110 protein-coding genes, 1 tRNA gene and 2 pseudogenes (2 of these 113 only partly in view) are annotated in these 111377 nt (G+C 64.0%); 52 read left to right on the forward strand and 61 right to left on the reverse strand.

Translation table 11 applies throughout. From position 1 onward, the window contains the following. Positions 1-372, reverse strand: partial view of a sensor domain-containing protein gene (locus I4X03_RS04940; protein WP_223466609.1) — the 5' end (the start) only. The gene continues 2376 nt to the left of window position 1, outside the view; 372 of the gene's 2748 nt are visible here — the first part of the coding sequence; its start codon is at positions 370-372; its stop codon lies off the left edge, out of view. Positions 373-612: 240 nt separating this feature from the next. Between I4X03_RS04940 and I4X03_RS04945 the strand changes: the two are divergent. Continuing rightward, a pseudogene (locus I4X03_RS04945) lies at positions 613-1006 on the forward strand (transposase); the annotation flags it as partial. Between the two features lie 36 nt (positions 1007-1042). Here I4X03_RS04945 and I4X03_RS04950 read toward each other — a convergent pair. The 3 genes from I4X03_RS04950 to I4X03_RS04960 all read right to left on the reverse strand — a co-directional run bounded on the left by I4X03_RS04950 (position 1043) and on the right by I4X03_RS04960 (position 4510). Beyond that, positions 1043-2638, reverse strand: a complete 1596-nt coding sequence (locus tag I4X03_RS04950; protein ID WP_223466610.1) for a gamma-glutamyltransferase family protein — start codon at positions 2636-2638, stop codon at positions 1043-1045. Positions 2639-3146: 508 nt separating this feature from the next. Beyond that, positions 3147-3827 (reverse strand): cupin domain-containing protein, encoded by a 681-nt coding sequence (locus I4X03_RS04955; RefSeq protein ID WP_223466616.1) that lies wholly within the window; start codon positions 3825-3827, stop codon positions 3147-3149. A gap of 53 nt (positions 3828-3880) precedes the next feature. Beyond that, entirely contained in the window at positions 3881-4510 is a 630-nt protein-coding gene (locus I4X03_RS04960) for a glutathione S-transferase (protein WP_223466619.1), read from the reverse strand. A gap of 638 nt (positions 4511-5148) precedes the next feature. Between I4X03_RS04960 and I4X03_RS04965 the strand changes: the two are divergent. The 4 genes and pseudogenes from I4X03_RS04965 to I4X03_RS04980 form a co-directional block, all read left to right on the forward strand. Beyond that, positions 5149-5373, forward strand: a pseudogene (locus I4X03_RS04965) (translesion DNA synthesis-associated protein ImuA); the annotation flags it as partial. A gap of 176 nt (positions 5374-5549) precedes the next feature. After that, positions 5550-5885 carry a hypothetical protein gene (locus tag I4X03_RS04970; RefSeq protein ID WP_223466621.1) on the forward strand — a complete coding sequence of 112 codons (336 nt, stop codon included), beginning with the start codon at positions 5550-5552 and terminating at the stop codon, positions 5883-5885. Positions 5886-6102: 217 nt separating this feature from the next. Then, positions 6103-7140, forward strand: coding sequence for a P63C domain-containing protein (locus I4X03_RS04975; protein ID WP_223466623.1), 1038 nt, complete (start codon positions 6103-6105; stop codon positions 7138-7140). A 153-nt stretch (positions 7141-7293) separates the two neighbouring features. Beyond that, positions 7294-7395 (forward strand) — tRNA-OTHER (locus I4X03_RS04980). A 553-nt stretch (positions 7396-7948) separates the two neighbouring features. Here I4X03_RS04980 and I4X03_RS04985 read toward each other — a convergent pair. Beyond that, a complete protein-coding gene (locus I4X03_RS04985; RefSeq protein WP_223466624.1) occupies positions 7949-8497 on the reverse strand; it encodes a YdeI/OmpD-associated family protein in 549 nt (182 codons plus the stop codon). A 160-nt stretch (positions 8498-8657) separates the two neighbouring features. Between I4X03_RS04985 and I4X03_RS04990 the strand changes: the two genes are divergently transcribed. Next, positions 8658-9575 carry a cupin-like domain-containing protein gene (locus tag I4X03_RS04990; RefSeq protein WP_223466626.1) on the forward strand — a complete coding sequence of 306 codons (918 nt, stop codon included), beginning with the start codon at positions 8658-8660 and terminating at the stop codon, positions 9573-9575. On the opposite strand, the gene I4X03_RS04995 is transcribed toward I4X03_RS04990, so the two are convergent. Beyond that, on the reverse strand, positions 9572-10486 hold the full coding sequence (locus I4X03_RS04995) for an SDR family NAD(P)-dependent oxidoreductase (protein WP_223466636.1): 915 nt from the start codon (positions 10484-10486) through the stop codon (positions 9572-9574). The genes I4X03_RS04990 and I4X03_RS04995 overlap by 4 nt on opposite strands. A 145-nt stretch (positions 10487-10631) precedes the next feature. On the opposite strand from I4X03_RS04995, the gene I4X03_RS05000 reads away from it, so the two are divergent. Continuing rightward, complete coding sequence (locus I4X03_RS05000; protein ID WP_223466642.1) at positions 10632-11525, forward strand: LysR substrate-binding domain-containing protein; 894 nt, start codon at positions 10632-10634, stop codon at positions 11523-11525. A gap of 51 nt (positions 11526-11576) precedes the next feature. On the opposite strand, the gene I4X03_RS05005 is transcribed toward I4X03_RS05000, so the two are convergent. The 7 genes from I4X03_RS05005 to I4X03_RS05035 all read right to left on the reverse strand — a co-directional run bounded on the left by I4X03_RS05005 (position 11577) and on the right by I4X03_RS05035 (position 19429). Beyond that, a complete protein-coding gene (locus tag I4X03_RS05005) occupies positions 11577-12392 on the reverse strand; it encodes a hypothetical protein (RefSeq protein ID WP_223466643.1) in 816 nt (271 codons plus the stop codon). Between the two features lie 15 nt (positions 12393-12407). Beyond that, positions 12408-13082, reverse strand: coding sequence for a hypothetical protein (locus I4X03_RS05010; RefSeq protein WP_223466644.1), 675 nt, complete (start codon positions 13080-13082; stop codon positions 12408-12410). Further along, positions 13082-14272: an exo-alpha-sialidase gene (locus tag I4X03_RS05015; protein WP_223466645.1), complete on the reverse strand. Its 1191-nt coding sequence runs from the start codon at positions 14270-14272 to the stop codon at positions 13082-13084. Before I4X03_RS05015 ends, I4X03_RS05010 begins: the two co-directional genes overlap by 1 nt. 224 nt (positions 14273-14496) lie before the next feature. After that, positions 14497-16695 (reverse strand): aldehyde oxidoreductase molybdenum-binding subunit PaoC, encoded by a 2199-nt coding sequence (gene paoC, locus I4X03_RS05020; RefSeq protein WP_223466646.1) that lies wholly within the window; start codon positions 16693-16695, stop codon positions 14497-14499. 4 nt (positions 16696-16699) lie between these two features. Then, positions 16700-17653, reverse strand: coding sequence for an FAD binding domain-containing protein (locus tag I4X03_RS05025; protein ID WP_223466647.1), 954 nt, complete (start codon positions 17651-17653; stop codon positions 16700-16702). Next, the gene (paoA, locus tag I4X03_RS05030) at positions 17650-18294 is read right to left on the reverse strand and encodes an aldehyde dehydrogenase iron-sulfur subunit PaoA (protein ID WP_223466648.1); all 645 of its coding nucleotides are present in this window, start codon (positions 18292-18294) and stop codon (positions 17650-17652) included. Before paoA ends, I4X03_RS05025 begins: the two co-directional genes overlap by 4 nt. Positions 18295-18520: 226 nt before the next feature. After that, positions 18521-19429: a LysR substrate-binding domain-containing protein gene (locus I4X03_RS05035; RefSeq protein WP_223466650.1), complete on the reverse strand. Its 909-nt coding sequence runs from the start codon at positions 19427-19429 to the stop codon at positions 18521-18523. A 201-nt stretch (positions 19430-19630) separates the two neighbouring features. On the opposite strand from I4X03_RS05035, the gene I4X03_RS05040 reads away from it, so the two are divergent. From I4X03_RS05040 to I4X03_RS05055, 4 genes are all read left to right on the forward strand, one after another. Further along, entirely contained in the window at positions 19631-20332 is a 702-nt protein-coding gene (locus I4X03_RS05040) for a pirin family protein (protein WP_223466652.1), read from the forward strand. Positions 20333-20357: 25 nt separating this feature from the next. Further along, positions 20358-20786 (forward strand): DoxX family protein, encoded by a 429-nt coding sequence (locus tag I4X03_RS05045; RefSeq protein ID WP_223466654.1) that lies wholly within the window; start codon positions 20358-20360, stop codon positions 20784-20786. Between the two features lie 62 nt (positions 20787-20848). After that, positions 20849-21232 (forward strand): OsmC family protein, encoded by a 384-nt coding sequence (locus I4X03_RS05050; protein WP_223466662.1) that lies wholly within the window; start codon positions 20849-20851, stop codon positions 21230-21232. A gap of 1 nt (position 21233) precedes the next feature. Further along, a complete protein-coding gene (locus tag I4X03_RS05055; RefSeq protein WP_223466663.1) occupies positions 21234-22154 on the forward strand; it encodes a pirin family protein in 921 nt (306 codons plus the stop codon). 15 nt (positions 22155-22169) lie between these two features. Here I4X03_RS05055 and I4X03_RS05060 read toward each other — a convergent pair whose 3' ends face one another. Next, entirely contained in the window at positions 22170-23591 is a 1422-nt protein-coding gene (locus I4X03_RS05060; protein ID WP_223466664.1) for an App1 family protein phosphatidate phosphatase, read from the reverse strand. A 181-nt stretch (positions 23592-23772) separates the two neighbouring features. Between I4X03_RS05060 and I4X03_RS05065 the strand changes: the two genes are divergently transcribed. Both I4X03_RS05065 and I4X03_RS05070 read left to right on the forward strand, forming a co-directional pair. Then, on the forward strand, positions 23773-24060 hold the full coding sequence (locus I4X03_RS05065; protein WP_223466665.1) for a hypothetical protein: 288 nt from the start codon (positions 23773-23775) through the stop codon (positions 24058-24060). A 180-nt stretch (positions 24061-24240) separates the two neighbouring features. Then, positions 24241-25389: a sensor histidine kinase gene (locus I4X03_RS05070; RefSeq protein ID WP_223466666.1), complete on the forward strand. Its 1149-nt coding sequence runs from the start codon at positions 24241-24243 to the stop codon at positions 25387-25389. 186 nt (positions 25390-25575) lie between these two features. On the opposite strand, the gene I4X03_RS05075 is transcribed toward I4X03_RS05070, so the two are convergent. From I4X03_RS05075 to I4X03_RS05105, 7 genes are all read right to left on the reverse strand, one after another. After that, complete coding sequence (locus I4X03_RS05075) at positions 25576-26034, reverse strand: hemerythrin domain-containing protein (RefSeq protein ID WP_223466667.1); 459 nt, start codon at positions 26032-26034, stop codon at positions 25576-25578. Positions 26035-26313: 279 nt separating this feature from the next. Continuing rightward, positions 26314-27504, reverse strand: a complete 1191-nt coding sequence (locus I4X03_RS05080; RefSeq protein ID WP_223466668.1) for a glycosyltransferase — start codon at positions 27502-27504, stop codon at positions 26314-26316. A gap of 34 nt (positions 27505-27538) precedes the next feature. Continuing rightward, on the reverse strand, positions 27539-29320 hold the full coding sequence (locus tag I4X03_RS05085; protein ID WP_223466669.1) for a glycoside hydrolase family 2 protein: 1782 nt from the start codon (positions 29318-29320) through the stop codon (positions 27539-27541). Continuing rightward, complete coding sequence (gene galK, locus I4X03_RS05090) at positions 29317-30453, reverse strand: galactokinase (RefSeq protein WP_223466671.1); 1137 nt, start codon at positions 30451-30453, stop codon at positions 29317-29319. The genes I4X03_RS05085 and galK overlap by 4 nt, the downstream gene beginning before the upstream one ends. A gap of 1 nt (position 30454) precedes the next feature. Further along, positions 30455-31555, reverse strand: coding sequence for a galactose-1-phosphate uridylyltransferase (galT, locus tag I4X03_RS05095; RefSeq protein ID WP_223466673.1), 1101 nt, complete (start codon positions 31553-31555; stop codon positions 30455-30457). A 157-nt stretch (positions 31556-31712) separates the two neighbouring features. Beyond that, positions 31713-32294, reverse strand: a complete 582-nt coding sequence (locus I4X03_RS05100; RefSeq protein ID WP_223466675.1) for a sigma-70 family RNA polymerase sigma factor — start codon at positions 32292-32294, stop codon at positions 31713-31715. Positions 32295-32441: 147 nt separating this feature from the next. Next, positions 32442-33731: a D-amino acid dehydrogenase gene (locus I4X03_RS05105; RefSeq protein WP_223466677.1), complete on the reverse strand. Its 1290-nt coding sequence runs from the start codon at positions 33729-33731 to the stop codon at positions 32442-32444. A 108-nt stretch (positions 33732-33839) separates the two neighbouring features. Here I4X03_RS05105 and I4X03_RS05110 point away from each other — a divergent pair, with 108 nt between their 5' ends. Both I4X03_RS05110 and I4X03_RS05115 read left to right on the forward strand, forming a co-directional pair. Next, on the forward strand, positions 33840-34334 hold the full coding sequence (locus I4X03_RS05110; protein WP_223466684.1) for an Lrp/AsnC ligand binding domain-containing protein: 495 nt from the start codon (positions 33840-33842) through the stop codon (positions 34332-34334). 229 nt (positions 34335-34563) lie between these two features. Continuing rightward, positions 34564-34962 (forward strand): hypothetical protein, encoded by a 399-nt coding sequence (locus tag I4X03_RS05115; RefSeq protein WP_223466686.1) that lies wholly within the window; start codon positions 34564-34566, stop codon positions 34960-34962. Here I4X03_RS05115 and I4X03_RS05120 read toward each other — a convergent pair. The 8 genes from I4X03_RS05120 to I4X03_RS05155 all read right to left on the reverse strand — a co-directional run bounded on the left by I4X03_RS05120 (position 34944) and on the right by I4X03_RS05155 (position 43310). Continuing rightward, entirely contained in the window at positions 34944-35963 is a 1020-nt protein-coding gene (locus tag I4X03_RS05120) for an asparaginase (protein ID WP_223466688.1), read from the reverse strand. The two genes, I4X03_RS05115 and I4X03_RS05120, sit on opposite strands and share 19 nt — an antisense overlap. A gap of 83 nt (positions 35964-36046) precedes the next feature. Then, a complete protein-coding gene (locus I4X03_RS05125; RefSeq protein WP_223466690.1) occupies positions 36047-37357 on the reverse strand; it encodes an acetate kinase in 1311 nt (436 codons plus the stop codon). Positions 37358-37369: 12 nt separating this feature from the next. Continuing rightward, positions 37370-37879 carry a hypothetical protein gene (locus I4X03_RS05130; protein ID WP_223466692.1) on the reverse strand — a complete coding sequence of 170 codons (510 nt, stop codon included), beginning with the start codon at positions 37877-37879 and terminating at the stop codon, positions 37370-37372. A gap of 11 nt (positions 37880-37890) precedes the next feature. Beyond that, positions 37891-38577, reverse strand: a complete 687-nt coding sequence (locus I4X03_RS05135; RefSeq protein WP_223466694.1) for a C39 family peptidase — start codon at positions 38575-38577, stop codon at positions 37891-37893. After that, complete coding sequence (locus tag I4X03_RS05140; protein WP_223466696.1) at positions 38574-38966, reverse strand: hypothetical protein; 393 nt, start codon at positions 38964-38966, stop codon at positions 38574-38576. Before I4X03_RS05140 ends, I4X03_RS05135 begins: the two co-directional genes overlap by 4 nt. A gap of 79 nt (positions 38967-39045) precedes the next feature. Continuing rightward, positions 39046-40671, reverse strand: coding sequence for a hypothetical protein (locus tag I4X03_RS05145; RefSeq protein WP_223466698.1), 1626 nt, complete (start codon positions 40669-40671; stop codon positions 39046-39048). Positions 40672-41029: 358 nt separating this feature from the next. Beyond that, on the reverse strand, positions 41030-42373 hold the full coding sequence (locus tag I4X03_RS05150) for a sigma-54 dependent transcriptional regulator (protein ID WP_223466700.1): 1344 nt from the start codon (positions 42371-42373) through the stop codon (positions 41030-41032). 79 nt (positions 42374-42452) lie between these two features. After that, positions 42453-43310: a pirin family protein gene (locus I4X03_RS05155; protein ID WP_223466701.1), complete on the reverse strand. Its 858-nt coding sequence runs from the start codon at positions 43308-43310 to the stop codon at positions 42453-42455. A 304-nt stretch (positions 43311-43614) separates the two neighbouring features. On the opposite strand from I4X03_RS05155, the gene I4X03_RS05160 reads away from it, so the two are divergent. Continuing rightward, positions 43615-44691, forward strand: coding sequence for a TraB/GumN family protein (locus I4X03_RS05160; RefSeq protein WP_223466703.1), 1077 nt, complete (start codon positions 43615-43617; stop codon positions 44689-44691). On the opposite strand, the gene I4X03_RS05165 is transcribed toward I4X03_RS05160, so the two are convergent. The 8 genes from I4X03_RS05165 to I4X03_RS05200 all read right to left on the reverse strand — a co-directional run bounded on the left by I4X03_RS05165 (position 44663) and on the right by I4X03_RS05200 (position 49920). Next, positions 44663-45196, reverse strand: coding sequence for a hypothetical protein (locus tag I4X03_RS05165; protein WP_223466705.1), 534 nt, complete (start codon positions 45194-45196; stop codon positions 44663-44665). The two genes, I4X03_RS05160 and I4X03_RS05165, sit on opposite strands and share 29 nt — an antisense overlap. A 158-nt stretch (positions 45197-45354) precedes the next feature. Further along, positions 45355-45762 carry a VanZ family protein gene (locus tag I4X03_RS05170; protein ID WP_223466713.1) on the reverse strand — a complete coding sequence of 136 codons (408 nt, stop codon included), beginning with the start codon at positions 45760-45762 and terminating at the stop codon, positions 45355-45357. Between the two features lie 70 nt (positions 45763-45832). Further along, positions 45833-46156 carry a hypothetical protein gene (locus I4X03_RS05175; RefSeq protein ID WP_223466714.1) on the reverse strand — a complete coding sequence of 108 codons (324 nt, stop codon included), beginning with the start codon at positions 46154-46156 and terminating at the stop codon, positions 45833-45835. Positions 46157-46688: 532 nt separating this feature from the next. Continuing rightward, positions 46689-47165 carry a MarR family winged helix-turn-helix transcriptional regulator gene (locus I4X03_RS05180; RefSeq protein ID WP_223466716.1) on the reverse strand — a complete coding sequence of 159 codons (477 nt, stop codon included), beginning with the start codon at positions 47163-47165 and terminating at the stop codon, positions 46689-46691. After that, positions 47162-47926 (reverse strand): SDR family NAD(P)-dependent oxidoreductase, encoded by a 765-nt coding sequence (locus tag I4X03_RS05185; protein ID WP_223466718.1) that lies wholly within the window; start codon positions 47924-47926, stop codon positions 47162-47164. The genes I4X03_RS05180 and I4X03_RS05185 overlap by 4 nt, the downstream gene beginning before the upstream one ends. 53 nt (positions 47927-47979) lie before the next feature. Next, on the reverse strand, positions 47980-48495 hold the full coding sequence (locus I4X03_RS05190; RefSeq protein ID WP_223466726.1) for a TPM domain-containing protein: 516 nt from the start codon (positions 48493-48495) through the stop codon (positions 47980-47982). Further along, positions 48495-49310, reverse strand: a complete 816-nt coding sequence (locus I4X03_RS05195; protein WP_223466728.1) for a TPM domain-containing protein — start codon at positions 49308-49310, stop codon at positions 48495-48497. The genes I4X03_RS05190 and I4X03_RS05195 overlap by 1 nt, the downstream gene beginning before the upstream one ends. Before the next feature lies 1 nt (position 49311). Further along, entirely contained in the window at positions 49312-49920 is a 609-nt protein-coding gene (locus tag I4X03_RS05200) for a LemA family protein (protein ID WP_223466730.1), read from the reverse strand. A gap of 126 nt (positions 49921-50046) precedes the next feature. On the opposite strand from I4X03_RS05200, the gene pyrF reads away from it, so the two are divergent. Then, positions 50047-50868 (forward strand): orotidine-5'-phosphate decarboxylase, encoded by an 822-nt coding sequence (gene pyrF / locus I4X03_RS05205; protein WP_223466732.1) that lies wholly within the window; start codon positions 50047-50049, stop codon positions 50866-50868. Positions 50869-50904: 36 nt separating this feature from the next. Here the strand turns inward: pyrF and sbcB are convergent, their stop codons facing one another. Then, positions 50905-52353 (reverse strand): exodeoxyribonuclease I, encoded by a 1449-nt coding sequence (sbcB, locus tag I4X03_RS05210; RefSeq protein WP_223466734.1) that lies wholly within the window; start codon positions 52351-52353, stop codon positions 50905-50907. Positions 52354-52407: 54 nt separating this feature from the next. After that, complete coding sequence (locus I4X03_RS05215) at positions 52408-53373, reverse strand: GGDEF domain-containing protein (RefSeq protein WP_223466736.1); 966 nt, start codon at positions 53371-53373, stop codon at positions 52408-52410. Positions 53374-53511: 138 nt separating this feature from the next. On the opposite strand from I4X03_RS05215, the gene I4X03_RS05220 reads away from it, so the two are divergent. Beyond that, on the forward strand, positions 53512-54297 hold the full coding sequence (locus I4X03_RS05220) for a helical backbone metal receptor (RefSeq protein WP_223466739.1): 786 nt from the start codon (positions 53512-53514) through the stop codon (positions 54295-54297). A 9-nt stretch (positions 54298-54306) separates the two neighbouring features. On the opposite strand, the gene I4X03_RS05225 is transcribed toward I4X03_RS05220, so the two are convergent. Further along, positions 54307-54690 (reverse strand): HPF/RaiA family ribosome-associated protein, encoded by a 384-nt coding sequence (locus tag I4X03_RS05225; RefSeq protein ID WP_223466741.1) that lies wholly within the window; start codon positions 54688-54690, stop codon positions 54307-54309. A gap of 146 nt (positions 54691-54836) precedes the next feature. Between I4X03_RS05225 and I4X03_RS05230 the strand changes: the two genes are divergently transcribed. Continuing rightward, positions 54837-55448: a lysophospholipid acyltransferase family protein gene (locus I4X03_RS05230; protein WP_223466743.1), complete on the forward strand. Its 612-nt coding sequence runs from the start codon at positions 54837-54839 to the stop codon at positions 55446-55448. A gap of 149 nt (positions 55449-55597) precedes the next feature. Here I4X03_RS05230 and I4X03_RS05235 read toward each other — a convergent pair whose 3' ends face one another. Continuing rightward, the gene (locus I4X03_RS05235) at positions 55598-56623 is read right to left on the reverse strand and encodes a CDP-6-deoxy-delta-3,4-glucoseen reductase (RefSeq protein ID WP_223466745.1); all 1026 of its coding nucleotides are present in this window, start codon (positions 56621-56623) and stop codon (positions 55598-55600) included. Positions 56624-56710: 87 nt separating this feature from the next. On the opposite strand from I4X03_RS05235, the gene I4X03_RS05240 reads away from it, so the two are divergent. From I4X03_RS05240 to I4X03_RS05255, 4 genes are all read left to right on the forward strand, one after another. Beyond that, positions 56711-57598 (forward strand): SDR family oxidoreductase, encoded by an 888-nt coding sequence (locus tag I4X03_RS05240; protein WP_223466746.1) that lies wholly within the window; start codon positions 56711-56713, stop codon positions 57596-57598. A 24-nt stretch (positions 57599-57622) separates the two neighbouring features. Then, positions 57623-57823 (forward strand): hypothetical protein, encoded by a 201-nt coding sequence (locus I4X03_RS05245; RefSeq protein WP_223466748.1) that lies wholly within the window; start codon positions 57623-57625, stop codon positions 57821-57823. A gap of 142 nt (positions 57824-57965) precedes the next feature. After that, complete coding sequence (locus I4X03_RS05250; protein WP_223466750.1) at positions 57966-58226, forward strand: hypothetical protein; 261 nt, start codon at positions 57966-57968, stop codon at positions 58224-58226. Positions 58227-58417: 191 nt separating this feature from the next. Then, positions 58418-58681, forward strand: coding sequence for a hypothetical protein (locus I4X03_RS05255; RefSeq protein ID WP_223466752.1), 264 nt, complete (start codon positions 58418-58420; stop codon positions 58679-58681). Positions 58682-58740: 59 nt separating this feature from the next. Here the strand turns inward: I4X03_RS05255 and I4X03_RS05260 are convergent, their stop codons facing one another. From I4X03_RS05260 to I4X03_RS05275, 4 genes are all read right to left on the reverse strand, one after another. Beyond that, positions 58741-59754: a glycine-rich domain-containing protein gene (locus tag I4X03_RS05260; RefSeq protein WP_223466754.1), complete on the reverse strand. Its 1014-nt coding sequence runs from the start codon at positions 59752-59754 to the stop codon at positions 58741-58743. A 269-nt stretch (positions 59755-60023) separates the two neighbouring features. Then, positions 60024-61886: a sensor histidine kinase gene (locus I4X03_RS05265; RefSeq protein WP_223466762.1), complete on the reverse strand. Its 1863-nt coding sequence runs from the start codon at positions 61884-61886 to the stop codon at positions 60024-60026. A 194-nt stretch (positions 61887-62080) separates the two neighbouring features. Further along, positions 62081-63199, reverse strand: coding sequence for a serine hydrolase domain-containing protein (locus tag I4X03_RS05270; RefSeq protein ID WP_223466764.1), 1119 nt, complete (start codon positions 63197-63199; stop codon positions 62081-62083). 133 nt (positions 63200-63332) lie between these two features. Further along, complete coding sequence (locus I4X03_RS05275; RefSeq protein ID WP_223466772.1) at positions 63333-65090, reverse strand: glutamine--tRNA ligase/YqeY domain fusion protein; 1758 nt, start codon at positions 65088-65090, stop codon at positions 63333-63335. 133 nt (positions 65091-65223) lie between these two features. Here I4X03_RS05275 and I4X03_RS05280 point away from each other — a divergent pair, with 133 nt between their 5' ends. The 5 genes from I4X03_RS05280 to I4X03_RS05300 all read left to right on the forward strand — a co-directional run bounded on the left by I4X03_RS05280 (position 65224) and on the right by I4X03_RS05300 (position 68341). Beyond that, on the forward strand, positions 65224-65514 hold the full coding sequence (locus tag I4X03_RS05280; RefSeq protein ID WP_223466774.1) for a DnaJ domain-containing protein: 291 nt from the start codon (positions 65224-65226) through the stop codon (positions 65512-65514). A 62-nt stretch (positions 65515-65576) separates the two neighbouring features. Beyond that, positions 65577-66077 carry a hypothetical protein gene (locus I4X03_RS05285; RefSeq protein WP_223466776.1) on the forward strand — a complete coding sequence of 167 codons (501 nt, stop codon included), beginning with the start codon at positions 65577-65579 and terminating at the stop codon, positions 66075-66077. Beyond that, positions 66077-66856 (forward strand): hypothetical protein, encoded by a 780-nt coding sequence (locus I4X03_RS05290; RefSeq protein WP_223466778.1) that lies wholly within the window; start codon positions 66077-66079, stop codon positions 66854-66856. The genes I4X03_RS05285 and I4X03_RS05290 overlap by 1 nt, the downstream gene beginning before the upstream one ends. Positions 66857-66870: 14 nt before the next feature. Beyond that, positions 66871-67743 (forward strand): hypothetical protein, encoded by an 873-nt coding sequence (locus I4X03_RS05295; protein ID WP_223466780.1) that lies wholly within the window; start codon positions 66871-66873, stop codon positions 67741-67743. Between the two features lie 67 nt (positions 67744-67810). Next, positions 67811-68341 (forward strand): Cif family virulence factor, encoded by a 531-nt coding sequence (locus tag I4X03_RS05300; protein WP_223466782.1) that lies wholly within the window; start codon positions 67811-67813, stop codon positions 68339-68341. A 50-nt stretch (positions 68342-68391) separates the two neighbouring features. Here I4X03_RS05300 and I4X03_RS05305 read toward each other — a convergent pair whose 3' ends face one another. Next, entirely contained in the window at positions 68392-69285 is an 894-nt protein-coding gene (locus I4X03_RS05305) for a LysR substrate-binding domain-containing protein (protein WP_223466793.1), read from the reverse strand. 101 nt (positions 69286-69386) lie between these two features. Here I4X03_RS05305 and I4X03_RS05310 point away from each other — a divergent pair, with 101 nt between their 5' ends. Next, positions 69387-70619 (forward strand): MFS transporter, encoded by a 1233-nt coding sequence (locus tag I4X03_RS05310; protein WP_223466795.1) that lies wholly within the window; start codon positions 69387-69389, stop codon positions 70617-70619. 43 nt (positions 70620-70662) lie between these two features. Next, positions 70663-70989: a hypothetical protein gene (locus I4X03_RS05315; protein ID WP_223466796.1), complete on the forward strand. Its 327-nt coding sequence runs from the start codon at positions 70663-70665 to the stop codon at positions 70987-70989. Positions 70990-71035: 46 nt separating this feature from the next. On the opposite strand, the gene I4X03_RS05320 is transcribed toward I4X03_RS05315, so the two are convergent. From I4X03_RS05320 to I4X03_RS05330, 3 genes are all read right to left on the reverse strand, one after another. Further along, on the reverse strand, positions 71036-72271 hold the full coding sequence (locus I4X03_RS05320) for a CaiB/BaiF CoA transferase family protein (protein ID WP_223466797.1): 1236 nt from the start codon (positions 72269-72271) through the stop codon (positions 71036-71038). Between the two features lie 31 nt (positions 72272-72302). Further along, the gene (locus tag I4X03_RS05325) at positions 72303-74075 is read right to left on the reverse strand and encodes a cation:proton antiporter domain-containing protein (protein ID WP_223466802.1); all 1773 of its coding nucleotides are present in this window, start codon (positions 74073-74075) and stop codon (positions 72303-72305) included. Positions 74076-74303: 228 nt separating this feature from the next. Then, positions 74304-76556, reverse strand: coding sequence for a family 1 glycosylhydrolase (locus tag I4X03_RS05330; protein ID WP_223466809.1), 2253 nt, complete (start codon positions 76554-76556; stop codon positions 74304-74306). A gap of 310 nt (positions 76557-76866) precedes the next feature. Between I4X03_RS05330 and trpS the strand changes: the two genes are divergently transcribed. The 3 genes from trpS to I4X03_RS05345 all read left to right on the forward strand — a co-directional run bounded on the left by trpS (position 76867) and on the right by I4X03_RS05345 (position 78959). Beyond that, the gene (gene trpS, locus I4X03_RS05335; RefSeq protein WP_223466811.1) at positions 76867-77889 is read left to right on the forward strand and encodes a tryptophan--tRNA ligase; all 1023 of its coding nucleotides are present in this window, start codon (positions 76867-76869) and stop codon (positions 77887-77889) included. Between the two features lie 87 nt (positions 77890-77976). Beyond that, complete coding sequence (locus I4X03_RS05340) at positions 77977-78177, forward strand: hypothetical protein (protein WP_223466813.1); 201 nt, start codon at positions 77977-77979, stop codon at positions 78175-78177. A gap of 11 nt (positions 78178-78188) precedes the next feature. Continuing rightward, positions 78189-78959: a hypothetical protein gene (locus I4X03_RS05345; RefSeq protein ID WP_223466815.1), complete on the forward strand. Its 771-nt coding sequence runs from the start codon at positions 78189-78191 to the stop codon at positions 78957-78959. 67 nt (positions 78960-79026) lie between these two features. Here I4X03_RS05345 and I4X03_RS05350 read toward each other — a convergent pair whose 3' ends face one another. From I4X03_RS05350 to I4X03_RS05360, 3 genes are all read right to left on the reverse strand, one after another. Further along, complete coding sequence (locus I4X03_RS05350; RefSeq protein WP_223466817.1) at positions 79027-79428, reverse strand: hypothetical protein; 402 nt, start codon at positions 79426-79428, stop codon at positions 79027-79029. A gap of 124 nt (positions 79429-79552) precedes the next feature. Next, entirely contained in the window at positions 79553-79990 is a 438-nt protein-coding gene (locus I4X03_RS05355; RefSeq protein ID WP_223466819.1) for a DUF3597 domain-containing protein, read from the reverse strand. Between the two features lie 30 nt (positions 79991-80020). Next, on the reverse strand, positions 80021-80542 hold the full coding sequence (locus tag I4X03_RS05360) for a hypothetical protein (RefSeq protein ID WP_223466821.1): 522 nt from the start codon (positions 80540-80542) through the stop codon (positions 80021-80023). A 183-nt stretch (positions 80543-80725) separates the two neighbouring features. On the opposite strand from I4X03_RS05360, the gene I4X03_RS05365 reads away from it, so the two are divergent. The 8 genes from I4X03_RS05365 to I4X03_RS05400 all read left to right on the forward strand — a co-directional run bounded on the left by I4X03_RS05365 (position 80726) and on the right by I4X03_RS05400 (position 90583). Then, on the forward strand, positions 80726-81034 hold the full coding sequence (locus I4X03_RS05365; protein ID WP_223466823.1) for a DUF1294 domain-containing protein: 309 nt from the start codon (positions 80726-80728) through the stop codon (positions 81032-81034). A 13-nt stretch (positions 81035-81047) separates the two neighbouring features. Beyond that, entirely contained in the window at positions 81048-81803 is a 756-nt protein-coding gene (gene ugpQ, locus I4X03_RS05370; protein ID WP_223467574.1) for a glycerophosphodiester phosphodiesterase, read from the forward strand. A gap of 51 nt (positions 81804-81854) precedes the next feature. Next, entirely contained in the window at positions 81855-84464 is a 2610-nt protein-coding gene (gene alaS, locus I4X03_RS05375; protein ID WP_223466828.1) for an alanine--tRNA ligase, read from the forward strand. A gap of 205 nt (positions 84465-84669) precedes the next feature. After that, entirely contained in the window at positions 84670-84897 is a 228-nt protein-coding gene (locus I4X03_RS05380; RefSeq protein WP_223467575.1) for a sulfurtransferase TusA family protein, read from the forward strand. A 185-nt stretch (positions 84898-85082) separates the two neighbouring features. Then, positions 85083-86792, forward strand: a complete 1710-nt coding sequence (locus tag I4X03_RS05385; protein WP_223466832.1) for a hypothetical protein — start codon at positions 85083-85085, stop codon at positions 86790-86792. Between the two features lie 153 nt (positions 86793-86945). Further along, positions 86946-87695: an electron transfer flavoprotein subunit beta/FixA family protein gene (locus I4X03_RS05390; RefSeq protein WP_223466834.1), complete on the forward strand. Its 750-nt coding sequence runs from the start codon at positions 86946-86948 to the stop codon at positions 87693-87695. 39 nt (positions 87696-87734) lie between these two features. After that, positions 87735-88667: an electron transfer flavoprotein subunit alpha/FixB family protein gene (locus I4X03_RS05395; protein ID WP_223466842.1), complete on the forward strand. Its 933-nt coding sequence runs from the start codon at positions 87735-87737 to the stop codon at positions 88665-88667. 125 nt (positions 88668-88792) lie between these two features. Next, positions 88793-90583 (forward strand): acyl-CoA dehydrogenase, encoded by a 1791-nt coding sequence (locus I4X03_RS05400; protein ID WP_223466845.1) that lies wholly within the window; start codon positions 88793-88795, stop codon positions 90581-90583. Positions 90584-90640: 57 nt separating this feature from the next. Here I4X03_RS05400 and I4X03_RS05405 read toward each other — a convergent pair whose 3' ends face one another. Then, positions 90641-93079, reverse strand: a complete 2439-nt coding sequence (locus I4X03_RS05405; RefSeq protein ID WP_223466847.1) for an FG-GAP-like repeat-containing protein — start codon at positions 93077-93079, stop codon at positions 90641-90643. A gap of 363 nt (positions 93080-93442) precedes the next feature. Here I4X03_RS05405 and I4X03_RS05410 point away from each other — a divergent pair, with 363 nt between their 5' ends. After that, positions 93443-95248, forward strand: coding sequence for a hypothetical protein (locus I4X03_RS05410; protein WP_223466849.1), 1806 nt, complete (start codon positions 93443-93445; stop codon positions 95246-95248). A gap of 104 nt (positions 95249-95352) precedes the next feature. Further along, positions 95353-96777 (forward strand): alpha/beta fold hydrolase, encoded by a 1425-nt coding sequence (locus I4X03_RS05415; protein ID WP_223466851.1) that lies wholly within the window; start codon positions 95353-95355, stop codon positions 96775-96777. 15 nt (positions 96778-96792) lie between these two features. Here the strand turns inward: I4X03_RS05415 and I4X03_RS05420 are convergent, their stop codons facing one another. Beyond that, positions 96793-97209, reverse strand: a complete 417-nt coding sequence (locus I4X03_RS05420) for a TM2 domain-containing protein (protein ID WP_223466854.1) — start codon at positions 97207-97209, stop codon at positions 96793-96795. 254 nt (positions 97210-97463) lie between these two features. On the opposite strand from I4X03_RS05420, the gene rpsP reads away from it, so the two are divergent. The 9 genes from rpsP (at position 97464) to I4X03_RS05465 (ending at position 103296) form a co-directional block, all read left to right on the forward strand. Beyond that, positions 97464-97709 carry a 30S ribosomal protein S16 gene (gene rpsP, locus I4X03_RS05425; RefSeq protein ID WP_223466855.1) on the forward strand — a complete coding sequence of 82 codons (246 nt, stop codon included), beginning with the start codon at positions 97464-97466 and terminating at the stop codon, positions 97707-97709. 36 nt (positions 97710-97745) lie between these two features. Further along, entirely contained in the window at positions 97746-98273 is a 528-nt protein-coding gene (rimM, locus tag I4X03_RS05430; protein ID WP_223466860.1) for a ribosome maturation factor RimM, read from the forward strand. Between the two features lie 23 nt (positions 98274-98296). Continuing rightward, entirely contained in the window at positions 98297-99058 is a 762-nt protein-coding gene (gene trmD / locus I4X03_RS05435; RefSeq protein WP_223466864.1) for a tRNA (guanosine(37)-N1)-methyltransferase TrmD, read from the forward strand. A gap of 132 nt (positions 99059-99190) precedes the next feature. Next, entirely contained in the window at positions 99191-99574 is a 384-nt protein-coding gene (gene rplS / locus I4X03_RS05440; protein ID WP_223466866.1) for a 50S ribosomal protein L19, read from the forward strand. 67 nt (positions 99575-99641) lie between these two features. Next, positions 99642-100310 carry a CoA pyrophosphatase gene (locus tag I4X03_RS05445; RefSeq protein ID WP_223466868.1) on the forward strand — a complete coding sequence of 223 codons (669 nt, stop codon included), beginning with the start codon at positions 99642-99644 and terminating at the stop codon, positions 100308-100310. Between the two features lie 84 nt (positions 100311-100394). Further along, on the forward strand, positions 100395-101354 hold the full coding sequence (locus I4X03_RS05450; protein WP_223466870.1) for a CobD/CbiB family protein: 960 nt from the start codon (positions 100395-100397) through the stop codon (positions 101352-101354). Positions 101355-101505: 151 nt separating this feature from the next. Further along, positions 101506-101847, forward strand: a complete 342-nt coding sequence (locus I4X03_RS05455) for a DUF3579 domain-containing protein (protein WP_223466872.1) — start codon at positions 101506-101508, stop codon at positions 101845-101847. Positions 101848-101968: 121 nt separating this feature from the next. Further along, a complete protein-coding gene (locus tag I4X03_RS05460; protein WP_223466874.1) occupies positions 101969-102418 on the forward strand; it encodes a CBS domain-containing protein in 450 nt (149 codons plus the stop codon). Between the two features lie 92 nt (positions 102419-102510). Beyond that, positions 102511-103296, forward strand: a complete 786-nt coding sequence (locus I4X03_RS05465) for an SDR family oxidoreductase (protein ID WP_223466876.1) — start codon at positions 102511-102513, stop codon at positions 103294-103296. 10 nt (positions 103297-103306) lie between these two features. Here the strand turns inward: I4X03_RS05465 and I4X03_RS05470 are convergent, their stop codons facing one another. From I4X03_RS05470 to I4X03_RS05500, 7 genes are all read right to left on the reverse strand, one after another. Then, positions 103307-104377, reverse strand: coding sequence for a flavodoxin family protein (locus I4X03_RS05470; RefSeq protein ID WP_370660492.1), 1071 nt, complete (start codon positions 104375-104377; stop codon positions 103307-103309). Between the two features lie 436 nt (positions 104378-104813). Then, positions 104814-106175: a tetratricopeptide repeat protein gene (locus I4X03_RS05475; protein WP_223466880.1), complete on the reverse strand. Its 1362-nt coding sequence runs from the start codon at positions 106173-106175 to the stop codon at positions 104814-104816. A gap of 281 nt (positions 106176-106456) precedes the next feature. Then, on the reverse strand, positions 106457-107908 hold the full coding sequence (locus tag I4X03_RS05480) for a glycoside hydrolase family 3 protein (protein ID WP_223467576.1): 1452 nt from the start codon (positions 107906-107908) through the stop codon (positions 106457-106459). A 56-nt stretch (positions 107909-107964) separates the two neighbouring features. Next, a complete protein-coding gene (locus I4X03_RS05485) occupies positions 107965-108978 on the reverse strand; it encodes an SIS domain-containing protein (protein WP_223467577.1) in 1014 nt (337 codons plus the stop codon). After that, positions 108968-110080 carry an N-acetylglucosamine-6-phosphate deacetylase gene (gene nagA, locus I4X03_RS05490; RefSeq protein WP_223466882.1) on the reverse strand — a complete coding sequence of 371 codons (1113 nt, stop codon included), beginning with the start codon at positions 110078-110080 and terminating at the stop codon, positions 108968-108970. Before nagA ends, I4X03_RS05485 begins: the two co-directional genes overlap by 11 nt. Next, positions 110077-110952, reverse strand: coding sequence for a glucosamine kinase nucleotide-binding domain-containing protein (locus tag I4X03_RS05495; protein WP_223466884.1), 876 nt, complete (start codon positions 110950-110952; stop codon positions 110077-110079). Before I4X03_RS05495 ends, nagA begins: the two co-directional genes overlap by 4 nt. 207 nt (positions 110953-111159) lie before the next feature. Then, positions 111160-111377 carry the final stretch of a GIN domain-containing protein gene (locus I4X03_RS05500; protein WP_223466886.1) on the reverse strand. Its footprint extends 1138 nt past the window's final position, so the window shows 218 of its 1356 coding nt (coding positions 1139-1356); the start codon falls outside the window, past its right edge; its stop codon occupies positions 111160-111162.

The following is a 111377-nucleotide window of genomic DNA, read 5'->3' on the forward strand; positions in this document are numbered from 1 at the left end:
GACTTCGCCGGTTTTAATGTCGAGGTCATACAGACCCTGGTTGTTCGTCAACAGGGCCAGCTGAAGCCGTTCTTCGTTTTCTTGCAATACTTGCTGACTTGCCTGGGTACGAGTGATGAGCAGGTTGAACCGGTCCACGATGTCGTCCCATCGTGTTAAGTTTGCGGGGTCTATGCGCGCATACGCATCGAAGATGTCGTCTGCAGCATCCAGCCAGTCGTATAGCTGTGAAAGCGGCGATAGGACGAAGCGTTTCAGCGTAAGCCACACTACCAGCATGAGCGCTGCCAGCATGAAAATAGGAATCGCATGGTCAGAACCACTGGCGCCGCCGGGAAGCTGGGCATACAGAAAAACTGCCGCGGCAGGCATTAGTACAATGGCAATAATTAGGATACGCAGCAGAACGAGCGAGTGTCTAATGCGATATCTCCGGTTGGCAATGAAGATAAAAACATTATTCTAGATGAAATAAACTGCTATGACACCTGTCCTGAATTTTGCAGCAGCCAAGTGTTGTTTTGTCAGGGTTTTTTGCAAAAATCTGCCCACTGCATCTGAACTTGCGAGATGAGTGCGCCGGCAAACACGAAGTATTGAACGACCACCTGAAAAGAGTACAACTCAGCGTCAAAGAAGCATGGCCCTCCGCTAATCATATTGGACAAAAGATGTGGTGGCATGGCAGTGCCATCGGCAGGCGAGGTCGAAGTCCAAATATAGCGACGCGGCGATTTAGTTCTGCCTGACGATTAAGAGTCCTTTAAATCTGCCTCTGCATTAGGCGAAGGGGGGGGCGCAGAGCATGCTCAAGCTGGCCGGTCTGGACTGGCAGGTTCTCGACTTACGGACCGTCAGCCGGTGCCAGAAGCAGTTTGTGCCAACGATAGGGGCGCAGCCGACGACGATAGGACTGCTCCTTCTGGTCGACAACACCGGCATCAAAACGCTTGGCGAATGCAAATGGAACGCGAAGAAAAAGGGCGCCGACTTCCATTGCCAGTGGAGCTAGGAGGCCACGCACTGCACGCCTGCCTGGAGCCTATACTGCGATGGCCTGGCCATCGCGGCGATGATCGGAACCGGCGACGTATGCTGCACCTTCGCCAGGTTTGGTCGGCAGGCAAGCTGCGAGCTGGGCGCTGCCGAAGTCGAGGTTATCCGCCGCCAGAACCACCGGCGCGTGACCCATTGCTGTCAATGCCGCTACTACGTCGGGCGGCACGGTCGGCTCGACCGTAAGCGTAGCGGTGTCGTTAATGCGCCAGCGCGGCGCGTCCGAGCACGCCTGCGGGTTCAGGCCTTCCACGACATGACGCAAGATTATCTGGACGTGACCCTGTGCCTGCATATTGCCGCCCATGACGCCGAAGGCCATAACCGGCTTGCCGTCCTTGGTGAGAAACGCCGGGATGATGCTGTGCGAGGGGCGTTTGCCACCGCCGACTTCGTTTGGATGACCCGGCGTCGTGACGAACCCAGAGCCACGGTTATGCAGCGAAATCCCAGTGCCCGGCAGTACGACACCCGAACCGAAGCCACGATAGTTCGACTGGATATAGGAAACCATGCGGCCCTGCGCATCGGCTGCGCACAAGTAGACGGTACCCCCGATGGGCGGAGCGCCGGAAACATGCTTGCTCGCGCGCGCCGGGTCGATGCTGCCTGCGCGGGCATCCAGATAAGCCGGGGCGAGCAGCTGGGCCGGGGTAAAGCGCATGTGCTCGATATCGCCGAGATGGGCGTGGGTATCTGCGAACGCGGCCCGCATCGCTTCGATTTCCAGGTGCATGCGTGCGGCCGACCCGACCGCCGTGCCCTTGTACGGCAGGCGTTCCAGGATGCCAAGGGCGAGCAGCGCCGCAAGCCCCTGACCATTCGGGGGAATTTCGTGGAGCTGGTAGCCGTGGAAATCGACGGCGATCGGATCGACCCAGGCGCTGCGATGCGCGCCCAGATCGTCGTTTGTCATCGCACCGCCGTGTACCTGCGCGAAGTCTACGAGCGCAGCGGCAAGGCGACCGGTATAGAACGATGCGCCTTCGGTCCTGGCGATTTCCTCGAGCGTATCGGCCTGATCGGAGAAACGCCAGATCTCGCCTGCTTCGGGGGCCCGGCCTTCTAGCGTGAACGCGTCGAAACCTGGATGCGTGCGCAGGTCGGCGACGCCTTGTTTCCATTGACGCGCGATCACGGGACTGACCGGAAAACCATCGCGGGCATGGCGAATCGCATCGACGAACAGGTCAGCGAAGGGCAGGGCGCCGAAACGGCGCGACAGGTCGATCCAGCCGGCCACCTGGCCCGGCACCGTGACGCTTTCCCATCCGCGCTCTGGCATGATTCTCAGGTCCTTGAAACGGTCGGAATCCCAAGCAGCTGGCGCGCGTCCAGACGCGTTCAAGCCATGCAGCTTCCCGTCTTCCCATACCAACGCAAAGGCATCGCCGCCTATGCCGCTCATGGTTGGCTCAACGACGGTCAACGTAATTGCCGCGGCTAGCGCGGCGTCGATCGCGTTGCCGCCTCGAGCGAAGGCAGCAGCGCCGGCTTGCGCTGCCAGGGGCTGCGAAGTAGCGATCACATTGCGCCCCATGACAGGCTGACGACCTGATGGGTAAGGTAAGTTCCAGTTCATTGCATATCTCCGTGTAATCGACGCTCCAAGGGGCGCCAGCAAGTTTCTTCGAACATGAGCGTGAATCAGCCTGTGCCGGGAAGTGCTAGCTTGCTGAATATGAAGAACAAATTATAGAAGCTAGGATAGAACATTGTCCCGGCTAAAGAGCGAGGGGCGCCGAAGCTCATCCTCTGACCCGCAGGATTCCATCGACACTTTTTGGGCGTGAGGATCTTGTCGTATATGCGATGATCCGCAAGGAAGATTTTAAGAAAGTGACTCCTGGAAAAAAAATAATGTAGCGATCGATTAACGGATCGATCGCCGCCAGAGGTTTTCTCACGTGGCTGTCTTTTTGCGTGCGATGCGCCGATCAGCCGCTTGGAAAGGAATTGGGCATTTGAGACTCAAGAAGGTCGCGCTAACCTGCTTCTTAGGAACCGAAAGTGCTCCTTCCACGAATGTAAGGGGGAAAATGGGTCAGGAGGTCGCTTGGCACTGCTCATTTCTGATAACGTTAATAAAATCAGAGGACAATCGGCAGGTCGATAAAGCGCAGATGACCTTGCTTTATCCAGACCCGGGCACCTTGGCTCCCGGCTAATGCAGCAAGTCGGCCACCGCGTGGTAACCGCATCCAAGACATGGCGTGCAGATGGTCGCCGGCGTCGCAGAAGTCGCCTGCCAATACGAGCAGCTCTGCGCCATCTGGGTAAGTAAGCTGCACTTGCGCGCCTGGTTCCCAGTGTTCTAGCTGGACGGTTTCGCGTTCATCTTCGAACAGCGGCGTGACCGCTACGCCAGGGCGCAACAGATCGCCAATCTTCCCCATCTTGTTCATGTCGACGATGACATGCGTACGGTCCTTGGGTGCGAACTGCCAAAGTTTGACGAAGATGATGCAGCCTTCTGTCGAACCCGGAGTGTGCCGGCTTGTAGGGGGATTGCGAATATAGGAGCCCGGTGAGTACTCGCCGTGTTCGTCCTGGAACACGCCATCAAGCACGATAAACTCCTCGCCGCCACCATGAGTGTGCGCAGTAAATCGACTTCCCGGTGCATAGCGAACGATAGTAGTAGCACGGGCGACTTCATCTCCGATTCGGTCCAGCATCCGGCGCTGCACGCCGGCTACGGGAGAGTCCGCCCAAGCCATGGCGGCACCATGCAAGACGACGCGCAGGCTGAAATCGGCGTTAATATCCATGGGTTGATTCGGTCATTGTCCTGTGCTGTGCGAATCGGTTAGGAACCAGTTGATTAAACGCTCGTACCACCACCCATGCTGGGGCGCTGGGCCATGCGGGAGCGCCAGGCGAGCAGCGTGTTGCAGTTGGCCGGAATAGTGATCTTAGCAAAGTCGGCGAACGACAGGCCGACGAAGAGCGTAATGTCGGCAACCGAAAAATTTTCACCGGCGGCAAACGGTTGATTAGCCAGCACACTATTAAAGTAGTGCATGCCCGACAGCGCTCGCTCATGCTGTTTCATGCCCCATTCCTTGTTCTGGTAGAGCTCCAGCGCACCCAGCCCCGGGGTGGCATGATGGAAATATGCGCCCACTGCATCCATAACTCCTTGTTCCGCGCGACGCTGCATCATGTGGATTACAGCTCGTTCCTTGGCAGTAGTTCCGGTCAATGAGATCCCCTCAAATGCATGGTCTATATATTCGGTGATGGCCGAGCATTCGCTAATGAAGGTGCCATCGTCGAGCTCGAGCACCGGCACGGACGCGCTCGGGTTCTTGCTTACGAAAGCGGGGAGGCGATGTTCACCTTTCATGACATCCACATGCACGAACTGTACCTTGTCAGTCAGCCCCTTTTCAGATAAAGCGATTCGAACTCGGGCCGGATTAGGGAAACCTTCGTAGTCGTAGATCTTCATGATGAGTGCTTTCGTGTTGAGATAAGTTAAAAAAGCCAAAGCTCTAAGGCAGGACGCGGAGCACGCGCCGCAGATAAAAAATCCGGGTGACCAGCTATTTCAATGCATCCAGCATATCTCAAAATTACCATCTTGCTTTCTAGCGCGCGTTTTTTTAGGTGGCCCGGTTCATTGTGACTGCTGTCGCAGGTTTTGCCCGTCGAAGCCGAGCAGATGATCCGTCATTACCGCCTCCAACGTCTCTGGCAGGTACACTCGCGGTTGCGCTGCACCCGGATGCCCACAAGCGCCGTCGCCGGTTAATAGCGGCGGCCCGTTTGACCAGCGGGATGTTTGGCAGAGTAGCTTACCCAAATCGGCCGATGGCAGCTAAGGGCGCGAGCGACGGGCCATACCATGGCAGTCGCCCGCGTCTTTCGATCAGAACGAACCGTTCAGACCTGGTGTGTGAATCGCCACAAGTTTGCTGGACGCTTGCAAGCCCCATGGAAATACTGCTTCCCATGTTCAACTGCTTTGCTATTCCTGTAGTCTCAACGACGCCCGCATATGAATGCTCAGGTGGGGAGGAAGTGGAAACTTTATTCGATTGATGACGATTCTATTCAGCCAGTGAAGTTTTTATTCATTATCTACATTTGCTGTTCTGGGCTGCGCACATGCGATCCGAGAGTCTACGGCGATTGCACCTGGCTGCGCAGGCCGGCCATACCTTGTTCTGCATGCTGCGCCCGCTGGGGGCGGCGCAGGACGCGTCGCCCGCCCCCCTGCGGCTGTCTTTGCGGCCGGCGGCGGGCGGAATCGAGATTGGTTTTGTAAAGCGGCGTGGGCCGCAGCGCGATGCGCCGCTGTATCTACCGCTGCCGACCGTAGGCGGCTTGCGCGAAGGGCGCCAGAATGTCGCACATACCGAGCCGGGGCGCTCACGCATGGCGACAGCGACTTCAGGTGTGCTGGGCCACGCGGTGCCATCGGGCGCATCGCTGGCGTCGACGGATGCCAAGGGCCGCAACCCGTCGCTGTCTGAGCACTAGGGCGAATGATGCGGGTGATCCTGGCAAAGCTGTATGAAGACGGCGGGCGGCCGTTGGCGCGCCATCGCGCCGTGTCTCTCGCGCCGAGCCACGAGGGTATCCTGTCGTTGCATGAGGCCCATGATCGGGAGTTGCGGCGCACAGTACGCAAAGCGCGCGTGAGCAATCTGGCGGGGACGGAGACACTTTTGGAACTGTATGACGCCGTGGTGCTGTTCATCGATGACGGGGTGATGACGATCGCCGGCATGGAAATCGATCCGGGGACTCGCAAGGCAACGGCGCAGTCCTGGTACGTCGAGATTGTGGATGTGCGCAAGCGGGAGGTCCAGCGCCCCTGACCTCGACTTCCCTGAATGCAGAACATCCCCTATAGTCGGCGTCGACTCTGCGAACTCGATTGTTACAAAGGCAGCGGGCGTGGAAGGTTTGTGCTGTTTCATACAGCGGCTTTCGAGCCCCAACCCGCCGCGCTGTGTGCAAGCATTTATTTAAAAGATGCTTGCAAGCGGCAGGTTAAGCCTTTAGGATGCAAGCATTAACTCAAAAGGTGCTTGCATGAGCGACGAAAACAAGGATATGAGCAAGGCAATCGGTGGCAGAGCGAGAAAGGCCGCGCTCGCACCTGAGGAGAGGATTGAGATCGCGAAGAAGGCTGCGGCGGCGAGGTGGAATGCCGAGGTCACTCTACCCACGGCCACACATGAGGGCGATTTAAAGATCGGGGAGGCATCCATTCCATGCGCTGTGCTGGATGACGGTCGTCGCCTTTTGACACAGAGTGGTTTTATGGTAGCTCTTGGTCGCGCGCGGCAAGCCAAGGGTAGGCAGCACTATGATGGCGACGTCAACATGCCTGCATTCCTGACCGCAAAGAACCTAAAACCCTTTATTCCCATCGACTTGGCCGTGACGTCGAGTCAGGTGGAGTTCAAAACTGCACGAGGGACAAAGGCATTTGGTTATGCCGCTGAACTATTGCCTAAGGTTTGCGAGGTTTTTCTAAAAGCCGAATCCGCAGGCGCCCTGTTGTCGAGCCAAAAGCATATTGCAGTGCAAGCGCGAGTTCTGCTCATCGGTCTTGCAAGCACTGGTATCGTCGCACTCGTGGATGAGGCGACTGGATATCAAGCAATACGGCCTCAAGATGCGTTACAGGCGTACTTGGAAAAGGTGATCAGCAAAGAGCTTGCAGCATGGGTAAAGAAATTCCCGGACGAATTCTACGAGAATATTTATAAACTGCGGGGGTGGACCTGGCCCGGAATGGGTAAGAACCGCTATAGCGTGGTCGGCACCTATACCCGCGATTTGGTCTTCGAACGGCTCGCTCCAGGTCTGCTGCCTGAACTTGAAAGCAAGAGTCCAAAAAATGAAAAGGGCAATCGTTCTCACAAGCTACATCAGTGGCTGAGTGATGAAATCGGCAATCCTATGCTTGCCCAGCACATGCATTCACTCGTGATGTTCCAGCGTCTTGCCATAGCTAACGGCTACGGCTGGAATCGCTTCGTAAAAATGGTGGACCAGGTTCTTCCGAAGAAGGGAAGCACCCTGGAGCTTCCGTTGGACGAACCAGATCAGCCAAAAAATTGACGGGAGCGATGCCGCTACGGCCGTGCTGCGTCCGCTACCGACCGACTTAAAGAGGACGTTATGCTTTGTCTGCACACGGTCGAGTACCATCAAGGCAGCTTGGGTATTATGGGATTATTCGTGGGATTTTTGGGGGGATTCACGGGGCCTCGAGGGGAGGGCGTCATAGGGAGGCGGCCCCCTCCGTACCCCCTCAGATCCCCCATTACGTAGGTTCATAGCCTATCCGGGGTTCGAATCCCCGTCTCTCCGCCAGAACAAACAAAAATGGCCACCCCTGCGGGTGGCCATTTTTGTTTGTTCGGACGGAGCGACGGGTATTCGAAGGGCTGGGCCTACCGGCCCAGCCCTCTCCGAATCGCCCATCTGCCGCCGCGCAAGCGGCGGCGCGCCGGAGGCGCAGCGCGCAGCGCAATTTCCCATTGGCAAGGAGGAGCGGGTGGGGTCAGAGCGGGTGGGGTCAGGCGGGTGGGGTCAGCAGGCGGGTGGGGTCAGCGGGTGGGGTCAGTGCCGACAAACGTACACGGGCTCTACAGTTGCCGGCTCAGCACAGTGGCGTCAGTGCCAACAAATCTCCGGTTTCCGAATGTCGGCACTGACCCTGTACCTCCTTAACCTCCTTAACGCCGCAGCCTAAAAATATGGTGTCGGAATGTCGGCATTGCCCCTGTACGTCGCTGACCCTGTGCCTCGGTGTCGGAATGTCGGCACTGACCCTGTACCGCTGACCCTGTACCGTTTTTGACGAGAGCGCCGGCTTGAATCGCTGATGGTAGCGCCCAGCTGTACATGGCCGCTGCGCTTGCCGCTACTCCGCCGCCTGCGGCGCGCTCAGGCTCTTGCTGTAGTAGCCCGAAGGATCGAAGCAGCAGACCCGCTTTTTTCCTGAGGCAAGCATGTCACACGCACTGTCCACCCGCCGTTGCCGCGTCTCTGCCTGTTTGGCCGTCTCGATCCAGTGGATCCAGTCGAGACGCGCGATTGTCGTCGTGTCGTCCCAGACCGCCTTGGCGGCAGGCGCTGCGGCAAGCGCCGTCTTCAGGTCGGCCGGAAGATCCGGTTCTGGTTCCCGGTCCACCGGAGCGATCTGAACTGTCACCGTGTTTCCGGCGCTCGCTCCGGCAGCCTCGCCCAGATCCTTGCTCACCTTAAGCCAGTGACTCAACTGGCCGTCCGGTTCGAGCGTGGCGACGAAAGGTGCGCCGTTCAGTGTGCCTTCGACCGAGGTGCGTCCGCGCCGCGGCAACTTGTCGCTCACGCTCTTCGGCAGAACGAGATAGCGCCACCCTTCGTCCATGCCGGGCTTCGACGGTCGATGCAGCTTCGTCTCGAATACCAATGCATCCGATTTTCCCATTTCTCAAATCCCTTTGGAAATAGACTCGATTGTTCATTTGATCATGCTGATTCTACGGATTTGGACCGTGCCATGCAATGCATCGACGGCGCCGCGCTGCGTGATCCGTACCTCGCCCAGCTATAATCCTGCCTTCACGAAGAGAGGGTGATGAAGGGTGATGTCAACAGAGAAGAAGTCGAAACCGCGTGCCTTGCCCGCTCTCGAGTCATCAAGGCCGGCGACGCCTGAGGACGCGATTGCAAGGAAGCACGAGCGGGAGCTGCGCGACGCGCACGTCCGCGGTGTCGCTTCAATACAGGAGATGCGGGAGGCGATCAAACGCGCGGCGCGCGACCTGCCTGTCATCGCCGAAGTGCCGCGCCTTGGCCAGATCGATACCCAGGCGTTCCGCGCACGCGCAGCCGAAGGCCTGCCGTTCGTCACCAGCGGCATCGTCAAGCGATGGCCGCTGTTTAGCCTGACGCCAGAGACCTTGCGCGAGCGGTTCAGCCACTTGCCCGTCCGCGCAAGGGTCGGCGACTACATCAACACCGCCTTCGCGGCCGACCGCGCCATGCAGGACATGTCGATGCTGGAATATCTTGAGCTGGTCGCCGAAGGCAAGCATGAGCTGCCGCCCTATCTCGGCAATCTGGAACTGCGCGAATTGAACAAGCTGTGTCACTGGCCAACGTATTTCGACAAGATGGGGCCGCCGCGTTTCTGGCTCGGACCCGCGGGCACCGTCACGCCGCTGCATTGCGACTACGACGACAATATTTTCGCGCAAGTGTGGGGCACCAAGCGCATCTTCCTGTCGCCGCCGCACCATGACGCATTCCTGTATCCGCGCGAGGCCAACGCCATTCTGTTCGGCTCGCCGTTCGACCCGGAGGCGCCGGATTTCGACAAGTTTCCCCTCGCGCGCGAGGCGACCATGATCGAGTGCATCATGAATCCGGGCGAGATGCTGTACGTGCCTGCCGGCTGGTATCACCAGGTCCGGTCGCTGACCTTCTCGCTGTCGTCCAACCGATGGGCGAGGGCGGTGCCGTTCTCGTTGAAGGGCGATTCGTCGGTGCTGGCCAAACCTTAGCGCGCCGAGATCAGCTGCAGCGTCCTGTCCCACAGCCGTTCTGCATTGCCAGGGTCGAGCGCATACCTTGCGACGCCGCGGTAATCGGCTGGACGTTGCAGGACCATTTGCGCCTCGTTGCAGTCTTCAAAATAGCGGCCGCCGACTCCATCGAGCAGCGGGGATGCCGCCAGCAGCACGGAGGTGGCGGCGCCCTGGGCGACGCTCTTGCGACGCTCAGGCGGCGTCTTCAATCCGCCGGTGTGCTTTTGAAGGTTGGTGGCGATCGCGCCAGGGTTGAGCGCGTTGGCGACAATGCCCTCCGCCTTCCAGCGCCGTGTTGCTTCCACCGCCAGCAAGGCGCACGCGGTCTTCGACTGCCCATAAGCGAGAAACGGATCATATGGGATGAAGTCAAAATGAAGATCATCGAAGAACACTGGCGCGAACAGGTTGCCGCTGGAACTGACTGAGACGACCCGTGCACCGTCGGCGGCGGCAAGCGCAGGATGCAGCCCGACAGTCAGCGCAAAATGGCCGACAAAGTTGGTGGCGAACTGCATCTCCCATCCTTCCCGCGTTAGTTCAAGGGTCGGCAGTGCCATGATGCCGCCGTTGTTGATGAGCATGTGCAGCGGTCCCTGCCAGTGGGCCACAAAACTCGTGACCGATCCCTGGTCGCTGAGGTCGATGTGGGCAACTCGGACATTGTTGTGCCGGCCAGCGGCGTTGAGCGCATCGGCGACCTGCTGGCCGGCATCCATATTGCGTACCGCCAGCGTGACTTCGGCGCCAGCCGCAGCCAGCGCACGGGCCGTCTCGATGCCGATGCCCGACGAGCCGCCGGTCACGATGGCGCGCTGGCCAGATAGGTCAATATCGCGCAGCACGTCGTGTGCGGTCGAGGCAAAACCGAAAGGGGTAGTGATCATTGGGTGAATTCCATCAGCGGCAGCGTGGTCAACGCCATGTGCGCCAGCATAGGCCCTGCAGTCTGTTGAAGCAATCCGCATAATCAAGGATGGCTTAGTGAAATAAATGGGATAATATTTCCGCCGACAATAACCCAATCCACGGATGACCACACTTGCCGAGCTCGATGCCGTACTCGCCGTCGCGCGCCTTCGCAGCTTTCGCGCCGCCGCCGATGTGCTGGATGTATCGACCTCCGCCCTGAGCCACACCATTGCGGCGCTGGAAAAGCGCCTGGGCGTGCGCTTGTTCAACCGTACGACGCGCAGCGTCGGGGTCACGGCCGCTGGCGAGGAGTTTGTCGCCAACATCACGCCCGCGTTGCTCGAGCTGCGCAGGGCATTCGAGATCGCCGGCAGCAGCGGCGGCGCACCGTCGGGAACATTGCGTATCAACACCTCCGCCGCCGCCGCGGTACGCTGCATGCCATTGTTCACTGAATTCGCCAGGAAATATCCGTCAGTGAAATTGGATGTCGTCACCGAAGGCCGGCTGATCGACATTGTGGCAAACGGATTTGACGCCGGCATCCGGCTTGCCGAAAGTGTTCCACAGGACATGATCGCAGTGCAAATCGAGCCCGCGCTGCGCTATGTCGTCGTTGCCAGTCCGGCGTGCCTGGACGCGATCGGACGTCCGGCCACGCCGTCTGATTTGCTGGCGATGCCATGCGTGCGCATGCGCTTGCCCAGTGGGGCAATTTATCGCTGGGAATTCATGCATAACGGCACGCCAAGCGCGATCGACGCGCATGGCACCTTGACCTTCGATCATCCGGCGCTGATGCGTGAAGCCGCGCTCGAGGGGCTTGGCCTGGCGTATCTCGCAGAATGGCACGTTGCCGACGCCCTCGCCCAGGGAAGCCTGGAGCAGGTGCTGGGGGCGTGGGCTGTTAGCGTCGACGGGCTTTGCCTCTATTATCCCGGCCGCCGCCATGTGCCACCTGCGCTGCGCGCGTTGGCCGAGCTGGCGCGTGAGCGCTTCCGTTCGCGCAGCTAACGGGCCCGCAGCAAAAAAAAGGCCACCCGAAGGTGGCCTGCGATGCGCTGATCAAGCAGCCGGCGCGCCCACCGCGCCAGCCCCTGCGCTCAGCAGCCAGGACAGCATCAGCAGGAACAGCACCACTATCACGAACAGCGTCGACACGCGGCGCGCGTCGGCGGCGTTCTCGAACACCGGCGGCTTGCCGTACGCAACGCCAATGAAATAGGCCGTGAACACGGTCGCGAGGTAATGCACAGCGCCGAACATTTCGCCCAATTCGCCCTTGCGCGGGTGCTCGATCAGCAGGTGCGAGAGGATCACCAGCACCAGGTACGCAACGGCAGCGCGCAGCGGCGGCAGGTACAGGCCCATCGACTCGACCCAGGTCTTCACAGCCGGACGCGAACGCGCCAGCAGCGGCAGGATCAGGTTGTGCGTGATGCCGACAATGAAGATCAGCTTCAGCAGTACCGTCTTGTGCAGGCTGGCGCTGCCGAGCGCGAGGTTGTGCAGGTTGGTCTCGGCCTGACGGTTATTCTGCAGGAAAAATTCTGGCGATTGCACATTCAAGATGCGCTGGAACCAGCTGATTTCTTCGAGCGCGGCCAGCGCCGTCAGCGCGCTCAGGCCAACCAGCGCGAGCAGCTCGAGGCTGATGCGCGGTGCGCGCTTCCAGCGTTCGCTGGCAACGAAACCAAGCATCGCGGAAAGCACGGCGAAGCACAGGAACTGCATCCATTCGACGATGCCGTCTTCGCCCAGCAGGCGCCACAGCCGGGTCGGGTCCGGGCCGGACCATGCCACTGCGAGTGCCAGGATGAATGCATTGACCGCGATACCTGCGGCGATCACCGGATGCGAATACCATTTGCTAGTTGCCACTACCCTTACTCCCTTTTATTGAAAACGTTCGGTGCCGGCCGCTGCGGCGGGGGCGATGCGCGGCTGCGTGCCGCGTACTTTTCGTGCAATCCACAGCACCCCCCTGATGCCCAGCGAGCCGACCGCCCAGCCCCACAGCAGCGGGTCGAGCAGCGCGTCCCATGGGTTGCCGGTGGGTAGGCGAAGAACCGAGAACAGGGCCAGCGCGCCAACGGCGACCAGCGCATGCGGCCGGGCCCGGCCCAGCACCGCCGCCAGCGCGCAGCCAGCGATCGCCGCCAGCGCCACCAGCGGTGCTGCGAAGGGGCCGAAACCCCAGTAATACATTCCCAGCGATAGCAGGCCAATCGCGTCCAGGTACAGCGCGGTGCCAGTGATCGCAATGACCGCGGCAAGGCCGGCCGGCATCGGCGTCACATCGCCGGCACCGGGCCATGCCCTGGACAGCGTCAGCAGGCACAGGCCAAGCAACACGCCGCTTGGCCACTGGAACGCCAGAACCAGCCAGTACGCGGGCGAGGCCTCGTTCGGCAGCGCCATCACCAGGCAGGCCATTGCCAGCAATCCCAAGACGACCCGGCGCGATTGGCGCAACGCAGGCGGCAACAGCAGCGCCACGGTCGTCGCCAGCACGATGCTCCAGCTCAGGCGGCCATACAGGAATTGCCAGTCGAGTGCAGGCAAGTCCATTACAGAACCTCCCCGAATGCGAGGTCGAGAACGTGGTGCGCAATCGCTTCGCGGCGCGAGGTGTAGGTAATGTGCAATTGCTTGCCGATCTGACGTAAGTCGGGATAGGAAAACTCTTCGCCGGCCTTGCCGTGCGCCACGTCCATCACGTGCGTCCAGGTGTGGGTGTCTTTCACGATCGACAGCCGCAGCATGTTGCGCGACGATCCGCCGGGAATCACATGGTTATGCAGCACCACGATGCTGCCGTTGCTCAGTCGTAAAGCGCTGAGCGAGGTGCTGTGGTTGGGCAGGTTCAGCGCTGGCTTGTCCGACCAGCTGACGCCGCCATCGCGGCTGTGCGCATACTGCACGCGCTGCTCGTCGCTGGCGTCGCGCATCCATGCGTGGAATTCGTTGTTCGACACCGGGACGATGGTTGGCTGCAAGGCGGTCGTGCGCGAGCCGATGCGCGAGAGCCAGTTCGGGTCGCCATGCATGTCGAAAGCCAGCATGATCGGGTACTTGATGCCGAGTTCAAAGTAAAGCGGCAGGCCCCAGCCGCCATTGGCCAGGCGCACCGGCGCGGTGCGCACCAGCACGCTGGTGTTGAACAGCGGCGACATCGGCAGCAGGCGCTTGACGGTGAAGCTGTTGCCGGAGTCGGACGATACCAGCTGCACCACGCGCGCCGCGGCCCAGCCGCCAAGTCCGGTTGCGACGACAAATAAATTGATTTTCCCGTCAGCCGAGGTCCAGGCAACCGGGTTGCCGATGCGCCGCACGCCGAAGCCAAGCGCCTGGCCGAGCGAGGCGCGGCTGGCCACCACCCACGGCTGGCCCCATTGCCCATCGGCCCAGCGTGATGCGTATACCTTGACGTCGGGGCCGCTCTCGCGGCTGCCGGCCCACCAGAAAGCGACCATGCGGTCACCCGACAGCGGCGCCATCGCGCTTGCATGGGCAGACGGCACGTTCTCCGGCATCGGAATCAGGGAGGAGGAATGGGCCGTGATGCGCACGCCCGCGGGATCGGAAAGTTGACTCAGGGCAGGGGAGCGGTATTCACTGACGTCGCGCGTCCAGCGCTTGAGTTCGGCGCCGAACGCCGCCAGCACGATCGCGATGCAGGCGGCCGCCAGCATGCGGCGGCGCCGGACCCGGCGGATATTGGCGACGTGTGGGGGTGCCGAGGGCGACCAGAAACTCATCCCGCTTTCCTTTAATGACGGAGTTTGCGCTAGGACTTTTCCTAACCGCAAGGGGCATATCCTACAACAATAAAGGAGGGCTTGCCGGAAACGATTACCGTTGGCAAAGGGAGGTCTGGCGGGGAAACTGGCGTCGGCGCGAGGCCGGCGTGGTCAGCTTGTCAAGAGCGGAAGGGTAGAGCCGCCGTGCGTGGCACGGCGGTGTTATCAGAACAACAGTCGGGTCAGATATATTCCGGCATCTTGGGCAACAGCTTGTCCAAGGTGATCGGATATTCGCGCACCCGCACGCCGGTGGCGTTGTAAATCGCGTTGGCAATCGCCGCTGCCACGCCGCAAATGCCCAGCTCGCCAACACCCTTGGCCTTCATCGGCGACGACATCGGGTCGGTCTCGTCGAGGAAGATCACCTCCTGGTGCGGAATATCGGCGTGCACCGGCACTTCGTAACCGGCCAGGTCATGGTTGACGAAGAAGCCGCCGCGCTTGTCGACCACGAGTTCCTCCATCAAGGCGGCGCCGGCGCCCATCGTCATCGCGCCGATGACCTGGCTGCGCGCCGATTTGGGGTTCAGGATGCGGCCGGCCGCGCACACGGCCAGCATGCGCCGGATCCGCGTTTCGCCGGTGGCCATGTCAACGCCGACTTCGACAAAGTGCGCGCCAAACGTCGATTGCTGGAACTTCTTGTCGAGGTCGCCATATTCCATTGTGTCTTCGGCAACCATGTCAGCGTCGGCCGCGGCTTGTCCAAGCGGAACGGAGCGTCCGCCCGAGCGTACCGTGCTGTCGGTGAACTCGACGTCGGCCGGATTGAGCGCCAGTTTCTGGGCCACCGCCTCGCGCAGCTTGACGCAGGCCGCGTAGACGCCAGCGGTGGAACTGTTGGCGCCCCATTGTCCGCCCGAACCGGCCGACACGGGGAAGGCCGAATCGCCGAGGCGCACGACCACTTTGTCGATCGGCACGCCCATCATCTCGGCGGCGGTTTGCGCGATGATGGTGTAGCTGCCGGTGCCGATGTCCGTCATGTCGGTCTCGACCGTCACGACCCCATTGCGGTCGAGGCGCACCCGCGCCGCCGACTTCATGACCAGGTTGTTACGGAACGCCGACGCCACGCCCATGCCGACCAGCCACTGGCCGTCGCGGTGCATGCCGGGCTGGGCCTTGCGCGCATTCCAGCCGAAACGCTCGGCGCCGATGCGCATGCAGTCGATCAGGCGGCGCTGCGAGAAGCGGCGGTCGGGATGCTCCGGGTCGACCTTGGTGTCGTTAAGGATGCGGAACGTGACCGGGTCGATTTTCAGTTTTTCGGCCATCTCGTCCATGGCGATTTCCAGCGCCATCAGGCCAGGGGCTTCGCCCGGTGCGCGCATGGCATTGCCTTCGGGCAGATCGAGCACGGCCAGGCGGGTCGTCGTCATGCGCCCGGCGCCGGCGTACAGCAGCCGGGTTTGCATGACGGCGGTCTCTGGCTGGCCGCCCGGCAAATCGCCCGACCACGACTCATGGCCCATCGCGGTGATCTTGCCGTCGCGCGTGGCGCCGATGCGGATGCGCTGGATCGTCGCGGGGCGGTGGGTGGTGTTATTGAATATCAACGGGCGTGGCAGCGCGACCTTGACGGCGCGCTTTGCCGCGCGCGCGCCGAGCGAGGCCAGCAACGCCTCGGAGCGCAGGAACAGCTTGCCGCCGAAACCGCCGCCGATGAATGGCGACACCAGCCGGACATTTTCCTTTGGCATGCCCAGCGTCTTCGCCAGGTCGCCCTTGCTCCAGTCGATCATCTGGTTCGAGGTCCAGACGGTCAGCTTGTCGCCTTCCCATGACGCGATCGAGGCATGCGGCTCCATCATGGCATGGCTCTGGTCGGGCGTGGTGTAGTTGGCGTCGAGCTTGACCGGCGAGCCAGCGTAGGCGCCGGCGAAGTCGCCTGCCTTGCTGTCGGCATCCTTGGTTTTTGGCTTGGTCGCGGACGATTTTGCCTTGGCAAGATCGAAGGCGCCCTTTTCCTTGGTGTATTTCACCCGGATCAGCTTGGAGGCGGCGCGCGCCTGTTCGAACGTTTCCGCCACCACCAGCGCAATGGCCTGGTGATAGTGCTGGATCTCAGGTCCGCCCAGTAATTTCGCCGTGTTGAAATTGCCTTTGCCGAGCTTGCCCGCGGTGGCGGCGGTGACGATGGTGATGACGCCGGGCGCGCGCTTCGCCTCGTCGATGTTCATCGCGCTGATGCGGCCCTTGGCAATTGCCGAGCCCAGCACGTAGCCATGCGCCGCGTTCGGCGCGGCCTGGTGCTGTTCATGCGCGTACGGCGCCGAGCCGCTGACCTTCAACGGGCCATCGACGCGGTCGAGCGGGCGGCCGACAACCTTTAGCTGGTCGATCGGATTGGTGGTCGCAGGAGTGGTGAATTTCATGACGTCAGCCTTTCTTCGCTTGCGCCATCACTGCGGCGAGGGTGCGCTGGACCAGGGGGACCTTGTACGCGTTGTCGTGGGTTGGCTTGGCGCCGGCGAGCAATTGATCGGCGACGGCTTTGGAGCCCTTCGCCATGTTCTGCTCGGCCGCTTCGACGCGCCACGGCTTGTGTGCGACGCCGCCGAGTGCAACGCGGCCGGAGCCGTCCGGCTGGATCACGGCTGCCACCGACACCAGTGCAAACGCGTACGACGAGCGGTCGCGCACCTTGCGGTAGATGTGCGTGCCGCCAAGCGGCCGGGGCAGCTTCACGCTGGTGATCAGTTCGCCAGGTTCGAGCATGCTGTCGATGTGCGGGGTGTTTCCCGGCAAACGGTGGAAGTCGGCGATCGGGATCACGCGCGTGGCGCCATTTGGCCGGATCGTTTCGACTTCGGCGTCGAGCAGGCGCATCGCCACCGCCATGTCGCTCGGGTGGGTCGCGATGCAGGCGTTGCTGCTGCCGACGATGGCCAGCGTGCGGCTGAATCCGCCAATCGCTGAGCAACCGCTGCCGGGCTGGCGCTTGTTGCATGGCTGGTTGGTGTCGTAGAAATACGGGCAGCGCGTCCGCTGCAGCAGGTTGCCCGCGGTGGTGGCGACATTGCGCAGCTGGGGCGACGCGCCGGCCAGCAAGGCGCGCGACAGCACGGCGTAGTCGCGGCGCACGCGGGCGTCGGCGGCGAGGTCGGTATTGCGCACCAGGGCGCCGACGCGCAAGCCGCCTTCTGGCGTCGCTTCGATCTTGTCGAGGCCGAGGCCATTGACGTCGATCAGGTGGCCCGGTGTTTCAATCTCGAGCTTCATCAGGTCGAGCAGGTTGGTGCCGCCGGCGATGAACCTGGCCCCTGGCGTGCGCGCTGCCGCGGCGGCTGCCTCCGCGGGCGAGGTGGCGCGCTGGTAAGTGAAGGCCCTCATGCTGTCCTCCCGGCCACTTCGGTGATCGCGTCCACGATGTTCGAGTAGGCGCCGCAGCGGCAGATGTTGCCGCTCATGCGCTCGCGAATTTCTTCGGCGGACAGCATCGGGCGCACGTTCAGGTCGGCGCTGACGTGGCTTGGAATGCCTTGCTTGATTTCGCTCAGCACCGACACGGCGGAGCAGATCTGGCCCGGGGTGCAATAGCCGCACTGGAATCCGTCATGCTTGATGAAGGCCGCCTGCATCGGATGCAGGTTGTCCTTGCTGCCGAGGCCTTCGATGGTGGTGACGTTTGCGCCATCGTGCATCACCGCCAGCGTCAGGCAGGAATTGATGCGGCGGCCATCGACGATGACGGTGCAGGCGCCGCACTGGCCGTGGTCGCAGCCTTTCTTGGTGCCGGTCATCTGCAGGTTTTCGCGCAGGGCGTCGAGCAGCGAGGTACGCGTGTCGAGCTCCAGCTGGTGCACCTTGCCGTTGACGGTCAGCGACACTTTGCCGGGCACTGGCGGCGCGGCGGCGCCGGGAGGTGCTTGCTCGGCACTGGCGACCGATGGCACTGCGGCCGCCGAGACGGAAAGCGCGCCTGCAATCAGCAGGTCGCGCCGGGTTAGTTTGATGTCACTGATATCGTCCATGTTTGTTCGCATCCTCTTGGCTGATGGCGTCGCTGCCCGAATAACATTCTATGTCAATTTTTACAAATGTCTTGTCCGGTACGGCGCATAGTCTCATGAACCGCATTCATGCATGGAGGGCGGGATTGGACGGAAAACGCGGGTGTTTCGATGGTGCAAAAATGGCGTATGCGGCACGCTCATCAGTGGGACGGGGAAAGCGGCGCATCGCCGCAAATCGAACACGCTAGCGCGGCCACATCCGGTCCAGCGGCGGCGATCCGCGCAGCCTGTCGCGCCACCATTTCAGCGCCGCGCCTTCCTCGCCGCTGCGCCAGGCCAGATACAGGGTCTCGGCGCTGCGTGACTCCTCAACTTGCTTCTCGACGAGCAAGCCGTTCGCCAGGTCGCCGCGGACAAACGGCTCGGGCAAGAACCCAAACCCCAGCCCGGCCAACTGGTACTGGTACTTGGTCTGCATGTCCGGCACCGACAGGGTGTCTTGCCCGAACAGCAAGCCGACTGTACGGGCCTGCAGTTGGCGCGCCGAATCCGACACGGCGACGGCCCGGTATTGCGCCAGGTCCGCCTTGGTCAGCGCACGCTCGACCGCCGCCAGCGGATGGGCCGGCGCGACCACGAACACGAAGGACGCGGTGCCGATCGGTTCGGCGGTATAGCCGCCGCCCGACGGCCCGGCGCCCGCCGCGCCCACCAGCAAGTCGGCGCGGCGGTCGAGCAGCGCTTCCCAGGTTCCTGACAATTCTTCCTTGATCAGCCGTACGCGGGTCTGGTCGGCCACGTCGTAGAAGGCGCTGATGTCGTCGATCAGCCCGGCAGGCGACAGCACCGAGTCGATGGCGATGGTGAACTCGGTCTCCCAGCCCGACGCGACGCGCCGCACGCGCCGTTCCAGGTCGCCCGCCGCCTTCAGCAGGTGGCGGCCTTCCTTCAGCAACTCGGCGCCGGCGGGCGTGAGCGTGACTTTCGGCCCGAAGCGCTCGAACAAGGGCACGCCCAGGTCTTCTTCCAGCTTGGAGACGGTGTACGAAATCGTCGACGGCACCCGGAACAGCTCCTTGGCGGCGGCGGCGAAGGAGCCGCGGCGGGCGATGGTATCGACGGTAACGAGCGCATCGAGGCTAATTTTGAGCATGGGATGAGTGGTTTCGAGGGCTGCGGAGCTGGAATCATATCATCGATGGAATCGAACATGACGTGGCAAATAACTCGCTTTTTGATTTTCCGGAGTGCGGCCATAATACGATTCATGGACTGGGAACAGGTGTGGCGAGTCTGAAACGCCGGCGCCAGAAATGTTCGATCAGTTTGAACCTAACTTGAAGAGGACGACAACATGTTGAAAGTACGCAAAAGCAACGAACGCGGTGGTGCCAATTTTGGATGGCTCAATTCGCAGCACACGTTTTCGTTCGGCAGCTATCAGGACGCGGCGCACATGGGCGTTGGCCCGCTGCGCGTGATCAATGAAGACCATGTGCAGGCTGGCCGCGGTTTCGAATCGCACGGACACAAGAACATGGAAATCATTTCTTACGTGCTCGACGGCGCACTGGAACACAAGGACAGCATGGGCAACGGTTCGGTACTACGCTACGGCGACGTGCAGCGGATGAGCGCAGGTTCGGGCGTCGTGCACAGCGAGTTCAACCACTCCAAGACCGAGCAGGTGCACTTCCTGCAGATCTGGATCATCCCGAACACCGCCAACGACGCGCCAGGGTACGAAGAGAAGCATTTCGATGCCGCATCAAAGCAGGGCAAGCTGCGCCTGATCGCCTCGCCCGATGGCCGCGAGGGTTCGGTATCGCTGCGCCAGGAGGCCTCGATCTATGCCGCCATTCTCGACGGCGCCGGGGCGGTCGAACACGCGATTGCGCCGGGACGCCAGCTGTATGTCCACGTGATCCGCGGCAGCGTCAAGGTCAATGGCATTGCCGTCTCGGGCGGCGACGCGGTGCATGTCGAGAAGGAAGCGGGCATCAGCCTGACCGATGCCAACGATTCTGAAGTGCTCGTTTTCGACCTGCCGTATTAATCACAGTAACCAGACAAGGATTATCATGAACAACGCAACGAACAAGTTTTACCCGATTGGCCGCGCCTTGATCGGCGTCCTGTTCGCCGTCTCCGGCGTCAACAAGATCCTCGGCTTTTCCTACGTCGCCGGCTGGATGGCGAGTTCGGGCCTGCCGATGGCCGAGGTGCTGCTGGCAGCGACGATCCTGCTGGAGCTCGTTGGCGGCCTGCTGTTGATCACCGGATTCCAGGCCGGGATTGCCGCCGCAGCGCTGGCGCTGTTCCTGGTGCCGGTGACCGCACTCTTCCACGCTTTCTGGAGCGCTGACGCGGCCGGTTTCCAGGGCCAGCTGACGCACTTCCTGAAGAACGTCGCGGTGTTTGGCGGCCTGCTGATGGTGGTCGGCGCCGAGCGCCTGCGTGCGGCGGAGCGCGCCAGCGGCTTCAGTTCGCTCGGCCGCAGCGCGGCCTGAAGCAACACGGTATGATTTGACGGGGCGGCAACGCCCCGTTTTCACGACAACAAGGAGATGTCATGGAAGTGCGCACCCATCGCGGCGAAGGCAAGCTGCAGCAGGTAATCGAGATCGGACCGCACCGGGTGCTGACCGACGCGGCGGTCGAGTCGGGCGGCGAAGCGAGCGGACCGGAGCCGCACGACCTGCTGGCCGCGGCCCTGGCTGCATGCACCGCGCTCACCGTGACCATGTACGCCAGGCGCAAGGGCTGGGCGCTCGACGACATCGCCGTAGCGGTCAAGCATGGCCAGGAAGGCGCGGCCTACGTGCTGCGCCGGACCATCCGCTACATCGGCGCGCTGAGTGCCGAAGAAGCGCAACGCCTGACCGACATTGCCAACAAATGCCCCGTCCATAAAACGCTGACGGGCCAGATGCAGATTCTTACCGAGGTAGCCTGACATGAACCCAGAACTTGACACCGCAGTTGCCACTCTCGTTGTTCCACGCACCCACGATCTCGGCGGCGGCTTCAATGTGCGCCGCGCCTTGCCCAACCGCGACCGCCGCATGGTCGGCCCGTTCGTCTTCTTCGACGAGATGGGGCCGCATACCTTCAACGCCGGCGACGGACTCGACGTCCGCCCGCATCCGCACATCGGCCTGGCGACCGTGACGTATCTGCTGCAAGGCGAGATCCAGCACCGCGACAGCCTCGGCACCAACCAGTCGATCCGTCCGGGCGAAGTCAACTGGATGACGGCCGGCAAGGGCATCGTGCACTCCGAGCGTACCGCCGCCGAGCAGCGCATCCATCCGACGCCGCTGTTTGGCCTGCAGTGCTGGGTGGCGCTGCCGAAAAGCCATGAGGAAGTCGATCCGTCGTTCCTGCACCTGGACGCGTCGCAACTGCCCGTCATCGAAGGCGATGGCGCCACCGCGCGCATCATTTCGGGCAGCTTCTTCGGCCAGGCTTCGCCGGTGCCGGTGGCCTCGCCCATGTTCTACGTCGACCTGCAGCTGCAGCCTGGCGCGCGCCTGACCATGCCGGCGGACTACGCGGAGCAGGCGGTGTACGTGCTGGAAGGCGTGCTGGACCTCGGCCGCGACGGACTGTTCGAGCGCGGCCAGCTGGTGGTGCTCAAGCCTGGCGCGGTCGTCACGCTTGGCGCAGGCGGCACCGGCGCCGCGCGCCTGATGCTGCTGGGCGGCGAGCCGATGGATGGCCCGCGCTTCCTGAGCTGGAATTTCGTCTCCAGTTCGGCAGACCGCATCGAGCAGGCCAAGCAGGACTGGATCGCGCAGACCTTCCCGAAAGTGCCTGGCGAAACCGAATTCATTCCGATGCCGGATATTCCGGGGCGTCCGGTCAGCTACCCGTAACGCCGTGCTGCCCGGTCAGACGCCGGGCAGCACGCTATCGTCTTCCTTCTTGTCGGAGCGAACCGAGGCCAGCCGGTCTACATTGATCAGGCCATCGGCCGCCGCATGCGACGCGGCGAACACGCTGTCGGGCGCCAGAATCAGCTGGGTGCCGGTGGCGCTGACTTCTTCGATCAGCTTGTCGAGCGCATCGATGCGCGCCGGATCGGGATTGACGTTGCGGATATAAATCACCTTGACCTGCTTCGGGTGGCGCCGCACGACCTCGGCGTAAATCTCCGGGTCTTGTTCGCCGCTGTCGCCGATCAGCACAAACTGCATGTCGGGGTAGTAGCTGAGGATTAGCTCGATTTTTTCCAGCTTGTGGTTGCCGTGGCTGGTCAGCTTGAAGACCTGGCGCATGCCCAGTTCGCGCAGCAGCAGCGGGCCGAGCGGAATGCCCTGCACGCGCAGAAATTCCACCAGCGGGCCGAACAGGTGCCAGGGACTGCTCGACACATAAAACACCGGGTTGTCTTCATTGCCGCTGGCGCCGCGCTTGAGCGCGCGATAGAACGCGGCCACGCCCTTGAAGGGCTTGCGCGTATGGGCGTTCGAGCGCGCCAGCATCAAGGCCATGTTGAGTTTGTTGGTGACGTTGGTCCACAACACGGTGTCGTCGATATCGCTGATGATCCCGAAACGCGCGCTCGCCGGTGCGACGATCACGTCCGCGCTCGCCCGTGCCGGGCCGCGGGTGTCGGGCAGCTCCAGTTCGACCGTATGGGACCCGCCCGGTAGCGCTTGCTGCGGCGCGATCTCGAACGAAAAATAGCCGCCGCGGTCCGAGACGGTGTCGTAGGCCTGTCCCTGGAAGTGCGCGCGCACGCGCGCGCCTGCGACCTCGTCGGATTCCAGCCGCTGGTACAGTGCGACGAAATTGCGCCAGCGGCTGTCGTCGCCATGCTGTTCGCGGAAGATCGATTCGTCCAGCACGCGGCCCTTTACCCACAGTTTGCCGGGATTGCCGAAGCCAATGTAAGGCACGATCATCGGTTGCCTGCCACCGGGGTCGGTGAGCGTGCGCAACGCCGCGCGCGCCACCACGCCGGCGGTTCGCGCGAGGCGGTGATGCAGCGCCTGGTGCTCTTCGGCGGCCGCCGGCGTCGCAGGCGCGCGTTCGATGGCCGGCGCCGCGGGCGGCGCCGGGGCGCTGCCGCGTTCCAGCCAAACCGGCTCGCCGTCGCGTGCGGCGGTGCGCAGCGCGCCTTCGACGGCGCCAGTGTCGGTGGGATCCACCAGCGCCGCCAGGACATGGACGCGCGCGCCAGCCGAGCGCAGCCGCGCGAGCTCGTCATCCGAGGCGACGCCCGGGTTGATGTGGAACCCCACGGCGCCAGCGTCGATGCTGGCGGCGAGGTCGTCAAAACCGCTGCGGGTCAAGATCAGGAACGGCATACACCTTCGTGCGCAAAGTGGATAGGAATGCACATTATGGCTTACCTCCGCAGCGCCAGTCCGCGCGCTAGAACTGCTCTGTTATCCGACCCTGACACGAGGCGTTTTCCTACGCGTGCGGACCCGGCGGAATGCGACAATATCGTCATTCGAGTAACCCGAAGCGACTCAAGAAAAGCACATGACCGACCTGAACACAAACCAGAAAAAATACGACCCGAACAATCTGATTGATGCGGTCACTGCACGGCTTGCATTGAAAAACGACGCTGCCGTTGCCCGCGCGCTGAAGGTTGAGGCCCCGATTATCGAAAAGGTGCGCAGCAATAAACTTCCGCTGGGCGGCTATCTGCTGATGCGCCTGCGCGAACTGACCGGCATGAGCGTCAACGACCTGCAGGACCTGATGGGCGACCGCCGCCGCAAGTTCCGCATGAACGTCCGGCCAGCGCGCGCCAACATCAACTAGCGTGGCGGCCCACCGGCCGCCCCAGACCAGTAACGACAAGCCCGGCAGCAGACGCAGCCGGGCTTTTCTTTATTCAAGCGAACATTGCGGAATGTGGCGTTGGACTATAATTTCGGCATCAAAAAATCTCGCCGATTTCCCCGGCTGCGGGCACTGCCCAACGACCGAACGGAAGCTCAATTGACTGACAAAATCATCGGTCTCGCGAACGCGGATCCGGAACAACTATCGGACCTGACACGGGCCGTGCTTGCGCTGCGGCCGAAGGTTGTCGACGCCTGGAAGTCCAATGTCCAGTTCGAACTCGGCAGGGCCGATGAGCTGGAACCGCCGATCCTCGAGAACACGATGCCGTCGTTTCACGACAGCCTGGCCTTGCTGCTGACGCCCGCGTTTCATGGCCGCGGCGAAGTCGATATCGCGGTGGTCGCCGCAGAGCATGGTGGCGAGCGGGCGCGCCTGACGCGCTACGACACGACCACGCTGATCCATGAACTGCAGATTTTCCGGCGCGTGTTTTTCCAGGCGCTGCATGACCAGGACGTCCAGCTGACGCCGGTGCAAAGCAATGCCATCCACGTCAGCATCGACAGCGCGATACGCGACAGCGCCAACGCCTTCGCCGGCGTGCAGGCCGCGCTGCGCGAGCAGTTCGCCGCCGCGATGGTGCATGACCTGCGCACGCCGCTGGCCAACGCCCATCTCGCCGCGGAACTGATCCTGCGCGCGGCGACGCTGCCGCAAGCCCAGGGCCTGGCCCGCCGCGTTTTGCAGAACACGGCACGCATTGAAACCATGGCGCGCGAATTGCTCGACAACCTGCTGTTCGTCGGCGGCGAAGGATTGCCGCTGCGCATAGAGCAGTTCGACATGGCGGCCCTCGCCACCGAGACGGTCGAGCATGCCGCCACCTTCCACGGCATCGATATCCGCCTCGAGGCGGTCGCGGCCGTGGGCCACTGGTGCCGCGGATCGATGCAGCGCGCGCTGGAAAACCTGGTGAGCAATGCGATCAAGCATGGCGAGCCCGCCGCGCTGGTCCAGCTATGGGTCGAGAAGACAGCGAGCCGGATCAAGGTGTCGCTGCATAACGAGGGCAAGCCGATCCCGATCGAGGATACCGAGAGCCTGTTCCAGATGTATCACCGGGCGGAAGCGGCGCGCAGCGAAAGTATCGGCTGGGGTGTCGGACTGCCGTTCGTTCGCCAGGTCGCGGAGAGTCATGGCGGCAGCGTGCTGGTGTCGAGCACCTCCGAAGGCGGTACGACGTTCTCGATCGACATGCCGCTCGATGCGCGGCCCTTTGTGGACGCACCGATGGTTGGATAAGCAAATTGGACTGATGCACGCTTGCGCGTGGAGTTACACCCGATTATGTCGCTGCGATGATGCGGTATTGGCAAGCGGCAGAGATATCGGTAATTTGTACGAGAAGGGTCTTGTTGCGGAAAGAATTTTGGGCACAGCATTGAAGCCCGTCGTTCCCGCTTGAGGCGGGAACGACCTTGCCGCCGATTAAGCGGCGCTGGCCATCAATTCTTCCTTGCGCGCTGCCATCTCTTCACCCAATGCAACGAGGTCGACCTTGGTTTTGCGCACTTTCGGGAACATCTCGCCTTCTTCTTCCTCGACGTGGTGCTCGATCTGCTCGGACAGCACCTTCACCTTGGCATCGTACAGGTCGTCGCCCGGGTCCATTTCGCTGATCTGCGCGATCAACTCCTTGGCGCTGGCATGCTCAACAACCGCCTCGTCCATCAAGTCCTCGTCCTTGATCGGTGCGCGCACCGCCGGGTAAAAGATCTCTTCCTCGACCTGGGCGTGCACGGTCAGCTCAAGGCAGATCTGATCGGCGATCTTCTTCTTGTTAACCTTGGAACGGTCGCTCAATTTGTCGAATTTCTCGAACAGGTCCTTGACCTTCTTGTGGTCTTCGATCAGCAGCGCAATCGCGTCATTTTTTTCCGTCTTCATGTGGTTTCCCCTGTGTATGTGGTTAGTTGCAGTGTTGGTATGTTGTCAGCGCGGTCAATGTTGGTATGTGCGTGGACGTACGCACGACAAGGGATAGGACCGAGCCGGGATGTACGCCTACACATGCGCGAGAACGATCGCCACTGTTCTCGTTCTTGCGGCAACGACACGCTGTGCCCGGTCGGCGTGAATTGCACACTGACCAGTGACATCGCCAAAAAAAATCGCGCTACAGGCAGGGCCGGTAGCGCGAAGTTCTGTTGGCTAGCCTGTCCGGCTTCAGGCCACGTGGGCCTTGAGGGGAGCCGCTGAAGCAACTCCCTTGTCCTGCTTGTGATCCTGGGGCGACAACAAGGGCGACGACGCCGCTTTCGGTCCGCGCGGCTCGGCGTCGATTAGCGCCTTCATGCGCTCGACGGTCACGTCCCACGAGGTACCGGCAACCACGGCGCGCATCGCATCGACCATCGTGGCTTTCTGTTCGGCCGTCATGTTGACGGCGGCGTCGCAGGCGGCGATGAATTCGTCGTGGGTTTCGGCGATCGCGACGACGTGGCCGTACGGCACCTTGACATCGGTGATCGGCGTCGACACGCATGGCAGTTCTGCCGCCATGTATTCAAGCACCTTGGTCGGGCTGATGAACTTGGTCGAGTCGTTCAGCGCGAACGGCAGCAGGCAGACATCCCACGCAGCGAGGAAGGTCGGCAGCGCGTCGTACGACTGCTGGCCCATGTAGTGGATGTTGGGGCGCTGCGGCAGCGACGCCGGGTCGATCTTGACGACCGGTCCGACCAGTACGATGTGGTATTCCGGACGTGCGTCGGCCAGCGCGGTCAGCAGGTCGATGTCGAAACGTTCGTCGATCACGCCGTAGAAACCGAGCCGCGGATGCGGAATGCCGTCATGCGACGCGTGCGCGATGCTGCGGTCGAGCGATTTGCGGAAGTGGGCGGCGTCGACGCTGCTCGAGAAGCAGTGGGCGTTGTCGTGGCGCTCGCGCTTGGCTTCGTACAGGCTTGGCCCGCCGGTGAAAACGATGTCGGCCAGGCCGAGCAGGGCGCTTTCGCGCTGCAGCAGCTGCTTCGGCGAATTCTTGAAAGCGGCCAGTTCATCCATGCAGTCGTAGACGACCAGCGATGGGTCGAGGTCTTGCAGCAGCGGCAGTGCCATCGGCGTGTAGAACCAGACGATCGGCTGTTCGCCGTCGGGCACCAGGTCGGCCAGCAATGGCTTAAGCGACGGAATCTGGTCGTCGTGGAAGCCCCATACCGCGATGTTGGTGTGCGGCTGGCAGACGGTGACGTTGGGGGCGACCTCGGTTTTCTTGAGGAAGTTGACGCCGTCATGGTGGATTGGCTCCTCGACCATGATGATGTTGTAGTGCTTCGCCAGGCGCGTCAGCAGGTGCTGAGGGCGCTGGAAGACGAAGTCCCAGCGCAAGTGGCAGAAAACGATAATTGTAGGCATGAACTTCCTTTCGGGCCCGGTGCGGGCGTTTTAGTTAGATACGGGTGACATCGATTCGGGTACCTCGCGTTGCCGCACTGATCTGTTCTATCGGGATCTTTGGGGTGCGGTCTGCATACAGCAAGCCATTGGCTTCCTGGAACGTGTCGGCGAATTGGGTATAGCAAAAGCCGCTGAACATGAAGGTCTCGTTGACGACCTTCAGCAAGCTGCTGTACAGCGCGGAAAATTCCTCTTCCGTGTGGGCACGGGAATAACCCCAGGTGCCGGTTTCCCTGGCCTTCGACTTGTCGAAGGCGATGCCGCCGAACTCGGTGAGCACGATCGGCTGGCCCCTGTGCGGGAAGCCATCCAGGGTCAGGATGCGGCCGCCCGGGCGGCGCTGGTCGAACAGCGTGCGTACCGGATCGGCCACTTCATACTTGGCGCGCAGCTTCTCCGGATCGCACTCGTAGTCGTGGATGCCGAGGATGTCGGTGGCCGATGCCTCCCAGCCATCGTTGCCGATGACGGGGCGGGTCGCGTCGAGCGTGCGGGTCAGGTGGTACAGCGCCTCGACCGCGTTGCGGTGGGCCTGGGTCGAGGTCAGGTTCGGCACGCCCCACGATTCGTTGAACGGCACCCAGACGATGATGCACGGATGGCTGTAGTCGCGTTCGATCGCTTCGGTCCATTCGCGCACGATGCGGGTGATCGAGCGCGGGCTGAAGCGGTAGGCCGAGGGCATTTCTTCCCATACCAGCAGGCCCAGCTTGTCGGCCCAGTACAGATAGCGCGGGTCTTCGATTTTCTGGTGCTTGCGCACGCCGTTGAAACCCATGGCCTTGGCCAGTTCGACGTCGCGCTTGAGCGCCTCGTCGCTCGGCGCGGTCATCAGGGTGTCGGGCCAGTAACCCTGGTCGAGGACCAGGCGCAGCGGGTAGGGGCGGCCATTGAGCATGAAGCGGTCGCGGTTGATGTTGACCGAGCGCAGCGCGGTGTACGAGCGCACCGTGTCGAGCAGCTGGCCGCGGTAGCGCAGGGTGACTTCGGCATCGAGCAGCGTCGGGCGCTCGGGACTCCACAGCATGTCGTTGCGCGAATCATCGATGCCGGGATCCGACAGCGCGATCTTGCGGTTCGCTTCCTGGCCGACCAGCTTGTAGATATCGTCGGCCAGCAGCACCTCGCCGTGCCAGATCTTGACTTCGACCATCAGGTCTTCTTCGAGGTCGCCGGCGGCCAGGATTTCGCAGCCGATTTCAAAGCCGTCGAAGTACGGCGTCCAGCGCAGCGAACGGATGTAGGTGTCGGCGACCCGTTCCAGCCACACGGTCTGCCAGATGCCGGTGGTGCGCGGGTACCAGATCGAGTGCGGTTCGAGCAGCCAGTCCTGCTTGCCGCGCGGCTTGGCCAGGTCGGCCGGGTCATCCATGACCTGCACCGTCAGCACCTGTGCGCCGCCATCGCCGCGCAAGGCGGCGGTGATGTCGGCGGTAAATGGCGTGTGGCCGCCTTCGTGTTCGGCCACCAGCACATCGTTGACCCATACGCGCGCCATGTAGTCGACGGCGCCGAAATGCAGCTTGACGCGGCCTTCGCCGACGCCCGGATCGAATTCGCGGCGGTACCAGCATACCTTGTGGAAGCCGGTGTCGCCGATGCCGCTGGCTTTGGCTTCAGGGGCGAACGGCACGGTGATCTGATGGCTCCACTCGATCTCGTCGGTCGGCAGGTGGTAGCGGTGCTCGTCGTCGAACGCGAAACTCCAGGTGCCGTTGAGGGACGTCCAGTTGTCACGGACCAGCTGCGGTCGCGGATACATAAAATCGCTCATTGAGTCCTCGTGTCGGTTGTGATTGGCAGCAGCAGGGCCGCCGAGCGGCCACTGGCGCCGGCATTGAAGCGCTCGACGACCGCGGCGCCAGCCGCAGCGGCGGCGCCGGTGCGGCACAGCGCCACCACCGCGCCGCCGAACCCGGCGCCGGTCAGGCGCGCGCCATGCACGCCGTTGGCTGCGCGCAGCAGGTCGCACAGTTCGTCGAGCTCGGGGATCGATACTTCGTAATCGTCGCGCAGGCTGGCATGCGAGGCGTTCATCAGCTCGCCAAAGCGCGCGGCGTCGACGCCCTCGGCCGCTTCCAGCACGCGCAGGTTTTCGCTGACCACGTGGCGGGCGCGCTCGCGCAGCGGCGGCGCCAGGCGCTCGACGTCGTCCACCGCGGCCACGTCGCGCAATGCCTGCACGCCCAGTTCCCTGGCGGCGGCCTCGCATTCGGCGCGGCGCACGTTGTAGGCGCTGGCGGCGAGGGTGCGCGGCATGCCCGAGTCGATGACGATCAGTTCGCTGTCGGCCGGGATCGGCAACAGCCGCGTCGCAAGCGTGCGGGCGTCGAGGAACAGCATGTGTTCGCTGTCGGCAAGGCTGGACGCCATCTGGTCCATGATGCCGCAGTTGACGCCGGCGTACTGGATTTCGGATTGCTGCGCGATCAGCGCCAGCGAGCGGTCGTCGAGCTCAAAGCCGAGCAGGGCGCGCATGGCGCGCAAGGTGGCCACTTCGAGTGCGGCGCTGCTGGACAGGCCGCTGCCCAGCGGCACGTTGGAGGTCACGTGCATGCGCAGCGGCGGGATCTCGATGGCGCGCTGCTGCAGCAGCCGGATGCAGCCTTCGATGTATTGGGCGAAGCCCTCCGGCGCTTTGTCGTCCTGGCCGAAGGCGACCGCGCTGCCCAGGGTCGCCGAGTAGATTTCGAACTCGGGATTATTGTTGAGCGCTACGCTGACGGTGGTGCTTTGCGGGGTGGCGACCGGCAGCATGAAGCCGTCGTTATAGTCGGTGTGCTCGCCCAGCAAGTTGACCCGGCCGGGCGCGCTTTGCACGGTAAATGGCTGGGCGCCGAAGAAGGTCGCGGCGTCCATGCCGGCTTCGCGCTGGTGTTCGTCGCTATGAGACGCGGGCTTGGCCATGTCAGTCCTTTACCGTAACGTCGACTGCCTGCAGCTCGGCGGCTTTTTCCTCGGGCAGCGCATCCATCGCGAACATGCCCGCGCCCAGTTCGGTACCAGCCAGATACTTGAGGCGGTCGCGGGTGCGGTAAGGAGGCGAAAACTGCGCGTGCAACTGGGTGTAAGGGTGCGGGCGGCCGTCGGTCGGCGCCTGGTACCACGCCATCAGGTAGGGGAAGGGCCGCTGCCACAGGCCTTCGTACTTTGCCAGCACGGTCTTGAGCGCGAGCGCCAGGTCGGCGCGCTGGTCGTCGTCGAGCGAGGCGAAGTCGGGCGTGTGCGCGATCGGCGTGACCCAGACCTCGTAGGGATAGCGCGCGCAGGCCGGTACGAACGCTACCGCGTGCGGACCCTGGTAAATGATGCGCACGCCAGCGGCGATTTCGCTTTCCACCAGGTCGGGCAGCATCGCGCGGCCGTGCTTGTCGAAGTAGTCGCGCTCTTGCGAGAGCATGCGCGCCGGAACCGGCGGAATGAAAGGGTAAGCGTAGATCTGGCCGTGCGGGTGGTGCAGCGTGACGCCCACCTCGACACCGCGGTTCTCGAATGGCAGCACGTATTTGATCTTGCCGGTGCTGGCGAGGCGTTCGGTGCGGTCGGCCCAGACCTGGAACAGCAGCGCGATCCGGCCGAGGCTGAGCGCGCCGAGGGCGGAAGTCGGGTCTTGCGTGAACACCACCACTTCGCACTTGCCGGTGCCGGGCGCGGTTTCCACCGTCAGCTCGGGCGGCGTATGGGCGTCGAGGGCCAGTGAGGGGAAGCGGTTGTCGAACACCGCGATCTCGTAATTACCAGGCGGCAGTTCGGTTGGGGCGGCCGGATCGGTGGTGACCGCCAGCGGGTTGTACTGCGGCGGCGGCTGGAAGGTGCGGTTCTGGCGGAACGCGGCGTAGGTGATCCATTCGCCGCGCAGCGGGTGCCAGCGCAGGTGCGGATTGGCGTTGGCCGGCTCGGCAAATGGGCTTGGCGCACTGGCGATAGGGGCGATCTCGGTGCGGCTGTAGGCGGTGAGGCGGCGGCCATCGGGCTTGTCGAGTTCAAGGGTATAAAAGGTATCGCTCATGGCTCACAGCACCGTTACAAAAGACAGATGTAACAATCGTAACATGTGAGCGTTTTCTCAAAGTTTTCATTTATGCATCGAAACATTTATCGCGGGAATCTCTGCGTTCTCGCGCGCATGTTCCGGCAATATAAGGTAACTTGCGGCCTCCCGGCGCTCAGGAAGCGCGGCTGAGCGGCGCCAGACGGGTGGCGATGACGAGGCGGGCGTTGGCGATCCGGCTACGCACGGTGCCGATGGGGCACAGCATGGCGTCGGCGATTTCCTGGTAGGTGAGGCCGTCGACTTCGTGCATCGTGATGGCCGCGCTGTGTTCCGGCGCGAGGCTGGCGACGGCGCGGTCGACCATCTCGGCCATCTGCTTGCCCAGCAGAATGTCTTCGGGGGTAATCGAATCGGTCTCTTCGGCCAGGTCGGCCGCGTTGGCGGGGGTGGCGCTGTCGGTGCGGGAATCGATCCGGTGATAGCGGCCGGTAACGAAGGCGGTGGCGGTATTGACGCCGATGCGGAACAGCCAGGTGTAGAAGGCGGCGTCGCCGCGGAAGGCATTGATCGCGCGATAGGCCCGCACCAGCGTGTCCTGCAGCACATCCTCGGCGTCCGCGGGATCGTGGACGATGCGCAGGATCAGGCGCAGCAGCCGGCCGCGGTAGCGCGCCGCCAGCTGGTCGAAGGCGCGGCAATCGCCTCGCTGCACCCTGGCCACCAGTTGCTGGTCCGGTTGTTGCTGGCTGTTCATGCGTGTTCCGCGTCCGTCGCTGACTTCGTCGAACGGAAATCCTAGCATGGGTTTTTGAACACGCGGCGTCCATTTCCTTTCGAAAATTTCAGCGACAAATCGGGCGGCTGCGGCCCGTGGCCTTATCCGCCGGTTGAGCTTGCTTCCTTACGCGCTGGCCAGGTCGAGCCGTGCGCTGCGCCCACCGCTGCTGTAGCGCCCGGCACCGAGGTCTTCGAACGGAATCGCCGGGCGCTTGGCCGACATCAGGTCGGCCAGCAACTGCGCCGAGCCACACGACATCGTCCAGCCCAGCGTGCCGTGTCCCGTGTTGATGAACAGGTTCTTCATCGCGGTACGTCCCACCACCGGCGTGCCGTCCGGCGTCATCGGACGCAGGCCGGTCCAGAATGTCGCCTTGCTGGTGTCGCCGGCGCCCGGGAACAGGTCGTTGACGACCATCTCCAGGGTTTCGCGGCGGCGCGGGTTCAGGCGCAGGTCGAAGCCGGCGATTTCGGCCATGCCGCCGACCCGGATACGGTCTTCGAAGCGGGTCACCGCGATCTTGTAGGTTTCGTCGAGAATGGTCGACACCGGGGCGCGCGCGGCGTCGACGATCGGCACCGTGATCGAGTAGCCCTTCAGCGGATACACGGGAATGTCGACGATCGGCTTGAGCAGCGCGGTCGAGTAGGCGCCGAGGGCCACCACGTAGCTGTCGGCCTGCACCAGCTCGTCGCCGCAATGGACGCCGGCAATCGCGTTGCCCGAGATGGCCAGGCGGTCGATCGGGGTGTTGTAGCGGAACTTGACGCCCAGCGCTTCGGCCATCGCGGCCAGGCGCGTGGTAAACAGCTGGCAGTCGCCGGTCTCGTCGTTCGGCAGGCGCAGTGCGCCGACCAGCTTGGCGCCGGCATTGGCCAGCGCCGGTTCACCCTGGCCCAGCTGGTCGCGCGTAAGCAGCTCGAACGGCACGCCGGAGTCCTTCAGTACGTCGATGTCCTTGGCGGCGCTGTCGAATTGCTGCTGGGTGCGGAACAGCTGCATCGTGCCTTGCTGGCGGCTTTCATAATGAATGCCGGCCTCCTCGCGCAATTCGCGGAAACAGTCGCGGCTGTATTCGGCCAGGCGCACCATGCGTTCTTTGTTCACGCTGTAGCGGTCGGCGGTGCAGTTGCGCAGCATTTCCCACATCCATTTCAGCTGGAAGGTGGTGCCGTCCGGGGTGATCGACAGCGGCGCGTGGCGCTGCAGCATCCATTTCATCGCTTTCAGCGGAATCCCGGGCGCTGCCCATGGCGAGGCGTAGCCGGGCGAGATCTGGCCGGCGTTGGCAAAACTGGTCTCCAGCGCAGGGCCAGGCTGGCGGTCGATCACGGTGACATCATGGCCGGCCTTGGCCAGATAATAGGCACTGGTCACGCCGATGACGCCGCTGCCAAGGATCACGATGCGCATGAATGACTCCGCTAGTAGATTTAGATGGATTTTCCAGAATTGCCGCTATAGTATTTGCTTGTAACTAGTGTTTGTTCACGTTTTGCAGCGCATATTTAGCGGATATTCATGAGAATTCAAAAGCAATCGAGTCGCATGCTCGACAAGCTCGACCGCCACATCCTGAAAATCCTGCAGCAGGAAGGGCGAATCTCGATGAAGGACCTGGGCGAGCGGGTCGGGCTGTCGGTGACGCCGTGCATCGAACGGGTCAAGCGGATGGAGCGTGACGGCGTCATCAGCGGCTATCACGCCAAGGTCGACGCGGCCGCGCTGGGAGCCAAGCTGCTGGTGTTTGTGGAAATTACGCTGAACCAGAAATCGGCCTCGGCATTCGAGCAGTTCCGGCGCGAGGTGCTGCGCATTCCGCAAGTGCAGGAATGCCACCTGGTGTCGGGCGATTTCGATTACCTGATCAAGGCGCGCATCCACGAGATGGCCGAATACCGCAAGCTGCTGGGCGACATGCTGCTGCAGCTGCCGGGCGCGGCGCAGTCGAAGAGCTATGTGGTGATGGAAGAGATCAAGGAAACCCTGGTGCTGCCGACCGACGTGCTTGCCTGAGCACTTTGGGCGCGGATTTTTACCGTTCATCCGCGATTTTTTGCCGCCTGCCCCGCACTTTAGGCCTTCAGTCCCAAATCGCTGGCGACACCGGCGCCGCATGCCTACACTGGATTTCAGTCGCCATGCACATCAACCAAAAACATGGCGATCCGATGCAACACCAGCTGCGCGGCGCCACTCCGGTTCCGCGTGTGTTTTGAACAAAAACATTGGATTGGAATCTATCATGCGCACCCTTTACGCCATCGCACTTGCCGCCGCCGCTTCCTTCGCCACCTTCTCGCAGGCCACAGCGCAGGAAGTCAACACCGGCGAAGCCGCCACCGCAGTTCAGATTTCAGGCGTCCCCCTGAAGCGCTACCATCTCGACCGCGAGGCCGAGGAAGACGTCAAGGGCGTCTATGCACTGAACAACGGCAAATCCATGCGTGTCTCGGTCCAGGGCAATCGCCTGGTGGCGGAGATCGACGGCCAGCACCGCACCGCGCTGGTCCCGGTCGGGCACAAGGTCTTCATTGCACCCGGCATCGATACCATCCTGTCATTCGACGAGAAGTCCGGCGATCGCATCACCGACGTGGTGCTGCGTCCGCGCCGCAATGCCAGCTACGCCTTTGCCGACTGAAGCCGGAACACCGGGCGGATGTCGCCGACCACCGCATCGCGCACATTCCTGATCACAGGCTGGCGATACGGTTCGAGGATCGCGCGTTTGCGTGCATCGAGCAGCCCCATCTGCTCGAGCACGCCGACCGTAGCCGTGTGCAGCGCGCGCGCGGCGCCGTCGGCGATCTTGACTGCAATGCCAATACCGGCCGAGCGGATGCCGATCGTTTGCACCGCGTCGGCGCCGACCTTGCACACCCAGTCGCCGTCGCCTGCGATCGTATACGCCAGGTCGCTGCGCGCGTGGCCGGACACCATCTGCGGATGGCCGGTCATGGCGTCGTACAAGTCGCCCATCGCGCTGCCCAGCCGCGGGTCGGCCGCGCCCTGGCCGAGCCGCGCGTACAGGTGCGCCAGCATCGACAGCGGCATCGCGTAGTTCGGCGCCGAGCAACCGTCGAGGCCGGCAGGCAGGCCGGCGGCGCCGGTCTGGGCAGCCAGCGTGGCGCGGATCGCCTGCTGCAGCGGATGGCCGAAGGCGACGTAGCCCGCCGTCGGTTCTCCGTGCAGGCGGCACCATGCCAGGAAGCCCGCGTGCTTGCCGGAGCAGTTGTGGTGCAGCGGCGTCCACGCCTGCTCGGGTACCGGCTGGCCAACCGTGTCGTAGAACAGCGGCACGCCGCAGCCGCACTCCAGATCGCTTTCATCGAGGCCGATCTTCGCGAGAATCGCGCGCACGCCGCGCAGGTGCATCGGTTCCCCCGAGTGGCTGGCGCACAGCAGCGCCAGTTCAGGCTGGCTCAGGCCGAACCTGGCCGGACCGTCCGACAACATGAAGGGCAGGGCCTGGAATGCTTTGAGCGCCGAGCGGGTGAAGGTCATGAAGTTCGGGTCGCCGGCCGACCAGAGCAGCCTGCCGTTGACGTCGACCACCGCGACCGAACCATAGTGGATGTTCTCGGCCACGTTGCCGCTGGCAGCATAGCCGCGGGTGGTTTCGACCAGGGGAACAGGATGCATGGCGATCTCGACGGGAGGGGGAGAACCGCCAATGTAGCGGAAAACCGCGATTTGGCGGCGTACCGCTCGGCCGCGCGCAGCCCTCAGTAGGTAGTCGGAATGCGGATCGACAGCGACACGTCTGGCGTGTCGCGGGTCAGGCCGGCGCCGAGCGAGACATTCAGGGTGCGCTTGTCCGACAGCCGGTAGGAGTAGCCGACAAGCAGCGTACCGAGCTGTGTACGGACCGATCCCGGCACCGGCGCGCCGCCCTGGCGGGTGCGGGCGATGGAGTTGTGGTCGTAGCCCAGGCTGAACGAGGCCTTGTCGTTGAGCGCCAGTCCCATGCCGAAATTAAAGCCGAAGATGTCGCCCGGTTTGACTTCACCGAGGAACTCTTGCTCGCCATTCAGCACGGTCCGGCTGACCTTGCTGCGCTTGACATTGTGCAGGTAGCTGACACTGCCGAAGAACACGGCAGGGTCGGACGGGAACAGCCAGGTCAAGGACGGCTGCAGCGAGTAGAAGCCCGAGCCGGTCGGCAGTTCGAGCGGCAGGCCGGTGCCGGTGGCGTTGTCGCCGATGCAGCGCCTGGTGCAATCGGTGACGACCTCGAATGGGTCGCGCCCGGTGCGCGACTTGAAGCGCAGGCCGCCAACATAGTAAGCCTGGTCGGGGCCGCCGTTGTTGATCTGGTAGCGCGCCGCGATTTCGGCGTCGCCCGCGCCGCGGCCGCTGGTGTCGAACACGCGCTCGACCGAGGTGCCGGTGAAGATCTCGCGGCTGACGGTGGAGTCCGACCGGTACACATAAGGCGCGCGCAATTCGGCTTCCAGGCGGTTGGTGATGCCGGTGCGCACGGTCAGCGATGCGGTCGAGGTGTTGCGTTTGACTTCGCGGACATCCACCAGGCCGATCAGCAGCGCGGGGATGACCGTGTAGCCGACCAGCGCGACCCGGTTGCTCGATGCGTAGCCGAACTGGAAGCCGGGTTCGACGATGACTTTGCCGCGCGGGGTGAGCACGCCGGGTTGCTCGAACAAGGGTGCGACCTGCGGCGGGCGCTTGTCGCGCCCGGGTGGCTTGCCGACCGCGGCCACCAGCGGACGTGGCGCGGCTGCTGGCGCCGTTGTTTGCGGCGCCGCCTGTGGCGCCTGCGCGTTGCCGGTGCCGCGCGTGCTGGCTAACTGTTCCGGCCCGGCCACGTGCGGCGCTGCCTGGACACCGCGCTGTGCGGCCAGGTCGCGCCGCAGCGCATCGATTTCGCGGCGCTGTTCGGCCAGTTCATGCATCACCGCGGCCAGCTGCGCTTGCAGGTCGGTTGGCGCGGCCGGCGCTTGCCCGGCATGCGCCTGCGCGCTGAGGAATACCGCCGCCAGGCCCGCGCCTTGCCAACCGCTGCCGCTTTTTTGCATGTTCTCTCCGGTTCAATTCGGGCCAGCCGCGCGCGCGATGGCGTCGCCCAGGCTGGCGTGGAAGTTCAATGTTTTCAGCATCGCCATGCTGTTGGCGCTGGCGTGTATCACGGTATGGCTCCGGATCAGCTGGTCGTTCAGGCTGTTCTGAATGACCGTGCCGCCCAGCGCCTGCGCCGGCAGCGCATCGACGACAATGTTGTCATGCCCGTTCTGTACCAGCTTGACGGCGGACAGGGCTTCGCTTGTTTGGAGGGCCTGCTCCGCGCTGAGGCGGCTGATATCGGTCAACTGCAGGCTGGTGCGCGATACGACCTCGCCGTTGATGGAAATTTCGCGTTCTATGCCGAGTGTCATCAGCAAGCCGGTATCGAGCGTAAAGCCGCCGCGCGCTGCCGCGAGTACGGCCTCGGCGACCGGGACCCAGCCGGCGCCTGGCCCCGGTTGCGGCGGCTGGGCGAAAACGGGCCAGGCCGGCAGTGCCAGTGCCAGGCAGCTGCAAGCGGCGCGGAGGATGTGCATGGGAGCTCCTGTCAGAATTCGCCGGGGCCAAGCTTCGGCATCGTCACGGCGGCCAGCGAACTGCGGTCGATGCCCTGGCCGAGCGGCGCGGCGGGCGCGCTGCGCCAGTCGGCAACGGTGTTGAAAGCGGGAGCCGCAGTGCTGCCATGGATTACGAACAGCAGGCGGTTGCTCCAGATCGCCTCGAACGCGGCCTGGCTGAGAGCGCGCGCTCCGCTGGACGGGTCGCCAACCAACACCCGGCCGCCGCTGATGCCCTTGATGACGACGAAGTGGTTGTAGCCCTTGTCCGACACCAGCACGATGGCCGGCAGCTGGGCATCGATCAGCTTTTGCAGCGGCAACTGGAAGCCGTCCGCGCGAAAGCCGCGTTCGGCAAGGAAGCGCTGCATGTCGAGCAGCGAAAAGCCCTGCTTGCGGATGCGCGCCTGGTCGCCGCGCATGAACATGCGTTCGAACACCAGCTGTTCGGTGACCGGATGCCCGTAGTGGTGCGTCAGCAGGGTTGCCAGCGCCGCCGAGCCGCAGCTGAAATCGAACTGCTGGCGCAAGGTGGTCGAAAAGCGCAGCTGCTTGATGCCGGCAATCGGCACCTGCACGCGCGCGCCGCCGGGCAGCGCCAGGTCGAGCGCGTGGGCGCTGTACTGCGCTGCCAGCGACAGCAGCGCGGCGCCTGCGCAAAGCCGCAGCGCCCTCATTTGAGCTGCAGGTTGATGACGGTCGCGTTCTGGATCAGCACGTTCGCGCCCGTGTTCTGGATAACGATCGGCACGCCTGATGCGTTGGCGAACGAGCCGGACTGGATGATGTTGGCCCCGGTGGCGACATTGGTGGCGGTGTTGCCGCTCACAGTGCCGCTCAGCTTGGTGTCGCTGGCAGTGCCGCCGTCGCCGCCGCGGGTGTCGTCCAGCGTTGCCGCCCTGGCTGCCGGACCGAACGCGTCGGCTGGCTGCGCCTTCGTCGCTGGCGCGCGCGGCAAGGCGCCGTTGCCCCGGTAACAGTTGTCGGGCTGGCCGGCCAGCGATGTTGCCGGCAGCGCCAGCGCAGCGGCCGTCAAGCCGGCCGCAATACAGCGGTTCAAGTACATAGGTCCTCCTGGTTTGCTACGATCGTCGCTGGCACGCAAACTAGCGCCGCAGCCGTGGTGGCGGATGCGGCGCCGCTGCTTACCGGCCGACGTTGACGTTGGCCTGCACGTTGACGCTTTGCTGCACCAGCGACGAGAACCCGCTGTTCTGGCTGACCACCATGATGCCGGCGGCCGACTGGCCGACGCTGGTCATGGTGCTCGACATGTTGAAGGTGCCGGCATCGACCGTGGTGGTGCCGGCGTTGCCGCCGGTGCCGCCGGCACCGCTGCCGCCGGTGCCTGCGCCAGCGGTGTTGCCGCCGCCTTCGCCGCCCGCACCGCCGGTGGCGCTGCCGCCGTCCGCGCCGCTGCCGCCGGTGTTGGATGCCTCGCCGCTGGCGGCGCCGTTGCCGGCCGCAGCCCCGCTGGCCCCGGCGCCGCCGGTTGCCGCGCCGCTGTCGCCGCCGGCCGCGCCAGCGGCGCCAGCGCCGCCGATGCCGGATTCACCGGTGCCGCCCGAACTGGTGGCGGCGCCGCCCGCCTCGCCGCCGCCGGCGGTGGTGTCGCCGGCCGCGCCGCCGTCGCTGCTCAAGGCCGCACCGGCGCCGCCGGCGCCGCTGGCCCCGCTGCCGCCGGCGCCGCCTTCGCCGCCACGCTCAACGGTCACGGCGCCGGCGCTGGCGTCGCCCGCCGTGCTGCTGGCCGCGCCGCCCGTGCCGCTGTGGTCGCCGCTGGCGTCAGCCGAGGCGTCGCCGCCAGCGCCGCCGTAGCCGCCAGCCGAACCGGGCTCGGCACCAGCGCCGCCGCCGGCGCCGCCGGCACCGCCGGCGCCAGCCGAGGGCATCGTCATGCTGCCGAGGTGGGTGCTGTCGCCACCCTGGGTCGCGCTGCCCGACACCGCGGTGCCGCCCAGCGCCATGCCGCCGGAGCCGCCCGACCCGCCGGTGCCGCCGCTGGTGTCGCCCGAGGCGCCGCCGTTGCCGCCGGTGGCAGAGCCGCCGGTGCCGCCCACCGCGCCCAGCGCAAGGCCACCGGCGCCGCCGTTGCCGCCCAGCGCCGCGCTGGAGCCGCCAGTGCCGCCCATGGCCATGCCGCCGCTGCCGCCGCTGCCGCCGCTGCCGGCCATGCCGCTGGTCGCCGTGCCGCCGCCGCCGCCTGCTCCGCCAGCGCCGCCGGCGCCACCGGCGCCGCTCGTGGCGCCCGAGGCGAACCCGCCGGCGCCGCCGCTACCGCCGGCCGCAGCGGCGCCGGCGCCGCCAGCCCCGCTGGCCGCGCCGCCGGTGCCGGCCGCGCCCGTGCCGCCGGTAGCGGCGCCGCCGCTGCTGTTGCCGGTATGGCTGGCGATGTTGCCGACGTTGCTGATGGTATTGCCGCTGACCGTGCCGCCCAGGCTGCTGGTGGCGGTCGCGCTGGCGCTGTTGAATGAATCGGTGATCGTGGCGGTCGCGGTGGCGCCGTTGTTGGCCGCCGCCGTGCCGGCGCCGGAAGCGACGGCTTCGCCAACGCTGTTGTTCTGATCGGTGCTGTTGTCGTTGGCCTGGATGGCGCTCGAGTATTCATTCGCTTGCGCGCCTTCGCCGCTCTGGGCACTTTCGGCAGTGGCGGTCTGGGTGATCGCGCCGCCGGTGCTTCCGGACGGATTGGTGGCGGTGTTGCTTGGGTTGGCGTAAGCCTGCGCGCTGAAAGCCAGCGTGATGGCAGCAGCCAGGAGAGTGCGTTTCATGTTGACCCCTTAATAAGATTGATGTCGGTGATGTGAGTCCGGCATGTCGGTGCAGCCAGCACTGGCAATGCAAGCTCGGTGCCAGCGCGCCGCTGTGGCACCCAAGTCATTGAATGCAAAGGCGGGCCGCAGGGACCGCTGACGCAGGCGCCAGCGCGCGCCGTGCGATTGCCGGCGCAGCTGTCTCACCCGCGTGACAGCGGGATTTCCGGCGCGTCTGGTTTGCGCTTCGCGCCATGGGCTGGCTGCACATATTTTCCGTATCGAACCGTGTCACTGCGATGTGACAGTCGTCCCGACGCGGCCGGCGACAGCCACTCGGCCGCGCGCGGCGCCCGTCGTCACAGCAGCGTGACGCTTACCTGGGGGCGGCGATGCCGTGCTTCGACATCAGGCGGTACAGCGTCATGCGCGAGACACCGAGGTCGCGCGCGGCCAGCGTGATGTTGCTGCCGGCCCGCTGCAGGCTGGCGCCGATGGCGGCGCGCTCGGCGGCGAAGCGCAGCTCGCCCAGCCCGTCGCCGGCCGGCGCCGCGGCGGCGCCGTCACTGGCCAGGTCGAGGTCGGCGGGCGTGATCTGGCGGCCCTCGGCCAACACCATCGCGCGCCGGATCCGGTTGATCAGCTCGCGGACATTGCCGGGCCAGTCATGGTTGACGATGGCGCGCATGGCCGCGCCGCTGAAGCCTTTGAGCAGGCGCGGCTTGTCGGCCGCATAGCGGCGGAAGAAATGATCGACCAGCAGCGGCAGGTCGTCGCGCCGTTCGCGCAGCGGCGGCACCGATACCGGCAGCACGTTGAGGCGGTAGTACAGGTCTTCGCGGAACTGTCCCTGGGCGACAGCCTGTTTCAGGTTGACGTTCGACGCCGCGATCACGCGGGTGTCGACGCTCAGGCTGCGGGTGGAGCCGACGCGGTAAATCGTGCTGTCCTGCAGAAAGCGCAGCAGGTTCGACTGCAGCTCGCGCGGCAGGTCGGCGATCTCGTCGAGGAAGATGGTGCCGCCGGCTGCCGATTCGATCAGGCCCGCCTTGTCGCGTTCGGCGCCGGTAAAAGCGCCGCGCACGTGGCCGAACAATTCGGCCTGGATCAGCTGGGGCGCCATCGCCCCGCAGTTGACCGGCACGAAGGGCCCCGCGGCGCGGCGCGAGTGCGCGTGGATGGCCTGCGCCGTGACGTCCTTTCCACTGCCGCTTTCGCCCCAGATCAGCACCGGCGCATCCGACTTGCCCAGGCGTGCGACCTGGGCGCGCAGGCGCGTCATGGCGGCGCTGCGGCCGGCCAGGCCGGTGTTGAGCGCGGCGTGCGGCGCGGGATCGGCGTGGCCATGGAGCAGGGCGATGCCGTGCGCGTGGCCGAGACCGTAAGCCAGGCGGTGCGGATCGGCAGGTTCGGTATGGAAGTCATGCGCGTGCGTGCGCAGCAGTTCGCGCCAGGCCGGCTGGCTCAGCGCGGCTGGCGCGGCGAGTACCAGCCACACCAGCTTGCCGTGCTGGCCGAGAAAGCGGTCCAGCGCCGCGGCATCGCTGGCCGCGCCGATGCCCGAGACGAGCCCGACCCGGCAATCATTCGAACGCAGTGCCCGCTCCGCGTCCTTGAGGGTGCGCGCGCTGCATACCGTCCATCCGTGAAGCGCGTCGGGCGGTCCAGCCACGCGGCCGTCGAGTGCAATCCACAACAACTTTTTTATTGGCAAGGTCATCGGCGGCTCCGGCGTAATACCGTACTCAGCTGTGACCCCGCCAGTTCAGCTTGGTTCTGGCATGCCTATTGACGCTGCTCTATAAGGGCGCGCCAAACAGCCCCGCCTGGTAATCGCTGATCGCCTGCGCGATCTCGTCGCGGGTGTTCATCACGAACGGACCATGCGACACCACCGGCTCGCGGGTCGGCTCGGCGTGCCCGAACAGCAGCAGGGCGCCGTCGCTGGTCTCGAGCACGATTTCGTCACCTTGCTCGGACAGCTCGGCCAGGTGGAAGGCGCTGGCCGTGTCGGGCCCGACCGCGACCGAACCGCGCACCACATACAGGAAGACATTGTTGCCCATCGGCGCAGACAGGGACAGGCGCGCCCCCGGCTGCATCTCGATCGTGCTCATGAACACGCCGGTCAGCGAGCGCACCGGACCGTGCGCGCCGTCCCATTCGCCCGCCACCAGGTTGATGGTGGCCTTGCCATCGGCGGCGGCCAGGGCAGGGATGTCGCCGCGCTGCAAGCCGATGTATGCCGGTTGCGTCATCTTCAGCCGCGCCGGCAGGTTGACCCACAGTTGCAGGATCTCCAGCGCGCCGCCGCGCTGGCGGAACTCGGCCGGCGAGACTTCGGCATGGATGATGCCGCGCCCGGCGGTCATCCACTGCACGCCGCCAGCCTTGATCACGCTTTCGTGGCCGGCGCTGTCCTGGTGCGCCAGCATGCCCTCGATAATGAAGGTGACGGTCTCGAAGCCGCGGTGTGGATGCGGGCCGAACGGCAAGCCGCGGTTGCCCTGCGGGTAGGTCTGCGGGCCGTGGTGATTCAGGAACAGGAAAGGATCGAGCTGCTCTATGCCAGGTCCCGGCAGGGGCCGCTGCGTGATCAGGTCGCCGATATCGTCGCGGATGGCCGGATGCAGGCTGCGGATGGTCTTCTGGCTCATGCATTGCTCCTTGCTGTGGTGTCGCGCCACCTTACCTTATTACGGCCCCGTGCGCTGCTGTGGTGCCGTCGGGCATGACCGTGCGCCCAGGCTGCCGCTGCATCGGATGCGTGCGGCGACCTTGCGCCAGTGCCGCGCGGCGCGCCGCCGCCGCGTGCCTGCACTGCGCCGCGGCTCGCGCGCCGGAGCGCTCCCTGTATGAAAACGATAATGCAGCGAAATTTTCTTCGCGTGAAGGTTCCGCGTAGGCATCAGGTGTTCTAAGATAACCGCTCTGTATTTGCTGGTCCTGCCGGAATCCTGGATGTCGCCTTACCTGCCGCTGCCGCTCTGTATTATCCGCTCGCTGGCCGGACTGGTGTTCAGTCTCGCCGCGTTCGCCGCGTCCGGTTCCGAGGGTGCGCCGGAGGCGTCTGCCGAACTCGCCCCGGCATCGGGGATCGCGGTGGCAGGCGCCGCCGCCCACAGCGCGCACACGCTGGCGGCGCAGCAACCGGCGCGCGCAGGCATCCGGCCCGGACCTGGCCACGGCGCGCTGTTTCGCATCTCGCGCGATGGCGAGATGGCTTATTTGTTCGGCACCATTCATGTTGGCGCGACCTCGTTTTATCCGCTCGCGCCCCAGGTCAGCCAGGCGCTGGCCGAGGCTACCCAGCTGGTACTCGAACTCGATACGCGCGCCGACGCCGCGTTCGACCAGGCCGTCGCCAGGCACGCCAGCTATGCCGGCGGCGACCACATTCGCCATCATGTGTCTGCCGATACCTTGCGCCGCCTGGTCAAGGCGCTGCATGCCGTGGGCATTCCGCTCTCGGACGTCGGCCACCTGAAACCGTGGCTGCTGGCAAACATGCTGACCGGGATCGCACTGGAAAAAAACGGCTTCCAGCGCGCCCACGGCAATGAGTCGTTCTTGCTCGACGCTGTACAAGCACGCGGGGCCCGCCTTGCCGAACTGGAAAGCGCCGACTACCAGCTGTCGCTGTTCGACACGCTTGACGAGGATCGTGCCGAAAGCTACTTGCGCGAAGCACTCGATGACCTCTCCAGCGGCAGCGCGATGAAGAAGGCCAGGGCGGTCATCGATGCATGGACCTCCGGCGACGCGGACGCCCTCGAGGCGCTGATTCCAGACACCATCGGCGCCGGGACCGTGACGTCCGACTTTACCCTGCGCACCTTGCTTGACCGGCGCAACCCCGAGATGGCGCAACGCATCGCGCACATCATGAAGGACGGGAAAGTCAGCTTTGTCGGCGTCGGCCTGCTGCACCTGCTCGGCGCAAATGGCTTGCCTCGGTTGCTGGCGCAGCGCGGCTACCGCGTCGAGCGCGTGGTCCAGGCGAGCGCGCCTAAGGACGCTGGATTTCGCCCCCGCTGAGGTTGACCCGGTCACCGCTGCGGAAGGTTGGCGCCGATTCCTGGGTGATCACGCGGGTGCTGCCATCGTCCATGCGCAAGGTGATGCGATAAACCCGGTCGCCGCTGGCGCCGGCGGTGCCCCCAACTGCGGCGCCGGCCATGCTGCCTGCCCCGGTTGCCTCGCCGGAGCGCGGCACCACTTCGATCATGGTGACGACGCTGTTGGGTGCCGCGCCGGTGGACGCTTGCGCACCTGCGCTTTGCGGGTCGGTGGTGGTGGCGGCAGTGCCGCCGGTGCCAGCGCCCATGGATCCGGTGCCGGTGGCGCCGCTGCTTGCCGTGCCGGTATCGCTGGCGATGCTGCCAGTGGCCTGGCCGCTGGTGCCGGAGGTGCCGTAGCCCGCGCTGCTGGTTGCGTCAGGCGATGTCGTGGCGGCGGTGTCGCCCATTCTGTCCCGGGTACATGCCGTCAGCGCGAGTGTCAGCAAACTGGCCAGCAGCACGCTATGTTTTATACGCTTCATAATCAACTCCTTAGGTTGGGTGTTTTCCTTGTGTGCGTGACAATGCCGCGTGCCACTGTGGTAAGAGGCGCGAACACGGCCAACGTTCCAACTTACACAGTCGTTACGTGAGCCAAATCAAACAGCGGACCAGTTCGGTGAATTTCCGGCGCCTGGATCTATCGACCGGCACCGGCCGGTTGTGGCTGGCGGGGCAGGAAAGCCCACAGCAGGGCGGCGACCAGCAGCGCGGCATTGCAATCGACCAGCCAGTCGCTGACGGCGCCGCGGCGGTAGGGCAGGAAGCTTTGGATCAGCTCGTCAATGGCGCCCATGGCGGCCACTGTCAGCACCGACTTCAGCGCGCGCGCAGCTGCGCTGCCGCTGCTGCCCGTGTACAGCAGGAAGGTGATGGCGCCGTAGGCCAGCGTGTGCAGCACGATGCCCGAGGCATAGTTGCCGATCTCTGCGCGGGCGCCGGGAACGGCGCCCATCGCCACGATGGCGGCGTAGGCAAGGAACGCCGCGCTGTAGCGCAGGCGTCGCAGTTTTGGGTCGAGGACCAGCAGGGAGAGCAGGGCAGGCATGGGCTTTTGCGCGCGTCGAAATCGGCAACCTTACCATGCCAGGCCGCACAGCACGCCGGCCGCGCGGCGGTCAGATCGTCAGCGCCGGCGTGCCGTTGGCGTAACAGGCATCGAAGCAGCTTTCGCAGTCGACACAGAACAGGTGGGCGACGCGCACCGACTCCTGGCGCAGCACCAGCTGCAAGTGGTTGGTGGCGCAGTGCGGGCAGGTTTCTCGCACTGGGCCAAAACTGACAGCGTCGATCGCCTCGCCGTCACGGGCGAGCTGGTCGATGACATCGTCGGGATTCAGTTCGCGCAGGATGAGGCGGTCTTCGTTGGCAGCGTGGTGCCGGCGTCCGGCGGGAATCGGCTGGGCATTGCCCTGTACGGGTTCAAGCAAGTGTTCACTCATTCATCTACTCCGGTGACGGCGGCAAGCTGGCCGGGACATGCATGGCAAAGGATATTCATGATAGTGGAAAAACACTCGTCTTCAAGGCGGTATTCGCGGTGCGTTAGACATATATCAAACTCGTGCGGAACCTTTCGCCCAAAAAAATGCCCGCTTTACAGCGGGCAAAACCCAAGATCGGGCCAAGAGACGTGAATTCGGAGTGGTGTGCTGCCGTGAGAGGTCAGCACACCTGCCTGCCGTCACGCATATCGGGTGCGTGTACAGCAGATGAATGGAGTATAGGCGGGCAATATGACCGCGATATGACGTGCCTCAAAGGAATGGCTGCTTGGGAAGAACTTCGCCGGGAGGTGCCGGTCTCGTGCGCAGGCAAAAAAAAAGCCCGCTGGTGAAAGCGGGCTTAAAACTATTTTCTTGGAGGAGAATAGTGGAGACAGGTGCAATTATGCTGCGTCGCCACATATACGTCCAATTGTCATTTTAGATACCAGTCATACCTTTTTGCTATAACTGGGCGGGAAGCGCCTGGTCAGGCCCCGTCCAGCGACCGGAACAGGTCGTCGCGCACGGTGGCCAGCTGGCCGCGCAGGCTGCCCAGCGCTTCGCCCGGGCGGCCGCTGGCGCTCACCACCTGGGACGGAATTTCCTGGGCGGTGAGGCGCAGGCTCCGGCCTGCGGCACTGAGTGAGATGCGGACCTGGCGCTCGTCGTTCGGGTCGCGCTTGCGCGCCACCAGCCCGTTCGCTTCGAGGCGCTTGAGCAGCGGCGTCAGCGTGCCCGAATCGAGGTACAGGCGCGCGCCGATGTCCTTGACCAGGATGCCGTCCTGTTCCCACAGCACCAGCATGACCAGGTATTGCGGATAGGTCAGGCCCAGCCGGTCGAGCAGCGGCTTGTAGGTCTTGGTCATCGCGTGCGATGCCGAATACAGCGCGAAGCAGAACTGGTTCTCGAGTGCGAGGATATCCACCGGCTGCGCGCCGTCCTGCTTCAGTAGGCTGTTCATTCTTTTACCGGCACCGTGTAGTTGAGGGCGAGGCGGCCGCCGTCGACGTACATCGTCTGGCCGGTCATGTAGGAGGCGTCGTCGCTGGCGAGGAAGGCGGCGATCGAGGCCACTTCCTCGGGCTCGCCGCAGCGGCCCATCGGGGTGCGCGACAGGATCGTGCGGCGCGCCTCCGGGCTGGCCATGACGGCTTTTTTCGCCAGCTCGGTGAGGATGGTGCCGGGCCCGATGCCGTTGACGCGGATGCCGTGTTGCGCCAGGTTCAGCGCCATCACCTTGGTCAGCTGGTTGACGCCGCCCTTGGACACCACATACGGCACCTGGTTCGGTATCGCCAGTTCGGAATTCACGCTCGACATGTTGATGATGCAGCCTGACTGGCGCTTGACCATCTCGCGCGCCACCGCCTGGCCGCACAGGAACATCGACTTGAGGTTGATGCGCAGCACGCGGTCAAAGTCTTCTTCCGCCAGGTCGAGGAAATCGGCGGCGTGGGTGATGCCGGCGTTGTTGATCAGGATATCGACCTGGCCGAATTCCTTGAGCGTCAAGGCGAGCATCGCATCGACGTCGGCTTTCTGGCTGACGTCGGCAGCGAAGAAGCGCGCCGCCTCGCCCAGCCTGGCGGCGGCGTCGGCGCCTTCGGGCTTGACGTCGACCATCATCACGCGCGCACCCTCCTTGAGCAGGCGCTCGGCGCAGGCCAGCCCGATGCCCTGGGTGGCGCCGGTGATGATGGCTACTTTATTGGCTAGTCTCATTGTCTGATCCATGGTGTGGCAAAAGCGGCAATTGTAACCAGTCAGGCGCCGGTTCAGAGCACGATCGGGTGGTCCGGCAGTTCGTTGACGGCCTCGCCTTCGGCAGGGAAGTGCTGGCGCAGCAATTGATTGACCTGGTGGATCGCCGCCAGGGTGCTGTCGTGGAATTCTCCGCGCCGGAATCCCTGCGTCATGGTCTGGCAAATCGCCTGCCAGGTCGCGCTGTCGATCCGGCGGCCGATGTTCCGGTCACAGACGATCTCGACCTTGTGCTCGGCCAGGTTGACGTAAATCAGCACCCCGCAGTTGTCCTCGGTGTCCCAGACGCCGAACTCGGCGAACAGGGCGAGGGCGCGCTGGCGGTTGCTGACGTCGTTCCAAACAGCATCGAACGGCATCGAATTTTCGACGATCAGGCGTACCTCGCCCCGATGGTGCAGTTCGCCCTCGGTGATGGCCGCGCCGAGGTCGCCAAGGCTTTCGGTTGGAAACGCCTTGCGTCCGACCGCCGCCGTGGTGCGCCAGTGGCGCATCGCGCGCGCAAGGCGCGTGGAAAATGAACTACCCATTACCAGTCTCCCGAGGCGCCGCCGCCATCAAAGCTGCCGCCGCCGCCGCCGAAGCCGCCGCCACCGCCGCCGCCAAAGCCGCCGCCGCCAAATCCGCCACCGCCAAACCCGCCGCCGCGGCCGGCATTACTGAGGATGCTGCCGAGGATGAAACCGGTGGCGCCGCTGCCCCAGCCGCCGCGCGACAGTCGCGATCGGCGGCGCGGCCGGAAGATCGACATCAGCACGAAAGCGCCGATGATCAGGGGAAGAATCGGGATGCCGCCGCCTTCGGCTTGGGCCTGGCGCTGGGGCTGCTCGGGCGGGGCGGGGAACATTTCTTTATTGAGCAGGGTGGCGATCGCACCGACGCCGGCCACCAGGCCATCGTAATACGCTTCCTGGCGGAAGTGCGGGGCGATCACATCTTGCAAGATGCGCTTGGACTGGGCGTCGGTCAGCACGCCCTGGACCCCGCGCCCGGCCTCGATGCGCAGTCGCCGCAAGGCCGATGGATTGTCGCGCGCCACCAGCAGCAGCACGCCGTCGTCGATCCCTTTGCGGCCCAGCTTCCACTGGTCGGTGACGCGGATGCCGTATTGCTCGATGGCTTCCGGCTCGGTGGTCTTGACCAGCAGCACCGCAATCTGGCTGCCGGTCTTGGCTTCGTAATCAGTCAGCACCGCTTCGAGGCGGGTGCGCTGTTCGGCCGTCAGCATGCCGGCCTGGTCGGTGACATGGCCGGTCAGCGCCGGCACCGGCACGAACTGCGCCTGGGCGCCGCCGGCGATGGCCAGCGCCAGGATGGCGCCCCAGAATACTCGCAGCAAGGTCATCTTACTTGCCAAAATCAACGGTCGGTGCGGTCGAGATGGCTTTTTCGTTTTCCACGGTGAAGGTTGGCTTGACGTCGTAGCCGAACATCATCGCGGTCAGGTTGGTCGGGAATTTACGCACATGCACGTTATATTCCTGCACCGAGGCGATGTAGCGCTGGCGTGCCACGGTGATGCGGTTTTCGGTGCCTTCGAGCTGCGACTGCAGGTCGCGGAAGCTGGCGTCAGCCTTCAGGTCAGGATATTTTTCCGCCACCACCATCAGGCGCGACAGCGCGCCGGACAATTCGCCCTGCACCTGCTGGAACTTCTGGAATGCTTCCGGGTTGTTCAGCACTTCGGGGGTGATCTGGAAGCTGGTGGCCGCGGCGCGTGCGCGCGTGACCGATTCGAGCGTCTCGCGCTCGTGCGAGGCGTAGCCCTTGACGGTGTTGACCAGGTTAGGGATCAGGTCGGCGCGGCGCTGGTACTGGTTGACGACTTCGCCCCATGCCGCCTTGACCGCCTCGTCGTTGGTCTGGAACTGGTTGTAGCCGCAACCCGACAGCAAGGCCGCCAGGGCGAAGGCCAGCAGCATCTGGGATGTGCGCGCGAATCCGTTAAGTGTCATGATGGTATCTATCCCGAGTAGTTGTCGAATAAATAAAAATATACCCTAAACCACCAATAATGTGCGTACAAATGCGCACCCGGCTCGCGGTACAATGCCGCGTTTGCACTGAATACGAAGGCTCCCGTGAAATTTATCGACAAGCTGTCCGCCGCCTGGACCACCAATAACTCGCTGCTGTGTGTCGGACTCGACCCGGACCTGGACCGTTTTCCGGCGCACCTGCAGGGCCAGCCGGACGCGATCGTCACTTTTTGCAAGGCCATCATCGACGCCACCGCCGACCTGGCCTGCGCCTTCAAGCCGCAGATCGCCTACTTCGCCGCGCTCGGCGCCGAGGGCCAGCTGGAACAAATCTGCCGCTACCTGCGCGACACCTACCCGCACATCCCGCTGGTGCTGGACGCCAAGCGCGGCGACATCGGCGCCACCGCCCACCAGTATGCGCGTGAAGCGTTCGACCGCTACGGCGCCGACGCCGTCACCGTCAACCCGTACATGGGCTTCGATTCGGTCGAGCCCTATATGGCCTGGCCGGAGCGCGGCGTGATCGTGCTGTGCCGCACCTCCAATCCGGGCGGCTCCGACCTGCAATTTTTGAATGTCGACGGGGTGCCGCTGTACCAGCACGTGGCACGCCTGGTGGCCGGCAAGTGGAACCGCAACGGCCAGTGCGCGCTGGTGGTCGGCGCCACCTTCCCTGACGAGCTGGCGCAGGTGCGCGCCATCGTCGGCGACATGCCGCTGCTGGTGCCCGGCGTCGGCGCCCAGGGCGGCGACGTGGCGGCCACGGTCGCCGCCGGCAAGAGCGCCAGTGGCGCCGGCATGATGATCAACTCGTCGCGCGCGATCCTGTACGCGACCCCGCAGGGCAGCGAAGATTTCGCCGCCGCCGCCCGCCGCGTGGCGCTGCAGACGCGCGACGAGATCAACCGCTACCGCAACTGACCCCGGCCCGCGCCGTGAATCGGCGCGGCGGCCGCGCTACAAGCGCTGCGGCGCGATCTGCTCGGCGTAGTCGTACAGGGCGCCGAGGATATCTTCGGCACGTTCATCGGCGTCTTCGGACAGCGCATCGACTTCGGCAAACAGCTGCTCCACCGTGCGTGCGCCGGCGGCGCCGTCGAACAGGCGCGCCGCGCGGTGCTGCTCCCAGTGCTGCGCTTCGGCGTCGCTCAAGGTCTCGGGGAAGTTGCGCGCGCGGTAGCGGAACACCAGCTCGGCCAGCCGCTCGTCTTCGAACGTGGTGCGCAACTGCGCCAGTTTCGCAGGCGCCTCGGCGCGCAGCGATTCCAGTGCGCGGCGGTCGTCGCGGCTGACGAAGCCGCCGTACAGGTCTTCGTCGACATCGGTATCCTGGGCCGCCGCGGGACGCTGGTACACCTGCTCCCACACCATGCGCATGTCGGGCGCGGTGGCCGCGATGGCGGCATGCGCCAGGCCGCGTTCGAGGTCGAGGCCCCAGCGTTCGGCCTGCGCCGCGCTCAAGGTCTTGAGGTTGCCGACCAGCATCGGCGACTTGTTCAGGTGGATGCTCTTGACCGGCAGGCGCGTCACGCCTTCGGGCAGCTCGGCGGCGCGGGTGAACATGCGCAGGCGGATGGTGTCCGCGTCCATGCCGAACAGCTCGGACGGATCATGGCTGCAATCCCAGACCAGTACTTCGTTCTTGTTCGACGGGTGGATGCCGAGCGGCCAGACCAGGCCGATACAGCCGCGCTCGGCGGGGAACATGCCCGACACGTGCAGGAAAGGCTGGCGCACGCCCGGGTCGAGGTGCAGGCCCATTTCGGCCGACACCTTGTCTTTCTTGTGCAAGCCAAGGCAGAAATCGAACAGGCGCGGCTGCTTGTCGCGGATCAGGCGCGCCAGCGCGATGGTGGCGCGCACGTCGGACAGCGCGTCGTGCGCCGCCTCGTGCACCAGGCCGTTGGCTTTGGCGAGTTCTTCCAGCCGGAAGCTCGGGCGGCCGTCCTCGCGCAGCGGCCACGTGATGCCTTCGGGGCGCAGCGCATAGGTCATCCGGACCACGTCGAGCAGGTCCCAGCGGCCGCAGTTGTTTTGCCACTCGCGCGCATACGGGTCGATCAGGTTGCGCCAGAACAGAAAGCGCGTGACCTCGTCATCGAAGCGGATGGTGTTGTAGCCGACGCCGATGGTGCCGGGCTGCGAGAACGCCGCCTCGATGGCGGCAGCGAACTTGTGTTCCGGGACGCCCCATTCGAGGCATTGCTGCGGCGTGATGCCGGTGATCAGGCAGGACTGGGGATCGGGCAGGAAGTCCGGCGCCGGCTGGCAGTACAGCATGATCGGGTCGCCGATTTCATTCAGGTTGGCGTCGGTGCGGATCGCCGCGAACTGGGCCGGGCGGTCGCGCCGCGGCTGCACGCCGAAGGTCTCGTAGTCGTGCCAGAGGAAGGTGTGGGTTGTCATGGGGTGTATTGTACTGATTTCGGCCGCGCCGATGCCGGCCGGCGCGCAAGGTCGTTACAGCGCGACGCGGTTGCGCCCGTCTTGCTTGGCGCGGTACAGCGCCGCATCGGCGCGCGCGACCAGCGCCGCCTCGTCTTCGCCGGCGGCCAGCGCGGCCACGCCGAACGAGCCGGTGATGTGCGGCAGCGGCAGGCGCATGTCGGCAAACACCACCGCCTCCTGCAGGCGCCAGCACAGGCGCTCGGCCACCAGCAGGGCCAGCTGCTCGCTGGTGTCGGGCAGGATCACCATCAGCTCTTCGCCGCCGTAGCGCACCGCGAAGTCGCTCGGGCGCAGGGCCGCGGCGACAATCCCGGAGGCGGCGCGCAGGGCATCGTCGCCGGCCGGGTGGCCGTGGGTGTCGTTGAAGCGCTTGAAGTGGTCGAGGTCGATCATGACCAGCGCCAGCGGGGCGCCGCTGCGCTGCGCCGTGGCGAGCATCTTGGGCAGCATGTCGTTCAGCCAGGCGCGGTTGTACAGCCCGGTGAGGCTGTCGTTGAGCGACATCTGCCGGTAGAATTCGCCCAGCTTCTGGCGCCGCCGCAAGATCGCGTTGGCGGCGCGGATGCGGAACGAGAGCAGGCGCAGCAGGTTGCGCGCCAGGCCGTTCGATTCGTCGATCAGGCGCCAGACCAGCTCGGCTTCGATGACCAGCAGCTCGGACTCTTCGCTGGCCGTGATGGCGAACAGGTTCGCCGTGTCGTCCAGCACCGCTTGCTCGCCGACGCTTTCACCGGGCAAGATCTTGCTGACCGTGCCGTCGTTCATGCCGCTGCTGATATCGGCCTCGACTTCAAGCGCGCCGCGCAGCACGATGTAAAGGCGCGCGCGATAACTGTCGGCAATCTTGGCGCCGCGCGCCAGGCGCACGATGGCGCAGCCGGCCAGCGCCCGCGCGGTCGTCTCGACGTTGGTGCCGTCAAAGAGCTGCAGGTCGCCGACCCGATACGAGGAGGCGCCAAAGTTGCCGATCTGTTCCACAGTGCGCTTTCCGAAATGTTGCGGGAATACAATTCTGCTAAGGAAACGAATGATAACGCATTGCATTGCGTGCAGGAGCACTGGCGCGCGCGAAACAACAGTGTTTCAATAGCGGGTATCCACTTTAACAATGAATCCATGAAACTGCTTGATGCCCTCGGGCGCGAATTCCAGCCGGCGCCAGATGCGCGCATCCTGTCGCTGGTGCCGTCGCTTACAGAATTGCTGTGCGACCTGGGCCTGGCGCCGCAGATCGTCGGCAGGACCGGGTTCTGCATCCATCCCGCCGAGCTGGTTGCCGCCATCCCCAAGGTCGGCGGGACCAAGGATGTCAATATCGGCAAGATCCGTGCGCTGGCGCCGACCCACCTGGTGGTTAACATCGACGAGAACGAGAAACCGACCGTCGATGCGCTGGCCGAATTCGTCCTCAACATCGTGGTCACGCATCCGGTCGCGCCGGACGACAACCTCGGCGTGGCGCGCCTGATGGGCGGCATTTTTTGCGCCGGCGCCAAGGCCGACGCATGGTGCGCGGCGTTCGCTGCCGAACTGGCGCAGCTGCGCGCCGCGCCGCAGGGAAGGCCGATGTCGGTGCTCTACTGTATCTGGCAAGACCCGTGGATGACCATCTCGGCCGACACCTATATCGCGCGCATGCTGGCCGAGATCGGCTGGAGCGTGCCGCAGCTGGGCCAGGAGCGCTACCCGCGCTTCGAGTGGTCGGACGCGCTGGTGGCGGGCATCGATGGGGTGTTGCTGTCGACCGAGCCCTACCGATTTACCGAAGCCCATGCGGAGGCGCTGGAAAAGCAGATTGGCAAGCCGGTGCGGCTGGTCGACGGGGAGATGATGTCGTGGTACGGAAGCCGCGCTTTGGCGGGGGTGCGCTACCTGCGCCAGCTGGCGCAGGAAGGGCTGTAAGGCGGCTACTTAGTAATTACCCTGGTCGTCGCGCTGCTCGGACAGGACTTCTTCCGCGACCTGCGGTTTCTCATGCAATTTCTTGTCGTGCAAGCGGCCCAACGCGCTGTCGATCGCGCGCTTGAGTTTGTCCGAGGCACCGTTGATGGCCTGGTGCAGGGTGGCGGCGTGGTTGCTGACCGCGACCGGCTGATAGCCGGTGACGCGCGCTTCGAGGGTGCAGCGGCTGCCGCCGTCGACCGACTTCTCGCTGTTTTCGTCCGACAGGTGGACTTCGATGCGGGTGATCTGTTCGCCGAAGCGCTGGACGGCGGCGCCCACCACGGTCTGAACGTGTTCGTCGAGGCCCTGCGTGCGGTCGATGGTCTTGTCGGTGTTGACGTTGATTTGCATTGCTCACTCCTGGTTGATCGGAAAAATTGATGTCTTGTTGGATTCATCTTACATCTTTTGTACGGCTTTCTGTACGTCAACAGTAACGCCGTCAACTCAGGTAAAATATCCGCCCCGCCCGAGCGTCTTACCCAATCCGGATATCCATGCAGACCACTATATTTGACACGCCTGTCGTCAATACCGCCATGCGCGCGTTGTCGCGGGTGGCGCTTCGCCTGACCGGCTGGCGCATCGACGGCATGACGCCCGAGCAGATCGCCGCATACCCGAAGTACGTGCTGATCGCCGCGCCCCACACCAGCAACTGGGACTTTCCGGTGACCTTGATGGTGGCGTTCGAGCTCCGGCTGCGGGTGTACTGGATGGCCAAGGCCAGCCTGTTCGCCGGGCCGCTGGGACCGATTGCACGCTGGCTGGGCGGCATTCCGGTCGACCGCAACGCCTCATCGAACCTGGTACAAAAGACGGTGGACGCGTTCGCCGCGCGCGAGCGGCTGGCGGTGATCGTCGCGCCGGAGGGCACGCGCGGCAAGGTCACGCACTGGAAGACCGGCTTTTACCACATCGCCCATGGTGCCGGGGTACCGATCGGGCTGGCCTACCTCGACTACTCGCGCAAGGTCGGCGGCATCGGCAAGATGTACACCACCAGTGGCGACATCGAAGCGGACATGGTCGACATCCGCGCGTTCTACAGCGGCGTCAAGGGCAAGCACCGCCAGCAATTCGACGCCGACTCGGTTCGCCGCCGTTAAAAAGCCCGCACAGTGCCCACACCGGGCACAGACCAAAGTTCCAAAATCGGGGACAGACCACCATTTTAGAATCTTCTAAAATGGTGGTCTGTCCCCGATTTTGGAACTTTCTGGTTTTGGAACTTTTTCGTTTCGGTGGTGGCTGCTGGTCAGGTGGCCAGGTCGGCTTCGGTGGTGAAGGGGTCGGCGTAGAATTCGTCGGCCGGGAGTCGGCAGGTGGCGACGTAGTCGGCGCGCGCGGAGTCCACCACGATCGGGGCGCCGCAGGCGTAGACCTGGTAGCCGGACATGTCCGGGATGTCTTGCATGACCGCCGCGTGGACATAGCCGGTGCGGCCGGTCCAGTGGTCGTCCGGGAACGCGTGCGAAATGACCGGTACATAGCGGAAGTTCGGCAACTCGGCGGCCCATTGCTCGCACAGCGCGTTCATGTACAGGTCCATCGGCCGGCGTCCGCCCCAGTACAGGCTGACGGGACGGGTTGATTTCAGGTGGATCAGGTGCTCGACCAGCGCCTTGATCGGCGCAAATCCAGTACCCGAGGCCAGCAGCACGATCGGCTTCGTGGATTCTTCGCGCAGGAAGAAGGTGCCGTGCGGACCTTCGAAACGCAGGATGTCGCGCTCCTTCATCGCATTGAATACGTGTTCGGTAAACAGGCCACCGGCCATGTAGCGGATGTGCAAGGTGATCGGCTCTTCGAGGCTGGGCGCGCCGGCCATGCTGTAGCTGCGGCGCTTGCCGTCCTTGAGCAGGAATTCGATGTACTGGCCGGCGCGGTAGGCGAGCGCTTCGTTGGCGGGCAGCTGCAGCGTGACGATGGCGACGTCGGGCGCGACCTTGTCAATGCTGGCCACGCGCGCCGGCATCTTGCGTACCGGGTATTCGCTGCTGCCGGCCACTTCGCGCGCTTCGATCACCAGGTCGTTGCCCGGCACCGCGCAGCAGAACAGCGACATGCCGCGCGCGCGTTCTTCTTCGGTCAGCGCGCGCTGCTGGTGCGCCTTGTGTTCGACCGTTCCTTCAAGGATCTTGCCCTTGCACGAGCCGCAGGCGCCGTTCTTGCAGCCGTAGGGGAGGCCGATGCCGGCGCGCAGCGCGGCTGTCAGCACGGTTTCATCGGCTTCGCAGGAAAATTGGTGGCCGCTGGGCTGTACTGTAATCTGGAAAGTCATCTGTAAAATGTCTGGAAAAGGTGCTGGCGCGAGCCGGAAATGATAGCACAGGGACCATTCTTCCAGCCTTGCCATACAATCGACGATATGAACAAACTTCGACAATTCAAGCGCCCGCACCTGCTGATCGTGGGGTGCGGTGACGTCGGCATGCGCCTGCTGCCATTGGTGCGGCAGCGTTTCCGCGTGTTCGCCCTGACCAGTTCATCTGAGCGCTGCGCCGAGCTGCGCCGGGCCGGTGCGGTCCCGATCGTCGCCAACCTCGACCAGCCCGCAACGCTCAAGCGCCTGGCCGGATTGGCGCAGTACGTGGTGCACATGGCGCCGCCCCAGGCCGATGGCCAGCTCGACCTGCGCACGCGGCGCCTGGCGCAGCTGTTGCCGTCCGGCGGACGGGTGGTGTACGTCAGCACCAGCGGCGTGTACGGCGATTGCGCCGGCGAGCTGGTGACCGAAACGCGCCCGGTAGCGCCGCGCAATGCGCGCGCCCAGCGGCGGGTCGATGCCGAGCGGGTGCTGCGCGACTGGGCAGTACGCAGCGGCGCCCAGCTGGCGATCCTGCGCGTGCCCGGCATTTATGCCGCGGAGCGGCTGCCAATCAAGCGGCTGGAGCAGGGCACGCCCGCCTTGCTGCCGTCCGACGACGTCTACACCAACCACATTCACGCCGACGACCTGGCCCGGATCGTCGCGCTGGCGCTGTTTCGCGCGCGCCCTGGCCGGGTCTATCATGCGGTCGATGGCTGCCATCTGAAGATGGGCGACTATTTCGATACCGTGGCCGACGCCTTCGGCATGCCGCGTCCGCCGCGGCTTGCGCGCGCCGACCTGCAAGCGCAGGTGTCGCCGATGCTGCTGTCGTTCATGTCGGAGTCGCGCAGGCTGGACGACCGCCGCCTGCGCCAGGAACTCGGCGCGCGGCTGCACCATCCCGACATTGGCGCTGCCGTGGCAGCGATGGCTCTGGCACAATAGCGTCCTTACTCACTGGAACCGACCATGACTTACGAAGAATACCTTGACGAAGTAACCACGCTGATCGCGGAAAAATACGACCTGAGCGATGCAGCGGCGATCAAGCTGGTGGTGGCGGCGCAGGATGCCGAGTTCTTCATCAAACACGATGAAAACAAGCAGCTGCGCACGCTGGACCAGGCGCATAAGGATGCCAAGACCTTGTTCACCGCCGCAAAGAAGTAGCAACGTGGTTTCCCGGGCACAGGCGGTCGCCTGCCCGGAGCAATTGTATTGACGATTGCGCTGCCTCAAGTGCGAAAGGCATGCCGGGCTTATCGTGAGCTAAGTCCTTATCCGATTGCTGACTTGTGTTAGGGCGCTCACCATGCCGCATCGCATCAATCAACCCACCAAGGAACAGGTCCGCGCCTATATGGCCGCGCGCGAAGCTGAGCGCCGGCCGCCGCCGCCCCCTGAAGAAATCCGCCGCCAGCTCAACTGGCGCCTGGCACCGTCGGACCATGACCGCGCGCTGGTCCAGTTCTGCCTGATCCCATCCACCTGGGGCCAGCTGGCAGCCCGAATTGCCATCGACCTGCTGTTCGCTCCGGTCGCTCTGATTCCGCCCGCGCCGGGCGACAAGTAGCCGCGTCTCCCGCACAGCGTCTCGACGAAATCTGCCGGTGTTAAGCAGACGTCATCAAAGCTGTGTATCATCATGCCGTTCCCGCAAAACGCCGCATTTTCAATGGCTTTTGAGGTAACGCACCATCTATTTATTCGAAGTAACCTTTCCGGGTCGAATTAGGCACGGTCTGAATCTGTTGAAAGATTTGTATGTCAGGAAGAAAAATACCGGATGCGGCGATCTACGATCCAAATCGCGTCCTGGACGCGATCATGGAGAAGCTGCATTTGAAGAACGATGCTGCCCTGTCGCGTGCGCTTGAGGTGGCGCCACCGGTGATCAGCAAGATCCGCCACCGTACCTTGCCGATCGGTGCGACCATTTTGCTGCGCATGCATGAGGTGAGCCACTTCAGCATTCGCGAACTGCGCGCGCTGATGGCAGTCCAGCCTGGGGGGCCGGCTGCGGCGTGAGTCGAACGGCGACGCCGGAAGCGACAAGGGCGCGCCATTGCGGCGCGCCCTTTTTACGTTTATTGCACCGCTAGCGCGACGCCGACATTGGTCTTGATGGCATCGCCTTTCGCACCATGCGGCAGCCTGCCGAGCGCGCAATAAGCGGTGGCCGACTGCAGGCTGGCCGGCGGCACCACGCCGCAGAATGCTGCCTGCGAGCTGGCCTGACTGGCGGCCGGAGGCACAATCCCACAGAATGCCGCCTGCGAATTCGCCTGCTTGCCCGCGGGCGGCACGACGCCACAGAACGCCGCATCCTGTTTCGGTGGTTTGACGATGCCGCAGAAAGCCGCCTCCTGCTTGGGCGGCTTCACGATGCCGCAGAAAGCCGCCTCCTGTTTCGGCGGCTTGACGATGCCGCAGAAAGCCGCCTCCTGTTTCGGCGGTTTAACGATGCCGCAGAATGCCGCCTCCTGTTTCGGTGGTTTAACGATGCCGCAGAAAGCCGCCTCCTGTTTCGGCGGCTTGACGATGCCGCAGAAAGCCGCCTGCTGCTTGGGCGGCTTGACGATGCCGCAGAAAGCCGCTTCCTGTTTCGGTGGTTTGACGATGCCGCAGAACGCCGCTTCCTGCTTGGGTGGCTTGACGATGCCGCAGAATGCCGCTTCCTGCTTGGGCGGATGCACGATGCCGCAGAACGCCGCACCCGGGTTGTAGCTGACGGCGAAGGTCTGTTCATAGAGTTCACGCATGCGCTCGCCGCTGTCGTGATGTTCTTCGCTGGCATTTTCGCCGACCATGCCGACGTACGGGTAGTGGTGCAGGAAATAGCCGAACACCTGCTCGCAGTCGACCGCGTATTTCATGGTGTCCAGGATGTGATAGTGCCAGAACGTGTCGACTGCCACCGACGGCGAGGTTTGCTCATTCGGGAACTTTTTCATGAGATACAGAAAGCGGCGGTACTCCACTTCCACCGCATTCGCTTGCTCCAGCGTCCAGCCTTCGCCGGACTCAAGGTGCATCAGTTTTTGCTTGATCTGGTCAAGATTGAGTTCCGAAATTGCTTTGCAGTCTACGGTCGAGTTCATGGCAGTTCCTTTGTTTTGGAGAGAATAATTTTTGTATACTTTTGGTTACTTTTGAGACCGAATAAGTTGTCTATAGGTAACCTCCATTTCACCAGGGATAGATAGGCGTCAAGTTCACTGTTGACCAAAAGCACGAGAACCCATTCTTGCTCACGTGTTTGGTTCGAGACTTGACTGCCGTCAACTACCCTTCGGGCAGGGCAACGCGTTGCGGAATCCCCACGATTTGTTGATATTCGCGAAGAAAAGCGCGCGTTGACCTGAGCGGCTCAGGCGATGATGAAATGGTCGCTGCCGTGCATCTGTCCAACGGGACGCACGCGCAGCGCAGAGTTTTCGTTTGCAAAAGGTACGGTGACGCTGATGCAGGTCCCGGTACCGCCGTTGCTGCTGAGGTTGAACGTTCCGCCCAGCAGGTGGACACGCTCTTCGATGCCCACCAGTCCAAATGATCCCGGCTTGCCGACGCCGTCGCGCACCAGGCCGACGCCGTTGTCGCATACCTTCATGCAGATCTGGCCGCCGTCCACATTGAGCTCGACCCGGACCTGGTCGGCGTGCGCGTGGCGCGATATGTTGCTGAGCGATTCTTGCAAGATGCGGAACAGCGCGGTCGCGCAATGGTCGCTGATGTCGACGTCGTGTTCGTTCTCGACCAGCTGGCAGCTGATGCCGGTCAGGCGGCGAAACTCGCTGATCTGCCAGTCCACGGCCGCATTCAGGCCGAGGTCGAGCACGTTGGGACGCAGGTCGTTGATGATCTGGCGCACGCTCTTGATGATCGCGTCGATCTGCAGCAAGGTGGCGCGCGCCCGTTCATGCAGGCGCGGATGGCGCTCGCGCGTGCGCGAGGCCAGCATGTCGGCATCGATGCGCAAGGCCAGCAGGTTCTGGCCGAGGTCGTCGTGGATCTCGCGCGCAATACGCTTGCGTTCGCTTTCCTTGATGTTCTCGGCGTGCGCCGCCAGCCGGCGCAGGCTCTCGTGCGATTGCTGCAGCTTGGCCTGGCTCTCGCGCAGTTCCTTGGTCATGTCGCGCGCCAGTTGCAGCGCATTGATGCGCGCCGTCGTAAGCGTGTAGAGCAGGGCGTAGATAAGGATCGCGCTGACCGAGCCGGCGGCCATCGCCAACAGCGGGAAGTGCTGTTCGATGCCGCTGTACAGCGCTTCCTTGCGGGCGCTGAAGGTCGCCTCCCAGATCCGTCCGTTGTAGTCGACCGGCAGCTTGACGATGACGACGTCGTTACCGCTCGCCAAAGCCGGCCTCGGCCGCGCATCGGTGGCAATGCTGTCGAACAGCACGTTGGGTGGCTGGCCTGCGCGCGGCGGTACCACTTTGGTTCCCTGGCCGATGTCGACCAGTGTCAGGCGAACCGAGTCGACCGGCATTTCATCGAGCACGCCCTTGATCAGCTTGGGCACGCTGAACGCGATGCCGACCGATCCGATGTACGCGGCGCGGCGCTGCTCGACGGTGGCGATCGGCATGCCGGGACGGTAGGTCGGCAGGCGCATGCCAAGCCCGGTCTGGCTCGGCGTCGACATCGCGACGATGCGGGTACCCGAGGTCATCAGGCTGGCGCTGTCGCGCGACGCCGCGATGGTGGCGCGCACGTAGGGATTGGAGTGCAGGTCGAAGCCGAACGCGCCGTACCATGGGACGTCCGGCTCGATGAAGGTGATGATCGAGTGGTCCGGCTCGGCAATCGGCGAGACCTTGAACGGCGCGCCGCCAAAGCTGCCGGCCTGCTGCTCGGCGCGCATGCGCCGCTCCAGGGCCGGCAGGTCTTCCTGGCGCACATATTGGGCATAGTTGATGGTTTCGATGGCCGGAAAATTCTGGCGCACGTTCAGGCCTTGCACATAGTCGTGGAATTGTTCGCGCGTGACGGGTTCGATGGTGCTGAACAGGCTGGCGGTGCCGCGCAAGACATCGGTGTACGACTTGATGCGGGCATTGATGGTGTTCTGGCTGGTACGCGCGTGATTTGTGAAGCGTTCCCGGATGTCGCCTTCAATGAACTTGGTGGCGCCAAGGTAGAACAACAGCCCTGTGACAGCCGAGAACAGGGCTCCGTACCAAACGGCCTGATGCTTCGTGTAGGCTTGCTGTCGATGGAACCAGGGGGGCATGGCTGTATCGGAATATAGGAAGGGGGGTGGGCGTATTCCTACGTTACCTACTGTTACAAGCGAAAGGACCTATTAGTATTGATAGGGTATATAAAAACACAAGGAGTTATAGCTTTATTGCAACAAAAATCCCGCCTCGGATGACACCGCGGCGGGATGGATGGCGACCAGCAGCGGTGGCGTCGCGGACCCGGTCAGGGCGCCTTTTTAGGCGGGCTCAACGACGGAAACAATTGCCCGAACAAACCCATCAGCACCTGGTCGGCGCCCATGCCGGGCCCGGCGTTGGCCACCGCCAGGGCGCCGCTGCCCTGTTCCGGGAACAGGGCGGCAATCGCCAGCCAGTTGCCGTCCGATCCCTGGTGCACCAGCACCGGACCTGCGCGCCCGGCAATCGATGGCTGTACTCCCCAGTCCAGCCCGGCGGGGCCGTCCGCCTGCGCCGTCTGCATCAGCCGGTAGGAGGCGCGCGAGAGCAGCTTGCCGTTGCCGGCCGCGCCGGCCAGCTGGTCGAGGTTGAAGCGGGCCCAGGCATCGAGGCTCATGTGCAGGAAGCCTGCCGGGGCATACATGGTCGGCGCGCCGTCATCCAGCTTGACCATCTTCAGGGCCGGCCTGCCGCGCTGGTGGCCGCGGTTCTGTCCCTTGCCGGTGTTGCCGAAGCCAACCCGCAGCATGCCCAAAGGCTGGAACACTTCGCGCTCCATCAACTGTTCATAGCTTGCCCCGGCCGCTTTTTCGGCGATGACGGCGGCGACGATGAAGCCAGCGTTGCTGTAGCTGAAGGTGCCGGGCTTTGACGCCGGCTTGTCCTTCAGGGACGCGGCGACAAAGCTCAGGCGCTGCCGCGCGGTGGGGCGCGCATCGGCAAAAAACCTCACCATGGTGTGTTCATTGCGCAGGTCGCGCGGCAGGCCGGCGTTGTGCGACAGCAGGTGCACCAGGGTGGCCTTGCGGTATTCGGGGCGCATGCCGGCCGCCAGTTCAGGCAGCATGGCCTCGAGCGGCGTCTCCCATGACAGCACGCCACGTTCTACCAGGCGCGCAATCATGGCGACCGTCATCACCTTGCCGGTCGAGCCGATCAGCCAGACATCGTCCGCGCCCACTGCCGGCTTGGCGCCGGCCTGCCTGACTCCCTGCACCGCCTGTGCCTCGATGGCGCCATTGCGCAAGATGACCGCGCCGACGGCGGGCACCCTGGATCCGGCCATGGCAGCTGCCAGCGCGGTGTGCAGGTCGTCCGACGGGGTGGCATTGGCGAGGGCGGAAAATGCCAGTGCGGCTGCACCGGCAATAAATCGTGAAAGCATGGTCTCTCCAGTTGAGCGTGCGCGGGGAAGGAAAACCCCAGCATCGCAGTTGGCGCGCGCCCTGCATAGCTGCTAGAAGTGACAGATGTAAAAACGGCGCCGTGAAAGGCGCCGTCAGGGAAGTGCAGTCCGCTTACTTCGCGAAGCTGTCCTTCAAGGTGGTGATGCGGTTGAACACCGGCTTGCCAGGCGCCGAATCGACGCGGTCGGCCACGAAGTAGCCATGGCGTTCGAACTGGAAGCGCTGGTCGGCTACTGCGTCCTTCATGCCTGGTTCGAGGTAGGCGGTGATCACTTCCAGCGCGTTCGGGTTCAGCGCCTGCATGAAGTCCTTGCCGCCGGCATCCGGATTCGGGTCAAGGAACAGGCGGTCGTACAGGCGCACTTCGGCGGCCAGCGCGGCATCGGCCGACACCCAGTGGATATTGCCCTTGACCTTGTAGGTGTTGGCGCCTTCGGTGCCCGATTTGCTGTCCTCGAAATAGTTGGCGTGTACGGCGATGACCTTGCCGTCGGCATCCTTTTCAAAGCCGGTGCACTCGATGACATAGCCGTAGCGCAGGCGCACGCGGCTGCCCGGAGTGTCGCCGTTCGGCGGGAACAGGCGGAAGTAGCCCTTGCTCGGCACTTCCATGAAGTCTTCCTGCTCGATCCACAGCGTTTTGGTGATCGGGAAGCTGCGGTTGCCCAGTTCCGGCAGGTGCGGGTGGACCGGCGCGCTGCATTCGACCGATTGACCTTCCGGGAAGTTGTCGATGATGAGTTTCAGCGGACGCAGCACGGCCGCGCAGCGCGGCGCTTTCGGGTCGAGGTCGTCGCGCAGGCTGCCTTCGAGCGTGCTCATGTCGATCCAGCCATCGGCCTTCGAGACGCCGATGCGCTCGCAGAACAGCTGGATCGATGCCGGCGTGTAGCCGCGGCGGCGCAAGCCGACGATGGTTGGCATCAACGGGTCGTCCCAGCCCGAGACGATTTTTTCATCGACCAGCTGGCGCAGCTTGCGCTTGCTGGTGACGACGTAGGTCAGGTTCATGCGCGCGAATTCGTACTGGCGCGGCACCGGCTGCTTGAAGAAGCCGCCTTCGGACAGCGTGGCCAGCAGCCAGTCGTAGAACGGGCGGTGGTCCTGGAACTCGAGCGTGCACAGCGAATGGGTGATGTTTTCCAGCGCATCCGAAATCGGGTGCGTGTAGTCGTACATCGGATAGATGCACCAGGTGTCGCCGGTGCGGTGATGGTGCGCATGGCGGATCCGGTAGATGGCCGGGTCGCGCAGGTTCATGTTGGGCGCGGCCATCGCGTCCTCGCTCATCTTCACGCGCAGGATGTGCTCGCCGTCCTTGTACTTGCCGGCCTTCATGTCGCGGAAGAGCGCCAGCGATTCCTCGGCCGGGCGGTTGCGGAACGGCGAGTTGGTGCCCGGCGTGCCGAAGTTGCCGCGGTTTTTGGCCATGTCTTCGGCGCTCTGGCTGTCGACATAGGCAAAACCGGCCGTGATCAGGTACTCGGCCATCGCGTAGAGCTGGTCGAAGTAGTCGCTGGCGTAGTACAGGTGGTCCTTGCCCTGCTGTTCCCACGAAAAGCCCAGCCATTTGACGCTGTCGATGATGGTGTCGACGTATTCCTGCTCTTCCTTGGCCGGGTTGGTGTCGTCGAAACGCAGGTGGCACAGGCCCTGGTAGTCGCGCGCCAGCCCGAAATTGAGGCAGATCGACTTGGCGTGGCCGATGTGCAGGTAGCCGTTCGGCTCCGGCGGGAAGCGCGTGATGACAGGCGGCAGGCCCGGGCGCGCATGGGTGCCGGCGGCGATATCGTTGTCGATAATGGCCCGCAGGAAGTTCGACGCCGGCGCGTTCGCCGCCGCGTCCGGTTTGTTTTTCTCGTTGCTCATGGAAATAGATAGGGTGGAATCAGGTTGCTGCATTTTACCGTACGCGCAGCCCCAGCGCGCCAACCCTGACAGCCGGGCGTGATCTATAGGATAATCTCGCTTTAATGTGTTGAGCGACAGCCGGGAGTTTCGATTGGAAAATTTATATGCGGTGTTGGGCGTGGCGCCGAACGCCAGCGACGAAGAGATCAAGAAGGTCTACCGTTCGCTGGCGATGCGCTATCACCCCGACCGCAACGACGCCCCAGCGGCGGCGGTGCGCTTCAAGAGCGTCGCCAAGGCCTATGAAATCTTGTCCGACCGCGCCAAACGCGAGGAATACGACCAGAGCGTCAATCACCGCATCATCCTCGATGCCGAGGCCGAAGCCTATGAGCTGTGGCGCTCGCTGTTCCAGCTGAACGGCGTTCCGCTGCCAGCCTGAGCCCGCCGGCGCCATCCCGGCGCCGCTCTCCAGATACACGCAACACCACCAGGATTTTTATCATGACAAAAGTACATCCCGAATTTGCCTACCAGTCGCGCGAACTTGGCGGCCAGATCGACGGCATTTTGGGCGATCCGCCGAACCGCAAGAACTACGACATGATGGTCAACGCGCTGGTCAGCGAATATACCGACGGCGGCGGCATCGAAGACGTCAACATGATGAGCTTCGCGCTGGTCGACCGCATCAAGTTCAGCAACCCGAAAGGGCTGCTGCGCGAGGCCAACGAGTACGAAGGCGGCGATCCGTCCAAGGTATTCGAGATGGCCTCGGTCGAGGGCGACGACGCGCCGATGTACGCGGCGATGACCGCGAACCACCCGGACCTGGCGCGCCAGGCCATCATCACCGCGTTCCTGTTCAAGCACCCGCGCATGTGGGAAGAAGAGGACAACTCGTTCGACAAGCTGGGCGAGAACGACGACGGCGACGATGTCGGCGACGACGATGGCGCCACCGACGACTTCGCGCAGATGTTCGACCAGGACGGAGACCGATAATGACCGAAAAAACCTATCTGCCCGCGCTGTCGAAGCAAGTGACCGAGCTGGTGCTGGCCGGCTCGCTGGGCCACGCCGAGCAGGCGTTTTCGGAAGCGGCGGAAACCCATGGCGACCTGGTGGTCTCGGAGGTGCTGGGCACCTTGCCGCCGCAAGTGACGGCGCTGCACCTGTCCGGCTTCGACGGCGGCAAGACCTCGCTGGCGACCTTGCTGGTGCCGCCCAAGGCCTGGGCCGACAGCCTGGCCTTCATCGCCGCCACCTGGTCGGAAGAGATGATCGAGGACGACCCGGAGCGCGTGGCCGAATCGCTGTTCGCGCACATCCACGGCGTGGTGTTCTCGACCGACGACGAGGAGCGCCGCCATGCGCTGCTGGCCGAAGCCTCGGCCACCGACTACGGCGCGACCGCGTTCGCGATCCTGTTCTCGATGGCGCCGAAAGACATCCTCGAGCTGGCCGGCGAAGTCATTTCGAAGGGTTCGTACATTACCGCGCACTCGTCCTCCGACAGCGACATCATCCCGCTGGCGGTAGAACTGGTCAAAGCCAATGAAGACGGCTGGGACCGCGCGCTGTTCGAGCTGTTCCCGGATTTCCGCCATAGCGCCGACCTGGCCGACGCCGAATTCTCGGACGACCCGGACGACGAGCCGGCCTTCCTGCAGCGCTCGACGCGCGAACTGCTGTACCGCCTGCGCAAGCAGGTGCCGTCGGCGCGCAGCACGGCGCCGAAGCGCGGCTCGCGCAAGAGCCTCGGCACCGATATCTTCTCATGATGGCCGAACCTTCCATGCTGCCAGCACTCGTTGTAGAACGCCTGCCGCGCCTGGTGCGCGCGATCCGCTGTTTCGGCGCCGGCGACAACGGCGACGAGCCGGCGATACTGGCCGATGAACTGGCCGGGATCACCGCGATGGTCGCCGAGAAGTTCACCAACGATAAAACCGCCGAAGGCATCCAGCGCGCCTACTTCTTGACGGTCGGCTGCGTCTCGCTCGGCATCGAGCATGACGTGCAGGACGGCGACGAGGAAGCCGCGCTCGACTACCTGGTCGAGGAGGGCGCCGAGCACGCGTTCCAGGTCGGCTTCCGCATGGTCCGCGACCTGGCCGCGCTGCCGGAAGATTCGCTGGTCGGCGAATACGACAACGACCCTGTGTACATGCAGCGCCGCCTGAAGGAGCTGTTCGTCGACATCTGCAGCGCCGACCCGAACCAGAACTGGTCGGGGCCGGAACGCTACGAGATCCAGCTGGTGCAGCGCAAGGGCGTGCAAGCGATCGTGCGCGCCGCCAACTGGCTGCGCCGCCACCACTACGAAGGCCCGATCAATGAGGCCGACCTGAATGCCGAAGGCGTGATCGCGCTGGCGGTGATCTTCGCAATCGAAGGCGGCGGGCGCATCGTCGCCAAGACCGGCCAGAAGGATTTCGAGCGCCTGGTGGCGTCGGTGCGCAAGAACAAGCCTGACTACGAGGCTGGCTGGGCCGAGCTGATGGCGAAGATACCGGCGCAGCACCAGGCGGTGCTGGCCGACCGCATCGCGTCGTATCGCGAGCACTGCACGGTGATCCAGAAGATCCAGGGCCGCACGGCGATGAAGACGTTGTTCGCCGAGCTGGAGAACTACGCGGGCTCCGAACTGGATGCGGATTATGCGTAGTAACTACTTGTTGCCTATCGCTTAACCCCGGGTTAGCATCGGCGCTCCAGTCAACCAGGAGTGTCCGATGTCCGTTTTCTTCCGCGCCGCCGTTCTGGCTGCCGCCCTGATCTGCCCCCCCGTGTTTGCCGCCGATGGTCCCGCCCATGTGGGGAAGTATGACAGCACGCCTGAGGATATCGCCGCCATCAACAAGGTGGTGCAGGACTTCCAGACGGCCCTCAAGACCAAGGACGTCAAGCTGCTGTCGTCGCTGATGCTGAACTCGAATATCTTGTGGGCGAGCCCGGCGAACCCTGAGGGTATTGCGAAGGTCCGCGAAACGATCGACGTCAACTTCGACGGGCTCAGTCCAATTACCGGCTATCCCGACTTCGCGGAGTTCATCAAGACCGAAAAGCAAATGGTGGAAGAGCGCTTCTACAACGTGCGCATTACGCAGGACCGGCATATCGCGTTCGTGCTGTTCGATTTCGATTTCCGGATCGGCGACAAGGTCATCAACCACGGGCTCGAAGCGTGGCAGATGCTGAAGGTCGCCGACAACAAATGGAAGATCGTCAGCGTGTATTGGTCGTCGAAAGGCAAGCCGAAATAAGTCCGCTGGCGCGCGCATGCGGCCGACAGGCACAGCCGCCGTCGTTGCGCCTAGTCGCGCGCCGCATCCATGGCCAGCGCGACAAATGCTTCCACCAGCGGCGACACCTCGTCGCCGCGCTGCGCCAGCAGCAAGGTCGTGGTCGCCGCCTCGTCGGCGATCGGCCGGTAGCACACCCCGTCCATCCTGATCCGGTCGAAGGCCTTGGGCAACAGCGACACGCCGCAGCCTGCCGCGACCAGCCCGATGATCGTCGAGGCCTCGCCAGCTTCCAGCGCGACGTTCGGCACGAAGCCGGCCTCGCGGCAGAGCCGGAAAATCTGCGGATAGATGCCGGTGCCGGCACCGGCCGGATACATCACGAACGGCATGCCTTCCAGGTCGCGCATGGCGATCGTCTTTTTGCGGGCGAGCGCCAGCGTGGTCGGGAGTACCGCGACCAGCGGATCCTCGCGCATCGGCGTCAGCTTCAGCTCCTCGCCATGGCTGCGGTCCGGCGGGCGGATGAAGCCCAGGTCAATCGTGCGCTGCGTTAGTCCGTCGAGCTGGCGCAAGGTCGCCATCTCATGCAGGGTGAGGGTGACGTGGGGGTAGGCGCGCCGGTAGCGGTTGATCACCGCCGCAAACAGCGGCGTGAGCGGCGTCGAGAAGGTGAAGCCGACGCGCAATTGGCCAGCCTCGCCGCGTTCTGCGCGCCGCGCCGTTGCGCCGGCTTGCTCGGATAGCGCCAGGATGCGCCGTGCATCCGTCAGGAACAGCTTGCCCGCCTCCGTCAGCCGCACCGAGCGTTTGGTGCGCGCGAACAGCTGCGCGCCGATGTCGGCCTCGAGCGCCTGGATCGCCTGGCTGAGCGGCGGCTGGCCAATGTGCAGGCGTTCGGCAGCGCGCGTGAAATGCAGCTCTTCGGCAACTGCGATGAAGTAGCGCAGGTGGCGCAGTTCCATGAGTAATTGATTTTTCAGATGATTAGTCCATTAAATATATATTGGACAGTATTAATGCGCAATCCTAAGATGAATTCACCATTCATTTGCAGGAACAAACCATGTCCACCGTCGCCAGCTCCGCAACCTTGCACGCCAGGCGCATCAACCGCGGCATGCTGTTCGGCGGCTTCTCGATCTTCGCGCTGCTGTACTGCGTGCAGCCGTTGATGCCTTTGATGGCGCAGCAGTTCACGCTGTCCGCAGCCGAAAGCAGCTGGGTATTGTCGATATCGACGCTGACCATGGCGATTTCGCTGGTGCTGGGCGGCGCGCTGTCCGACCGCATCGGCCGCAAGGCGCTGATGACGGCCTCGATGGTCGGCGGCGGGGCCTGCACGCTGCTGTGCGCGTTCGCCCAGGACTTCACCCAGCTGCTGGTGCTGCGGGCGCTGCTGGGCGTCGCGCTCGGCGGCATGCCGGCGGTGGCGATGGCTTACCTGGGTGAAGAAATCGCGCCGCAGTCGCTGGGCGTGTCGATGGGCATGTACATTGGCGGCTCCGCCCTGGGCGGCATGTCGTCGCGCGTGCTCACGTCGGTCGTCGCCGATGTTTCATCGTGGCGCTTCGCGCTGTTCGGCCTTGGCCTGGCCGGCCTGTACGCCGGCTGGGAGTTCTGGCGCAGCCTGCCTGATTCGCGCAACTTCCGTCCCGCTCGCCCAGGCCTCAAGGCGCTATGCGACGGCGCCCGCATGCACCTGCGCGACGAAGGCCTGCCGTGGCTGTTCGCGCTCGGCTTCTTGCTGATGGGCGTGTTCGTCAGCTTGTACAACTACATTAGCTACCGCCTGCTGGCGGCGCCGTTCGGGCTTGGACAAACGGCGGTCGGCTTGCTGTCGGTGCTGTACCTGACCGGTATGTTCAGTTCGGTATGGGCCGGCCGGCTGGCCGACCGGATGGGCCGCCGCAAGGTGTTGTGGATGATGATGGGCCTGACGATGGCCGGGCTGGCGCTGACGCTGTCGGGCGAGCTGATCATTCTGGTGGCGGGCATGGCGCTGGCCACCTTCGGCTTCTTCGCCTCGCATTCGGTGGCCAGCAGCTGGGTCGGCAGGCGTGCCCGCGCGCCACAGGCGCTGGCCTCGGCGCTCTACCTGTTTTTCTATTACCTGGGCTCAAGCCTGGTCGGGTCGCTGGCAGGACTGGCATGGGGCGCGGCTGGATGGACCGGCCTGGTTTCGTTGTTGCTGGTCACGCTTGGCCTAGGCATGCTGATCGCACTGCGCTTGCGCCGGCTGGCGCCGCTGGACGCCGCGCCCGCTTTTCCGAACCTTTCCACAAGCGAGGCGGTCTAATACGCTGGCATACTTCAGTGCCAGTTCACGTATGGAGGCTGAAATGTTGCAATCATCGGAAATTCAGAAAAGGTTCAGCAGTATTCAACAAGCAATTGGCCAGGCATCGCAAACGCTGCAGTCCGAGACCAGTATCCCAATGGAATTGAAAGAATGCATCCAGCGCCTCGATCGCGAGACCAGCGCTGCCCAGCAAGTCATCCAGTCGCAGGATGAATCGCGCATCCGCCAGTGTGTGGACGATCTGGAATCGATCGGTGATGAAGCCAAGCGCGTGTGCCGTAACCAGGGCGCGGTCAACCCTCAGGTGGCGGCGGTCGTTACCCGTGTCCACGACGAACTATCCGACTTGAAGCACCAGCTGCATTAGCGGTAAGCGGCGGGGCGCAAGTTGCGTCCCGCCACGGGTACCCGGGTTAAATGACGCCCTTGTTGCGCAGGGCCGCGATGGCGGCGTCGTCACGCCCGAGCAAGTTGCGCAGTACCTCGTCGGTATGCTGGCCGAGCATGGGCGGCGGCAGCTCTGCGATGGCCGGCGTCACCGACATCTTCATCGGGCTGCGTACCAGCTTGACCTTGCCCGCGGCGGGGTGGTCCATCTCGAATGCCACGCCGCGCGCCTTGACTTGCGGGTTGTCGAACACCTCGGCGAGGTCGTTGATCGGCCCGCAAGGCACGCCGACTTCTTCCAGCAGGCTGATCCATTCGGCGCGGCTGCGCGTCTTGACCATCTCGGCCAGCAGCGGCACCAGTTCGTCGCGGTGCTGTACGCGCAAAGGATTGGTGGCAAAGCGCGGGTCGGCGCCCAGGTCGGGCCGCTGGCCGGCGTCGACAAATTTCTGATACTGCCCGTCATTGCCGGTCGCCACGATGATGTGGCCGTCGGCGCAGGCGAAGGTCTGGTAGGGAACGATGTTGGCATGGGCGTTGCCCCAACGCTTGGGCGGCTTGCCGCTGTTGAGGTAATTGCTGCCCATGTTGGCCAGCATCGCCACTTGCGTGTCGAGCAGCGCCATGTCGATATGCTGGCCTTCGCCGGTGCGGTCGCGGTGCATCAGCGCGGCAAGCACCGCCACCGTCGCATACATGCCGGTCATCAGGTCGGTGATCGCAACGCCGGCCTTCTGCGGGCCGCCGCCGGGCAGGTCATCGCGCTCGCCCGTCACCGACATCAGGCCGCCCATGCCCTGGATCAGGAAGTCGTAGCCGGCGCGGTGTGCGTACGGCCCGTCCTGGCCGAAGCCGGTCACCGAGCAGTAGACGATGTCCGGATTGACTTCCTTCAGGCTGTCGTAATCGAGGCCGTAACGTTTCAGCTGGCCGACCTTGTAGTTCTCCAGTACGACGTCGGCGTCGCGCGCCAGTTCGCGCAGGATCGCCTGGCCCTCGCTGCTGGCGATGTCGACGGTCACGGATCGCTTGCCGCGGTTGGCGGCGAGGTAGTACGCCGCTTCGGTTGTGTTGTTGCCGTCGGCATCTTTCGCGTACGGCGGGCCCCAGGCGCGGGTGTCGTCGCCGACGCCGGGACGCTCGATCTTGATCACGTCGGCGCCGAGGTCGGCCAGGTTCTGCGAGCACCACGGGCCGGCCAGTACGCGCGACAAATCAAGCACGCGGATATGGTCCAGCGCCTTCGGGGTTTCTTGTGTCATAAGGTCGGGTTCTGGTTGCGATCGGGTCAGATTATAGCTGCGATTGCGGCTGCCGCAGTTGGGCATCCCGCGTCAGCGTGGCGCTGAACAGGTCGCGTTCGTCGTCGATGATGCGGTCGATGTCCTGTTCCTCGATACCGATGGTCGTCAGGACCGATGCCGATAGCTGCAGGCTCGCTTCCAGCGTTTCCGGCACCACGGTCGTGGCGCCGGCCTGCTTGAGCGCCAGCGCATGGCGGGCGTCGCGCGAGCGTGCCAGCAGCGGCACGTCGGGGAACTCGCGGCGGATCCCGCGCACTGCCTGCAGCGCCGCGATCGGATGGTCCATCGTCAGCACGATGGCCGGTGCCGAGCCGGCATCGACGCGGCGCAGCAGTTCGGTGCGCGACGCGTCGCCAAAGAATACCGGCAAGTTGAGAGCGCGCATCTTGGCGACCAGCTTGGCATTGTTCTCGAACGCCACAAACGGAATGTTCTGTGCGGTCAGCAGTTTGCCGAGCTGCTGGCCGACCCGGCCGTATCCGGCAATGATGATGCGTTTGCGCACCTGTTCCAGCGCCACGCCATCCTGGGCCGCGAGCAGCGTGTCTTCGTGGTGCTCCCAGCGGTCGCCGATCATGCGGCCAAGGCGCGTGAGCATCGGCGTGATGAACAGGGTCAGGCCGACCGTGAGCACCACGAGCTGGCCGAGTTCGGGCGCGACCAGGTTGCCGGCGATCGCATAGGCGATCGCGATAAAGGCAAACTCGCCGCCTTGGGCGAGCATCAGTCCGCCTTCGATCGCGCGGCCGCGACCGAGGCCGCCGAAGCGGAACAAGGCGGCCACCACGCCGGCCTTCAGCGCGACCAGGCCGAGCACGGCAGACGCCAGCCAGAGCGGATTGAGCGCAATTTGGCGAACGTCCATGCCCATGCCGACCGTCATGAAGAACAAGCCCATCAGCAAGCCCTTGAAGGGCTCGATCATCATTTCGATTTCATGTTTGAACTCGGTTTCGGCCAGCAGCAGGCCGGCGATCAGCGCGCCCAGCGCCATCGACAGGCCGGCCATCGCGGACAAGCCGGCGATGCCCAGCGTCGCCAGCAGGATCAGGGCCATGAATACATCTGGCTGGCGCTGGCGGGCGAAGGTGCGGAACAGCGGATGCAGCAGGCGGCCGCCGACCAGGTAGATCAGCGTGACGGCAATGGCGGCCTTGAGCATGGCGCCGGCGATCAGCCAGGTCGGGTCGGCGCCGGTGCTCTGGCTCATCGCGCCGATCAGGATCAGCAGGGGCACCACGGCCAGGTCCTGCAGCATCAGCACGGAAAACCCGGCAAGGCCGAGCGGCGTCGTTGAGGTATGGCTCTCGTTCATCAGCTGCATCACCACCGCGGTGGACGACAAGGACAGCACGAAGCCGAGGATGATCGCGGTCTCGACCGGGTGGCCGAGCAGCAGCACCGCACCGCCGATCAGGGCCGCGCACAGGCCCACCTGGGCGACGCCGGCGCCAAATACCCATTTGCGTAGCGCCCAGAGGCGCGCGGCCGACAGTTCCAGCCCGATCATGAACATCAGAAATATCACGCCCAGTTCGCCAAGCAGTTTGATGCCGTCGGAATTCGGGAAGGTCAGGTAACTGAGCCAGGGGACGTCGTTGGCGAACAGGGCCAGTCCGAACGGACCGAGCAGGGCGCCGACAGCGAGGAAGCCGAGGACCTGGCTGATGCGGAATCGCTGCAGCAGTGGAATGAGGATGCCCGCAAGGGTCAGGAACAGAAGTATCTCCCGCAGGAACGGGAAGGCATGTTGCTCTTGCACTGGGTCGGGCCTCTTGATGGTGGATCGTCGAGGGCGCGCAAAATGACGGACACCCCGATATCTATTCTATAACGTCGACCGGGGGAAGAGGCTTGGAAAAAGTTCAGGGCGCAATTCGGCGGATGGGGCCTGCGGCCTGATCCGCCCTACGCTTCGCCACGGGCGGCAGGGCGGATAAGCACGCAGTGCGCATCCGCGTGCATCACGTCGACGCCGAATGGCTGGGATTTACCTGGCCACCGGCGCCGGATAACACGCCACCTCATCCTGCATCGGCTCGCCGCGCTGCATCAGGAACCTGCCCAGCGCATCATCGAGCGTCGGCAGCAGCATCGCTCGTTCGCTATGCAGCGCCGTGTACAGCGGCCGCGGCGCCGCATAGGCAATCATTGACCCCGGCTGCGCTTCGAGCCGGCCCGCATCCACGCCGGCCAGTCCGGCCGCCTTGTTGGCCAGCTCCACCCAGCTGATCGGATGGCCGTTGGTCAGGTGCCACACGCCACATTCGCGGTCGATCATCAAGTCCAGGCAGGTGTTGACCAGGTCCGGCACATAGGTCGGCGAGACCACGATGTCGCTGGCCGCCTTGAAGGCCGCGCCGCCGCCCAGTGCATGCAACGCCTGGTTGACGAAATTGTGCTGGTCCCACGGTCCGAAGAACGAACTGGTGCGTACGACCAGCGCGCCCGGATGCCGTTCCAGCACCGAGGTTTCAGCCTGCACCTTGCTCTTGCCATAGATATTGATCGGCGACACCCGGTCACTCTCGACATACGGGTCATTCTGGCGCCCGTCGAACACCAGGTCGCTGGAGAAGGTGGTCAGGTGTACGCCGTGGCGTGCGCATGACGCCGCCAGCACCGCGGGGCCATGGGCATTTTCGCGGAAGCAGCGTTCGATATCGGTCTCGGCATCGTCGACCCGCACATAGCCCGACGCATTGACCACCGCCCATGGCTTGTAGCGGTCCATCGCGCGCTCGACCGAATCAGGGTCGGCAATGTCCATGTCGTGGCGGCCAAGCAGCTGGTAGGCCAGGCTGCGCTCGCGGCACAGCCGTGCGAACGCGCGCCCCAGCGTGCCGGTCGCGCCGGTGATCAGGATAGGGCGCACCTGTTTGCCTACCAGGCGATGGCCATCGGCGGAGATCGAGGTCAGCGCCAGCGGCGTGGCGACCGGCTGGCACACGAAGCGCTCGGTGCGGCGCCACCATCCCTGGCCGCGCAATACCGGGTGCGACAGCGGCGTACCGTCGGCCAGCTCGCGCATCATGTGCGCCAGGGCGGTTGGACGCGGCTCGGGCGAGCGCACATCGAACGGCCCCGATTCGTAATAGCCGTGGTTGCGTGTGACGAGACTGTTCCAGTCGAACGAGCCGAGCAGCGCCCAGACCGTGATCGCGCGGATATCCACGCCGTTGAGCTGGGCCTGCTTGCCGGCTTCCCAGATTTCGAGCAGCCAGCGCAGCTGGTCTTCGCGGTTGGCGTCGATGTGCGCCTCGGTGACGGCCAGCGGAATCTGATAGCGGTCCCATGCTTCTTGCAGGAGCGGGCCGATGCCGGCCGTTGGCGTTGCCAGCACGCGTGCGCACTCGATATCCGCGCAGGGCACGCCAGCGATGTTGCCGCGGTGGTGCTCCGGGTAGCGCTCGGGCCGGTGATCGAGCCAGCGCTCGCTGGTAACGTAATAATTGACGCCGATGATGTCGGGAGGGCAGGGATGATCGCGGAACCAGAGAATCTCGGTCTCCGGGATGCCGCTGTCGATCAGGTAGTTCCATAAGGCGTGGTCCGGGCCAACCATGCCGCACAGCAGGTCCCAGCCCAGCCAGCGCCGTTCGTTGTAGAACGCGGCGGCGTCGGCCATCTCGCGGGTGCTGTAGGTTTTTCCGAGGTCATCGGTCTGCACCAGCTTGGCGTCCGGATTGTGCTTGCGAATCTCCTGCATCGACAGCACCACGCCGCGGCACTGGATCAGCAAGGCTTTCAGGAACGTCAGGTCGTCGCGGCCGTGGGGATACCAGAGGCCATACAGGCCGGAGAAGCGCGCGGTGGTGAGCGGCTCGTTGACCGGGGTGTAGTACTCGACCCACGGATAGCGCTGGGCGACGGCGCCGGCGTAGTCGGCCAGCTGCGGCGCGAAGGCCGGGTCGACCAGGCTGGTGTGGCGCGGGCCGCTGCCGTGGTGCACCAGGCCGACGATCGGGTTGATGCCGGCGTCGCGCAGCGCCGGCAGGCGCTCGTCGGGCCATTCCCAGTCGGCATCGGCGATGCCGTTGGGCGCGGTGCGTTCCCACAGGATCGGGTAGCGGATCGCGCGGATGCCGAGCGCGGCAAACTGGGCAATGTCGTCGAGCCGGTGGGCGTGGCCATTGCGGTCCATCTGGCTGTGATAATCGTCGTAGACGCGATTGACTGTGCATTCGAGGCCGCCCCACAATTGGAGCGGCGCGCTTGGTTCAAGCTTGTTAGTGTTATTCATGAATTCAGCCGGTTGGTTATTCGGAAGTTTCCGCGCGCCGCGGCGCCTTGTTTTTATTGGGAAACTTAATAATTTAGAGGCCCTTCAAAAGTCGAAAGTTCGCTTGCCGGCATTGGTGTTCTGTTCTTGACAGACAGCGTCTACTCTGTAACGATGCTGGGATGAATCTATTCCGCTCACAAATTGCTATCTGGTGGCGTCGCTGACAGCGCGCGGCCGTTCCACAGCAATGTGATGCTTTTAAACGCCGCCTCGATTTGGGCGGCGTTTTTGTTGGCGCGGCACATCGGGGCAATCCAGAGGATTTACGATGACAACGCCGAACCAGACCAAACAACTTCCGGTCATCCTGACGGGTGATCGCCCGACAGGCCCATTGCACCTTGGCCACTTCGTGGGTAGCCTGCGCAACCGCGTTGCCTATCAGCATAGCTATCAGCAATTCGTGATGCTCGCTGACGCCCAGGCGCTCACTGACAACATGGACGACATCGGCAAAGTCCACCGCAACGTGGTTGAAGTTGCGCTCGACTATATGGCGGTAGGCATCGACCCCGCGCTGACGACCATCCTGATTCAGTCACAGATCCCAGAGTTGGCAGAACTGACATTCTATTATCTGAATCTTGTTACCGTCGCACGGCTGGAGCGCAACCCGACCGTCAAGGAAGAGATTCGGCTGCGCGGCTTCGAGCGCGACATTCCGGCCGGCTTTCTCACCTACCCGGCCAGCCAGGCGGCCGACATCACCGCCTTCAAGGCGAGCCTGGTGCCGGTTGGCGAAGACCAGATTCCGATGATCGAGCAGACCAATGAAATCGTGCGCAAATTTAACCGCATGTACAACTGCGAGATCCTGGTCGAGGCCAAGGCGCTGGTGCCGGAAATCGGCCGCCTGCCTGGCATCGACGGCAAGGCCAAGATGAGCAAGTCGCTCGGCAATACCATCAACCTGGGGGCGACGGCCGACGAGATCCGCGCGGCAGTCAAGCAGGTCTATACCGATCCGCTGCACCTGCGCGTGCAGGACCCGGGCCACCTGGAAGGCAACGTCGCCTTCATGTACCTGGACGCGTTCGATACCGACAAGGCGGCGCTGGAAGAAATGAAGGCGCACTACGTGCGCGGCGGGCTGGGCGACAGCATCGTCAAGAAGCGGCTGGAAGTGGTGCTGCAGGAAATGCTGGCGCCGATCCGCGAGCGCCGTGAAGCGCTGGCGCAAGACCGCGGTTACGTGATGCAGGTGCTCAAGGACGGCACCATGAAGGCGCGCGAAGTGGCGGCGAAAACGGCGGATGAGGTGCGTGCGGCGCTGGGTTTGAGCTACTTCTGACAAACAGTGTGCGACGCCATTGCGTATTAGCAACATGCATTCGACTGATGCGCTCTTTTAGATGGTTATCTATGGCATAGTAGCGCTATGAAAGCACTTAAAAGTAAGCTCGCATCCCAACTACTCGCTGACCCAATGGCTGGCAACCAGTTCCGTGAGTTTTTGGTAGGCCAAAAGGCTAACAGCTCGGTGCGCCAAGGCGCGACGGGCCAGTTTGTCGTTCGAGGCAAGAGCGGCGCCCTTCAGGTGATGGCCACCGTCGTGCCGAAGGCTGCCAAGGCAGCCTAGTCCCCGAGCTAATGAACGTAGCTCTCCCGGCACTGATCGTATTCATAATACTGCTTCCCGGATTTATCTTTCGTAGCGGCTTAAAACGTGCAGAGCGAACCTCAGTCGATTTTTCTCCGTTTGGACGAGCGGTAGCCGAGTCAGTTGTTTGGGCAGTGCTGATTCACCTTGCTCTGCTTTCGCTTTCTTCCGCTGTTTTTGCTCGTCAGTTTGAGCCGACGATATTGATGAACTTGCTATCGTCAGCACCCGTCATACAAGCACAGGCGGTGCAACTTGTCGGGGCTGAGTTTGCTTCGATAGCTCGTTATATCGTCTTTGTACTGCTTTTATCCCACGCCATCCCCATTGTCGTGCGCACTGCAATTAGTCGATTCAGGTTGGACCGCGATAGCGCGGCTTTCAGTGCTATTTTCCGGTTCCACGACGCGCCTTGGTACTACTTGCTGACGGGTGCAGATTTTGCGGAGGACGAGCAGCCTGACATGGTTATCGTCTCGGCAATCGTTGAAGTAGCAAAAGAAGCCGTCCTGTACGTTGGCGTCCTTGATGACTTTTATTTCGACTCGGAAGGACAACTTGATCGCTTGATACTTCAGAAAGTGTCGAGGCGACCGCTGGCCTCCGATAAGCCTTTGGACGGGAATGGATCAGATCGGTTTTATCCTATCGATGGCGATAACTTTGTTCTCCGCTATAGCGAGGCCATCACCCTGAATGTCCAGTATGTCAAGCTAACCGCGCTCGAACCCCAAGGCGCCTCGGTGAATGCCGGTCGGTAGCGGATTAGGCTGAACGAAGCATCGAGTATGCAGGGTGATTTATTGCAATTTGGTGAGCGAACTAAATTTACTTGATCCGCTTCACCCGCAGTGATTGGCGCAATCCTTCAATTTCGATATACATCGCGCCCACCGCGCCACGCGCGACGGTCGCTTTCAAATCCTTGCCGGCGATGAAGCCATTGCCGTCGTCGACAATTTGCCAGACCTGCCCATTGGCCAGCTTGATGCGCTGGTCGCTTTCCCAGCCAGTGAACGATCCCGGAATCACGCTCTGTATTGTTTCGATATCCGGCTTCACGGTCAGGCCAAACGCTTTCTCCGCCACTTCGCGCTTCTGCTCCGCGCTCGGCTTCTTCACCGCGTCGTAACACGCCAGCCGCTGGCTATCGGCGCCGATATCGCGGCAACGGAAAAACGCCGCTTCATCGGCCAGCGCGGGTCCGGAGGCAAGCAGCAGGGCAATCAATAATTTCATGTGGGGTTCTCAGGTGGCAGGAAGGATTGCACCGGAGTATTCCATGCGCGAGTGGCATGGTCAAGAACGCACTACCCCGCACGCGGCGGGGTAGTGTAATTCGCCGCCGCGTGACTTAGTCGCGCAGGTCGGCAGGTACCTTGCCGCCATTCGCCGCAAGGCGGTTCATGACCTGGCGGTGCAGCCAGATATTCATCGACGCCGAATCGCCGGTGTCGCCCTTGTAGTCCAGCTCTTGCGCCAGTTCCTTGCGCGACTGCAGGCTGCTGTCGAGATTCAGCAGCTTGAGCAGGTCGACAATGGAGCTGCGCCAGTTGAGCGGCTGGCCGGCCGACTGCGCCATCTTGTTGAGGATGGCTTCAACGTCGACCATTTCCATTGGCGCCGCCGGCGGAGCGGTGGCAGGGCGCGGCGCCGCTTGCGGCGAGGTCTGCTGGGCGGTTTGGGTCGGCTGCGACTGCATCGAGCCTGGCGTGGCCTGTGGCTTGGCTTGCGCCGCTGCCGGGTGCGACGAAGGGAAGATCTTGCGGAAAATATTGCTGAGGATACCCATGATGTTTTATCTCCTGATGGTTAAAGTTGTTTAACGACGCATGCCCTGTGCAACCTGGCCCAGTACGATGGCGAGCGCGGCGCCGCCGATGGCTTTCACCAGCATCGGGTTGTCCGCGTAAAAGTCGCCCATGCGGTCGACGATGCCCGGATTTTCCGTCTCCGCCTTGGCCGCGATTTCCTGCACCTGTTCGGGCGTCATCTGCGCCGCCTGCTCAGGGGTGACGTGCGGCTGGGTGTTGTTGTTGCCGCCGCCGAAGATGTTGCCGAGCGCGCCGCCGGCAATCGAACTCAGCAAGCCAGGGCCGAGGCCGCTGATCAGCTGGTTGAGCATGCCTGCGCGCTGGTTGGGATCGCTCTGGCCGAACATCTGGCTGACCATCTGCGGAAACGGTGGCGTCTGGTCCGAACGCAATGCCGCGCTGACGCCTTGCGCAACCTGCACCCGCGGCGCATTGCTGGCGACCTGGTCGAAGTCGTCCGCCGCGCGGTCGCTATTGTTCTGAGTGCCGGCCATGTACTGCTGAAGCAGATTTCCTAAATCGAAACCCATATCGACCTCCACTGTAGGTTGGAAAGAGAACGGGCACTCGGGATCAGGTCCGTGAATGCCGACCTGCAGAGCGTAGGCTGATTCACCATGCGCCTCTGTTCGGCACTTCACCCACCAGCGGGATAATTGGACAGCGGACTCGGCAAGCCGTAAGCTCTGTATTTCCCAAAGTAAAGAGTTGTTATGATCGAGCAGCCGATTCCAGTCCTTGCCGTCGTTTACGCCTGCGCCAGCCTGGTGTGCTTCGCGGCCTATGCGATCGATAAACGCGCCGCACGCACGAACCGCCGCCGCACGCACGAACAGACGCTATTGCTGCTTGGCCTGGCATGCGGTTGGCCGGGCGCCTTCCTGGCCCAGGTCATGCTGCGCCACAAGTCATCGAAGCGTGCTTTCCAGATCAAATTCTGGTGGACGGTGGTGCTCAATATCGTGCTGGTGGCAGTACTGTTCGCGGCCGGCGCGAATGTGATAACGTTACCGGGTTCCTGACACTTCATTGACTATGTGGCCCTATCCCAAGGTTGTCGCCCACCGTGGCGGCGGCAAGATGGCTCCCGAAAACACCCTCGCGGCATTGCTGTGCGGGCTGGAGTATGGCTTCCACGCGGTTGAGTTCGACGTGATGCTGGCGCGCGACGGCGTGCCGGTGGTTGTCCACGATCCTTATCTTGGCCGCACCATCCCCGGTTCCGGCAATATCTACGACTACGATGCCGCCGAGCTCGTCACCATGGATGCCGGCAGCTGGTTCGCGCCGCGTTTCAAGGGCGAACCGGTGCCCCTGTATGTCCAGTTCGTCGATGCCTGCCGACAGCACGGCATCTGGATGAATGTCGAAATCAAGCCGGCCCCGGGCTTCGAGGAGGAAACGGGCAGGGCCGTCGCTACCCTGACCCAGGCCCTGTTCGGGCTGCAGATCGCCGCCGACGACCCGCTACAGGTGCCGCTGTTCTCCTCGTTCAGCACGGTCGCGCTGGAGGCAGCCCGGCTTGCCGCACCCGCGATTCCGCGCGCGTTGCTGCTCGACGACGCGCCGGCCGACTGGCGCGATCAGGCCAAACGGCTCGACGCCGTGGCGATCCACGTCAACCACAAGAAGCTCACGCGCCAGTTCGCGCGCGACATCAGGGACGCCGGCCTCGGCCTGTTTTGCTACACCGTCAACGACCCGGTGCGGGCGCGCGAGCTGCTCAGCTGGGGCGTGGACGCGCTTTGCACCGACCGGATCGATATCATCGGGGCAGATTTCGCAGGCTGACCTACGCTATAATCGTTTTTTTATAGCATGCTGCCCGAACTCGCCCCCAACATGAAATCATCCGAAATCCGCGACAAATTCCTCAAGTTCTTCGAATCCAAGGGCCACACGATTGTCCGTTCGAGCCCGCTCGTTCCGGGCAACGATCCGACCATGCTGCTGACCAACAGCGGCATGGTGCAGTTCAAGGATGTGTTCACCGGCGCCGACACCCGCCCGTATTCGCGCGCCACCTCGGTGCAGCGCTGCGTGCGCGCCGGCGGCAAGCACAACGACCTGGAAAACGTCGGCTACACCGCGCGCCACCACACCTTCTTTGAAATGCTGGGCAACTTCAGCTTCGGCGACTACTTCAAGCGCGACGCCATCCAGTACGCCTGGGAGCTGCTGACCAAGGTCTACATGCTGCCGGCCGACAAGCTGACCGTCACCGTCTACATGGAAGACGACGAAGCGTTTGATATCTGGGAAAAGGAAATCGGCGTCCCGAAAGAGCGCATCATCCGCATCGGCGACAACAAGGGCGGGCGCTACGCGTCGGATAACTTCTGGCAGATGGCCGACGTCGGCCCATGCGGCCCGTGCACCGAAATCTTCTACGACCACGGCGCCGATATCGCCGGCGGTCCTCCGGGCTCGCCTGACGAAGACGGCGACCGCTTCATCGAAATCTGGAACCTGGTGTTCATGCAGTTCTACCGCGACGAAGCGGGCGTGATGAACAAGCTGCCCAAGCCGTGCGTCGACACCGGCATGGGCATGGAACGCCTGGCCGCCGTGCTCCAGCACGTGCACAGCAACTACGAGATCGACCTGTTCCAGGCACTGATCAAGGCCGCCGCGCGCGAGACCGGCGTCACCGACCTTGAAAGCAAATCGCTGCGCGTGATCGCCGACCACATCCGCGCCGCCTCGTTCCTGATCGTCGACGGCGTGATCCCGAGCAGCGAAGGCCACGGCTACGTCCTGCGCCGCATCATCCGCCGCGCGCTGCGCTACGGCCACAAGCTGGGCCAGACCAAGCCGTTCTTCTACAAGCTGGTCGCCGACCTGGCCAACGAAATGGGCACCGCTTATCCAGAGCTGGCCGAGGCAAAAGAGCGCGTCGCCCAGGTACTCAAAGCGGAAGAAGAGCGCTTTGGCGAGACGCTCGAAAACGGCATGAAGATCCTCGAAGCGCAGCTGGCCAAGGACGCACAGAAGCTCGACGGCGCGACCGCCTTCACCTTGTACGACACCTACGGCTTCCCGCTCGACCTGACCGCCGACATCTGCCGCGAACGCGGCATCGTGCTCGATGAAGAAGGCTTCACCGCGGCGATGGAACAGCAAAAGAAAACCGCGCGCGCGGCCGGCAAGTTCAAAATGGCCGCCGGCGTCGAATACACCGGCGAGAAGAGCAAGTTCGTCGGCTACGACAAGCTGGCGCATGACTCGAAAGTCATCGCGCTGTACGCCGACGGCGTGCAGGTGCAGGAACTGAGCGCCGGCCAGCAGGGCATCGTGGTGCTCGACACCACGCCGTTCTACGCCGAGTCGGGCGGCCAGGTCGGCGACCAGGGCTTGATCGTCGGCGCGGCCGGCCAGTTCGAGGTCGAAGACACCCTCAAGATCCAGGCCGACGTACCAGGCCACCACGGCGTGCTGAAGTCGGGCGTGCTGAAAGTGGGCGAGCAGGTGGCGGCCAATGTCGACGAAGCCAAGCGCGCGCGCACCATCCGCAACCACTCGGCCACGCACCTGATGCACAAGGCGCTGCGCGAAGTGCTGGGCGGCCATGTGGCGCAAAAGGGTTCGCTGGTCGACGCCGAGAAAACCCGTTTCGACTTCAGCCACAACGCGCCATTGAGCGCCGAGCAGATCGCCAAAGTTGAACAGCTGGTCAACCGCGAGATCATCGACAACCATGAAACCCGCGCCCAGCACATGTCGTTCGACGACGCGGTCAAGCACGGCGCGATGGCGCTGTTCGGCGAGAAGTACGGCGACGAAGTGCGCGTGCTCGATATCGGCACCTCGAAAGAGCTGTGCGGCGGCGTCCACGTGACCCGCACCGGCGACATCGGCTTCTTCAAGATCATTGGCGAGAGCGGCGTCGCAGCCGGCATCCGCCGGGTTGAAGCGGTTACCGGCGAAGGCGCGCTGGCGCTGGTGCAGGCCATGACCCGCCGCCTGCAGGAAGCTGCCGCCGCGCTCAAGACCAGCCCGGACGAACTGGGCTCGCGCATCGCGCAGGTGCAGGACCAGGTCAAGTCGCTGGAAAAGGAACTGGCCGCGCTGAAGTCGAAGATGGCGGCAGGGCAGGGCGACGAGCTGGCCTCGCAGGCGGTCGACGTCAACGGCATCAAGGTGCTGGCGGCGACACTGGACGGCGCCGACGTGGCAGGCCTGCGCGAGACCATGGACAAGCTCAAGGACAAGCTGAAGACCGCTGCCATCGTGCTGGCCAGCGTCTCGGACGGCAAGGTCAGCCTGATCGCCGGCGTGACCGCTGACGCGACCGCGAAGGTCAAGGCGGGCGAACTGGTGAACTTCGTGGCACAGCAGGTCGGCGGCAAGGGTGGCGGACGCCCGGACATGGCGCAAGCCGGCGGCACCGATCCGAGCGGCTTGCCGCAGGCACTCGCCGCAGTGGCGGCATGGGTCGGGGAACGCGCTTAATTATCGTCACCCGCTACGGGGCCCGGCGCTTGCCGGGCCTAAGCTCTTTGTTTTCAGTTCGTCAACTGTGGTTGTGATTTAACAACGTCCAAGATAAATATTGGTGCGGTGCGTCATGATCTGGAAATAGGAGTAGTATGCGATTGCGTAACCCAACAAACCTGCAGAGCAATCGATGAGCGACACCCTACTCGACAGCGAGATCATGGAATACCAGAAAGAACTCGACGCACGAGGCTTGAACTGCCCTTTGCCTATTCTCAAGGCAAAAAAGGCCCTGGCTGAAATGGAAACAGGCGAAGTCCTGCGGATTATCGCAACCGACTCCGGTTCGGTGCGCGATTTCCAGGCCTTTGCCAAGCAGACCGGCAATGCCCTCGTATCGCACACCCAAAACGGCCACGAATTTGTATTTTTGATGCGCCGCAAGTAAAACCGCAACATGGTGCGGGCGCCCGCCCGCATCCATCGTGTTTTTCTCCCCCTGACCACCGATTGCAGTGCGGCGCCATGCACGCACGGCATCGGCACGTCCTATGCATATCACGATAGCTGTTGCACTCTTGCCAATCTTGGCGCAAGCTTGCGGCTCCTCACCGACTTGCACTGGCTATTCCCATGCGCATCAATCTTCGCCCGCGTCACTTCCACCGCCTGAGCATGCTCGCATTGTCGCTGTCGGTGATCGGCGCCTGCACGATGCTGCCGCTGGCGGTCGACACCAGCGCCACCGCGCCGGTGCTCGATGGCTACGGCGCGGCCACGCTGGTACCGTCGCAGGCCAACGACGCCGCACGCGCCCTGTTCGCGCAAGGAATGTCGCAGGCATATGCGTTCAACCGCCCGGAGGCGATCCGCGCCTTCAAGGCCGCGCTGGCGCAGGATCCGGCATGCGGCTTGTGCGCCTGGGGCGCGGCCGCGATGATGGGTCCCAACATCAACAACAGCAGCCGGGGCGACCTGACCGAAGCGATCAAATACGCCGACTACGCGGTGCGCCGCAGTGCCGGCGCCTCAGCCCGCGACCGCGACCTGATTGCTGCCCTGGCGCTGCGCTATGGCCACAAGTCGGCCAGCGCCGTCGCGATCACGTATGCCGCCATCTGCCGCGCAGCGGAGACTGGCCCACGCGCTGATCCGCTCGACCTCGCCTACGCCGCGCAGATGCGCGAGCTGACGGCGCGCTATCCGCATGATCCCGATGTGCTGATCTTCTACGCCGAAGCCGAAATGGTGGCCACGCGCGGCGGCTGGTGGGACGAGGCAACCGGCAAGCCGAAGGGCCGCATCGGCGAAGTGGCCAGCATGGTCGAAGCCGCTCTGGGGAAGCAGCCCGACCACGTTGGGCTGAACCACTACATGATCCATGCGGTGGATGCGGTGCCGGTGGCCGCGCGCGCGGTGGCCGCGGCAGACCGCCTCGGCAAGCTGGCGCCGAAGTCGCCGCACTTGCTGCACATGCCGTCGCACACCTATGCCAACGTTGGCCGTTACGCCGATGCGACCCGGGTCAACCAGCTTGCGGTGGCGGCCGACCTGGCCTTCTTCGCCGAGCTGAAAAAGCAGGGCTACAAGGTCAGCATGGATTGGCGCGAGCACAATACGCACTTCCAGTGGTACGGTGCGCTGATGGAAGGGCGCACCGCGCTCGCCATGGAATCGGCGCGCGCCACCGCGGCGCTGGCAAATGGCGACAGCGTGTGGGCCGACTATATGCGCAGCGTACCGGTGCTGACCTTGCTGCACTTGCAGCGCTGGGATGAACTTGCCAGCGAGCCGCTGGCTCCGGGCGACAAAGGGGTCTACGCCGTGATCTCGCAGATGGGGCGCGGGATCGCGCAGGCACGCAGCGGCAAGCCCGTTGAAGCGCGCGCCACGCTGGCCGTCCTCAAACCGAAGGTGGCGGCGCTGGCCGCCAGTCATGCCGGCGCAGGGCGTTTTGCGCAAATGATCCGCGGGGTCGCGACCAGTTCCGAAGCGCAGCTCGGGGCCGAGATCGCGCTGGCCGATGGCCGTCTCGACGACGCCCTCAAGCTGCAGGCGCAGGCCGCTGAAGCCGGTGCGGCGGCAGACCGCACCGAGCCGCCGATGCTGGCGGGCGGACCGCGGATTCGCCTCGGCGCGCTGCAGATGCGCGCCGGGCGTTACGCCGAGGCTGAACAAACCTACCGCGCCAGCCTGGCACAGCATCCCGCTAACGGCTGGGCTTTGAATGGCCTGGAAAAGGCGCTGGCGGGGCAGGGCAAGACGCTTGAGGCGCAAGCGGTACGACGCGACCTGGCAGTGAGCTGGGCGCTGGCCGACGCCAGCGTGCGCGACCCGCAATAACGGGGTTCGTGGTAACGTTGAGCAAATTTAGGCGAAATCCTCTAGCCGAAAATCGCACGATCGTGCTTTAATTCTGTCGAGTTGAGCTTTTTCTCTTATAATCTAGGCCACTTTAGTCAGACACCCAATTTCTAATTTCCCAAAGGCACACCTATGAAAGTCCTGGTACCCGTCAAACGCGTGGTCGACTACAACGTCAAAGTGCGCGTGAAATCCGACGGCAGCGGCGTCGATATCGCCAATGTCAAAATGTCGATGAATCCATTCGACGAGATCGCGCTGGAAGAAGCGATGCGCCTGAAGGAAGCGGGCAAGGTCACTGAAGTGGTCGCGGTATCGTGCGGCGTCACCCAATGCCAGGAAACCCTGCGCACCGGCATGGCGATCGGCGCCGACCGCGGCATCCTGGTCGAAACCAGCGCCGAACTCGAGCCGCTGGCGGTGGCCAAGCTGCTCAAGGCGCTGGCCGACAAGGAGCAGCCGCAGCTGATCATCCTGGGCAAGCAGGCGATCGACGACGACTCCAACCAGACCGGCCAGATGCTCGCGGCCATGCTGGACTGGCCGCAGGCGACGTTCGCCTCCAAGGTCGTGCTGGAAGACGGCAAGGTCACCGTGACGCGCGAAGTGGACGGCGGCCTGGAAACCCTGGCCTTGACGCTCCCTGCGATCATCACCACCGACCTGCGCCTGAACGAGCCGCGCTATGTGACGCTGCCGAACATCATGAAGGCCAAGAAGAAGCCGCTCGAAACCGTCAAGCCGGAAGACCTGGGCGTTGACGTGACCGCGCGCCTGAAGACCCTCAAGGTCGTCGAGCCAGCCAAGCGTTCGGCCGGCATCAAGGTGCCTGACGTGGCGACACTGGTTGCCAAGCTGCGCAACGAAGCCAAAGTTATCTGATCGCGGCCTGGCCGTTCACACAAAACATTAGGAACAATCATGGTCGCATTAGTCATTGCTGAACACGACAACGCCTCCCTCAAGGGAAGCACCCACCACACCGTCACCGCCGCAGCACAGTGCGGCGGCGACGTGCACATCCTGGTCGCCGGTTCGAACTGCGGCGCCGCTGCCGCCGAAGCCGCGCAGATCGCCGGCGTCACCAAGGTGCTGGTGGCTGACGCCGCCCACTTCGCCGATGGCCTGGCCGAAAACGTCGCCGAGCAGGTGCTGGCGCTGGCGTCCTCGTACTCGCACATCCTGGCCCCGGCTACCGCCTACGGCAAGAACATCCTGCCACGCGTGGCAGCCAAGCTGGACGTCGCGCAGATCTCCGAAATCACCAAGGTCGATTCGCCGGACACGTTCGAGCGTCCGATCTACGCCGGCAACGCGATCGCCACCGTGCAGTCGGGCGACAAGGTCAAGGTCATCACCGTACGCACCACCGGTTTCGATTCGGCTGCCGCCACCGGCGGTTCGGCTGCGACCGAAGCGGTGACGGCGGTTGGCGATTCGGGCAAGTCGAGCTTTGTCGGCCGCGAGCTGGCCAAGTCGGACCGTCCGGAACTGACGGCTGCGAAGATCATCGTCTCCGGCGGCCGCGGCATGGGCTCGGGCGACAACTTCAAGCTGCTCGAGCCGCTGGCCGACCGCCTCGGCGCCGCCATGGGCGCGTCGCGCGCGGCGGTCGATGCGGGCTACGTGCCGAACGACTGGCAGGTTGGCCAGACCGGCAAGATCGTCGCGCCATCGCTGTACATCGCCGTCGGCATCTCCGGCGCGATCCAGCACCTGGCCGGCATGAAGGACTCGAAGACCATCGTTGCGATCAACAAGGATCCGGAAGCGCCGATCTTCTCGGTCGCCGACTACGGCATCGTTGGCGACCTGTTCGAAGTGGTTCCGGCGCTGGTCAAAGAACTCGGCTAAGAACAACATAATCGCGATCCATCCGTAGGGTGGAAGAGCGCAGCGTTATCCACCGGTTGACAGTGAATCGGTGGATCGCGCTTCGCTCTTCCACCCTACGTGACCATTAAAACCAGGAGATCAAAGTGAGCTACAACGCCCCACTGAAAGACATGCTGTTCGTGATGAACGAGCTGGCCGACATGTCCGCCATCAGCCAGCTGCCAGGCTGCGAAGACGCAACCGCCGACACCGTCGAAGCGGTGCTCGAAGAGAATGCGAAATTTTGTGGCGGCGTGATCGCCCCGCTGAACCACCCGAGCGACAAGGAGCCAAGCTTCTGGCACGACGGCCAGGTGACGACCTCCAAAGGCTTCAAGGAAGCCTTCAAGAGCTTCGGCGAAGCTGGCTGGCAGGGTTTGCAGCATCCGGTCGAATTCGGCGGCCAGGGCCTGCCCAAGCTGGTCGCAACGCCATGCATCGAGATGCTGCACGCCTCGTCGCTGTCGTTCGCACTGTGCCCGCTGTTGACCGACGGCGCCATCGAAGCGCTGCTGACGGCCGGTACCGACGAACAGAAATCCACTTACCTCGAGCCGCTCATCGCCGGCAAGTGGACCGGCACCATGAACCTCACCGAGCCGCAGGCCGGCTCCGACCTGGCCGCGGTGCGCACCCGCGCCGAGCCGCAAGGCGACGGTACCTACAAGGTTTTCGGCACCAAGATCTTCATCACCTACGGTGAGCACGACATGGCCGAGAACATCATCCACCTGGTGCTGGCGCGCACGCCGGACGCGCCTGCGGGCGTGAAGGGCATCTCGCTGTTCATCGTGCCGAAGTTCCTGGTCAACGCCGATGGCTCGCTGGGAGCGCGCAACGACGCGTACTGCGTCTCGATCGAACACAAGCTGGGCATCAAGGCCAGCCCGACCGCGGTGCTGCAGTTCGGCGACCACGGCGGCGCCATCGGCACGCTGGTGGGCGAAGAGAACCGCGGGCTCGAGTACATGTTCATCATGATGAACGCGGCGCGCTTCGGCGTCGGCATGCAGGGTATTTCGGTCGCCGACCGCGCATACCAGCAAGCTGCGGCTTTCGCCAAGGACCGCGTGCAGTCGCGCGACCTGGCCGGTTCCGCAGGCCCGGTCGCCATCATCAACCATCCGGACGTGCGCCGCATGCTGATGTCGATGCGTTCGCAAGTCGAGGCAGCGCGCGCGCTGGCGTATGTCGGCGCGGGCATCAGCGATGTCGCGCACTTCCATCCGGACGCCGACACGCGCAAGGCCAACCTGGCCGTGTACGAATACCTGGTCCCGGTCATCAAGGGCTGGTCGACCGAGATGTCCGAGACGGTCACGCGCGACGGCGTGCAGGTCCACGGCGGCATGGGCTTCATCGAAGAGACGGGCGCTGCGCAGCACTACCGCGATTCGAAGATCCTGTCGATCTACGAGGGCACCACCGCGATCCAGGCCAACGACCTGGTTGGCCGCAAGACGGTGCGCGACGGCGGCGCTGTCGCCAGGGGCCTGATCGCGCAAGTGCGCGCCACCGAGGCCGAACTGCGTGCCGGCGACAACGCCGACTTCACCGCGATTGCGCGCCAGCTGGCCGAGGGCAGCCGCGCGCTCGAGGAAGTGGTCGACTACATGGTCGCCAACATCAAGGGTGACATCAAGGGCGTGTTCTCGGGCAGCGTGCCGTACCTGAAGCTGGCCGGCATCGTGCTCGGTGGCTGGCAGATGGGACGCGCGGCATTGGCGGCCCAGCGCAAGCTGGCCGAGGGCGCGGGCGACGCGCAGTTCTACAAAGCCAAGATCGGCACCGCACGCTTCTTCGCCGACCATGTGCTGTCGCAGGCGTCGAGCCTGCGCAGTGCGATCGTCGACGGCAGCGCGGGCGTGATGGCGCTGGACGTCGAGCAGTTCTAAGCTGTCGGGGCAGGGCGGACAGGCGCAAAGCGCGTGTCCGCCCTGCCAGTTCCGGCATCAGCCAGCGTACGGGACGTAGACGAAGCCGTTACCGATAAGGGTGGCCAGCGCGTCGATGTTTTCCTGGCTCTCGCTGATCGCGGCCAGCACGTCCGCCTTCGGCGCGCCGTCCTTCACGACCTTGACCCAGTACTCGTAGCCGCCTGCATCGGGCTTTCGGTGCAGTACATTGGTGTACAGCTTTTCGACGAACAGTTCCGCAGTCGGATTGTTGCCTCCATACAGATCGGCAAACTCTTTGCTGTTGACAAATCCAGCGGCAACGCCGGCCAGGCTGGCGCCGCCATCCATCTGCTTCATCCAATAACCCAGGCCGCCGGTATCGGGGGCGCGGTCGAAGGCCGCCTGGTACAGGCGGAAGGTCTGGCCGCCGCTGCCGCTGATGTCGAGCGCGACGCTGGCGTCGGCAAATTTGAGGCGTTCAACGTTGGCCAGCGTGTCGACGCCATCCGGGCCGCTGACCGTAAAGCCCGAGCTGGTTTTGGCCACCGTGTAGCCGGCCCGATTGCCGCTGAAGATCACCGTATCGAGGCCCGCGCCCGCGTTGACGGTATCGTTGCCCTTGCCGCTGTAAATGGTTTCCGCGGCTGCGCCGCCATTGACCTTGTCGCCGCGGTCGCTGGCGCGATACACGCCGGAAGCGGGAATCGTCGACGGGCCGACATTATTCAGCACCGAGAAGCCCGAGCTGCTCGCCTCGATCAGGTCGGGCTTGCCGTCGCCGTTGACGTCGGCGGCGACGATGTGCGCGCCGGTGCTGCTTTCCCAGCTCATGGTGAACTTGCCGAGGCCGTCATTGAGGAAGACCTTCGAGGTCTCGCTGGCCGTGCCGTCGGCAACGATATCCTGGTGGCCGTCGCCGTTGACGTCGATTGCGGTGGTGGACAGGAACCAGTTCGCATTCCCCGGGGGGCGCGTCGCGGTGCTCTGCGGCATGCGTGCCTGGGTCTCGTCATGGAACTGGCCGTTGCCGTCGTTGACCAGCAATTGCAGGTAAGGCGTGGTGTAGAAGTCGCCGTGGCTGCCGCCATTGGTTACTGACAGCACCAGGTCCGGCAAGGCGTCGCCGTTGAGGTTGATCGTTTCGATGCCGATCACGATTTCCTTGGCGATTCCGCTGCGCGGGAGGTTGATCAGCGCCGACGACGCAAAGCTGCCGCGTCCATCGTTGAGTAACACCTGGCTCGGGCTGGCGCTGGCGTCCCAGGTCCCAAGCACGATGTCGTCGTAGCCGTCGTTATTCAGGTCGCGCAGCATCGACCAGGTATTGCCCGGGTTGTAGCCAGCCTGCGTCAGCGACGCCGGCAACAGCTGCTGCGAAACGACAAACTTGCCGGTGCCGTCATTGATCAGCAACTGGTTGGCGTTGCCGCTCGATTCATTGAGGGCGTTGACGAACAAGTCGAGGTGGCCGTCCTTGTTGACGTCGCCGACCGACGTGCCATGGTTCTGGCGCAGCGCCTGGGGCAGGTTGGCCGTCGCCACGTTGATGGTGCCGGTCGTGCGCGACGACAGGTACAGCGAATTCTGCCCACCAGGAAATGGCGGCGCGTCGACGCCGAAATCCGGTGCGAAGATGTCGGTAATGCCATCCTTGTTGAAGTCGGCGGCGAAAATGCGCGGCACGTAGTTGATGTTCGGGATGGCGCCAAAAATCTTGGCCGACTGGTCGGTGAAGTTGCCGTTGCCGTCGCCGGCGAGGATTTGCAGCGGCGAGGCCGTCACGCCCATGTCGTCGGTGTTCGAGCGCACCACCAGGATGTCGAGCTTGCCGTCGCCGTTAAAGTCGCCGGCACGCAACTGCTGCACGAATTTCATCTCGCCGGCCTTGAGGCTGGTCGGGCTGCGAAGGAACCCGGTGCTGTCGTTGTACATGTCGCGCGACACCGTGACTTCGTCCGAGTTGGGGCCGGTAAACGAAATAGCCGCCACGCCCTTGGCCGTACTGGTGCCGTTGTCGCCGTTGGCCGTGTGCTTCTTGAGGGTGAAGGTGTCGCTGGCCTTGTCGTAGGTGATCGTCACCTCGCTCGACTTGACGCCGTACAGCACGACCTTGTCGCCGCCGCCGCCGCCGATGACGGTGTCGTTGCCACGGTTGAGCCAAAATTCCTCAGGCGCAGCGCTGCCGATGATTTCGTCGTTGAAGTTCGAATCCTGGATGTGGCGGATTCCGACCAGGCGGTCGACGGTGCCGTAACCATCATGAGCGATGCCGGTGGCGAGGTTCACTTTGATGCCGGCCGGCGAGGTCCAGTAGGCGGCGCCGACAGACATGCCGATGCCTGTGAGCGTGTCATTGCCCGCTTCGCCGATCAGGTTGCCGGTGCTGGCGGTGATGGTGTCGTTTCCTGCGCCGCCCCATATGTTGCTGTGGTCAGCAATGCCGAGTGCTTTTTGGTCGATGATGTCGTCGTTGGCGGTGCCGCGATAGTCCATTAACAATTCCTGTCAGATAGTTTTCTTATTGCATATTAGAATCTTGTTGTTCGTGAATGTCAATTTTCGGGGCGTGTGATTAGGCGTAAAACAGACAGCGATGGCTGTTCGTCAATTTCATCGCGGACTGAAACTTCGCGTCTATAATCGGGAGCATCCTCAGCCGTAGCGCTGTGTTGCCAGAACTGAAAAGGTTGCCCCGAAATGAACAATGCAAAGTCCCTGCGGGCCGTCCCCGCGCTCCTGCTTGCTATGCTTCTGGCAGCCTGTGGCGGCGGAGGCGGCAGTCCCGGCGCCGCCCCTGCACCCGCGCCGGCACCGCTTCCCGCGCCCGTCCCGGTACCGGCGCCGCCGGCATCCTGCGTGACCCAGGTCGTGGCCGACACAACAGTACAAGCCGGCAAGACCGCAGCCGCCAGCGTCCTGGCCTGCGGAAGTGGCCTCATGGGCGACGTCAGCTGGACCCAGGTCAGCGGCCCGGCGATCACGATGCTGTCTGCGCAAAGCCCGACGGTGTCGTTCGACGCGGCCGGTCCCGGCGTTGTCAAACTGCGCGCCGATGTGCGCCTGGCCAGCGGCGCCACCGAATCGCCCACGGTTGACATCACCGTCGAGCCGCGTGGCGCCGGCAGTTTTGTGACCGTGCGTAGCGATCATTCGGTACGGCCGGGAACCGACACGTCGGTGCGTGCCTGGCCAACCCTGGCCGCGGGCGAGAACCTGACGCGCATCGTCTGGACCCAGGTGTCCGGCCCGACGGTGGAGATGAACACCAGCGACGAGCGGGTGCTGATGTTCCGTGCGCCGACGGTGGCGTCCGACACCGCGCTCAAGTTCCGCGCAACCATGACTACCAGCCTCGGCCGGCAGGATGCCGACGATGTGATCATCGCGGTCGAACGCCAGACGCTGGCCAAGGATTCCCTGCTGGACATGACCCAGCGCGTCCACCCCTACCGCAGCGCCGCGCGCTATGCCGGCGTGCTCAAGCAGTGCACCTACGATGTCGCGCTGTACTACACCGACTCGGTGCGCAACAACTTCTGCAAGGCATCCACCTTGCCGCTGCTGCAGGAAGAAGTTGGCCCGGGCGCGGTACCGACCGTGGCGCAGGTGATGGGCCGGGTACTGGTGTCGCACGATTTCCTCGGCGCCAATTTCGAACAGTTCCTGCTGACGCAAGACCCGCATGGCGACTTCCGCCGCATGCTGGCCGGCACCACCGCAATCGTGCTCGGCTCGCATGTCAGGCCGAGCTTCTACATGTCGGCGACCGGCGCCATTTACCTCGACGCCAACAACCTGTGGCTGACGGCCGAGCAGCGCGACGTGGTGACGGAAGTGCCGGATTACCGGCTCGCCTTCGACGACGAACTGAACTTCAGCTCGTTCGGCCGCCAGGTCCGGGGCAACGACTATGCGCGCCGCGCTCTGCCGTCCACCGAGCGCATGACCCGTTCGGTGGACGAGCTGTTGACCGGACTGGGCCGTCTGCTGTACCACGAGCTGGCGCACGCGGCCGACTTCTTCACGCCGGCCCAGCGCACGCTCGACCCATCGCTGTCGATCTGGGGCAACGTGGTCGGCCGCATCAGCGGGGGCACGCTGGTGTCCGACGCGCTGTCCACCCGCTATCCGCTGAGCTCGGTGGAAATGGCGGGGCTGGGGCAGGTGATGTTCCAGGGTATCAAGGCGACCGAGGTGCAGAAGGCGTACAGCGCCACCGATGTCGGGCGCTTCTTCGGCGCCGACCTGGCCAACGACGAGTATGCGTATTCGACCCCGCGCGAAGACCTGGCGATGCTCTTTGAAGAGTTCATGATGGTCTATCGCCATGGCATCCGGTATGACATCGCGTTCACCAATGCGCTCCGGGACGGCATGCCGAGCAGCCAGGTACTGGTGGCGTGGGGGCAGCGCGGACGCATTGCCGAGGCGGCCATCAAGCCGCGCATCAAACTGGTGCTGGCCCAAGTCGCGCCGTGGATCGACCCGGCCGTGGTCGACACCTTGCCGGCGGCGCAACTGATGCGCGTGGGGCAGACCTGGGATGCCAACCTGGTGTTGGGTGGAAGCTCGGGCTTGTCGGGGATCTCGGCGAGCAAGATCGTGTCGAAGCAGGAAGCGGCGCAACGCCTGCGTGAGGATGCGCGCAAGCCGCGCGACTGACGATCCGCATGCGGTTAGCATGAGATAAAGTCGGTAATATTGCCTTCTCGACAATTCATCGCGCCCGGGTTACGCTGGCCTTTTTCGTCAGGATAAGGCCGCACATGACCATGCTTAACCGGGTGCTCAGCGCCGCATTGTTGTCCATTATCGCGGGTGCGGCCCATGGCGCCGGCTTCGCGCCGTGTCCGGACGCGGCCACCCGGCCCGAGCTGAACGGCAGCCTGTGCGCCACCGAGCGGGTGCCGGGCGACCCGGCGGGCGCCTCGGGCGGGCCGGCGGCCGATATCGCGTTGTTCATCCGAAAGTTCCCGGCGATGGGGGCGTCGCGCGGCCAGGCTTGGCTGATCGCCGGCGGTCCAGGCGAGTCAGGGGCGTCGTTCTACGGCCTGTTGCCGAAGCTGCGCGAGAGCTTTCCCGGCTTCAACCTCATCGTGCCCGACCATCGCGGCACCGGTTTATCGACCCGCATGTGTCCGGATGAGGAGGCGGCCGGTTCGACGGGCGGCGCCAGCCTGGACGGGGCGGAGTGGGGCACCTGCTTCGCCAGCCTCAACGCCAACCCCGCATACGCACGCCAGTTCTCTCAGACCAACGCCGCGCATGACCTGAAGCTGTTGCTGGAGCGCCTACCGGCCAGAGGAAAAACCTATGTCTACGGCGTATCGTACGGCACCCAGCTGGTGCTGCGCACGGTCGCGCTGGGCGCGGCGAACATCGATGGCGTGGTGCTCGATTCGCTGGTGTCGCTGCAGGACGACGACAAGGCTGACCTGAGCCGGCGCTCGCTGGTGGCCGATGCGGTGGGGCGCCAGATACTGGCCGGCTGCGACGCCAGCGCGCGCTGCAGCGCCCGCATGGGCGCACCGGTGGAGACCATCTATCGCGCGCTGCTGGCGCGCGCCGACAAGGATCCGGCCTTGCTGGCCGCAGTCCCCGGCGGCAACCTGAAACGCTTCTTCGGCAGCCTGCTCGACGTGCCTACGGCGGCCTCGCAGATTCCAGCCATGATCAAGGACTTAAACGAAGGCAGGGCCGATACGGTGAAGGCGGTGCTGGCCGACGTGGAGCGGCAGATGGCGCCCTTGGGCGGGTTCCCGCAAACGCCGCCGTCGATACCGCTGGTGATCGTCATCAGCGGTGCGGAAAACAACCTTCAACCGGGCCGGACAGTGGAGGAAGTGCGCAAGGAAGAGGCCGGCTTACTGTTCACCAGCAGCCTGCCTGGCGATCTGGTCGGCGCGCCGCTGCCGCTGTACGCGCGCGACGCCTGGTTTGCCCGTCTCCCTGAGAAGCTGCCGCCGACCTTGGTGATTCACGGCGACCGCGACGGCAAGACGCCGCACGACGCCGCTGTGCGCCACATCGCGGCCCTGCGCAAGGCGGGGCCGGTGCAGCTGCATACGGCCAGGGAAGGCGGGCATTTCGTGCTGTGGTCGGACAACAGCTGCGCTCGCCACACGGTGGCGAAGTTCGTGCTCGGTAGCCAGCTGAAAACCGGCTGTGTGAGCGTTGCCTCAAGCCACTAAGGTTGACGGCTTTGGTCAGCCGTAGGCGCCGCCGGTGTAGAGCAAATCGAACACCCGCGCGATGGTGCCGATCAGGGTGACCGACCCGATGATCATGGTGGTTACCAGCAGCACCGCCAGGATCCAGCGCGACGACGAGGCCTGGCCCGAGCCGGGGTTGTATTGCGCGTCGAATTTTTCGTCGGCGCTCACGCCCAGCACCAGCGCCTCGATGAAGGCGACGATATACGAGATGGTGATCGGCAGCAGCTTGAAGAAGCCGTCGGCCTCGGGCGCCAGGCCGTACACCATGCCGGCTATCGGCAGGCTGCACAGGTGCATCAGCCCGAGCTTGTCGAACGTGCCGCGCAGATAGAAGCGGTGGACACCCAGGCCGCCGAGGATCAGCGCGAGAAAGGTGGCGAAGGTCTTGTTCTTGTGCGGCGTGGACATGGACTGTGCATTCTTGAAAACAGGAAAGGTGAAAGTATCGGTCATATTTCACTTGCTTGCCAGCAGCGCATCCCCGAAGAAGCGGCAGCAACGCGGTGCAGTCTGACGGTACAGGTGGCGGTGAAGGCCAAAATCAGGGATAATGCTCAATTGGCCCGAACTGCGCGCCTGTTGTCATTAACGCTTGCTGCTGTGCGGCATTGCGCGCTATAATTGTCGGCTTTTTCCGCCCAGCACAACTTTTTGGAATTATTATGGTCGTTATTCGTTTAGCTCGTGGAGGCGCCAAGAAGCGCCCGTTCTTCAACATCGTTGCAACGGACTCGCGCAATCGTCGCGATGGTCGCTTCATCGAGCGTATCGGTTTCTACAACCCGATGGCGTCGGGTCAGGAAGTTGGCCTGCGCATCACCGCAGACCGCCTGGCTTACTGGCAAGGCGTTGGCGCACAACTGTCGCCAACCGTTGCTCGCCTGGTTGCTAACCAGCCTGCAGCTTAAGTCGTTCCTGTTTTGAGCAGTTCGGCAGCACCCGGGGTGCAAGTCCCCGACGACCTGACCCAGGTCGGCTACGTCTCCGGCGCCTTTGGCGTCACCGGTTCGATTCGGGTCACCCCGTTCTCCGAAGATGCGGATGCGCTGCTGAACATCAAAACCTGGTGGGTGGATAAGCCCAGCCTGCGGACCGTCGAGGTACGGACCGCGAAAATACACGGCGGCGACGTCGTGGCCCAGTTGGTCGGAACCATCGGGCGGGATGCTGCGGAGGCGCTCAAGGGCGCAGCTGTTTTGGTCTCGCGCGCTGAGTTTCCCGAACTGCCGGCCGATGAATTCTACTGGACTGACCTGATCGGTCTTGATGTCGTTAACCTGCAGGGTGAACACCTCGGCACGGTGAGCGACCTGATGCACAACGGCGCGCAGTCGATTCTGCGCGTGGCGCCGGTTTCCACCGACGCCGCTGACAAGGCGCCTGAGCGCCTGATTCCGTTTGTGGACCACTTCGTCAAGACAGTCGACCAGCAAGCCAAAAAAATTACTGTTGACTGGGGCCTGGATTATTAAGGCCCGGTTGAAGCGGGCGCCAGATGCAGTTTGATGTCGTGAGCTTGTTTCCCGAGATGTTTGCCGCGTTGACGCAGTCGGGTGTGACCCGGCGCGGACACGAGCAGCAGCGCTGGGGCCTGACGATCTGGAATCCGCGCGATTTCACGAGCGACCGGCACCGCACCGTCGATGACCGTCCCTATGGTGGCGGTCCCGGCATGGTAATGCTGGCCAAACCCCTGGAAGCGGCGATCGCGGCGGCAAAGCAGCGCCAGGCCGAGCTGGGATTGCCCGCCCCGCGGGTGGTGTTCCTGTCGCCGCAAGGCAAGCAGCTGACCCATGAAAAGGTCATGCAGTTGAAGGACGAAGCGGGACTGGTCTTGCTGTGCGGCCGCTACGAAGGGGTTGACCAGCGACTGCTCGACCGTTGCGTCGACGAGGAAATCAGCCTCGGTGACTTCGTGCTGTCGGGCGGCGAACTACCGGCGATGGTGCTGATGGATGCGGTAGTGCGTCAATTACCCGGTGTGCTGGGTGACGATGCCTCGGCGATCGAAGACAGTTTCGTCAACGGACTGCTCGATTCGCCCCATTACACGCGGCCCGAGTCGTACGAAGGCGCCGAGGTGCCGCCTGTTTTAATGGGCGGCAACCACGCGGAGATAGTCAAATGGCGCCGCCAGCGCATGCTGGAAGCCACACTGAACAAGCGGCCTGATCTGCTTGGCAAGGCGCGCGACGCCGGCCTGCTGACCAAAGCCGATGAGAAGTTTTTGGCGGGTTTAGAAAAACCCGTGTTGTAGCAGCACCAAACTGTGTGCATGTTGCCCACAGTTTAAACCCCATCCTCTACTGGGCCGACCGGAACAGAATGTTGCAGGACATTTATACCCGTTCCGGCCAGTGCCAGCACGATGGTTATTGGAGTTATAAAAATGAACTTGATTCAACAACTTGAGCAAGAAGAAATTGCCCGTATCGGCAAAACTATTCCTGACTTCGCACCAGGCGATACCGTCATCGTCAACGTCAACGTCGTCGAAGGCACCCGCAAGCGCGCCCAGGCATACGAAGGCGTCGTGATCTCCCGTCGTAACCGTGGCCTGAACTCGAACTTCATCGTTCGCAAGATCTCGTCCGGCGAAGGCGTCGAGCGTACGTTCCAGCTGTATTCCCCGCTGATCGCTTCGATCGAAGTCAAGCGTCGTGGTGATGTTCGCCGCGCCAAGCTGTACTACCTGCGTGAGCGTTCGGGTAAATCGGCACGTATCAAAGAGAAACTGCCAAACCGTCGCGCTAGCGCCGCTGCTGCTAAGTAATATCGGCCGCTGCACTAGAGAAAAGGCATCCCTCACAGGATGCCTTTTTTTCATCTATAGTCCCGAAATGCCATTGTCTAAATTTTCCTTCGATCCTGAATCGCTGCCGGTCGACGCCATCGCCGGCGAAGCCGCGCTGGGCCAGGAGCGCATGCTGGAGGACTGGCTGCGCCAGCGCTTCGCCGCGCCGCCCGACTGGATGCCGGAGCCCGCCGACGAGTCGCTCGCGACGGTGCGCATGGTGGCCGCGTCGGTGCTGGTGCCGCTGGTGCAGCGCCCCGAGGGCCTGCACCTGCTGCTGACGCGCCGCACCGACCACCTGACCGCGCATGCCGGCCAGATCAGCTTCCCGGGCGGCCGCGCCGAGCCGGAAGACGCCTCGGCCATCGACACCGCGCTGCGCGAAACCGAAGAAGAGATTGGCCTGGCGCGCAGCCACATCGATGTCATCGGCCTGCTGCCCGATTACGTCACCAGCAGCGGCTACCGGGTCACGCCGGTCGTCGGGCTGGTGCATCCGCCGTTCGAGCTCACGCTTGACCCGAACGAAGTGGCCGCCGCGTTCGAAGTGCCGCTCGCATTTTTGATGGACGGCATGAACCACCAGCGCCTGTCGGTCGAATTGCCGCAAGGGGCAGGGCGGCGCCACTTCTACGCGATTCCCTACGGCCCCCACTTCATCTGGGGCGCCACTGCCGGCATGCTGCGCAACCTGTTCCACCTGCTGCGCGCTTAAATCGGCAATAAGTTTGATTCCGGCACTGCTCTGCGCTATCGTAGCGGGCATTGCTGTATTGCTTCATACCAAAAAGGACGTTTGATGACATTTCTCTCCATTCTTTGCGCGCTCCTGATCGAGCAATTGAAGCCTTTGCGCGCAGATAATATGATTTACGCAGAGATCAAAAGCTTCGCAATGCGCATCGAACGGTGGTTCAACGCGGGCGACGCCAGCCATGGCCGCCTCGGCTGGATCCTGATGATGGCCGCGCTGATGGTGCCGACGGCCGCCATCTACTGGGCCCTGATGCACTACGACCTGATCTTTGCCGCGTTCGCCTGGAACGTGCTGATCGTCTACCTGACCCTCGGTTTCCGCCACTACAGCCACTACTTCACCTCGATCCAGCTGGCCCTCAATTCGGGCGACGAAGCCACCGCGCGCACCTTGCTGGCCGAATGGGCGCGGGTCGACACGGTTGGCATGGAAACCACCGAAATCATCCGCATTTCGGTCGAGAAATCGCTGATCACCACGCACCGCAATGTATTTGGCGTGTTCTTTTGGTTCCTGATGCCGCTCGGCCCGGCCGGCGCCGTGATGTACCGGGTGTCGGAATACCTGGCGCGCGCCTGGAACGAGCCTGAGCACATGCGCAACGAAGCGTTCGGCCAGTTCGCCGCCAAGGCCTTTTACTGGATCGACTGGGCGCCGGTGCGCCTGACCGCGGTGGCATTCGCGGTGGTCGGCAACTTCGAGGACGCGATTTACGCCTGGCGCAACTTCGCCCACCGCTGGACCGACGAAGCGCTCGGCATCATCCTGTCGGCCGGCGGCGGCGCCATGGGCGTGCGCCTGGGCAGCCCGCAGGAGAACGCGGCCAAGCTGCTGCCGCTGGACGCCGCGCTGGTCGACAGCAGCGACAGCGACGGCGACATTTTGCCGGGCGAAGAACCCAACCTGCGCGCGCTTCAGAGCACGGTGGGACTGGTCTGGCGGGCCCTGTTATTATGGATGATGTTGCTTTTGCTGGCCTCCAGCGCAGCCTGGCTGGGCTAAGGCCGAACGCCGGGCAGGGCGTGTGTGCCCTGCTTGCGACAGTGAAACTGCGGCATCAACTCTTCTATAAGATATAATACTGCCGTTCGGTTCCGAACCCGGCCAGGCGCGCCGGGGATCATCCACGCAGCATTCATGTAGCAGCCGCACTATGGCCGAGTTACCGCTTACCAAGAAAGAACTTGCTGACGAGTTCTTTATTCTTGGCCTGACCAGTGATGGCAGGCAGTTCCGCCCCAGCGACTGGGCTGAGCGGTTGTGCGGCGTCATGTCCTGTTTCCAGCCCGAGGGCGGAAAAGGGCGCAATACCCACCTCAAGTATTCCCCCTACGTCTGGCCGACCGTGCTCAACGGTGTAAAGGCAGTCGTGGTCAACAATGCGCTGAAGAACCTCGATGCGCTCGCCTACCATTTCGTTGTCAATTTTGCCAAAGACAACGACCTGCAGATCATCGACGCCTGCATCCTTCCCGAGCCCGGCGAACAGGCCTAATCGGGCGGCCCCGCCGCTTTGAGCCAGATCAAACGAGTTTGATGACCCCGCGTTAGCGTAGTCCAGTGCGCGGCCATCGGGGCTGCGCCTGCATACGCGGTTCGCCGCAGGGGAGCACACCATGCGCGTTGGGGAACTCTGTACCGTTGAAACCATCTACTGCATGCGCGACGAGACCGTCCAGGGCGCCGCCGCGCTGATGCGCAAGCACCATGTCGGCGACGTCGTCGTCATCGAGCAGCCCAACGGCGAACGCACGCCGGTCGGCATTGTCACCGACCGCGACATCGTGGTGTCGGTTATCGCGCTCGGGCTCGATCCGGCCAGCCTGCTGGTCGGCGACATCATGAGCGACGACCTGCTGACCATCATTGAAGACGACGACGTCTATGAAACCATCGAGCGGATGCGCTTTCGCGGCATCCGGCGGGTGCCGGTGGTCAACAGCGCCGGGGGCCTGACGGGCATCGTCAGCGTCGACGACCTGCTCGAGTTCCTGGCCGAGGAGATGGGCGAGCTGTCGCGCATCAGCTCGCACCAACAAGCGCACGAAAAGCGCGTCAAGCAGTAGCGTAAAGCCCACAGATGGAAAGGGAGCGCTATGCTATCATGTTGCTTTCGGGCATCTTCTATTGCCCTGTATGCATAGCAACGGAGAATCACATGGCAGGCAGCAGCAGGGTTGAAGGAATTTCGTTCGCGGGCAAGGTTGTGCTGGTGACTGGCGCCGCCGGCGGCATTGGCCGGGCGGCTGCGCTGGCGTTCGGCCGGGCCGGCGCCTGCGTGGTCGTGGCCGACACCTCGGTCGATGGCGGCCATGCCACCGCGGCGATGATCGTCGAGGCTGGCGGCAAAGCCCTGTTCGTTGCATGTAATGTCACCCGCGACGCCGAGGTCGAGGCGCTGATCGACAAGACGGTCTCGTACTACGGCCGGCTTGACTGCGCCTTCAACAATGCCGGCATCGAGGAAGAATACCTGCCGCTGGCCGAAGCCGACGAAGCGCTGTACGACCGCATCATGAGCGTCAACGTCAAGGGCACCTGGCTGTGCATGAAGTACGAAATTCGCCAGATGCTCAAGCAGGAAGGCGGCGGCGTCATCGTCAACACGGCGTCGGTGGCCGGTCTGGTCGGGGCGCCGACGCAGGCGATCTACGCGGCGAGCAAGCACGCCGTGGTGGGCATGACCAAGACGGCGGCGGTGGAATATGGCCGCGCCGGCATCCGCATCAACAGCGTCTGCCCTGGGCTGATCGACACGCCGCTGCTGGCGCGCGCGCTCAAGCGCGAACCTGGCCGCGAACAAAAGCTCAAGGACGCCAACCCGATCGGCCGCCTGGGCCAGGCTGGCGACATCGCCGATGCCGCCATGTGGCTGTGTTCGAGCCACGCCGCCTTCATCACCGGGCACCAGCTGGCGGTCGACGGCGGGCTTAGCGCCATCTGAGGCGCCGCTCCTATTTCGGGCGTGGCGCCTTCAGTGCTGAATCGGGCTGCGACAGCCGGCCTGCGCGCAGTTCGACCACCGCCCGCGCCACCGCCCGCGCTACATTGCGCACTTCCTCCTGGACATCGGTATCGCGGTCGAACACTTCGTGGCTCTCGGCGTACGATTCAAAGTAGCCGATAAAACGGTCCAGGCGCGCCATGCGTCCCGCGTCGATCAGCCCCATCCAGTCGAGCCAGTCCGACAGGCCGCGCCGCGTGCCTTCGATGCCGGCCACGTCGCCGTGCACCACCACGCCGTACACCCGTCCGGCCAGGTGCTTGGGATAATCCCAGCCAGCCAGCTCGAGTTCTTTCGCGATCTCGGCTTTCTTGCCATGGGTGGACGTCGGATCGGGGTTGCCGCCGTCGGCGCACACGAGGCGGTCGATCATCAGCTTGAGCGCCGATGGCGCGCTGTACCAGTACACCGGCGTCAGGATGATGACGGCGTGCGCCGCCACCCACTTTTCGTAAATCTCGGCCATCCAGTCATTGGTCTGGCGCTCGGCATGGTTGGGGTAGCAGCTGCATGGCCAGTGGCACAGCGGCATTGCGGTCGACACGCAAGCCTTGCAGGGGTGGATGTGGCGGTCGTAGTCGGACGTCAGCAGGCTCAGGTCGAGCAGGTCGGTTTCCATCCCGGCAGCCTCCAGCACCTCCTGGGCCAGTTCGGTCATGCGGAAGCTCTTCGACATCTCACCGGGGCAGGTGCCATCGTTGCGCGCTGAGCCATTGATCAGCAGCACGCGCGAGCGGGTAGCGGGGTTTTTCTGGTGCTTGTCGGCGTCGATCAGGCGGTCGCGGGTGGCGCGCCATTCGACTGACAGGTCATAGTCCGGATCGGCGAAGCCGGGCCCGGCTTTCGCGGTGACGGGCGCCTTGCGGCTGTCGCGGTAGTTGGACCAGGCGACCTCCTCGACGGCGGCAAGCGCGTCGCCCACCGCCTCGAAGCGCGGATCCATGAAGGAGCGGTGAAACACCAGCCGGAATTCGTCGCGCCCCAGCTTGTCCGGCGCCTGACCCTTGCGTACATCGACCATCATCTGCTCCCGTTGTTGATGCACAAGTATGCAGTACGGAAGGCAGGCGCAATGTTAGATGGCGAACCCGAGCGGGCTACGGGCGAAAAAAAAGCGATGTCACCGTTGAGTGGGGAATTGACTCCGTCATTCCCGCGCAGGCGGGAATCGGTACTGACGCCGTCGCCCCTGCGCAGGCAGGGGTCTATACTCGGCACGATTAGTATGGGCCCCTGCCTGCGCAGGGGCGACGTTGGCTTGCATTGCCGATTTCATTGTGGCTGTCGCTTCTGAAACGGCACTTGGCTGCCGAGCGAGTCGTGTCAAGCAGATTATTCCGGACAACAGCGGGCGTGCGCGGGCACGACGTGACGGTGGCCACTCCGCTATCCACATGTAACGGTGACAGGGCGAAAAAAAACCTGGCCGCAGCCAGGTTCTTTAACAGCGCTGAAACTTACTTGGTCGGCGCTGGCGCAGCTGCCGGCGCAGGCGGCGCCGCCGGTGCCGCAGCCGCCGCCGGGGCCGCCGCTGCACGCGGCGCCGCGTTCAGGTAGGTGATCCAGTACTTCGACAGGTCGGTCAAGCCATCGTTGCCCTTCAAGCCTTCAAACGCCTTGATCGCATCTGCCTTGCGGCCAGCCTTCGCGTAGGCAATCGCCAGGCGCAGCTTGGACTCGTCGGCGCGCTTCAGGCCGCCCTTGGCGATACCTTGCTCCATCAGCGAGATGCCCTTGTCGAACTGGTCCATCGTGACATACGCGTAACCGAGGTTGACCAGTCCGGTGCCGTCCTTCGACTTCATCGCGCTCGCTTCGCCGCTGGCGATGTTCTTCGCATCGTCGGCCGCCTGCTTGTTGGCCTTGTCGCGCAATGCCTTGTGCGGGCCGGCGCTGGTGCCCTTGCCCATCACGCCAGCAGCGTAGCCTTCATCCATCGCCTTTTTGGCTTCGGTCGGGAAACCTGCCAGCAATGCCAGCTCAGCCATTTCGGAGTACTCGAGCGGATCGAGGGTCGTCATCGCCATGTCCTGCAGGCGCAGCACGTCGAGGCGGAAGCGGTCGTTCCAGGTCGACTTGCGCTGCATGCGGCTCAGCAGGTCGGTCCAGAAATCGTCGTTCGGGTGGTGGGCGACCAGCTTTTCCATGGCCATGATGTAAGTTGCATCATCCTTCAGCTTCGCCGCCGAGCTGCCCAGCAGGCGCAAGTCTTCCAGCTCAGGCACTTTGCCTGCTTTTTCGGCATCGGCGATGATCGGCAGCACTTCGTTCTTGGCGTTGGCGAAGTCGCCGCTCAGGTAATACGCGCGCACCAGCGGGCCGCGCACTTTCTCGGGCGTGGTGCTTTCCTTCTGGTAGCGCTTCATCCACTCGATTGCTTTTGGATAGTTCTTCGCGTTGTAGTGATAGTTGCCCAGCGCCTGAACGAAGTCAGCCTGCTCGGTGGCCGGCAAGCGGCCCGAAGTAATCACCGCTTCCAGCGCGCCCATCGCCATCGCATCGTTGCCGGACGACGAGCCCAGCGCCAGCTTCATGCGGTTGAGCACATAGTCTTCATACGGGGTGCGGTTCGGGAACGCTTCTGCTTGAGTGATGCGCTCCTGCATCTCGGCGAATTTCTTGTTCGCCAACATTTCTTTGAACACGTTCGGATCGATCAGCTTGAACATTTCCGGACGGACAGTGTCCTTCGCCGGTTCGGCGGCCGGGGCAGCCGCTGGCTTCGCCTGGGCATGCGCGCTGGTCAGCAGGGCAGGCGCGGCATTCAGGCCGATTGCGGCCAGGAGCAAGCTGATACGAGCAAGACGGAATTGGGACATGAATGATCCTTCGACAAATGAACAAAGAGGTGGTGTAACCGGTACTACAACGCGCGAGTCCGGCAATCGGTGCACAAGGCAGTTTCAGCGACGCCGGTCGCAGAAAGCGCACATTGTGGCATAAAGTAGACAAACCGACCCTGCAATCGTGTGAGCAAACGTTTCCGCCGCCCGCAACTTCCAACATCGGGAAGTTCCAAAATCGGGGACAGACCACCATTTTGGAATCTTCCAAAATGGTGGTCTGTCCCCGATTTTGGAATATTTTGGAGCAGTGGGGTTCAGGCGTTGTCGAAACCGGGGACCGGGACCTGGCCGTTGGCTTCCAGTTCGCCAGCGAGCCAGGCGTCGACTGCGTCCAGCGCGGGCGCGGCGAAGCCGTAGGTGAGCAGGGCGGGCGCGTCGAAGTCGAGCGCCTGGTAGGGGTTCCACAACGCCAGGTGCAGGTCCGGCTTGAAGCGCGCGCGCGCGTTCGGGCCGTAACGCACCCGCGAGGTCGAGGCGAGGATCACGAAACGCCCGTCCGCAGGCAGCGTGCTCCAGTCGAACGATTCCGCATCGGCGTAAGTCACCGTGTCGACGTCGAAACGCCGCGCCAGTACTTTTGCCAGCACGCCGGCGGTAACGCCGGCTTCGGATACGCCGTCGCTGACGGCATCCTGGCGCATCACCAGCCGTACCCTGGCGCCGAGCGGCGGGCGCTGCGGATCGCCGCGCGCGGTGAGGCCGCGCTTCCAGCCTTCGGCCATCACGGCGCGGTCGTCTTCGTCGGCCGCGTAGTCGCATTGCGCGCAGGCGTAAGTCGCCGTCAGCGACGCCAGTCGTTCGAGCTTGCGTTCGACCTCCGCCATCGCCAGCTCGCCCGATTCGATCGCCCGTGCGATGGCATCGATCGTTTCTTCTTGCGTGACCGGCGTGCCGAGCGCCATCACCATGTCGGCGCCCGCGACCAGCGCCAGCACGGCGGCGTGGCCGACGCCGTAGCGTCCCGCGATTGCGTGCATGTCCATGCCGTCGGTGATGATCACGCCCTGGTACTGCCATTGGTCGCGCAGCAGGTCGCCGAGGATCCGGCGCGACATCGTGGCCGGGTGGTCCGGGTCAAGCGCCGGGTAGACGATATGCGCTGTCATCATCGCCGGCGCGCTGGCCGAGGCCAGGCGGAACGGCGCGAATTCGAATTGTTCGAGTTCGGCCAGCGGCTTGTCGACCGTCGGCAGGTCGCGGTGCGAGTCGACGTGGGTGTCGCCGTGTCCCGGGAAGTGCTTGACGCAGCAGGCCACGCCTTCCGATTCGCTGCCTGCCATCCAGGCCATCGCCAGCTCGGTGGCGCGCTGCGGGTCGGCGCCGAACGAGCGCTCGGCGATCACCGGATTGTGCGGGTTGTTGTTCAGGTCGAGCACCGGAGCGAAGTTCCAGTTGAAGCCGAGCGCCTTGACCGCGCGCGCGACCGCCGCGCCGGTGCGGTACGCCAGGTCCTCGTCGTCGGCCGCGCCCAGCGCCATCGCCGATGGCGGCGCCGGTACCCAGGTCGAGCGGACCACCGCGCCGCCTTCCTGGTCAAGCGCGATCAGTGCGCCCGCTCCCATGGCATCAAGCAGGTCGGAGGTCAGGCGCTTGAGCTGCGCGGCGTCGGTCATGTTCTGGCGGAACAGGCAGGCGCCGCGCACGCTGTTGGCGCGCATGAATTCGGCCGTGGCGTCGTCCAGCACGGGGCCGGGGAAGCGGATCATGATCAGCTGGCCGGCGAGTTTGCGGTATTGGTTCAATTGACAGCTCCGTGCCTTGCTTAGTTTGTCTTGGTGACTTTGCTGAGGTGGCGCGGACGGTCCGGGTCCATGCCGCGCGCTTCGGCCAGCTTGGCGGCCATCACATAGAACGCCTGCACCGCGACGATCGGGTCGAGGTCGGGCGTCGGCGCCGTCGGCAGGGTCAGGTCGCGCTCGGCGATGTCGGCCGGTGCCGCCAGCAGGACGCGCGCGCCGCGCGCGCGCATCTCGGTGGCCAGCTGCACCAGCCCAGCCTGGGTCGGGCCGCGCGTGGCGAAGATCATCAGCGGATAGCCTTCTTCGATCAGCGCCATCGGGCCGTGCTTGATCTCGGCGCCGGAGAATGCCTCGGCCTGCAGGGCCGAGGTTTCCTTGAACTTGAGCGCCGATTCGAGCGCGATCGGGAAGCTGATGCCGCGGCCGACGACCATGATGTTGCGGGCCGGGGCCAGCACCTCGATGGCGGGCGACCAGTCCGCTTGCGCGGCCAGCGCCAGCGCATCGGGCAGCGCGGCCAGGCCTTGTTTCAGGTCCGGGTCGTTCTGCCATTCCGACACCAGGCGCGCACCGGCGACCAGGCTGGTGATGAAGCTCTTGGTGGCGGCCACGCTCTGCTCTTTGCCTGCGTGCAGCGGCATCGCCCATTCGGCGGCCTGCGCCAGCGGCGAGCTGATGTCGTTGACCAGGGCGACGGTGGTCGCGCCGCCGTTGCGGAAATAGCCGGTCGGCTCGACCACGTCGGGGCTTTGGCCGGACTGCGAGATGGCGATCGTCAGCGTGTTGCGCGTGACCAGCGGCGACTTGTACAGGGTCAGCAGCGACATCGGCAGCGACGCCACCACGCGCCCCATGCGCGCCATGATCAGGTAGGCGCAGTAGTTCGCCGCGTGGTCCGAGCTGCCGCGCGCGATTGTGAGCGCGGTGTTGAACTGGGTGGTGCGGAGCGTTTGCCCGAGCGCGGCGTAGCGGTCGGCGTCTTGCGACAGTTGCAGCGCGACGCATTCTGCCGCGGACACGGCCTCTTTAAGCATCATTGAGGTCACAGGCTTCTCCTTCGATATAAACAGATTTGATGTTCAGGTTGCGGTCGAGGACCACAAGGTCGGCGTAGCAGCCGGGCGCCAGGCGCCCGATCTGCGTCTCGCCGAGATAGTCGGCGGCATAGGTGGAGACGCGGCGCGAGGCGTCGGCCAGGTCGAGGCCGAGCGAGACCAGGTTGCGCAGCGCCTGGTCCATCGTCAGCGTGCTGCCGGCCAGCGTGCCGTCGGGCAGGCGCACCCCGCCCATGCACTTGTGGACGACCTGGCGGCCCAGCATGTACTCGCCATCCGGCATGCCGGTGGCGGCGGTGGAATCGGTGACGCAGTAAAGGTTCGGAATCGCGCGCAGCGCGACCTTGATGGCGCCCGGGTGCACGTGCAGCAGGTCGGGAATCAGCTCGGCGTACTGTGCGTGCGCCAGCGCCGCCCCGACCATGCCCGGCTCGCGGTGGTGCAGGCCGTTCATGGCGTTGAACAGGTGCGTGAAGCCTGCCGCGCCGTGCGCCAGCGCTGCCACGCCGTCGTCGTAAGAGCCCATGGTGTGGCCGATCTGCACCCGGATGCCGGCGTCGGCCAGCTCGCGCACCAGCTGCAGGTGGCCTTCCAGTTCGGGCGCCACGGTAATCAGGCGCATTGGCGCGTGTTCGCCCAGCTTGTTCACTTCGCCGAGCGTGGCCGAGCGCGCGTACGGCGGCTGCGCGCCCAGCTTGCCGGCGTTGATGTACGGGCCTTCAAGGTGCACGCCGAGGATGCGCGCGCTGCCGGCGACCGGGTTGGCGCAGGCCGCGCCAATCGCTTTGAGCGCCATTACGATGTCCTCGGGCGGCGCGGTCATCGTGGTCGCCAGCAGGCTGGTGGTGCCGTGCTTCGCATGCATCTTCGCGATGACATGCGGCGCGTCGCCGCCCTGCATGATGTCCTTGCCGCCGGCGCCGTGCACGTGCAGGTCGACGAAGCCGGGGATGATGTAGTCGTCGCTGTTGAGCCCCGGGTCGGCAGCGCCGCCGTCGATCGCGTCGATCCGTTTGCCGAAGCGGACTTCGCCGCTGACCCAGCCGCCTGGGGTCAGGATATTGCCCTTGATTGCGTTCCTCATTGCACGCCTTTCTCGCTATGCTGTTCGATCATGCGCAGTGCGCCGCTGGCGGCGTCCCCGTGCGCGGTGACGGTGCGTGCCAGCAGTTCCTCGGGCAGCCAGGCGCGCAGCACCTGTCCGAGTCCGCCGCATAAGGCCAGCGGCAGTTCGGCGGAGGGGTCGAGGGCGCGCGCGATGGCCGCCACTTCAGCGCCTGCGTCAGCCAGGATCTGGCGCGCGGCCGGGTCGCCGGCATTGGCCACCACGATCGGCGCCAGCGAAGCGAATGCGGTTTGCGAGGCCTTGCCGAGCCAGACCTGGATGGCGTCGCGATTGCCGCCGCAGGCGTCGATGACGTGCTGCGCAAACGCCGAATGCGGCTTGCGGCCGTCAAGAACCTGTTCGATGTGATTGATGGCGCGCAGTCCCATCCAGCCGCCGCTTGCTTCGTCGCCGGCGGGGAAGCCCCAGCCGCCCACTTCGCGCTGCTCGCCGTTCGGCAGCAGGACCTGGCCGACGCTGCCGGTGCCGATGGCGACGATCGCACCAGGCTTGCCCTGATGGGCGCCGATCAGCGTCGTGAAACCGTCGGTTTCCAGCCGCAGCGCCGAATAACCGGGGTTGGCCGCCACGAACTGCGCGGCCCATTCCTTGTTGTGGACACCGGCCAGTCCAAGGCCGATCGCCATCGCCGACAGCGGAGGGTGGGCGATGCCGGCCGAGGCGAAGGCTGCTGCGACGGCATCGCCGATCGCCTTCCATGCCTTGTCGATGCCGTGGGCGAGACCGGAAGGTCCCCCTTGTGCCTGCGCGATTTCGCCGCCGCCGGCGCGCGCGATGCGCACCCGGGTGCCGGTGCCGCCGCCATCGACGCCGATGAGATAGTCGATCATATGATGTGCAATCCTGAACCGCAATGTGATCAGGGCACTATAGGGACGCCAAACTCGGGTGTCAACAGGTATTTAATTGGTATTATGTTGGTTTGAACTGGTATTGTATTTGGGTGCCGGTAAGTGCGCCAAGCCCTTGATTTTAAAAGGCCGGGCGCAAAATTGGCTTGGTGCGGCGGGGGAGGTGGTATGGCGCCGCCGCAGCCCTTACTGGCGCTCTTCGCGCGCGCCCTTGCGGTCGATGGTGACCAGGCGCGGCTTGTCGAGCTGCGCGGTGCGGGTCTCGGGTTTCGCGCGCACGTTGACGACGGCAGTGCCCGGACCGTTGACGACGACATCGGCATGGCCGGCGACCAGCGCGCGGGCATTCAGGCTGCCTGACCCCGACAGCTGCGCATTGACGCGTTCAACCGTGCCGCTGATGT

The sequence above is a fragment of the Massilia soli genome, assembly GCF_016809835.1.
GTDB classification, from domain to species: domain Bacteria; phylum Pseudomonadota; class Gammaproteobacteria; order Burkholderiales; family Burkholderiaceae_D; genus Telluria_A; species Telluria_A soli.

Bases quoted from the DNA above. Each gene is read 5' to 3' on its own strand.
- I4X03_RS05495 (WP_223466884.1), bottom strand. From the start codon at position 110,952: ATGATCGACTATCTCATCGGCGTCGATGGCGGCGGCACCGGCACCCGG.
- I4X03_RS05455 (WP_223466872.1), top strand. From the start codon at position 101,506: ATGGCCGAGTTACCGCTTACCAAGAAAGAACTTGCTGACGAGTTCTTT.
- I4X03_RS05415 (WP_223466851.1), top strand. From the start codon at position 95,353: ATGACCATGCTTAACCGGGTGCTCAGCGCCGCATTGTTGTCCATTATC.
- I4X03_RS05340 (WP_223466813.1), top strand. From the start codon at position 77,977: ATGAAAGCACTTAAAAGTAAGCTCGCATCCCAACTACTCGCTGACCCA.
- I4X03_RS05460 (WP_223466874.1), top strand. From the start codon at position 101,969: ATGCGCGTTGGGGAACTCTGTACCGTTGAAACCATCTACTGCATGCGC.
- I4X03_RS05200 (WP_223466730.1), bottom strand. From the start codon at position 49,920: ATGACACTTAACGGATTCGCGCGCACATCCCAGATGCTGCTGGCCTTC.
- I4X03_RS05230 (WP_223466743.1), top strand. From the start codon at position 54,837: ATGCAGACCACTATATTTGACACGCCTGTCGTCAATACCGCCATGCGC.
- I4X03_RS05105 (WP_223466677.1), bottom strand. From the start codon at position 33,731: ATGCGCATCGTGATCCTTGGCAGCGGCGTCATCGGCGTGACCAGTGCC.
- I4X03_RS05190 (WP_223466726.1), bottom strand. From the start codon at position 48,495: ATGGGTAGTTCATTTTCCACGCGCCTTGCGCGCGCGATGCGCCACTGG.
- I4X03_RS05285 (WP_223466776.1), top strand. From the start codon at position 65,577: ATGACAAAAGTACATCCCGAATTTGCCTACCAGTCGCGCGAACTTGGC.
- I4X03_RS05225 (WP_223466741.1), bottom strand. From the start codon at position 54,690: ATGCAAATCAACGTCAACACCGACAAGACCATCGACCGCACGCAGGGC.
- I4X03_RS05380 (WP_223467575.1), top strand. From the start codon at position 84,670: ATGGAATACCAGAAAGAACTCGACGCACGAGGCTTGAACTGCCCTTTG.
- I4X03_RS05245 (WP_223466748.1), top strand. From the start codon at position 57,623: ATGACTTACGAAGAATACCTTGACGAAGTAACCACGCTGATCGCGGAA.
- I4X03_RS05220 (WP_223466739.1), top strand. From the start codon at position 53,512: ATGAAACTGCTTGATGCCCTCGGGCGCGAATTCCAGCCGGCGCCAGAT.
- I4X03_RS05470 (WP_370660492.1), bottom strand. From the start codon at position 104,377: ATGGTCGATGTACGCAAGGGTCAGGCGCCGGACAAGCTGGGGCGCGAC.
- I4X03_RS05445 (WP_223466868.1), top strand. From the start codon at position 99,642: ATGCCATTGTCTAAATTTTCCTTCGATCCTGAATCGCTGCCGGTCGAC.
- I4X03_RS05060 (WP_223466664.1), bottom strand. From the start codon at position 23,591: ATGCCGTTCCTGATCTTGACCCGCAGCGGTTTTGACGACCTCGCCGCC.
- I4X03_RS05290 (WP_223466778.1), top strand. From the start codon at position 66,077: ATGACCGAAAAAACCTATCTGCCCGCGCTGTCGAAGCAAGTGACCGAG.
- I4X03_RS05300 (WP_223466782.1), top strand. From the start codon at position 67,811: ATGTCCGTTTTCTTCCGCGCCGCCGTTCTGGCTGCCGCCCTGATCTGC.
- sbcB (WP_223466734.1), bottom strand. From the start codon at position 52,353: ATGACAACCCACACCTTCCTCTGGCACGACTACGAGACCTTCGGCGTG.
- trmD (WP_223466864.1), top strand. From the start codon at position 98,297: ATGCAGTTTGATGTCGTGAGCTTGTTTCCCGAGATGTTTGCCGCGTTG.
- I4X03_RS05405 (WP_223466847.1), bottom strand. From the start codon at position 93,079: ATGGACTATCGCGGCACCGCCAACGACGACATCATCGACCAAAAAGCA.
- trpS (WP_223466811.1), top strand. From the start codon at position 76,867: ATGACAACGCCGAACCAGACCAAACAACTTCCGGTCATCCTGACGGGT.
- I4X03_RS05185 (WP_223466718.1), bottom strand. From the start codon at position 47,926: ATGAGACTAGCCAATAAAGTAGCCATCATCACCGGCGCCACCCAGGGC.
- I4X03_RS05085 (WP_223466669.1), bottom strand. From the start codon at position 29,320: ATGAGCGATTTTATGTATCCGCGACCGCAGCTGGTCCGTGACAACTGG.
- I4X03_RS05320 (WP_223466797.1), bottom strand. From the start codon at position 72,271: ATGACACAAGAAACCCCGAAGGCGCTGGACCATATCCGCGTGCTTGAT.
- I4X03_RS05045 (WP_223466654.1), top strand. From the start codon at position 20,358: ATGAACAACGCAACGAACAAGTTTTACCCGATTGGCCGCGCCTTGATC.
- I4X03_RS05465 (WP_223466876.1), top strand. From the start codon at position 102,511: ATGGCAGGCAGCAGCAGGGTTGAAGGAATTTCGTTCGCGGGCAAGGTT.
- I4X03_RS05360 (WP_223466821.1), bottom strand. From the start codon at position 80,542: ATGGGTTTCGATTTAGGAAATCTGCTTCAGCAGTACATGGCCGGCACT.
- I4X03_RS05480 (WP_223467576.1), bottom strand. From the start codon at position 107,908: ATGATCCGCTTCCCCGGCCCCGTGCTGGACGACGCCACGGCCGAATTC.
- I4X03_RS05355 (WP_223466819.1), bottom strand. From the start codon at position 79,990: ATGGGTATCCTCAGCAATATTTTCCGCAAGATCTTCCCTTCGTCGCAC.
- I4X03_RS05160 (WP_223466703.1), top strand. From the start codon at position 43,615: ATGTCGCCTTACCTGCCGCTGCCGCTCTGTATTATCCGCTCGCTGGCC.
- rpsP (WP_223466855.1), top strand. From the start codon at position 97,464: ATGGTCGTTATTCGTTTAGCTCGTGGAGGCGCCAAGAAGCGCCCGTTC.
- I4X03_RS05485 (WP_223467577.1), bottom strand. From the start codon at position 108,978: ATGATGCTTAAAGAGGCCGTGTCCGCGGCAGAATGCGTCGCGCTGCAA.
- I4X03_RS05065 (WP_223466665.1), top strand. From the start codon at position 23,773: ATGACCGACCTGAACACAAACCAGAAAAAATACGACCCGAACAATCTG.
- I4X03_RS05420 (WP_223466854.1), bottom strand. From the start codon at position 97,209: ATGTCCACGCCGCACAAGAACAAGACCTTCGCCACCTTTCTCGCGCTG.
- I4X03_RS05025 (WP_223466647.1), bottom strand. From the start codon at position 17,653: ATGAGGGCCTTCACTTACCAGCGCGCCACCTCGCCCGCGGAGGCAGCC.
- I4X03_RS05100 (WP_223466675.1), bottom strand. From the start codon at position 32,294: ATGAACAGCCAGCAACAACCGGACCAGCAACTGGTGGCCAGGGTGCAG.
- I4X03_RS05155 (WP_223466701.1), bottom strand. From the start codon at position 43,310: ATGAGCCAGAAGACCATCCGCAGCCTGCATCCGGCCATCCGCGACGAT.
- I4X03_RS05180 (WP_223466716.1), bottom strand. From the start codon at position 47,165: ATGAACAGCCTACTGAAGCAGGACGGCGCGCAGCCGGTGGATATCCTC.
- I4X03_RS05235 (WP_223466745.1), bottom strand. From the start codon at position 56,623: ATGACTTTCCAGATTACAGTACAGCCCAGCGGCCACCAATTTTCCTGC.
- I4X03_RS05165 (WP_223466705.1), bottom strand. From the start codon at position 45,196: ATGAAGCGTATAAAACATAGCGTGCTGCTGGCCAGTTTGCTGACACTC.
- I4X03_RS05040 (WP_223466652.1), top strand. From the start codon at position 19,631: ATGTTGAAAGTACGCAAAAGCAACGAACGCGGTGGTGCCAATTTTGGA.
- I4X03_RS05255 (WP_223466752.1), top strand. From the start codon at position 58,418: ATGTCAGGAAGAAAAATACCGGATGCGGCGATCTACGATCCAAATCGC.
- I4X03_RS04990 (WP_223466626.1), top strand. From the start codon at position 8,658: ATGTCAACAGAGAAGAAGTCGAAACCGCGTGCCTTGCCCGCTCTCGAG.
- I4X03_RS04960 (WP_223466619.1), bottom strand. From the start codon at position 4,510: ATGAAGATCTACGACTACGAAGGTTTCCCTAATCCGGCCCGAGTTCGA.
- I4X03_RS05080 (WP_223466668.1), bottom strand. From the start codon at position 27,504: ATGCCTACAATTATCGTTTTCTGCCACTTGCGCTGGGACTTCGTCTTC.
- I4X03_RS05250 (WP_223466750.1), top strand. From the start codon at position 57,966: ATGCCGCATCGCATCAATCAACCCACCAAGGAACAGGTCCGCGCCTAT.
- I4X03_RS05175 (WP_223466714.1), bottom strand. From the start codon at position 46,156: ATGAGTGAACACTTGCTTGAACCCGTACAGGGCAATGCCCAGCCGATT.
- I4X03_RS05395 (WP_223466842.1), top strand. From the start codon at position 87,735: ATGGTCGCATTAGTCATTGCTGAACACGACAACGCCTCCCTCAAGGGA.
- I4X03_RS05130 (WP_223466692.1), bottom strand. From the start codon at position 37,879: ATGCACATCCTCCGCGCCGCTTGCAGCTGCCTGGCACTGGCACTGCCG.
- ugpQ (WP_223467574.1), top strand. From the start codon at position 81,048: ATGTGGCCCTATCCCAAGGTTGTCGCCCACCGTGGCGGCGGCAAGATG.
- rplS (WP_223466866.1), top strand. From the start codon at position 99,191: ATGAACTTGATTCAACAACTTGAGCAAGAAGAAATTGCCCGTATCGGC.
- I4X03_RS04955 (WP_223466616.1), bottom strand. From the start codon at position 3,827: ATGGATATTAACGCCGATTTCAGCCTGCGCGTCGTCTTGCATGGTGCC.
- I4X03_RS05315 (WP_223466796.1), top strand. From the start codon at position 70,663: ATGTTGCAATCATCGGAAATTCAGAAAAGGTTCAGCAGTATTCAACAA.
- I4X03_RS05035 (WP_223466650.1), bottom strand. From the start codon at position 19,429: ATGCTCAAAATTAGCCTCGATGCGCTCGTTACCGTCGATACCATCGCC.
- alaS (WP_223466828.1), top strand. From the start codon at position 81,855: ATGAAATCATCCGAAATCCGCGACAAATTCCTCAAGTTCTTCGAATCC.
- I4X03_RS05260 (WP_223466754.1), bottom strand. From the start codon at position 59,754: ATGAACTCGACCGTAGACTGCAAAGCAATTTCGGAACTCAATCTTGAC.
- paoC (WP_223466646.1), bottom strand. From the start codon at position 16,695: ATGAAATTCACCACTCCTGCGACCACCAATCCGATCGACCAGCTAAAG.
- I4X03_RS05265 (WP_223466762.1), bottom strand. From the start codon at position 61,886: ATGCCCCCCTGGTTCCATCGACAGCAAGCCTACACGAAGCATCAGGCC.
- I4X03_RS05195 (WP_223466728.1), bottom strand. From the start codon at position 49,310: ATGACCTTGCTGCGAGTATTCTGGGGCGCCATCCTGGCGCTGGCCATC.
- I4X03_RS05120 (WP_223466688.1), bottom strand. From the start codon at position 35,963: ATGCATCCTGTTCCCCTGGTCGAAACCACCCGCGGCTATGCTGCCAGC.
- I4X03_RS05135 (WP_223466694.1), bottom strand. From the start codon at position 38,577: ATGAGGGCGCTGCGGCTTTGCGCAGGCGCCGCGCTGCTGTCGCTGGCA.
- I4X03_RS05310 (WP_223466795.1), top strand. From the start codon at position 69,387: ATGTCCACCGTCGCCAGCTCCGCAACCTTGCACGCCAGGCGCATCAAC.
- I4X03_RS05140 (WP_223466696.1), bottom strand. From the start codon at position 38,966: ATGTACTTGAACCGCTGTATTGCGGCCGGCTTGACGGCCGCTGCGCTG.
- I4X03_RS05365 (WP_223466823.1), top strand. From the start codon at position 80,726: ATGATCGAGCAGCCGATTCCAGTCCTTGCCGTCGTTTACGCCTGCGCC.
- I4X03_RS05000 (WP_223466642.1), top strand. From the start codon at position 10,632: ATGACCACACTTGCCGAGCTCGATGCCGTACTCGCCGTCGCGCGCCTT.
- I4X03_RS04975 (WP_223466623.1), top strand. From the start codon at position 6,103: ATGAGCGACGAAAACAAGGATATGAGCAAGGCAATCGGTGGCAGAGCG.
- I4X03_RS05050 (WP_223466662.1), top strand. From the start codon at position 20,849: ATGGAAGTGCGCACCCATCGCGGCGAAGGCAAGCTGCAGCAGGTAATC.
- I4X03_RS05055 (WP_223466663.1), top strand. From the start codon at position 21,234: ATGAACCCAGAACTTGACACCGCAGTTGCCACTCTCGTTGTTCCACGC.
- I4X03_RS04995 (WP_223466636.1), bottom strand. From the start codon at position 10,486: ATGATCACTACCCCTTTCGGTTTTGCCTCGACCGCACACGACGTGCTG.
- paoA (WP_223466648.1), bottom strand. From the start codon at position 18,294: ATGGACGATATCAGTGACATCAAACTAACCCGGCGCGACCTGCTGATT.
- I4X03_RS05295 (WP_223466780.1), top strand. From the start codon at position 66,871: ATGCTGCCAGCACTCGTTGTAGAACGCCTGCCGCGCCTGGTGCGCGCG.
- I4X03_RS05240 (WP_223466746.1), top strand. From the start codon at position 56,711: ATGAACAAACTTCGACAATTCAAGCGCCCGCACCTGCTGATCGTGGGG.
- I4X03_RS05270 (WP_223466764.1), bottom strand. From the start codon at position 63,199: ATGCTTTCACGATTTATTGCCGGTGCAGCCGCACTGGCATTTTCCGCC.
- I4X03_RS05390 (WP_223466834.1), top strand. From the start codon at position 86,946: ATGAAAGTCCTGGTACCCGTCAAACGCGTGGTCGACTACAACGTCAAA.
- I4X03_RS04970 (WP_223466621.1), top strand. From the start codon at position 5,550: ATGATGCGGGTGATCCTGGCAAAGCTGTATGAAGACGGCGGGCGGCCG.
- I4X03_RS05115 (WP_223466686.1), top strand. From the start codon at position 34,564: ATGCGCACCCTTTACGCCATCGCACTTGCCGCCGCCGCTTCCTTCGCC.
- I4X03_RS05305 (WP_223466793.1), bottom strand. From the start codon at position 69,285: ATGGAACTGCGCCACCTGCGCTACTTCATCGCAGTTGCCGAAGAGCTG.
- I4X03_RS05345 (WP_223466815.1), top strand. From the start codon at position 78,189: ATGAACGTAGCTCTCCCGGCACTGATCGTATTCATAATACTGCTTCCC.
- I4X03_RS05075 (WP_223466667.1), bottom strand. From the start codon at position 26,034: ATGAAGACGGAAAAAAATGACGCGATTGCGCTGCTGATCGAAGACCAC.
- I4X03_RS05010 (WP_223466644.1), bottom strand. From the start codon at position 13,082: ATGGACTTGCCTGCACTCGACTGGCAATTCCTGTATGGCCGCCTGAGC.
- I4X03_RS05150 (WP_223466700.1), bottom strand. From the start codon at position 42,373: ATGACCTTGCCAATAAAAAAGTTGTTGTGGATTGCACTCGACGGCCGC.
- I4X03_RS05450 (WP_223466870.1), top strand. From the start codon at position 100,395: ATGACATTTCTCTCCATTCTTTGCGCGCTCCTGATCGAGCAATTGAAG.
- nagA (WP_223466882.1), bottom strand. From the start codon at position 110,080: ATGAGGAACGCAATCAAGGGCAATATCCTGACCCCAGGCGGCTGGGTC.
- I4X03_RS05170 (WP_223466713.1), bottom strand. From the start codon at position 45,762: ATGCCTGCCCTGCTCTCCCTGCTGGTCCTCGACCCAAAACTGCGACGC.
- I4X03_RS04985 (WP_223466624.1), bottom strand. From the start codon at position 8,497: ATGGGAAAATCGGATGCATTGGTATTCGAGACGAAGCTGCATCGACCG.
- I4X03_RS05275 (WP_223466772.1), bottom strand. From the start codon at position 65,090: ATGAGCAACGAGAAAAACAAACCGGACGCGGCGGCGAACGCGCCGGCG.
- I4X03_RS05125 (WP_223466690.1), bottom strand. From the start codon at position 37,357: ATGCAAAAAAGCGGCAGCGGTTGGCAAGGCGCGGGCCTGGCGGCGGTA.
- I4X03_RS05015 (WP_223466645.1), bottom strand. From the start codon at position 14,272: ATGAGTTTCTGGTCGCCCTCGGCACCCCCACACGTCGCCAATATCCGC.
- I4X03_RS04950 (WP_223466610.1), bottom strand. From the start codon at position 2,638: ATGAACTGGAACTTACCTTACCCATCAGGTCGTCAGCCTGTCATGGGG.
- I4X03_RS05385 (WP_223466832.1), top strand. From the start codon at position 85,083: ATGCGCATCAATCTTCGCCCGCGTCACTTCCACCGCCTGAGCATGCTC.
- galK (WP_223466671.1), bottom strand. From the start codon at position 30,453: ATGGCCAAGCCCGCGTCTCATAGCGACGAACACCAGCGCGAAGCCGGC.
- galT (WP_223466673.1), bottom strand. From the start codon at position 31,555: ATGAGCGATACCTTTTATACCCTTGAACTCGACAAGCCCGATGGCCGC.
- I4X03_RS05145 (WP_223466698.1), bottom strand. From the start codon at position 40,671: ATGAAACGCACTCTCCTGGCTGCTGCCATCACGCTGGCTTTCAGCGCG.
- I4X03_RS05110 (WP_223466684.1), top strand. From the start codon at position 33,840: ATGAGAATTCAAAAGCAATCGAGTCGCATGCTCGACAAGCTCGACCGC.
- I4X03_RS05330 (WP_223466809.1), bottom strand. From the start codon at position 76,556: ATGAATAACACTAACAAGCTTGAACCAAGCGCGCCGCTCCAATTGTGG.
- I4X03_RS05475 (WP_223466880.1), bottom strand. From the start codon at position 106,175: ATGTCCCAATTCCGTCTTGCTCGTATCAGCTTGCTCCTGGCCGCAATC.